Annotated in this window: 45 protein-coding genes and 1 pseudogene; 2 read left to right on the forward strand and 44 right to left on the reverse strand. The window is 36.9% G+C overall.

Annotation, left to right across the window (positions count from 1 at the left end):
* From HGC4_RS14370 to HGC4_RS14465, 20 genes are all read right to left on the reverse strand, one after another.
* A partial coding sequence (locus tag HGC4_RS14370) for a glycoside hydrolase family 36 N-terminal domain-containing protein (protein ID WP_304437595.1) occupies positions 1-400 on the reverse strand: 400 nt, incomplete at its 3' end.
* A 16-nt stretch (positions 401-416) separates the two neighbouring features.
* Positions 417-1,859, reverse strand: a complete 1,443-nt coding sequence (locus HGC4_RS14375) for a DUF362 domain-containing protein (RefSeq protein ID WP_050710832.1) — start codon at positions 1,857-1,859, stop codon at positions 417-419.
* Positions 1,856-4,453 carry a glycoside hydrolase family 95 protein gene (locus HGC4_RS14380; RefSeq protein ID WP_050710833.1) on the reverse strand — a complete coding sequence of 866 codons (2,598 nt, stop codon included), beginning with the start codon at positions 4,451-4,453 and terminating at the stop codon, positions 1,856-1,858. The genes HGC4_RS14375 and HGC4_RS14380 overlap by 4 nt, the downstream gene beginning before the upstream one ends.
* Positions 4,450-7,410 (reverse strand): glycoside hydrolase family 88 protein, encoded by a 2,961-nt coding sequence (locus HGC4_RS14385; RefSeq protein ID WP_050710834.1) that lies wholly within the window; start codon positions 7,408-7,410, stop codon positions 4,450-4,452. Before HGC4_RS14385 ends, HGC4_RS14380 begins: the two co-directional genes overlap by 4 nt.
* A gap of 25 nt (positions 7,411-7,435) precedes the next feature.
* On the reverse strand, positions 7,436-9,574 hold the full coding sequence (locus tag HGC4_RS14390; protein WP_050710835.1) for a glycoside hydrolase family 31 protein: 2,139 nt from the start codon (positions 9,572-9,574) through the stop codon (positions 7,436-7,438).
* 24 nt (positions 9,575-9,598) lie between these two features.
* Positions 9,599-10,738, reverse strand: coding sequence for a glycoside hydrolase family 88/105 protein (locus tag HGC4_RS14395; RefSeq protein ID WP_050710836.1), 1,140 nt, complete (start codon positions 10,736-10,738; stop codon positions 9,599-9,601).
* A gap of 123 nt (positions 10,739-10,861) precedes the next feature.
* Positions 10,862-12,622 carry a pectate lyase gene (locus HGC4_RS14400; RefSeq protein WP_050710837.1) on the reverse strand — a complete coding sequence of 587 codons (1,761 nt, stop codon included), beginning with the start codon at positions 12,620-12,622 and terminating at the stop codon, positions 10,862-10,864.
* An 85-nt stretch (positions 12,623-12,707) separates the two neighbouring features.
* Positions 12,708-14,567, reverse strand: coding sequence for a TonB-dependent receptor plug domain-containing protein (locus HGC4_RS14405; protein WP_050710838.1), 1,860 nt, complete (start codon positions 14,565-14,567; stop codon positions 12,708-12,710).
* Positions 14,568-14,730: 163 nt separating this feature from the next.
* Complete coding sequence (locus tag HGC4_RS14410; protein ID WP_050710839.1) at positions 14,731-18,822, reverse strand: two-component regulator propeller domain-containing protein; 4,092 nt, start codon at positions 18,820-18,822, stop codon at positions 14,731-14,733.
* 277 nt (positions 18,823-19,099) lie between these two features.
* Complete coding sequence (locus HGC4_RS14415; RefSeq protein ID WP_082204193.1) at positions 19,100-20,989, reverse strand: alpha-L-fucosidase; 1,890 nt, start codon at positions 20,987-20,989, stop codon at positions 19,100-19,102.
* An 11-nt stretch (positions 20,990-21,000) separates the two neighbouring features.
* On the reverse strand, positions 21,001-22,524 hold the full coding sequence (locus tag HGC4_RS14420; RefSeq protein ID WP_050710840.1) for a hypothetical protein: 1,524 nt from the start codon (positions 22,522-22,524) through the stop codon (positions 21,001-21,003).
* Between the two features lie 56 nt (positions 22,525-22,580).
* Positions 22,581-23,252 carry a TonB-dependent receptor plug domain-containing protein gene (locus tag HGC4_RS14425; protein ID WP_082204194.1) on the reverse strand — a complete coding sequence of 224 codons (672 nt, stop codon included), beginning with the start codon at positions 23,250-23,252 and terminating at the stop codon, positions 22,581-22,583.
* A gap of 125 nt (positions 23,253-23,377) precedes the next feature.
* The gene (locus HGC4_RS14430; RefSeq protein WP_050710842.1) at positions 23,378-24,448 is read right to left on the reverse strand and encodes a hypothetical protein; all 1,071 of its coding nucleotides are present in this window, start codon (positions 24,446-24,448) and stop codon (positions 23,378-23,380) included.
* 25 nt (positions 24,449-24,473) lie between these two features.
* Positions 24,474-25,148 carry a fasciclin domain-containing protein gene (locus HGC4_RS14435; protein WP_050710843.1) on the reverse strand — a complete coding sequence of 225 codons (675 nt, stop codon included), beginning with the start codon at positions 25,146-25,148 and terminating at the stop codon, positions 24,474-24,476.
* Between the two features lie 33 nt (positions 25,149-25,181).
* The gene (locus tag HGC4_RS14440; RefSeq protein ID WP_050710844.1) at positions 25,182-26,714 is read right to left on the reverse strand and encodes a RagB/SusD family nutrient uptake outer membrane protein; all 1,533 of its coding nucleotides are present in this window, start codon (positions 26,712-26,714) and stop codon (positions 25,182-25,184) included.
* A 104-nt stretch (positions 26,715-26,818) separates the two neighbouring features.
* Positions 26,819-30,004, reverse strand: coding sequence for a SusC/RagA family TonB-linked outer membrane protein (locus HGC4_RS14445; RefSeq protein ID WP_050710845.1), 3,186 nt, complete (start codon positions 30,002-30,004; stop codon positions 26,819-26,821).
* 176 nt (positions 30,005-30,180) lie between these two features.
* A complete protein-coding gene (locus HGC4_RS14450; protein WP_050710846.1) occupies positions 30,181-31,617 on the reverse strand; it encodes an alpha-L-fucosidase in 1,437 nt (478 codons plus the stop codon).
* 399 nt (positions 31,618-32,016) lie between these two features.
* Positions 32,017-35,607, reverse strand: a complete 3,591-nt coding sequence (locus tag HGC4_RS14455; RefSeq protein WP_050710847.1) for a glycoside hydrolase family 2 TIM barrel-domain containing protein — start codon at positions 35,605-35,607, stop codon at positions 32,017-32,019.
* Positions 35,608-35,864: 257 nt separating this feature from the next.
* On the reverse strand, positions 35,865-36,851 hold the full coding sequence (locus tag HGC4_RS14460) for an acyl-ACP desaturase (protein WP_050710848.1): 987 nt from the start codon (positions 36,849-36,851) through the stop codon (positions 35,865-35,867).
* A gap of 652 nt (positions 36,852-37,503) precedes the next feature.
* Entirely contained in the window at positions 37,504-38,238 is a 735-nt protein-coding gene (locus HGC4_RS14465; RefSeq protein WP_050710849.1) for a lysophospholipid acyltransferase family protein, read from the reverse strand.
* Between the two features lie 306 nt (positions 38,239-38,544).
* On the opposite strand from HGC4_RS14465, the gene HGC4_RS14470 reads away from it, so the two are divergent.
* Together HGC4_RS14470 and HGC4_RS14475 are read left to right on the forward strand one after the other, a co-directional pair.
* The gene (locus HGC4_RS14470; protein WP_050710850.1) at positions 38,545-40,956 is read left to right on the forward strand and encodes a TonB-dependent receptor; all 2,412 of its coding nucleotides are present in this window, start codon (positions 38,545-38,547) and stop codon (positions 40,954-40,956) included.
* Between the two features lie 103 nt (positions 40,957-41,059).
* Positions 41,060-42,283 carry a DUF4374 domain-containing protein gene (locus tag HGC4_RS14475; protein WP_050710851.1) on the forward strand — a complete coding sequence of 408 codons (1,224 nt, stop codon included), beginning with the start codon at positions 41,060-41,062 and terminating at the stop codon, positions 42,281-42,283.
* 139 nt (positions 42,284-42,422) lie between these two features.
* Here HGC4_RS14475 and HGC4_RS14480 read toward each other — a convergent pair whose 3' ends face one another.
* From HGC4_RS14480 to HGC4_RS14600, 24 genes and pseudogenes are all read right to left on the reverse strand, one after another.
* Positions 42,423-42,929, reverse strand: coding sequence for a flavodoxin (locus HGC4_RS14480; RefSeq protein WP_050710852.1), 507 nt, complete (start codon positions 42,927-42,929; stop codon positions 42,423-42,425).
* A 45-nt stretch (positions 42,930-42,974) separates the two neighbouring features.
* The gene (locus HGC4_RS14485; RefSeq protein ID WP_050710853.1) at positions 42,975-45,008 is read right to left on the reverse strand and encodes an alpha-ketoacid dehydrogenase subunit alpha/beta; all 2,034 of its coding nucleotides are present in this window, start codon (positions 45,006-45,008) and stop codon (positions 42,975-42,977) included.
* 30 nt (positions 45,009-45,038) lie between these two features.
* A complete protein-coding gene (locus tag HGC4_RS14490; protein WP_050710854.1) occupies positions 45,039-46,361 on the reverse strand; it encodes a dihydrolipoamide acetyltransferase family protein in 1,323 nt (440 codons plus the stop codon).
* Positions 46,362-46,548: 187 nt separating this feature from the next.
* A complete protein-coding gene (locus tag HGC4_RS14495) occupies positions 46,549-47,295 on the reverse strand; it encodes a lipoate--protein ligase family protein (RefSeq protein WP_050710855.1) in 747 nt (248 codons plus the stop codon).
* A gap of 18 nt (positions 47,296-47,313) precedes the next feature.
* Positions 47,314-48,669: a dihydrolipoyl dehydrogenase gene (lpdA, locus tag HGC4_RS14500; protein ID WP_050710856.1), complete on the reverse strand. Its 1,356-nt coding sequence runs from the start codon at positions 48,667-48,669 to the stop codon at positions 47,314-47,316.
* A 365-nt stretch (positions 48,670-49,034) separates the two neighbouring features.
* Positions 49,035-50,489 carry an aminomethyl-transferring glycine dehydrogenase subunit GcvPB gene (gcvPB, locus tag HGC4_RS14505; RefSeq protein ID WP_050710857.1) on the reverse strand — a complete coding sequence of 485 codons (1,455 nt, stop codon included), beginning with the start codon at positions 50,487-50,489 and terminating at the stop codon, positions 49,035-49,037.
* Positions 50,490-50,492: 3 nt separating this feature from the next.
* Positions 50,493-51,830, reverse strand: a complete 1,338-nt coding sequence (gene gcvPA, locus HGC4_RS14510) for an aminomethyl-transferring glycine dehydrogenase subunit GcvPA (RefSeq protein ID WP_050710858.1) — start codon at positions 51,828-51,830, stop codon at positions 50,493-50,495.
* Positions 51,831-51,850: 20 nt separating this feature from the next.
* Positions 51,851-52,228 (reverse strand): glycine cleavage system protein GcvH, encoded by a 378-nt coding sequence (gene gcvH, locus HGC4_RS14515; RefSeq protein WP_050710859.1) that lies wholly within the window; start codon positions 52,226-52,228, stop codon positions 51,851-51,853.
* A 37-nt stretch (positions 52,229-52,265) separates the two neighbouring features.
* A complete protein-coding gene (gene gcvT / locus HGC4_RS14520) occupies positions 52,266-53,357 on the reverse strand; it encodes a glycine cleavage system aminomethyltransferase GcvT (RefSeq protein WP_050710860.1) in 1,092 nt (363 codons plus the stop codon).
* A 51-nt stretch (positions 53,358-53,408) separates the two neighbouring features.
* Positions 53,409-54,389, reverse strand: a complete 981-nt coding sequence (locus HGC4_RS14525; RefSeq protein ID WP_050710861.1) for a lipoate--protein ligase — start codon at positions 54,387-54,389, stop codon at positions 53,409-53,411.
* A gap of 235 nt (positions 54,390-54,624) precedes the next feature.
* Positions 54,625-55,527 carry an AraC family transcriptional regulator gene (locus tag HGC4_RS14530; RefSeq protein ID WP_050710862.1) on the reverse strand — a complete coding sequence of 301 codons (903 nt, stop codon included), beginning with the start codon at positions 55,525-55,527 and terminating at the stop codon, positions 54,625-54,627.
* Between the two features lie 53 nt (positions 55,528-55,580).
* Positions 55,581-56,882 carry a glycoside hydrolase family 88/105 protein gene (locus tag HGC4_RS14535; RefSeq protein ID WP_050710863.1) on the reverse strand — a complete coding sequence of 434 codons (1,302 nt, stop codon included), beginning with the start codon at positions 56,880-56,882 and terminating at the stop codon, positions 55,581-55,583.
* A 130-nt stretch (positions 56,883-57,012) separates the two neighbouring features.
* Positions 57,013-57,822, reverse strand: coding sequence for a rhamnulose-1-phosphate aldolase (gene rhaD / locus HGC4_RS14540; RefSeq protein WP_050710864.1), 810 nt, complete (start codon positions 57,820-57,822; stop codon positions 57,013-57,015).
* A 60-nt stretch (positions 57,823-57,882) separates the two neighbouring features.
* The gene (gene rhaT, locus HGC4_RS14545) at positions 57,883-58,911 is read right to left on the reverse strand and encodes an L-rhamnose/proton symporter RhaT (RefSeq protein WP_050710865.1); all 1,029 of its coding nucleotides are present in this window, start codon (positions 58,909-58,911) and stop codon (positions 57,883-57,885) included.
* Positions 58,908-60,164 carry an L-rhamnose isomerase gene (locus HGC4_RS14550; RefSeq protein WP_050710866.1) on the reverse strand — a complete coding sequence of 419 codons (1,257 nt, stop codon included), beginning with the start codon at positions 60,162-60,164 and terminating at the stop codon, positions 58,908-58,910. Before HGC4_RS14550 ends, rhaT begins: the two co-directional genes overlap by 4 nt.
* A gap of 42 nt (positions 60,165-60,206) precedes the next feature.
* Entirely contained in the window at positions 60,207-61,670 is a 1,464-nt protein-coding gene (gene rhaB, locus HGC4_RS14555; protein ID WP_050710867.1) for a rhamnulokinase, read from the reverse strand.
* Positions 61,671-61,787: 117 nt separating this feature from the next.
* The gene (locus HGC4_RS14560) at positions 61,788-63,464 is read right to left on the reverse strand and encodes a glycoside hydrolase family 28 protein (protein WP_050710874.1); all 1,677 of its coding nucleotides are present in this window, start codon (positions 63,462-63,464) and stop codon (positions 61,788-61,790) included.
* 2 nt (positions 63,465-63,466) lie between these two features.
* On the reverse strand, positions 63,467-66,244 hold the full coding sequence (locus HGC4_RS14565; RefSeq protein ID WP_050710868.1) for an alpha-L-rhamnosidase: 2,778 nt from the start codon (positions 66,242-66,244) through the stop codon (positions 63,467-63,469).
* Positions 66,245-66,364: 120 nt separating this feature from the next.
* Positions 66,365-67,447 (reverse strand): annotated as a pseudogene (locus HGC4_RS14570) (glycoside hydrolase family 105 protein); the annotation flags it as partial.
* Positions 67,448-67,619: 172 nt separating this feature from the next.
* A complete protein-coding gene (locus HGC4_RS14575) occupies positions 67,620-71,231 on the reverse strand; it encodes a DUF4450 domain-containing protein (RefSeq protein ID WP_050710870.1) in 3,612 nt (1,203 codons plus the stop codon).
* A gap of 98 nt (positions 71,232-71,329) precedes the next feature.
* Complete coding sequence (locus HGC4_RS14580) at positions 71,330-73,456, reverse strand: hypothetical protein (protein WP_050710875.1); 2,127 nt, start codon at positions 73,454-73,456, stop codon at positions 71,330-71,332.
* Positions 73,457-73,466: 10 nt separating this feature from the next.
* Positions 73,467-75,821, reverse strand: coding sequence for a hypothetical protein (locus HGC4_RS19155; RefSeq protein ID WP_306332071.1), 2,355 nt, complete (start codon positions 75,819-75,821; stop codon positions 73,467-73,469).
* 3 nt (positions 75,822-75,824) lie between these two features.
* Entirely contained in the window at positions 75,825-77,639 is a 1,815-nt protein-coding gene (locus HGC4_RS14595) for a RagB/SusD family nutrient uptake outer membrane protein (RefSeq protein ID WP_050710871.1), read from the reverse strand.
* Positions 77,640-77,652: 13 nt separating this feature from the next.
* Positions 77,653-80,898: a SusC/RagA family TonB-linked outer membrane protein gene (locus tag HGC4_RS14600; protein WP_050710872.1), complete on the reverse strand. Its 3,246-nt coding sequence runs from the start codon at positions 80,896-80,898 to the stop codon at positions 77,653-77,655.
* Positions 80,899-81,186: the final 288 nt, after the last annotated feature.

Below are 81,186 nucleotides of genomic sequence, written 5' to 3' on the forward strand. Positions count from 1 at the left end.
TGTATATATCTACAAAAAACGGATATTGAGGATCTTTTAAATGAATAACTGTCAAATCAATATTAGAATCAATTTGTTTTACTTCATGATTTTGATAATACAAATCGGTAGATGTATTTCCGTCAGCATGATTTACCTCAATCGCTGGCTCAGCAATAAACCCATTGCCAGATGGCGGATAAAACTCTTTCTCTCTAGCTATTCCTTTAGGCGGAATAGTAGATTCGGGTGCTTGCAAACTGCCATACCCTAACTGATAGAGTAAGCTATCGTTACCTGCAAACAAAGTCAAACTCGAATTATTAGTTTTAATTTTAAATATCTTACCATCAGTAGCACCTTGCCCCCATAGGCTTAGACACCCAACAACAGCAAATAGAAATAAGGATAATTTTCTCATTATGTGTGTTTCTTTTTCATAATTTTATATAGACTAACTCAATTCCCCGTCCATTCTTAGGATCGAGATTGCGCGAATACTGACGATCGTGATCATTATTCCAATGTTCGTGAACTCCCAGACTTTCGACCTTCTTACCACCTTGCATATAGACTGTTCCCGATGGAGGATTATCGCCAGCCAAAGCCATTTCATGCAGATAATCATCTGCATTTTCACGAATCATAATAGATGGTCTGTTATCATTCTCAGGGTCTTTATTGTTCTGACTTTGAGAATATAAAATATCTAAGCCCACAGAATCTAATGCTACCATATCCAAAGAACCCAATATTGAAGAAGGCCACTCTGGGTTAGCATACGGATAAACCTGATTATTAAATGGAGCATTGGGAAAGTGTACAGGATTCGAATTATGCTTACGGGCACAATACAAACCTTCGAGAATGTATAATATCGACTTTGCTCCTAATTCGGGTGAAGCAGCCATATCTATCATCGGAGAAAAGGCATTCGCTACACCTTCTTTGTTGGTATTAATAATTGCATGTAGTTCATCGGGTTGTTGTATAGTTCCATAATGGCTTTTACCAATCATGGTGACCGCTGTTTGCCCTTCATCTCCTTTTTCCTGATTAGAATACGGATAAGAGTGTGCCTTCAATAAAGCCAGATTGATTAAATAAGTTGCATCTTTTATCTGCTTGGGAATATTACGTGCTCTATCGTATTTTCCATTAGAATACTCTATCGCCTGTACCCATTGGGGAGTTTCAATATTGCGAAACTCTCCGTAATAGGGATGCTTTTGCTCTTCGCCCGGTTCTTTAGATTGTAGAAAGCGTACATCTTTATAATCAGACCATACTTTCATTAATATTTCAGGATATATGTCTCTTTTGGCATCATAAACTACAATATCTTTAGCATCCACACCTCCATATTTAACCAACTGCTCTATCATAGCATACACCATTTGTGGAGAGGTATCCGTAGCATTGGTGTGTCGGGTTATACGGAATGTACCATTCATATTTAGCTTGATAGCAATTATTTCTCCTTTTTTATAGCCTGCATTATTTCGGCTTAAAGTTTTGTTGTGATACTTAAAAATTGCCTGCCATGCGTCTTCATATTTATTCTGCCCCGAGAGCGAGCGAATAATAGCACCTAACATTGCATTAACTCCATCTTGATCGGTACTTTGATCAGACCACCATGAGTTTTCCATCGACTTCCAATCACCAGCCCAATGTGCAACACCCGGCATATGAGCCCACGAAACTCTGCCTCTATATATTCCTTTTGCATTGCCTATCGGTTTGTTAGAAGCATCTGGCTTCCAATCGTATTTAGTGGCAGCTTTTGTAGCCGACTGATTAGGATCCACGTGTTGAGCGGCCATCGTTCCTGCTTGAAGAACTGTGACAAGAAAGATTCCTAATAATTTAGCTTTCATTTGTCTGATATATTTAGGAGTTCGTAATTCTTTCCTTTTTCTGTTGAAAAATCTACTAATGATGTTTCTTTCAACTCTAATTTTTGTAATAATAAGGCATTGTCACCCTTGACCAATTCTGGGGCTTTTCCACTAAAATAAAATTCATTTGGATTCTTACCTTCTGCCAATTTCAGATCGAAACCTTTAGAAGATACTTTAGTCAAAGTTCTAACTCTACAATTTCCTCCCAAAGACGAATGAATAACAGCCTTTGTTATTTTACCGTTTTTCCATTCCATATCCACCGTAAAACCACCCCTCGCTCTAAGTCCTTTTACTGAACCTTCTTTCCAATTATCGGGCAATGCCGGTAAAAGGAAAATCTCTCCTGCATGGCTTTGCAAAAGCATTTCGGTAACACCTGCCGTTCCTCCAAAATTTCCATCAATTTGGAAAGGTGGATGAGCATCAAACAAATTAGAATAAGTACCTCCTCCTTTTGTTGACACATCGGTTGCATCTACATGTCTTAAACCGTTTTTCAACATCAAGTAGGCATGATTTCCATCTTCGAGACGTGCCCAAAAATTTATCTTCCAAGCCATAGCCCAACCTGTGCCACCATCGCCCCTTAACAATAAAGTTTGTTTGGCTGCCGCAGCCGTTTCGGGTGTTATGCGAGGTAATATTTCTTTACCCGGATGTAACCCGAATAAATGCGATACATGACGATGTTCTGGGTCTACTTCCTCAAAATCTTTATACCATTCTTGCAATTGTCCTTTCGAACCTAAATGTGGAGGATATAGTTTCTCCTTTGTTTCTTCTAAAGTCTTACGGAAATCACTATCTATATTCAATACCCTTGAAGCCTCAATACAATTATTCAACAGATCCCAAATCATAGCCATATCCATAGTGGTGGCTTTGCTTATTTCCCCTGTCTGCTCTTTACCGCTTTTGTCTTTATACTTAAATAAGTTTTCGGGAGTAGAAGACGGATTTGTTACCAGATAACCCGATTCATCATTCTGTAACCATTGCAAAACAAACTCGGCAGCCCCTTTCATTAATGAATATGCATTCTCCTTTAAATATTGTTTATCGCCACCAAAAGCATAATGCTCCCATAGATGCTGAGAAAGCCAAACACCCGTCATTGGCCAACACGACCAACGTGGCGATCCCCTCGGGTCTATATTATAATTTCCAGTTGGAGCAGTCTGTGCCCACACATCCGTATTGTGATGAGCCAACCAACCCGTATCCATACCATAATTTACTTGTGCTGTTTTTTGTCCATTGATAGATAGAGACTTTATAAAATTAAGAAGCGGCTCATGACAAGCCTGCAAGCCTGTTAACTCAGTAGGCCAGTAATTCATCTCTGTATTTATATTCGTCGTATAATTAGAACCCCAAGGTGGTTGCACATGGCGATTCCATAATCCTTGAAGATTAGAAGGTATTGAACCTGAACGAGAAGAAGAAATAGTCAGATAGCGACCATATTGATAATAGAGGGTAACCATGCCGTTGTCACTATCGTCAGTAGAAAACTGTTCCAGCCTTTTATCAGTAGGTAAAGCTTCTTTCTCTGGTTTTGCTTCTCCAAGCTTTAAAACTACATTATCGAATAACGATTTGTAATCTTTTGTATGATTATTCAATAATTCAGTATACGATTTCTTTGAGGCCGCTTCCATATTAGCTCTAGCCTGTAAAGATGGATCTTTACCTTCGAGACCTGGAGATTTATCGAATCCGTTAAAACTAGTAGACGCTGAAAGAATCAGAGTTACAGCATCCGAATTATTAATGCTCAGAATACTATCTTTAGCGGTAGATTTTCCCCCCTCAGCTAATACTTTTACATGAACTTCGAAATTCATGCCCTCACCTTTTTCTTCATCATATACTATTTGTTCGGGTTCATCCGATCTGTGCGCTACATGTTTAGGTGCTTTTCCTTTTAATACTAAGTAAGTATCTTCTTTAGCTTTGGATGTATATCTTAGTTTACTGTCTAAAGTAACATCAAATGATAAAGATTCCTTCTTATCTGCTTCGAGACGGATTACCATCACCTGATCGGGATAAGATATAAAAGCCGTCCGTTTGTATTTGACTCCGTTTGATTCGAAACTAACCGTAGATGTTCCATCAGATATATTCAAATCACGATACAGATTTGCAATATCATTGTCCAACAATGTCGTTAGATGTAGATCTGCCATTGGCAAATAACGAGCAGTATAAGGTCCTTGTGCATTATCCTTCCAGATAGAAGATGCTTTTACATAATCTCCATTATTGATAGCTTCTCTTATGGCAGGCAAAGCAGCTACCGCTTTAGGGTTATTAGCATCTTTGGGATATCCTGACCACAGCGAATTTTCGTTCAATTGGAAAAGCTCTTTCTGAGGCTCTCCAAATACCATTGCGCCAACCCGTCCATTACCCAAAGGCAAAGCTTCTTCCCAAACTTGTGCCGGACGATCATACCAAAGCTTAAGGTCATTGCTTTTAGTTTCTTCGGTCTTGCAGCTCCCCATTGCAAAGAAGACAGAAAGTGCAACCAAACCTGATTTTACGAGGTGTGTTTTTTTCATTTTAGATTCTTTTTTATTGCATCTCTTTCTACTATTTCGGTAGCCCAAACAAAACCAACATAGGCTTCTTTAGCATTCAGAGACTTTTTATGGTTAATATATTTTTCATAGTTTTCTTGCACCCCCACACCGTCGCATGCTTCATAGATATCAACTAATCCTCTCTCGTTTATTTTGGCATGGTTAACAATGGAACTGTATCCATCTTTAACAACCAACTCATAGTCCTTTTTGTTCAGAATTCCCAGATTTACACCTTGCTGCAATGCATAGGTAAACATAGCACTTCCCGAAGTCTCTATCCAGTTATGGGGCATGTTCCCTTTATCTACAACCTGAAACCAACCTCCCGTTCTTATATCTTGGGTACGTTTTAAAGCTGCTGCTAAACGCACGAATATATCTTTAACATCATTATATCCTTTGTGATTTTTAGGGAGAGTTTCTAATGCTTCAAGTAATATCAAAGCATACCAGCCCAACCCTTCGCTCCATACTTCAGGCGCTTTACCCGTAGAAGTATCTGCCCATTTACAAAGACGATCGTCATGCCCCAGCTCATAAATAGCGTGTACATAAAGTCCCGAATTACCCTGCTCCCCCCTCTTAGCATAAGCCATTATTTGTTTGACTGCTTCGTCATAAGCATATTCCGCATCACCAATGGAACGACCATATCGAAGCAAAAACATCTGACTCATAAAAACACCATCTATCCACATTTGTCCATGAAGACCTTTACCATGCCAAAATCCACCATCATTATTTCGGGGATAATCTTTTAGACATGTAAATATATAATCGGCTGCTTTTTTATAACGAGGTTCTTTGTAATATTCGTATAACATGACTAGTGTATTTCCGGGCATCATATTATCCAGATTATCGCAAACATTAGGGATTCTCGATAAGCCTTTATAGTTGGAAACAGCAACAAAATTACCGTCTTTATCAATAAAATTATCTATATATTTTTTTATATACTTAAGATATGTATCGTCTCCCGTAGCTTTATATAAACGCTCAAAAGCACAAGCCATGTAACTATTAACATATGTCCATGCATTCCAATATGCTTTTGTAAAATCAGGATAACGTGCCATAGTACTTTGTGCAGCAGTCACCGACCTAAATTGGGGTACTGGTGCACAAGGCAAATAGGCATTCATTACACCTGTTTCTGTAATATCAAACAAATCAATTGGTTTTGCACTCACATTGTCTACATAAATATCTCTCGTTATATGTCTATTAATAATTTCTTTAGCACCTATTATTTGTATGTTTTTAAACCACATACTTTCGATAGGCTGGGTTGTTTTTGATAAAGAGGTAAAAGATATTCCTTTATCGGTAACATTCAAGTTCGAGAAATTCTCAAAATAGCTATACCATAATATAGGAATATTCATACTTTTAGATGAATCACTTACTAACTGCTCTAATTGAAAAGCTGTTTCACAAGGATAACCTTCCGAGTAATTATCTCTCATCCAAATATCTTCGATAAGCCCACCCCTATCTGTGCCATACATATGTACAATGTATTTAGGAATGACTCCAAAAGTATTTTGCTCGGCAAATATATTGCGAATTACTCCTGATGTACTGCCACCAAGAGTAATTGCACTTTCTCCACTTTTTCTGAAATAATTGTTCTTTAGAATAATATTCTCGCTTTTGATATTAGCCTGAATCGTAATATTATCTCCCGAAGATTCAAAATCACAATTACTTACAAGTATATTTCGACTATCGGATAAACATATTGCTCCTTTTCCATTACCTCTAATTTTTCCGGGTCCCGTTAATCTGATATTTTCTTGATTATCGGAACTAATCAAAAAAACAGACTTCATTTGAGGATCAAAAGACAATATAGCTCCTTCGGATAGCAAAAGATGAATGTTTGACAATAAATAGAGAGGTGCATTCAATTTGTACATTCCTTTCGGAACCAGAACAACACCACCTCCCATTTTATAGCATTTTTCTATGGCATTTTTAAAAGCTTCTGAGCAGTCGTTTGTATTATTACCTAATGCGCCAAAGTCTATTACATTAAATGTTTGTTGTGGTAAAACAGCAAGTAACTCTCTTTCAACGTCAGTGGCCAACTCCCATCCTATATTTGTTCTTTGAGTATAGTTCTTATCTGATATTTCTATAAATTCTATATCTGCAAACAATACAGATTCATCTCTTAAATAAGATGGTTCTTTGAGGCTACGATAAATCCCATACTTTGGACGGTTGAATCGTGCTCCTTCACGCCACATATCTACCTTATTACTTTTACCATAGAGAAGCCTTTTACCATCCGAAACTCTTTTTATTTCCAACTCTATTGTACCAGGGTTATCATGTAATATTGTTTCTGTTACTTCTACCCAAGTTCCTTTAAATAACGACAAGTCTTCTTCTGCCAAGATTGTGGAAGAGTTTTGTGGAGAAACAACATTAAATTCCAACACCTCTTTACCTCCTTTGAAACGAGGCGTAAGCGTTACAATCGGTGCTCCTGCATTAGGACCGGCATCAGCTTTTATCTGATGAATATGGCAAAAATTAGGCGATGGCTGAAAATCTTTGTCCAGCTTAAACTTCCATTTATATTTCTGGGTTTTTCCTCTATGCCCTTTCATCGATTCGGGCGATGTTCCGAAGGTCTTTATTTCTGTGCGTTGCCTATCTTGTGCTCCGCAACGATCGTCATCTAATTGAGCATGAAGTGTAAAAACAAATACTTGTTTTTGAAGTTCATCATCATATTGTTGCATAATATGCTTGATAGGATGTTTACAATCGGGCACCTCAACCCCATAACCAAAAGATTCTATCAATTTATATGTATCTGTTTTGCCATCGGCATTTGCCGTTCTCCCAGCCTGAGCATTTACTTGCAGACAAATAACTAGTAATAAAAACAGACTCGATATTTTTTGAAGGTTATTCATAAGATTCGCTTTAAAGGATAACTTATTACTTACTCATAAAGCGAAAACTGACTTTTGAGATATTATCAGGTTTCCCTTTTACGGCATTAGACACAGTGCCCACTAGCAGTCCTTTCTTGTCCTTTTTAATTTCGATCTTTCTCCAAGAGTACGCTCCTTTCTCATAATCGAAACTCACCCCATCATCATCATACAGATTGTAAGAACTTTCTTTCGTTCCATAATGCCGAATTTCCATATTCACTTTTTCACCTGCAGCTGGAGCATGCAAACGGGTTTCCATCATAGGGATAATACCACCATCTTTTACGTATACAGGAATACGATCTAATCCGGGAGTTACTGTTATTTCCTGCCCGTTACCTGCCAATTCTCCGGTATAGAAGTCATACCAATTACCCTGTGGAAGTAAAACCTTACGTGTACTTTGTCCTGTAAACAAAGGTGCAACCAATAGATATTCACCCGACATATACTGATCTTTCACTTCTTTATTAATGGCTTCTAAATAAGGATTATCTTCTAAGCTCTGACTGCCTGCAATGGTTTTCGATTCGTTTCTGAAACCTTCTTCCAAAACCATTGCTCTAAAAGGAGGAGTACCTTCAAAATGATACTTTGCAAATTCAGAATAGAAGTAAGGCATCAACTGCATACGCAATTCTGCATAGAATTTCACCTGATCGGCAACTTCGGGAAACGACCAAGGCTTAGTTCCACTCGACCATGCATTAATCATAGCCATGGGTGAGAAAGTAACAGACTGAAATCTGCATAACCATTCTTCTCCTGTTTTAGAACCTCTTACCTCAGGAGTCCACAATACACCGCAAAATCCACTATTCACTAGGGCTGTTATAAAATCCTGATGACTGTAATAATCATTATAGATTACATAAGGTAAATTATTAGCTCCTGCATTAGATGCTCTTACTAAGCCGAATGTTCTGGTGTTTTCTTTCCGATATAACTCATCCGTTAATTTCTGAGCTAATACGCCATAAGTTTGACGCATTTGTATACCACTAATTCCTGATGGAAAAGTTGCCATATCGGGCCATAAGTAGAAGTCGTAACCATCTACCTCATCAATCTTATAACCACTGACTCCTATTTTCACCTGATCTTTATCCAACTGATTTGCAAATATTCTTTTTGCTTCGGGATGATTCAAATCAGGCACAGTACCACACCAAACAGTATGAGAACCAGTATATGGTTCTATCTCTTTACTTATTGAAGCTTCGGGTGAAACATATGGATTAGTCCACAAATTGAGCCGAATACCTTTATTTAGCATTTTCTTTGTAAATTCGGCAGGATCAGGAAAACGAGTCTTATCCCATTCAAAAGAACATGGATAAGCCTTGGTTTGCCAACCCGGCTCTAAGCCTATAAAATCGAGAGGATATCCTTTTTCTTCAAATTCGGCAGCCTCTTTCATCACATCATCTGCAGTATATAATTTTTGTACGCGTTGAGTAAATCCCAAACCCCAACGAGGAGGAAGCGTACCACCGCCACAATACAGATTGTATTTCTTGATGGCATCTAAAGACGATTCTCCCGCAAATATATAAAACTCGATTCCTTCAGCAGGAATATAAACTTCTACTGCATCGGAATAAGGGCGCGAATTCCATGTTTTATCTGTATTACGATCTTTTGCCACAGGAGGATTTTTTGAGTCCTTTCTCACTCCTGTTCCCACATAAAAGGTGAGGTATTGAGCCGAATTGATTAATATACCATATCCTTCGGAAGAGACATAGAATGGTACGGGAGCATGCGTCCTTCCATTGTCTTTTCCTCCATAATGGTCTACATGCAAATTGAGAATCTTACCTCTTTGATGTACTGTCTGGAAATTAAGTCCTAAACCATAAATCTGCTCGTCCTTAACAAGAGGAAACCTCAAATATGTTTTTCCATCTATTATTTCAGCATGAATATCCATTTTGTTCAATGGAAATACTGTTGCTTGTAATTTATTCAGTATATCTGCTTTTGGTTTACTACCGGCAGCACTCAGCAAAGTATACGAATCGGGGCTACCAAATAAACCTTTCCATACTCCGGGAAACTCCTCAGTCCACTGAATTGACTGGGCTTGTACTAGAAATACAACCAGACTCAAGATGGTTGAAATCGTGATTTTCTTCATAAACTATTATTTTCAAAGGTTGTTTTATTTTAGTAATGCCCATGCACACCATAGCATAGGAGCTTGCCCGTGCATATCGCCCGTTTTTTGCTTACGATCTAGATAATACTGATAATCATTTCTTCGGTTAGTGCCTTCACACACATTTGATATATCTCCGTCTTCATTGATATAATCGACCAATGCAAGCCATGCTTTACGAGCCAAAGGAGCATATTCATTCTTATCGAGCCACCCATTTTTTACTCCCATTATCATAGCATATGCAAACATTGCCGAGCCTGATGTTTCTACCCACGATTCAGGTTTTTCTATAAGCTGTCCCCACAAACCATCTGGTCTCTGATACTTTTTAAGACTTTCCATCATTTTCAAATAAGATGTCATAATAGTATAATGATCTTTATTGTTCTTATCCAAAGAAGTAAGCAACTCACTCATTCCTGCCGCCATCCATCCATTGCCTCTTCCCCAAAAGAAAGGAGCATCGGGTGCGTGGTAAAATAGCCCATTCGGTCGTTGAATCGTATCCAAATAAATAACCATCTCATGTGCAGCCCGTTCTATATACTTTTTGTCTCCTGTAATATGATATGCCTTAGATTGCACCATTGTTATCATATACATATCATCAATCCAATAGCGGGTCTGCCATGTAAGATTCTGCTCTAAAAATTTTTGATATTCTTTTTTCTTTATTTCGGGAGAGTCTATTGGTAACGTCCATTGCGCATTGGCAAAACCCATACCCATATCGTAAAATCGCTGATCTTTGTTGTGTTTATAAAGCTCTAAAGGAATAGTACCAAAAACCGAATAGTCTACATGATACGGTCGTGGCACTAAATGCTTTTCATCATCGAAAAAAGGTAAGAAACGTTGCTCTAATTGTTGAAGTAATACTTTATTATTAGTTACTTCTGCAAATTTAATAGCTCCATACCATACACATACTTCAGGATAAGTAATTGATTTAGGAGGTACAGGTGGTCTGAAACTATTATGAGGACTCTCTACAAAGCGGTTTGCGATCAGTAACCCAACAGTTTGAGGATCTTTGCCTTTTGGCCAATTCTTTAAATCGGTATTCTTCTGGGCATACAATCCTGAAATCGAGAGGATGCTCATTGTCAAAAATAAGACTGATAGTATTGTCTTTTTCATGGTATTAGAAATAAAGGTTCGGTAATATATTCAGGCACTCAAATATAGTAACTCACAATTCATTGAATTTGTAATGCTTATTCAATTGTTTGTAAAATCGAATCATTTGTAAAATCTATTGATTTATTTCTTTTCGATTAAGTTCTGCTCCTGACTCTTACTAATTACATTCTGCAAAGCGGTCAGCCCCAAACGATCTTTTAATTGTTGATAGTAAAGACTCTTTGGATTAACTGTCTGATCAACTAATTCTATCCACCCATCACCAACAGAGATAAGCCCCTTATCTTGAAAATTGCTTCTCGAAACTCCATTTATAGCCGTTATTGTACTCCTTCTGCCATTTTCAACCCACTTATCCTGTATAGTTCCATTACTTCCTATTGCGAAATTTTGAGCTGTAGGAGGCTGCATTACCATAATAACTGGAGCACTGCAATTCCAGAAAACAATCTGTGCACCAGACCAACCATGCCCCGAACCATACCATCCTCTATTCACGGATAGTAATGAGCCATCGGGTCCTTTGATTGTGATATTATCATAGAGACAACCTGCTGCCCACCGTTGATGGGGCTCGCTTGAAGCAAAAGTCATATCTCCCCCACCATCTACAAAAACATTGGGTCCTGCAACACTTGCCCCCAATACAAATTCGTGTCGATGATGACTCGAATAACAACGCTGAAACAAACACATCTGTCCCCAAACTGAATAGGCATAACGACGACCTCCTGTAATAACTGACACGGGATTGGTTGCCGATAAATCTTGTCCGGTAATAAATTTGGCAGAAGATGAAGTCCAAACACAACAATCGAACTGCTCTACACTTACGTTTCTTATCCATGCGTTTTCGATAGCATTGCAAAAGACAAAATTGTTTGCATGATTTTCATCAGCATTATACTCCCCTATGTATTTATCTTTCTCTTTCACACTTGGATCATATACCGACATTCCATAGATATTCTCGATTCCACACTGAGCAATTCTCTCTGGAAAATTATATTTATAAATTTTAGCCCCTCCAAATTCTTGCTGCAAAGCATTTACCAGAGGAATATCTAACGTGACCTTATCGCCATCAATAGAAACTATGGTTCGCTCAAAGATCAAATCTTTAGATCCTGCTTCCCATTGTTTTGTTCCATTTGTATTTGTATTGTTTCCATATTTACGAAACCGAAGAAACGACTCCTTCGTAGTCTCACCCTTTAATGGACGCGGTGCTATTGAATCCATACCAATTGCATGAATCCATTCGGCAGTACTCGGACGATGTACTACCATATTATCCCCTACTTTAAATGTTTTTCCAGCATCTTTTACATGTATTATTTTACTTCCCGACGAAACATATTTATCTGTAATATATTGCTCACTAGAGATTATAGGTGTAAGTTTAGCATTAATTCCTAATTCGATTACATTGTATTTATTTGTAGAGGTTGCCAATAATACAGTTCCACTCTCTTTGTTATTTCCTTCTCCTCTCAAAACTATACCACCAGTTGTTATTTTTAAAGGAGAGGATATATTATATACTCCTCTTTTTATTAATATAGCTCCTCTAAACCCATCTTTATCAGGGCTTAGTTTTGACACTGCATTTATTGCTGACTGAATCATAGAAGTATCATCTCCTTTACTTGGAGATTCGACCACTGCTACAATCGGCAGATCGGGTATAGCTACACCACCGCCCATATATCCACAATTGGAAAAATCGGGAATTATATCGCCTTTATCTGAATAAGGTTTATATTCGAGTTTTCCATTTTGTCCGAAATAGACCAACTCACTTTGAGATTGGCCAAATAATAAACTGCTAGTAACGATTAGAATAAAGGATAATGTTATCCTCCTTATTTTATCTTTCATAATAAATAGTTTTAAGGAATATTCAAATCTCAGCATTAATAATCTTTCCTATTTGTAGGAATCAGTCAGATTTTTGTAGAAACTGTCAAAATGTGATATCAATTCCTCCCATTACAGTAGTACCGGGCATAGGAAACCCTTCGTTGATAGTATATTTACGCCCTGTAAGATTATCTCCATTCATAAACAGAGAGAATGTTTTCGATAATTTATAGAGAGCCCGTGCATTTAGCAAAGTATAATTTTCGGTTTTAGAATCGTCTCCCACCCGAGTATATAACTTATCGATATATTGAGTATTTGCACTCAATGTCAATTTATTTATCTTCCAGGTGGCTTCAATAAATGCCATGTGTTTGGGTGCAGCAATAATAGGTTTATTGGTCTGGAGGAAACTATAATTTCCTGTCACTTTTAAAGAGGGTAGAATATAGTAATTAACAGCAAACTCAAATCCTTTATTTATAAAAGAACCTATATTCTCATTTAGCATTTTTCCATCTACAGGAACAGTTTGTATCATATCCTTCCCATCGATGTAGAAGGCTGTTAATTCAAAATTCAACTTACCTTGCAAACATTTTTGGAGAATTGAAAAATCATAATTCATCATCGATTCGGGTCGTAAATCGGGATTTGCTGCAACATACATATACAAATCTCTAAGATTGGGACTTCTAAAGCCTTTTGACAATGAAGCCTTCAGAGTTGTATTTTTATTCAGTTGATAAGCTGATCCAACTTGCGGAACCCATTCACGACCATATACCTGATTTATTTCGAGGCGAATACCTACATTTAATGTCAGCTTATGAAATAAAGTCTGTTGCATCAATAAGTAAAGCCCTGTTTCATTTACTGTTTTATCTATTATGTCTACTTCTTTGTCTGGAAATTGATTCCAGGCATGACCTCCCCAGTTTTTATAATCGAGTCCGGCAGTTAAAAGATTACCCTTGAAAAGATGAGCCGATTGATAAAGCATAAACCCTGCATTATGGTCTCTCGATTCAAATAAATAATCTCGGGGCTTTCCATTTTTCCATCCGTCATTTACTTCATGATCTCCATAATTATAAAAAGCTTTAAATGCTCCACTTGAGTTGGAATAGTTATTCTCCACTGAAAAAGAATAAGATGAGCGAAGAGCATCCACCCAATTATCTGTCATTAATTGTTCGACACTTCCCGGATTATTCGATTTAAATTTAGCTACCATGGCATCCCCCGATACATTCCAGTTATGAGAGATTTCATAGCCGGCCTTAACAAATCCATTAGTTATATAGAATTTCGAATTTTCACGATGCCCATCTGTACAATCGTGATTAACGGATGCAAAGACATTCAGCTTATTTTCTTTTAATCTGGCATTCGCCATGTATTTTTGTGTGTTGTACGATCCGTATTGTAAACGCGCCTGTCCATTAACTCCATCTTGCTTTGCCTTACGTGTTATTATATTAATCACTCCGCCCATAGCATTAGATCCATAGAGCAACGAACCCGGTCCTCGTATTACTTCTACCTTTTCGGCATCAGAAGATACGTATGTATCAGGAAGATGATGTCCGAAAATACCTGCCCACTGGGGTTGCCCGTCGAGAAGCATCAGCACTTTATTTCCGCCTCCTACTCCTCTGATATTGACAGTTCCTGCCGAACCTGACGATACCCCAAACCCCGTTATGCTGCGCTCGGTAACAAACAATCCCGGTACACGTCCGGATAAAACTGAAAGTAAAGCCGACTCTCCATCAGCTTCTATTTCATCACGAGTTATAACGGATACTGTGGCTGGTATCTGATTGCGGTTGACTTGTGTTTTTGTACTACTTATCACTGTTACTTCACCCAATGAAATAGTATCTTTTCCTATGGTTTGAGCTGATAAATACCCAAAAGGTAGAGTGATAAAAGCCCAGATGAAAATTGATATTTTCATATTTGATTAATAAAAGTAAGAACAGATAAGGTTATAATTACATAATTCATAGTATCTCAATCTAAAGTATTCAGATCATAAAATTACTCACATAGTTATCTGCTCATTTGTAAAAAACAATCAAATAATTACAAAATCAATCCAATCAGCACTCTATATTCACCTATTGATTAGTATATTCGGTAGGAGACATACCAAAATAAGTTTTGAAACAATTAGAGAAATAAGCATGACTATTAAATCCTACAGCAACATATACTTCCGAAACTGGCAACTTTGCTTCTTTCAACATTTTCGCCCCCATATTCAAACGAAAATTACGAATAAACTCATTAGGTGAAAGATTAGTGATAGCTTTTATTTTTCGGTATAAATTGGCTCTACTCATTCCAACATCGCGACTAAAATCATCCAAGTTTAGTTCGGGATTCGAGACATCTTTTTCCAAGATTTCATATAATTTCTGCATAAATCGTTCATCAACAGAAGAAGCCTCAACGCCCAAAGTTTCCAAAGAAAACCGCTTCCCATATATTTCTTTCAAACTTTCTCTGGCTTGAAGAATATTTATTACTCTGGCAATTAATAGAGACGAGTTAAACGGTTTTACTATATATTCATCTGCTCCTGCCTCATAACCCTCTTTAATATCGTCGGTCATTGCACGTGCTGTAATCATTATCACAGGAATATGACTGGTTCGCAAATCGGTTTTTATTCTTTTACACATTTCCATACCATCCATTTTGGGCATCATCAGATCCGATATTAGCAGATCTGGTGAGTGATTTATAGCTTTATCTATGGCCTCCAATCCATTGGCTGCTTCAATTATATTATGTGCATCTTTTAATAGAGAAATAATATATCTCCGAACATCAATATTGTCTTCAACAACTAAAATAGTGGTTCGTTTTACCGTTTTCTTTTCTTCCGATTCTTTATCTTCCGAACAATCTATAGTGTATGGTAATTCAGTCTCTTCCACGATTTCTTCGGTATAAGCATCGTCTCTGAAACAGTCTTTACATACAGGAAGAATACATTTAAAAACAGCTCCCGATGCGTCGGAGCTTTCAGCCCATATCACTCCATGATGCATTTCTATTATAGATTTACTAAGGCTTAAGCCTAAGCCGGTACCCGATGCAGAGTGTTCGTTCTGTGCCACCTGATAGAATGGTATAAATATTTTCTCTAGCTCGTCATTTGCTATCCCCGTCCCTGAATCCTTGATTTCTAATATTATGTATGATATATCTTCATTTATAAAACTCTTACCTTTTTCTGCGAAATTTTTCTTTATTTCAGATAGTGTCATACAACTTAAATTAACATCAATAACCCCTCCATTTGGTACGTTTTTAAACGCATTGGACAGCAAATTGAAGTATACCTTTTCCATTAAGCTTTTATCAAACCAATTATTAACAATATCAATTGTATGATTAAACTCGAAATTAATTTTTCTTGAAACTGCCAACTCCCTAAAGATTAAAACCATTTCTTCGGAAAACTTCACAAAGTCATTTTCTGAGATTTTTAAACTCATCGTTCCACTCTCTTTCTTTTGGAAATCCATTAAGTTATTAACCAAACGCAGTAATCGTCGGGCATTACTCCTCATCAAAATCATATTTTCTCTGACCTTAGATGTAAGGTCCTCCTTTTCCACCATATCTTCTAGAGGATTAATGATGAGTGTAAGTGGTGTTCTCAGTTCATGCGAAAAATTAGTGAATAACTTATTTCGAGCCTGATGGAATTCGTCTTGAGTTTTCGCTTCCATCTGTTTTAGTTTTATATCATTTTCCAATCTCTTCCTCTCCGTAAAATAGCGTATAATAAACAAGATAATACCCGAAATAAATAAAACATAAAAAGTATAAGCCCACCATGTTTTCCAGAACGGAGGCAAAACTACGATTTTTAGACTCGCTCCTTCATCATTCCAAACACCATCATTATTAGATCCTTTAACTACAAATTGATATTCTCCGGGAGGGATATTTGTATAATATGCCATCCTTCTTGATCCCACATTATTCCATTCTTTATCGAAACCTTCCAGTTTATAAGCATACTGATTTTTATCGGCAAAAATGAAATTAAGAGCGCTATACTCTATTGAAATATTGGATTGGTCGTACTTGAGCACAATTTTTTTCTGTGAATTCAATTGCTCTTTAAGTATTTTATCCTCACCACCGGACACAATCTTAGCATTATTGATATATAAATTATTAAAGACAATAGGCGGAACATAAGGGTTGACCGTCATTCGCTGTGGATTGAATGTTACAAAGCCATTACTACCACTGAAGATTATATTATTATTAGAAAGTTTCAGACCTGCATGAAGTGTAAACTCATCAATTTTCAATCCATTAGAATGTGTATAATTCTGAAACGTTTTTGCGTCTGTGTTAAAATCGGAAATACCCGTACTTGTGCTAATCCATAAATGCCTGTTACCTCCATCAACAATCATACACACATTGTTATTCAATAGGCTGTCTTTTGTACCATAAGTAATAAACTTATCGGATTTAGGATCAAACAAACTTATACCACCACCAAAAGTTCCAATCCATATCTCTCCCGCACTATCTTTAACAATAGAAGTAACAAAGTTTTCCGGTATTTTATCGGGATTATTTTCTAATGGATTGTTCTTATAATTCTTTAATATATGGGTATTGTAATCATAGTAGAACAAGCCATTATTTCTTGTGCCGATAAGAAATACATTTGTCTCGATCTCAAGTATACTTCGTACATCCGAAAATCGAATATTCTGCTTTCCTATAACCGGAAATTCTTTTCTTACATCTTTATTTCCTAAAATCAGAGAAAAACCATATTCACTAACACCACTTATCACTAAGTCTCCTTTTCGTGTTTTACCTATTTGATAAATAGATCTTTCTTCTTTTAGATCATATTCTAACGAAAATTTGTGACTACTCATATCAAAACTATAAATAGTACCTAGATTGGTTCCACAAAGAATTCGAGAGCCATCTTGATAGAGCGATTTTATTATGTTCTTTTGATAAACTTTATTCGCATTATCAAATATCAAGTAATGCTTAAACGATTCTGTTTTTTTATCCACTTCGAGCAATCCTCCTCCTTCGGTTGCAATATAAAGGCTGCTTGGAGTCTCAACAATTGGCCCCATTATTCCCAATATTGCCTTCAAACTTGCACTAGGGTTATAAAACTGAAATTTTTGGCCATATCTGTTGTAATAACAAATACCACCCGCATAAGTACCTACCCACAATGTTTGAGATCGGTCGAAGTAAACGCTAATAATTGAATAATGACTCAATGCACCTTGTCCCGAAGAGTATTCTTTATATTGTGTAATCTCTCTTGTTTTATTATCTATCACGTTGAGTCCATTGAAAGTCCCCACTACAATACTTCCATCGGGTGCTTCAGTAATATTTCTTATATTATTATTTGTTAGTCCATTATTCTCATTATAATAGGTGAATTCCTTTGCTCCTTTTTTTAAATAACTTATACCTTTGTTTTGTGTACCTACCCATAAATTGTCATTCCTATCAATAAAAAGGACTTTCACATAATCATCTGAAATGCTATATGCGTCATTTGGTGTATTTTTATAAACTGTATATTGTTTATTCTCGAGATTATACACAATTAACCCCTCTGTCAAAGTACCGAGATAAAGTTTATTCTCTTTCTTTACTATTGCATTCACACGGTTATGTTCCAACAAATTATCTATTGTTATACGACGAAATGAATCCGTAGCCTGATCATATAAATTCAAGCCTTGATTTGTTCCTACCCAAAGATTATTCTGATCGTCGAAAAAGATAGATAGTATTGTATTGTGATATAATGAGTTCTTATTATTAGGTTCGAGATAATACCTCTTAAATTTATTAGTAGAAGGGTTTAAGCAATTAAGTCCATTGTTTGTTCCTATCCAAAGATTCTGATTATTATCCTCGGTCATGCATAAAATATGATTATCACTTATACTCGAATTATCTTCTGCATCCGTTATAAATACATCAAAATTGTAACCATCAAACCTATTCAATCCATTCCGTGTTCCAAACCACATGAATCCTTTACTATCTTGGAGGATAGAGGTTCCTGTTATCTGAGATAATCCGTTTCCTAACGACAAATTAGAAAAGTAGTATAGATCTTTTCCCTCTACACATATTATTGACATAGAGAAGAGCAGAAGAAATAGTAAGTTCTTCATAGAAAATAAGGCTAATAAGGTCTCAGACCTATGTGTTACTTTGGTATGGGAGCTAATTCGATATATTATACACGGTGGGTCTAGAATATATGTATGTCTGCTCCTACTTAATTGTTACTTAATTCACTCTTGGATATATTCCAACTCTCGATAAAAATAGTGAAATATTTGGTATTATAGCTAAACTTGATAGGTATCATTTATCAATGTCACATAATCCCAAAAAGTCTTACAACATCAGAAATATTGTAAGACTTTATTATTTTCTTACCAATATTCAATTAACTGGAATAAGACGCACAGCTATGGGTCTCAGATAAGAGACTCCCTCATATTTATCTCCTTCCAGTAAGCAAATATATTCTCCTTTAGGAATACTAATCTGTCCTGCCTTAATACTATTTACTCCATCTTTTTCAAGTCTTGGTACATAATTTATCTCATATCGCTTCCCATTGATATTTAAGATAACACTTCCTTTATCTTTTTCCGATTCAGTATTATACTCTATATATATATCATAGTTCACTGCTTCATTTATTCGGAATTTCCATTGAAAGGATTGACTGTTATTATTCCATCCTTTTACATAATTCCTATTTGGTTTGCCATCTCCATACCCTAAACCTACGCCTTTAAGCTCCGCATCGAATGCATATAATATGTTCTCTGATGAAGTAGAAAGCAATCTTACAGGATAAGCAGCTTTCTTTTCTTTCAAAGTCAAAGCCACTACTGTATTTATAGTATCAGGTGCTATCTGTGGTAAGAAGATCTCCACATCTTTACTACTTAATCTGCCTGTCTTCAGTTCATTCTTGTTTGAATTACCCACAATCCAAGCTTTATCAATATCAGAAGTCAGACCACCCACTATAAGTTTACCATCTTTAGGCCAATTGTATATATGCAAATAAGTAATATTATCCCTCTTTGTTGTAACACCCCATGTCTGAACAGGAAGGTCTGTTCGTTCATTCCCATAAATGGCTTCTCCATATACAGAAAGCCATTTACCTACCCCTTTAAATATTTCAACATCTTTCTCATCCCATTTTCCATTTCCCATTGGTCCTACATTCATCAATATATTTCCTCCTTTTGATGTTGCTGAAGATACCAAACGTATAAAATGGCTCACCGCCTTATGAGACGAGTCGTATTTGCTATATCCATACGATTCGTTAGTGGTAGGAATAGACTCCCAATATCCTTTCACAGGAAAAAAGTACGCAGCCCTATCTCCGGTATTGATATAATCGCCCAGATTACCACCCGCAAAACGTGCTAATCTACCATTAACTACAATATCGGGGCTAGCCTCTCGAATACTTTTCAGTATCCTGATATTTTCATATAAGGGTAGCTTATGCGGTGTATCGAACCACAAGATATCCGGATTATACTTTTTAATGAGTTCCACTATCTGAGGTATCGATTTTTCGCTTACATATTTCTCTGCGTGAGGAATAAAATCAGTACGAGTTAGCCACCAATTGGCACCACCTATTAGTTTGTCTCCACCGGGATTATTATAATCCCAATCATTTCCGGGAGCATCTGGATGTTCCCAATCAAAAGCATGCGAATAATAGAATCCAAATTTGATTCCATATTTAGTGGCAGCAGCTCTCAATTCCATCATGGGATCTTTATTGTATTTGGTCATTCGCATATCATATGGATAAGCATCTGAGAAATACATAGCAAATCCATCGTGATGCTTGGCTGTAATTATAAAATAACGCATACCTGCTTCTTTAGCATGTAGCATCCATTCGTCTGCATCGAAGTCTATGGGATTAAAGGGTATGACTAGTTTATCTTTGTATTCTTGTAGCGATATTTTTTCTTTTCTCATCAAATGCTCCGAGTATCCTGTAACAGGTTTTCCTTTCCATTCCCCTCCTGCTTCAGAATATACACCCCAATGAATGAAACAACCAAACTTGGCGTCGTTATACCATGACATTCTCTCACTAAGAGTTTTTTGTGAATCTTTCCACCAATCCGATAGTGCTTCTTGCACTGCAATACTATCCTGATGCAAATCAAGTTTTCCAACATCCATTCCCTGTTCATCCCCTTTGTCAAATTTAATTTGAGCTTGAGATACAGAGCTTAATAATAAGCTGGTTAAGACAAATGATATAATCTGTTTTTTCATAGCGTATCCTTTTATTTATTCACTTGACGAGCTTTTAACTGAGCCAAATAGAAGGAAACAGGTATTAAACCCGATTTATTATGTCCCTCCCATATACCATCAGGACGGTCTTTGAAATGTCCCGGAGTTTTCTCACCTTGCAAACCAATACAATAATTATTTCCGGATGTCCATGGATTTTGTACTGCTACAATCCTAGCCTTACAGTTCCACAACACTTGTGTTACTCCTGCCCAGCCATGTCCGCTACCCATTTGTCCTCTGTCCTGAACATTAATCTGATTATCGGTAGTTATATTATCATATAATGTACCCACAGACCAACGATGATGGGGTCCAATATCACTCAAAGACTCTCTTGCCACACAATTATAAAACACATTAGGACCACATACTCTGGCTCCTGTTACATAATCGTGTCGTGCTTGTGTACTTAAGCAATTCATAAATAAATTTTGCTGCCCCCAATTATTAAACGAATATCGCCTTCCTCCCGTAGGAATCGATTTTGCTTCGTAGCTTTTACATTCTCGTACTGTTATGTTTTTAGCTCCTGCTTCGAGGCTCACGCAAGCATAAGCAAAATAACGAGCAGTTACACCTTTAACCCAACAATTTTCTGCATGATTAAATTCTACACCTATCCAGCTATGTTCTTCGTCCTGCTCTCCCATATATCTACTTTCTAAATACATATCTTCAATACCTATTTCGTTGATACGTCCATCATAAGTGTATTTATAGATTTCGCCACCTCCAAATTTTTCATCCAATTGCATTACTATTGGATTATCAATAGTTATAAGGTTACCTTTTATGGCAGTTATTACACGTTCGAAATGCAGATTATATTCTTCGGCTTTCCATTGCTTTGTACCTTGTCTTTCCACAATTTTATTCATTCTTATGGCTTCGATCCAAGCATCGGTTCCCGGACGAAAAACAATAATACGATCGCCCACTTTCAGATTCTTAGCTGAAGCCACTGCAAATGAATGAGTACCCACAGGTACAAACTTGTCTGTTATCTTTATACGACTACCTTCAACTTCTGTTATTTTGCCCTCGCCTTGAATATTTATAAGTGCTTTTTGATTCTTGCTTAATGAAACAAGCCGAGTTTCTTCAATACCATCTCCTTCCCCTCGGAGAATTATTCCGCCAGCTTTTATATATAGATTGCCTTCTATTTTATATTCTCCACTCTTTAATAATATCGTACCTCTATGTCCCGTTGCATCGGGTTGCATAAGTGATACTTTATCAATAGCATCTTGAATAAGGGCAGTACAATCTCCCGCAATAAGAGGTTGAAGAGTTATTGTAGTAGAATAATCGGGTATATTTTTGTCTCCATGATGGTAGCCCACTCTACTAAAATCGGGTATTATATTTCCTTCTTTATCGGGTATATAACTTAGACTACCATCTGTATTTAGTTTTACTAAATCAGACTTCCATGTTTCTTGAGCATTTACGCCAATTGCAAGCAGACTGAAAAAGACTAAGAGAAATATATGTTGTAAAATTTTCATAATATATTAGATGTCTCGTTTCTATTAAATGGATGCTTTTTATTCAAAAAAGCACATCAATTTATCTTTGTTTTAATAACAATCACCCCATTTGCACCTTTAAGGCCATACATTGAAGCATCTTTCAACACCTCTACAGACTCAATATCTTTTATATTGACCGAACTATTGACATTTACAAGACTGTTATACTCTACATTATCAACAATGTAAAGAGGCTCTACACTTAATGACATAGAACTCCCTCCACGTATTTTAGCAATAGGTACATTGTCTATTTCGGTCACCTGAACTCCTGGAATATTTCCGCGTAATAGATCTATCAACGAGTTGGCGCTCGATTCTTCGATTTCCTCTCTCGTCAATACATTAGAATTATTACGAACCGGAAGTGTTTTTAAGTAATCAAAAAATTCTTCGCCGCTTAATCTATTTAAGCTCAGACTCTCCTTGCCTAGAATAATATCAAACGCATAATTATCTTTCACCGGAATATATACTTTCTTATTTTTTGAAGGACTTATTTGCAGGGTATCACTTTCTGAAACACTCTTCAATAAGAATATTCCATCTTTCAAACTTTTGGTCGTATTAGATGTATTTTTGACTTTTACCAATATGTTTTTAATAGGCTTCCCTTTTCTGTCTACAATCCGTCCTGTAATATCTCCGGCTCTAATCGGAAATAATACAAATACCAGAAGCATTACACAAAGTATCTGTTTCATAGATTAATATTTAAGGTTATATAAACGTAAAGACAGACTAATGCAGTAAATAGAATAAATGAAGGGCGAACAAATCAATTCGCCCCTACATTCTAACTATCTAAACTACACACCTATTTAATACTTTATTTAAGTATTGCTCCATCATTTGCCCCGTATGCATCATCTAAATATAAAACCGGTAGATTTTTCCCCGTTCCATTAGGAAATCCGATACGCCACCAGTCAATATAAATATTATCCTGACTATTGTTTTTCGTTCTAAATTCTCTCAGCCACGAAGATTTAAGTACTTCCTCTCCATCTAAATTGACATAGATATAATAATCTTTATCTACACTCATCGAGATTTTTTTGTATATCCCGTTGTCAAAAGACGACACTTTGCCAACATACGTCATAAATGAAACAACTTTAAGAACTCCTTTTTCTAAATAAGAAATTGAAATGGCTAGGTTGAATTTCTCTCCAAGAGATGTAACAGGCATTTTTCCTTGCACGTTAGGATACCACTCTACTTTTAATTGAGTTGGATATACTACATCTGTCTGCTTTGGATCACGCTTTAAACCCCATGCATAATATAACGAAGGAGGTCCTTTTTTTGTCCCTACAGTCATTGAGTCAGCAGGAATAGCACTAATGAACCCTATTTTAGAAATTGTACTAAAAGGAATTTTTAATTGAGCATCATTAAAGACTTTTTCTAAATAGCGTTGTACCTCGGTACTTGATTTGCCATTAAATTGAGCATAAGTATTGGTTGTCCCACCAATGGATTCGGTTTTAGCTATTATTTCCGACCCCGATTGAGGTGTAATTCCATAAGGAGTTTTTTCAAATTTTTCGAAGAAATAACTAGATACATACATTTTGTGAATGCGTGTTTGAGATTTCCCTCCTGAGCTAACAGTACACGATACGGTATAAGTACCCGGAGTATTAGGAGCTTGCCAAGTCATCTCATCCAAGCCCTGAGGCTGAGTTAAGCGTCCACCTTCACAAGACCATTGATAATCCACTTCGCTCAAATCGTCAGAGCGAACAGCCATCCATATCTTAACTTTCTGATTACAATAAAACTCATCTCCGTCTGTATTCAACGAATCAATTTCCACATAATGATCATCCGAACAGCTTGTAGCCAAGAGTCCACAAAGCAAGATAAAGTATAGTGATTTTATATAATGTCTCATATATATACAATTTTTATTTGTCAATTTATTTAAATATGTCTTTAGTAGGTCTGTCTATCCACGATTCTACTACATGAATGTATGCACCCGACGTAGAAAGGAGGTTACTTGTACGTGGCTTGATTTCAGACTTGTAGTGCCCATTAAAGTTATTAAAGACAATATTCGGATTACGATCTTTTATCAGATACATATTTACTTTAGCTGTATCGGCAGAAGCATAAGAGTCGAACCACTTGGGTTCGGCTGGAAGATTACTCCATGTATGTGCTCCCTTTACAATATGGTAAAGTAAAAATTCCTTGACTTGCTCTTTTGGATATTGAGTCATCGATATAGGTGCATACAAACTTGTCTCATCACCCGGTCTTTCATATAATTTATGTGTCTGAAAATAGCTCAGATCAGTAGATGTTGTTGAATTGAAAGCTTTATCTGTAAGAAGAATATAAGTTGCCGCCGACTCATTATACATATTCTGCATCTCAGCATACTCAATAGCCTCTTTCAGTATCGGAAAAAGATCCTGACGGATTTGTACAAATTCCCAGACCGTCATATTTATATGATTATCATAAGTACCTGCTTCATAGTCATAGTCGTAAGGTTCTTGTAAATCCAAACCAAATACTTCACAACCCGCAAATACCAGAGGGAAAGCGATAATAGCAAAAGCTATTCTTATATATTTTTTTATCATAATTCTAATGATTTAATCAAACTTGTATTTAAATTATCCTTCAGAATAAGGTTTATTTTGGTCCCCTTTTAATGCAGGATTAGCCTCAAATTCGCGATAGTATATTGGTGCAAGTATTCGCCCTTCATCTCCAAACCCTGTTGGAGCTATTCCAATAGCAGACTGACGCTCTTTTATAACCTTATCCATTACCGGAATCACTCTATTTGTTCTTACTAGATCAAACCAGCGTTTCCCTTCTGCCATAAACTCTAACTGACGCTCTAGCAAAATAACTGTTTCTACTTCTTCCTTATTTGATGTAGCGGAAACTTCCTTTTTAGCATCAGCTAAATATCCTACTCGTTTGCGGATTTTGTTTACTATTTCGAGAGCTTCACTTCCTCTGCCTTGCTGATTTAAAGCCTCGGCTCTTAACAATAACACGTCTGCCAAACGATATATCTGAGGTTGAACGGCTGCACTGGTAGTTGATAATACCAACCAATGAGATTTATAGACCGAGTTTTTCGAGTCATATTCTCTATTAGGGTCTACATCGCTATATTTTGTATTTTTTTCTATCCCTACTGCATAATAGCTATTATACGATATGGGCATTCTACTGTTATTAGAGTATAATTTAACGGTATCCAAAACATTCCACAAACGACCATCGGTACCCTGATTTGAATAACGTCTGTCTACAAATTCCTGAAACAGTGTTTGAGAAATCTTATATCCATTATTGGTATTGGATGCACCTACACGTTGAGGCCAAAGAGAACCACCATCAGCATCGAAATTCCATGCCATAACAAATATTGCTTCTCTGGACGAATTGGGTACTAAGAACATTTGCTTCCATTCGGCTTCATTCTTCACTAGTTCGAAATTGCTGTTGTTTTCAAAATATTCGGATGCTTCTAATGCTTCTTTATATTCTTTAAACCACATATGAACATCGGTTTTAAGAGCTTTACAAGTTGCATAGTTGATATAAAACTTATCTGATGTATTTACCAAATATGCTTCAGCCTTTATTATATCATCCATTATTTGCTTCTTTACAACCTCTATTTCCGATCTTGTAACTTGCGCTTTCACAACATCTCCATCCCATTGTGCTGTCACTAACGGAACTCTACCCCATACACGTATTGCATAGAAATACATTAATGCACGCATTCCATGAGCTTGTCCTATATAGTTGGCATAGTCTGACTCAATAATACCGGGTATGGTAGGATATCTCTCTATTGCAGTGTTGCATCTGGTTATACATGCATACAAGTCTTTCCAGCTATATTCTTCTTTCGTAGATTCAAGAGCATTCATATACACCTGACTGTCTTCATAACCTGTTGTTGTATAATTATCGGAACGTAGATCTCCCCAATCGATATGAGCTCTGTTTAACGTCTTTTGCATGGCATCATATATACCGGCATTCCAAGTACGCATATCTCCCTTAGACCCGAAGAAGGTTGACGGAGACATATCGGATAATGGATCTCTATCTAAGAAATCGTTGCATCCTATAAGCCCGAAAGCTCCTATGATAGTGAGTAATATATATTTTTTCATTGTTTTATTGATTTTAAGGTCGCAGACCTTTTTATTACTTAGTCAAGTACGAAAACTATAACCTGTTATAATTAGAAAGTATATCATTAAATACTTTCATTTACTTAAAATCCTACATTGATTCCAAATCCAACCTCACGATAACGTGGATATGCCGAATTGTCTCTTCCCGGAGTCAATACACTACCTCCTATTTCGGGATCATAACCCGAGTACTCAGTCCAAGTAGCCAAATTATTTGTATATACATATACTTGACAAGTACGAAGTGGAGTTTTATTTAAGAATTTATGTTCTACATTATAGGTTAAACGAATATTCTTCAATCGCAGGAATGATGCATCTTCCAAATACTGGCTATTAAGTTCTTGTCTGTTCTGAGTTTTTCGAGTACGAGAATCTAGTGCGTACCAAGGTGTTATTTGTCCTTGATATTTCCATCCTGTTCTTATATACTCGGGATGTTGCATGTGCGTATTACCACCCCATGTAGTATAATATTGTTTCAGTTTATTGTATACTTTTCCTCCCCAGCTCAGGTATAAATTGAATGATAGAGAGAAGTTTTTATACGTAAAGTTATTATCCCATGAAGCGAACCAATCCGGATTTCCACTCCCTAGAACTTTACGGTCATTATCATCTATCTTATTGTCATAATTGCCGTCTTTATCCGGAATATTTTCCCATATAACATCTCCTCCGGCTGCGGCTACTCCATTTTGTAAGATTTGCTTAACATCTCCCGAATACTTCGATCCATCGGGTAATACATAACCTTCGAGAATAGGTTGCCCATTAAGCCCTATTATTACATTATTATTTTCGTCTCTTTTCAATACTGGATTCAAACGCGTTTTGTAATCAGGGGTATATGCATTACTAAAGTCATATTCGTATACTCCCTCATTTTTATAACCATACCATTGACCGGCTGCTTTGCCTTTTGCAACTAACCACAGACTGCTTTCTACATAATCTTCTTTTGCCAGATCGGTTATTTTATTCTTGTTTGTCCACCAGTTAACAGTTGTATTCCATTTAAAGTCCTTAGTCATAACAGGATACCCTGATAAAGAAAATTCAAGTCCGCGGTTTTCTATACTCGCCAGATTTACACGCATCTTATCATACCCTGTTGTATAAGGCAGACTCATAGTAGATAGTAAATCACTTGTCTCTTTAATATAATAATCTGCGATGAAAGTAACTCGCCCGTTGAATAAGTTCAGATCAAGACCAAAGTTCGTTTGTTTGGTTTCTTCCCAATGTAAACTAGGATTACCATAAGTTGCTACAGGAACCACTCCACTCGTACCATTGTAACTATATTCTCCAGAGGTGAAAAGCGTTTGATATTCGTAATACCCAACTCTATCGTTTCCGGTTACCCCCCAACTACCACGCAATTTTGCATCGGAAACTACGCTGGATGCCCAATCCATAAATACCTCATCAGAAAAACGCCACCCTAGAGAGAATGCTGGGAATGCACCCCAACGTTCTTTAGGTCCAAAACGCGATGAACCGTCGTATCTCACACTTCCATTAAATATGTATTTATCTTTATACGTATAACCTACACGACCAAAGAAACTAGCTAGGGCATAATCTTCGGCAGTAGTATATGTTTTAGCCAAATCCAGATTTGCCATATTCATCGTATGTATTGATTCGGTTACCAGATCGGATCCTTCAAAATTCAAATATTCATTTTTTCCGGTTTCTACACTTGCCCCAGCCATCGCCGAAAGAACATGGTGCTTTCCCAGAGTTTTATTAAAGGTTAAATACATCTCGCCCGAATACCTTTGATTAAAGGTTGTTTTATCAGCTGCCGTGTTTTTGCGTAAACTCTCATCAGCATTACTATCTAGTTCTTTAGAAGCAAATTGAGTATTACGAGTTAAACCCAAATCGCCTTGCATATTTGCAGACAACGATAAATAGTTAGTAAACTTCCAGTCCATTCCCTGATAAATAACCCCTTGAAAGCGTTCTCTCTTATTGTCTCGTCCATATAATTCTTGAACCGGGTTTCTATTTCCTCCCATAGCATGATGAGGGGCAAATGTTCCATCAGGATAATAAATAATCATATTAGGCGGACGTCTCATAGCGGTCTGAAACACATTCCCTTCGTTTATGCTATTCGTTTTATTATTACTAAAACTCACTCTGGTTGTGAATCTAAGATTATCCCATCCATTAAAATCCATGTTATACCGACCTGTAATGCGGTCATTATAACTTGTTTTTATAATACCCTCATCGCCCACATAACCAAATGATGCCATGTACTTCAACTTATCAGTACCTCCACTAATTCCTAGATTCACATCATTTCTTATTGCTGTTTGTGTCAATAAATCTTGATAATAATTATTCACACTATTTACCAATCCTACAGAGTCTGTTACTGCACTAAATTTTTCAAGTGTTTTTGCAGGGTTACTTAAATCCGTTGCTTGCATATTTAATACCCTATCAAAAGCATTCACCTGTGGCAACTTATTTGCCATAGAACTATAACTTCGTAAATAGCGAAGATCTACTTTTGGTTTACCCGATTCTCCTGATTTTGTTGTAATTATTATAACACCATTAGCCGAACGTGCCCCATATATAGAGGCTGAAGCTGCATCCTTCAATATCTCAATAGATTTGATATCCAATGGATTGATATTATCGATACTGCTTGTTATAACATTATCAACAATGTAGAGAGGCGAAACTCCATTATCATCAAAAGTAGAAGCCCCACGTACCTGTATCATATTTGTACCTCCCGGGGCACCCGATGCAGATGTAACCTGAAGACCGGGAGCTGCACCTTGAAGTGCATCATAAATATTAATCGGAGATCTTTCCTCTATTAGTTTAGAATCGACTGAAGTTATTGCTCCGGTAATGTCCCGTTTTTTCTGAACACCGTATCCCACAACTACCACTTCATCCAATAGTTTTGTGTTTTCTGTCATAACAATCACGAGCTTCTTATTAGAATCGATTTTTACATCTTGATTATTATAACCCATATAAACAAAGCTTAATACATCTCCTTTTTGGCAGGCCAATGTAAATCCGCCATTCAAATCGGTAATAGTACCTTTTGTTGTTCCTTTAATAGTAATTGTTACACCGATCATGGGTTCTCCCGAATCATCATTCACTATCCCTGTAACATTTAGTGTCTGGGCAGAAAGGGTATGCCCCAGACAAAAAACAAACAAGAATAAAACGAGCCACCGACTCATCAGTTTAGGCTTTTTGTTTTCTTTTTCTTTCATTTAAACTAGATTTTAATAGGTTTGGTTTTTCACGGTTAATTAAGGTCTTAAACCTTTTTTATTCTATCATATTAGTTTTCGGACATGGCAAGACCATTCCCTGACCACAATAATATTTTATTGTATACACAGTTTACAAAACAGTTAGTGTTATAAAAAATCTTAAGGTATTGCTTTTACAAGTCTAGTATTTCGAATGTTTTTACAGAATTAGATACAATCTTCAATGGAAGCAGCTTTTCTTTTAGCTCTAATTTTATTACAGAGGCTATGGCATCAGGAGATTTAGTCGGCACGTCGATAATCATACCATCTGTCGTTTTTTGAATATTCAAGGTCTTTTTATTTTGCAATAAAGTCGCACTTTTTACTTCTGAGTCAATATTAAAATAGAGTTTACCATCCGAAGGCCATTCAAACACGCATAAGTATAATATCGTATTGTTTTTATTGTCTTTGCGGATACATTCTCCCCATGTAGGAAAAATAAGGCTACGCTGCGTTCCGTAGATGGCTTCACCATTTATTTTCATCCATTCGCCCATCTCTTTCAAACGAGTTACACTTGGCTCTGGAATTTCGCCTTCGGGTGTGGGTCCCACATTCAATAAATAGTTACCTCCTCGGGCAGCTATAGTTATCAAGTTTCTCACTAATACCTCCGTGGGTTTCCATGCATTTTCCCAGCTTTTAAATCCCCACGAACTACCTATATTCATACAAGTCTCCCAATCAACACCTTCAATATCTTCGGCTTTAGGTACTCTACCTTCGGGTGTTTTATAATCTCCAGGGAAATTAGGACGCTTCAATCTATCATTCTGAATAATTTGAGGATATTTAGCTAATTCTGCTGAAATTTTCTCTGCAAAAGCGTCTGTCATCTGGGTTGGAGTATCCCACCATAAGACAGCAACATCTCCATAGTTAGTCAGTAACTCTTTTATTTGAGGAACAGATACTTTATCAATATACTCATCCATTGTTGCAGTTTGCTGAGCCGGATCCCAGTATCCTTTATTAGCTTCGGTGTATGCATCTATTCTGGTTGAATCCGGATTTGGCCATCCTTCTCTCATCAACTTACGAGCAACAGAACCTCCTGGATTGTTCCAATCTTGTGCCTGAGAATAATAAAAGCCAAGCTTCATTTTGTGCTTACGGCATGCTTTAGCCAACTCATCCAGTATATCTTTATTGTAAACAGTAAAATCTACAATATTGTATTTGCTGGCATTACTCTTAAACATTGCAAAACCATCGTGATGCTTTGTGGTAATAACAATATACTTCATACCTGCTTCTTTTGCCAGCTTAACCCATACCTCGGCATCGTACTTGGTTGGATTGAATCCTTTTGTAATTTGCTGATACTCTGCTACTGGTATTTTGCATCGGTTCATAATCCACTCAGCACCTCCTCGATTCTGATTATGTCCCTTATATACACCTCCTAATATGGAGTAAGGTCCCCAATGGATAAACATTCCAAACTTGGCTTCGCGCCACCACTCCATTTTTTTATCCTGATCGACGGTGGATGTATTTGCTTTCTGAGCGTGAAGGCTAAAGATAAAGCTTAGCAAAATAATGAATACCATTATTTTTTTCATAGGATGTAGAATTTTAAGGTTTATTTCGTAATAGGTTCTGTACAAAAATAGGTGGCAACTGTAATCTCCATTTGCAGAAATGAGTCTTTTTTTTGTAAAATCAGTTCATTATCCGCCTAATACCAACTAATAATCAACTGTTTAATACTTTCTAATATTATAGGACTGATTTATTTTCTTTGAAATAGAACCTCTCAAGTATAGAATAAGAGATTTCTATTTAGATTCTCAAATGCAATATTTTGTTAATTAGAAATACTAAAAACCATATCTAAAGAGTCAGACTTAGGATGTTTGTTCAGTTGATTAAATAAAAATTGGTTTTCCGAGTATTATATACTCAGAAAACCAATCAATCTAGCGAATGTTATTTTTCACTTTATCTTTATCTATATCTTATCACTTTAAAGATTGTATTCTAAAAGAATAACCTTGCAATGAATTAGCAGGAATCATATATTCGGGAAGAGGAAGTGGACCACAACTGGCATTACCTAAACCTTGTTGTACACAATCTAAGTTCAAATAAACTTCTGGTTTACGAAGTTCATTCAATTTAAAATCATGCACTGCATCCCAGAGTGTTTGATCGGTAAAGTGTAAAGCACTAAAACCAAGCCTATCCTTTGACGATATTCTTAATCCTTGTTCATTTTGGTTTGTTATCTCAACCCATCTTACACCTTCTCTATTTCCCATACTTTGCGAGCGAACATAATGCTCGGCTTCCATTCCTTTCGCAGTAGTATTGTATGCTCCGATAAATGCTGAATGCTTTCTGTCTGAATAGTTTTCATGAGGACCATGACCATAATAACGAATATTATCCATACCAGCAGGTAAAACAATTTGTAATCCCAATCGACGTACAATAGAACCTGCCGAAGGAGAGGTAAAACTCGCATCTAAATCAATTGTTCCATCAGAATAGATTGTATATTTTAGAAGATAAGGTATTCTTACAGCTTTATCGCTTGCAATTGTAGCTGTAGTACTTGTTACTACTGTTACCGATTTTTTATCATTAGCTATCTGATATGTGAAAATAGGCTTATCGTTTGTGGTTAGATAATAATTCTGATCGGTATACTTATCATTATTTATACTACGATACCAATTCAGGTCAAATCCTTTTTTATTAAATATCATCTCTTGCTCGCTGTATTGAAGAGAAGTCATAATACCCGTAGCCGTATCAAAAATGGTTTTGAAGTCTGTTCCATTAATATTTAAAGAATTACCTTGTTCTGTAACCTGTATATCAAACATCGAAGAAGTATCTATATTTGATAGTGGCTGCCGATTATTCAAAGCAAATTGTTCTTTTGCAACTATATGGCCAGCCTCGCCCCAATTTGTAGCATTTTTAAGACTGAAATATACATTCAGAAAATATTCGCTACCTGCTTCCAGATTCTTATTATATGGCACTGCAACTACAGTTTTTTGGTTTGGAGCCAAATTCAAAGATTCTAACGTACCCGATTCTACTTTTACTCCATCTTTCGTTATTTCCCATGTAATATTGAAATCGCTTAGATTAGTAAAGTCATAACGGTTTTCAATTTCTATCTTTCCGCTAACCAATGCCAATGGCTTGAATTTAATGTATTGATATATTTTCTTTACCTCTAACAATTTTGCAGTAACTCTCCGATCGGGTGTTGTTAGTCCATTACAAACAAAATCAAAATCATTGGGCTTGTCTCCAAAATCGCCTCCCAGATAATACTGATCTTTAGGTTTCCCCGGCATATTAATACCTTGATCAACCCAGTCCCAGATACAACCACCAATCATACGTTGCGATTTATTTTCGATATAATCCCAATATTCGGCTAAATTTCCCACTGCATTACCCATGGCATGTGCATATTCACACAAGAAATAAGGCTTGTCTGATGTCTGCTGATCAAATGCTGACATCCGTTCTATTGAAGGATACATTTGCGAATCTATATCTGCTGACTCGTTCCGCCCCTCATAATGCACTATGCGAGAAGAATCGAGAATACGGGTCAATTTACACACTTCATCGAAATTCTTACCATCGCCTCCTTCATTTCCCATTGACCAGAAAATAATCGATGGGTGATTTTTATCTCGCTGTATCATACGATCTACACGATCTTTGAAAGCTGGTAGCCAACTTGGCATATTGCTGATAGAATGATTTCCGTGATTTTCTAAGTCGGCCTCATCTATTACATACAACCCATAATAATCGAACATTGCATATAAACGAGGATCGTTCGGATAATGACTTGTACGGATTGTATTCAGATTATGTTGTTTCATTAGTAATACGTCCTGCATCATAGATTCAATGGGCACAGCCTTTCCATATTGAGGATGAATATCGTGCCTATTTACTCCTTTGAAGAAGACTTGCTCATTATTTACATATACCCGCTTATTCTTTATTTCTATTTTGCGGAAACCAAACTTAGAAGACATAGCTTCCAGCACTTTTCCATCATTATCTTTCAATGTCACAACTGCAGTATACAAATTAGGTTTTTCTGCTGACCATAATAGAGGTTTCTCTACTTTTGTTTGCAGTTCATAAACCTGTTCTTCCTGTCCTTTCAAAGTTGGAACCTTCTGACTTAGATTAGCAACTTCTTTTCCTGAAATATCCAATAACAAAATATTCACAGTTGTTGCCTGAGACGATTCGCTATCATAATTTCGAACAGAAGCTTTCACTTTAAAATTAGCCGAACTATAATCATCTCCCTGAAATTCGGATAATAAGAAATAGTCACGCACATGTACTTTGGGTGTAGCATACAAAAATACACTTCGGTGTATGCCACTTAAACGGAACATATCCTGATCTTCAATATAGCTACCATCTGTCCATCTATATACTTCGGCTGCAATCGTATTATCTCCGATCTTTACATAGTCTGTAATATTAAACTCGGCAACATTACTAGCTCCTTGACTGTAGCCTACTTTTTTTCCGTTTATCCAAACATAGATACCACTATATACACCATCGAAATGTAGGATAATTTCTTTTCCATCCCAATCTGCAGGAATAGAAAAATCGCGTCGATACGAGCCTACGGGATTTACCTCCGTTTCATTTGTATACCCTTTTTGAGGTTGAATAAAAGGTGGATTATTTTTGTGGGGATAAGTAATATTTGTATAAATAGGAGTTCCATATCCATGCATCTCCCAATTAGAGGGTACGGGTATTTCTTTCCAAGACGAAACATCGTAATTCATTTTATAAAAATCCTGAGGGCGTTCCGATGGCTGTTTTACCCAATGAAATTTCCAATTTCCGTTTAGTGACTGATATAGTGATGATGATGGCTCTAACCAAGGTTGGTCGAAATTTTTATCTGCTTTAAGACTTTCTATTGAAGGAAAAGGAATGTAAGTTACATGTCCCGGTTCTTTATTTATAGCAAAAATGGTTTCGTTTTCCCAATCATTTTTACTTCGCTTTACTTTCGGTTCTTTAGGAGCTTTTAGATTAGTAGGAACCAACCTCCATAATTGAGAAGTATTAGGTAGTTGATATATTGTTGCACCATCGGCTTCTTCCCCCGTGAATGCTAATGACATACTACTATTCTTATGAGTTATGGCATATGCTCCTGTACCTGTTACGGCAAATTTCCATTGCTGATTTTCATTTGAATCACTTGCATCCCACTGAACAATGGCATTTCCATTGCCCGAAGCCATATTATCATTATCAAGGCTTTTATTGATAAATGTGTTAGTTATTGTATAATATCCATTGTCAAGCTTAGTTATCTTCCACACTTGACCTTCGCTACCTTTTTTATCTTTCGATAAAAATAATTTAGCACTGTTAGATGGAGTGTCTACATTATCCAAGACCAATCCCGAAGGACTAACTATTTTATACAAAACATTGGGATTGATTTGCTGAGAGGATAGATTTGAACTTAAAAATAATAAACTGAGAAAAAATAAGATAAACTTAAATGATTGTCTTTGCATGTTATTTTAGAATTATATCGGTTATAGTCTTTTAAAGATAGGAGTTATTTATTTTAGACTCATAATCTCTTGTCGATAATTTTAAACTTGAATGTCTTTTTTGAGTCTTGGGATAGATAATCAGAGCTATTTCCAATGATGAGGAAATAGCTTTATAGATCAGGCATCTATTCAGTTAATTGGAAAAGAATTATTGCTAAAATACAAAAAGGAAACTACCCCTAAGATAGTTTCCTTTTATATATATATAAATATTATTATTTCATCGCTGGTTGTACCCATTTGAATATATAAGAGTCAACCGGAACAACCATTCTCTCTGAGATTTTAGCCATACGGGCAGGCAATTTCATAAGAAAATCGCGGGCACGTTCAGCTTCGTCCGTCAATCCTGAAACTTTATCAATTTGCCATTTGTCAATCAGTTTTTGCATAATATCCACATAATCGCTAGCTGTGTATACACCCATACGTTGTGCGGCATTAGAAAATTGCTCAAAGGCTGTACTTATCTTTTCACCCGATTCTCTAAGGAAGTGAGCAGGCATTACAATTTTTTGCTTCATCATATACTGAAAAGCCAACATCATTTCGCTTGGATCGACCTCAAATATGCGTTTTACAAACTCACTGTATGCATAATGATGTCTCATCTCGTCACTCGCAATACGCTTACACATTCTTGATAGTTTGTCATCCCCTACCTTTTTGGCAAGTTCAGCCACCCGATTGTGAGAAATGAAAGTTGCTAATTCCTGAAAACTTGTATATACAAAATTTTTATAAGGATCGCGTCCTGTACCAATATCAAAACCATCGCTGATAAGATGTTGAGTAGTTTGTTCGATCTCTCTCATATTCACCCTACCCGACAGGTATAAGTATTTATTTAATAAATCGCCATGACGATTCTCTTCACTTGTCCAATGTCTGATCCATTTAGACCAACCATTACGTTCTACATTATCCACACCATCAATTTCCATTAACCACGATTCGTATGTTGGTAAGGCTTCCTCTGTAATGGTATCCCCTACTAACACTACCCAAAAATCGTAAGGTAAATCTTTTGCCAATTCGCGTAATTCTTTTACCTCGTCAAAAAAAGTTTCCTTTTCAGAATTAGGCAAATAATCTGTTGGTTGCCATATTTTTTCAACAGGTATTAAATATTGATCGATAAAGGTATCGACATTCTTTTCCAAGAAGCGCATAACTTCCAGTCTGATATTTTTGATAGACATTCTACTATAATTATTTAAAATTACGACTTTCTATGAGTGTATATTCTCTTTATCTATGAATAGGAAAACAATATACTTGCTACACAAAAAGACGGACGAAAAGTAAAGTTAAGATTATTTATCAACCAGAATAAAAAGGGCTCTTATTTAGTTATCTATAACAGTTTTATGTCATAAAAAGATCTGAATACTATTTACTGAAGAACAATTTGTAGAGCAGAATTTAAGATAATCTTAAATTCTACTCATATGTCTGATTTTTAGAACCTGATCTGGATTAAGTGAATACTGGCGAACCGATAGGTGACACAATAAAGAAGAGAACTATACAGTAAAACATGTCAAACAGACAATAAGCTTCAAAGAAATCTAAGACTCATCTATTTTATCTATGAACCTAAAACTTAGTCTAAGAGTTCATTTTTCAACTTCTAACTTTTCTGAAAATATCTTTTTTTGACGAATTATAGAAGAAGGTTGTGCTTGTATTTTTTGTAGGATAGTATAGAATAAGTATGTCAATGTAACTTACAGAAAAAAAAACTATAAAATCAACATATCCAATTACATATCAACAAAAAAGGACTACAAAATTTACGATATATCTATATTATAGTTAATAGCAGGCTTAATATTTATCTTCTATTGCAATTTAAACTTTAATACTTCCTACAACCTCTCGTTCAACCCTCTCAAAGACTTCAGAAAAGGGAATACCTTTTATCGCAAAAGGCTCATGTATAGTAAATACTAGCTTGTTGCCTAACCCCATTGGGAAAGAACCCCATTTAGTCATTTTCCACGAATTATTAATAGTTACCGGAACCATATAGGCCGAGGGTGCATATTTACAAAGTATCTTTAAGCCATTTTCAGCAAAAGGACCGGGTGCGCCTGTTTTACTCCTTGTTCCTTCCGGAAAAATAACAGCCGACCTTTTATTCTCTTCTATATAATCAGCCATTTTCTTAATGGATGATAGAGACTGCTTTGCATCTTTTCGATCGATAAGTACCGAACCTCCATGATTCAGGTTATAAGAAATACTAGGAATACCTTTACCCAATTCTATTTTACTAATAAATTTTGGATGGACCTTTCTCATAAACCATATAATACCCGAAATATCATATAGACTCTGGTGATTTGCAGCTATAATTAGAGGAACTCCCTCAGGAAGTCTTTCTAAATTTTCGACTTTATAAGTTGTGCCTAAAACATAAGTATTGGCTGTTAAAAAGAAATTTAATGCATCCACACTTTTCTTATGAGCATTGTATCCAAACCAATTAAAACAAATCCATTGTATCGGGTGAAATATAAGTAGAGTGATCAAAAAAAGCAGATAATAAATTATCGATAGGGGGTATGATATTAATTTTTGCATAATTCAAAAGTTCAATGATATTCAAAATTAGCAAAAATTCTGTTAATTAAAAATATAAAAATGATAAGATATTATGATTATTACTGATTAAAAACTCAAGAAAAAGTCATCTAACTATACATCAGAGAATACCAAATTTCAAGAAATAGCATATACCATAATATTATTAAACAAGCCACCCTCTCTACACATATCTAGGTATCAAGAGGGATCAATCAAGCAGAAAATACCTATTAATTGCGATTGCATAAACAACTTGGAAATTATACTTTCACGACTTCAAAAAAGGACATAACAAATTCAACAATGAATTCTAAATTATCTAAATTTTATTTACTAAGCTTTCTTCTCCTTTCTCTCGCAAATCTATCACTACACTCGGCAACACAACAACAAGCTAAAGGTTCTATTAGCGGACGAGTTATTGATGCTCAAGGGACTCCAGTTTACCCTGCGACAATTTCGATCGAAGGTCTTACTATTGGTGCATACACCAACGAGAATGGAGAGTACAAACTAGAGAATATACCTAGTGGAAAGCAAACTATAACCATTTCGGGAATAGGTGTAAAACCTAAAAAAACTGCAATTACAGTTATTGCCAATAAAACAACGGAAATATTTGATATTGAGGTTGACAACTCTGTCAGCTTAAGCGAAGTATCCGTAATAGGAAAAAGTGAAGCACGTAAACAGCAAGAACAAGCTTTTGCAATAACAGTTCTTGACTTAAACAGAGCTCAAGTTATCTCTATTCCTCTCAATAGACTCTTAAATAATGTATCGGGGGTGCGTGTACGCCAAGACGGAGGTGTAGGTTCAAACTACAATTTCAGTTTAAATGGATTCTCAGGAAATCAAGTAAAATTCTTTCTGGATGGAATACCTATGGATAATTTTGGTCCCTCATTCAATTTGAATAATATATCTACCAATATGGCTGAACGTGTAGAAGTGTACAAAGGTGTACTTCCTGTTAGCCTAGGTGCTGACGCATTGGGTGGAGCCGTAAACATTGTTAGTCGTAAAGATGCAAATTATCTGGATGCATCTTATGCAATAGGATCTTTTAATACACACAGAGCAGCTATAAACGGAGCTTATACCGATAGCAAAACAGGTTTTACTGTACGTGCAAATGCATTTTATAATTATTCGGATAATAACTATAAAGTTTTTGCTCCGATAAAGGATTTAAATACAAATAAGATAGTAGATAATCGTTGGGTTAAACGCTTTCACGACAACTATGAAGCAGGTGGAATCAGGCTCGAAAGTGGGATCACAAACAAATCGTATGCCGATTATTTATTAGCAGGCGTTATCGTCTCCAAAAATGATAAAGATGTGCAAACAGGCGCAACTATGGATGCTGTATATGGTGGTGTAAAAGTAAAAAGTGAATCTCTGATACCTTCTATCCGATACAAAAAGGATGATTTGTTTACAGAAGGTTTATCTGCTTCTTTTTACGGAGCATACAACAGTGTCAACACTTTTAATATAGACACTATTTCCAGAAGCTATAACTGGTTAGGAGAATCTATCAAAGATTCGACCAGAGGCGAAAGAGCATATACCGATTCGGAAATAAAGAATAGAGAATGGCTCTCAACTGCAAATGTTAGCTATATGCTAGACACTCATCAATCTATCACATTGAACCATGTATTTTCGTCTATGAACAGAAAAATACATGACAAGGTAGACCCCGAAAATGAATCGAATAAAATTCCTCAAAAACTAACTAAGAATGTTACAGGTTTGGGATGGCAAATAAAGTATGATCGTTGGAATGCAAATGTATTCGGCAAACTTTACAATACCAACAGTTCAACCTATAAAAGATTGGATGAATATACAGAAAATGCAAGGCTCGAAAAAGTAAAAGACAGCAAAACCTATTTTGGATATGGTGCTGCTACTACCTTCTTCATCCTACCAAAATTACAAGCTAAACTATCTTACGAACAAGCTTATCGTTTACCCGAAAGTACAGAAATGTTTGGAGATGGATTGATTCAACAACGAAATCCCGATCTTAAGGCAGAAAGCAGTGATAATGTGAATTTAGGTATTGCTTATGAGCAACACTTAAATAATGAACATATCCTATATTTTGAAACAAATTTAATTTACAGAAACACTAAAGATTTTATACTTAAAGGAGTTAGTTTAACTACTGATCCTACGACTGCTTATGAGAATTTAGGCAAGGTATTGACTAAGGGAATAGAAGGTGGAGTAAAATATAGATGGAAAAATCTACTTCATGCAGGTGTAAATGTTACTTATCAAAGTATCATAGATAATCAACAATTTGAGAAAAATTCGGGAAGCCTTGTAGGTGAAGGCATTTTCGAACATATATCATATAAAGAACGTCTTCCCAACATTCCATATTTCTTTGCTAATGGAGATGCAGGTGTTCTATTCCAGAACGTGATTATAAAAAACTCTGAGCTTACATTAGACTATTTATTTGATTATGTTCAGAAATATTACTTGTCTTTCCCCGGATTAGGAGCTAAAGCTTCTAAAAAAGTAATACCTCAACAAATGTCGCACGACATAGCTTTAGGCTATACATTAGAAAATGGTAAATATGGTTTTGTATTAGAATGTACAAACATCACAAATGAGAAATTGTATGATAATTACAGATTACAAAAACCAGGTAGAGCTTTCAACTTTAAAGTACGTTACTTTTTAAGATAAGTGCATCATTAATAATTTAGCAACAGAAATAGCTATTGTTATTATACTTAATCCAAAGCAATAAAAAGGTTTTAAACCTTCTATATAACAAATCAATATTGAAATGAAATTAATAAAATATATAACAAACTTTTTCTTCATCGGACTTATTTCACTTGGCATGACGTCATGCGATGACACTACCGATGATGAAAATACAGAAATTCCGAATGCTCCATATGTTATCAGTTTAGGAATAACTGCCAATGGAACTACTACCTATTACGTAGTTAGCACAGAAAACCTTATGTCTGACAAAATAACCGCAGTAGGAAAGGGAATAGAGCAAAACGGATATCACGATTATGAACAAGGTAATCAAACCATATTTTGTGTAGGGGGACTTGGTGTTACAAGTGCTACAGGAATAGTACGAGACGCTAATGGATTTTTACAAGAAAAAGGTGACTTTGTTTTTGATGAATCACTTAGAGCCTTTTCTCAAATTGATAACAATACTATGTTAGGAGTCGAAATACCGGCAAATGCAGCAAGTGGAAACCAAATTACCTTTTATACTGTAGATATAAACACTGTATCTATAACCAATAAAGTAAGAACCCCTATTGCTCCTATTGCCACATTAGAATGGCCTAGCATCACGGGGATTTGCATGAGTGAAAATAGAGTCTATATGACCTACTTCGGAATGAATCCAACAGATTACAGTACTAAATTTACTGATACTACTTATGTTGCTGTATACTCATATCCTGAGATGAAACTCGAAACGATTATGAAAGATACACGCACAGGACCTGCTGGATCGTGGTATGCACATAATGGAATCTTTAAAGTAGAATCGGGAGATATGTATATCATGTCAAACTCTGCATTAGCTAATGGATTCTCGCAAAGTACCAAGAATGCGGCTTTCCTTCGTATACCTAAGGGACAGACTAAATTTGATGACTACTTCTTCGATTTCGAAACTAAATCGGGTGGATTAAAACCTGCCCATATCAGATATATTGGAGATGGGTTACTATATGCCGAAGTGAGTACGCTTAACCCTCAGACAACTGCAGACAGATGGTCTGATAAAGCGTTGAAGTGTTGTATTATCGACTTAAATAAACAAACAATAACCGATATTGAAGAAATTCCCGTTCATAATGGAAATGGTGGACGACGTTTCAATGTTTTGGTAGACGGTGGATACGTATATTGTCCCATCACAACAGCCGAAGGCACTTACATATATCGTGTTGATCCACAAACGGCAACAGGCGAAAGAGGTGCTAAAATCTCGACAACGTTTGTAGGTGGATTCTTTAAATTAGATTAAAGGAACTCTCCTGTTTTCTTTAACAGTTGTAACTATAACTGCGCTTTCACTAAGAAATCAAATTACAAATAAAAAAGAGAGAGTAACCAATTGGTTACTCTCTCTTTTTTATTTGTAGAAATCTACTGATTCTGAATTCTTAGTTAAACTCTTTCTTTAGTTGAGCTACCCAATCTGATATTCGTTTATCAGTTTTATCAGCTTGAGTATCGATATCGATAGCCAATCCTAAAAACTTACCATCTCTCAATGCTTTTGATTTCTCAAAAGTATAACCTTCAGTTGAAGTTAGACCTACAATTGTAGCTCCTCCTGCTTCGAAAGTTTCGGCTAGAAGTCCAATTCCATCAACAAAATTCTCAGGATAATCAACTTGATTTCCAAGACCAAAGATGGCTACTTTTTTACCTTTCAATTTCAAATCATCTAAATCAGGAAGTATTTCATCCCAGTAAGTAGGTAATTCTCCATCAAACCAAGTAGAGGTTCCCAAGATTATGTTATCATAGCCTTCGAAGTCTTTTCTCCAAGCTTCTTCAATAGCCACAACTCCCATTGTAGTATCTCCAAATGCAGCTTGTATCTTCTTAGCTATCTCTGCTGTTTTTACAGTACTAGTACCATAAAATAAACCTATCTTTTTCATTATACGCACACGTTTATAGTTAGTATTCTTTTTCAGTTTCTTTGATCAAAACTCCAATAATTCTTTAGCTGCTGCATAAATACGATCAGTATTAGGAAGTATCGCTTTCTCCAATATTGGATTAAATCCTACTGGAGTAAATGTTGATCCTACACGCTGAACAGGAGCATCTAAATAACGATATAGTTCGGTTCCGATAGATGCTGCTATTTCTGCACCAAATCCTGAAAAGACCTTATCTTCGTGTACTACTAATACCTTACCTGTTTTCTTAACAGATTCAGCAATTGTTTCTTTATCAAGAGGGATCAACGAACGAAGGTCTATAACCTCCACCGAATAATTACCATCTTTAGCCAAACGTTCGGCAGCATCCAAACAAAGGTGAGTAGTATTACCATAAGTAATGATAGTAATATCGCTACCATCGCGACGGATACGTGCTTTACCAAAAGGTACTTCGAAATCGTCAGGAACTACTGTCGATGATTCTACAGCATTATAAAGTGCTTTAGGTTCAAAGAATAGTGTAAATCCTTCTGATCGCAAGCTTGTACGTAATAATCCCGCTGCATCATCAGCAAAAGATGGATATACGATACGTGCTCCTGGTAGAGTAGTCAATGCACCTTCTAAGTTTTGAGAGTGATAAAGACCACCACCAATGTAACCACCGGCAGCTAAACGTACTGTGATATTCGGAGAAAACTGTCCGTTTGTTCTCCAATATTCGTGAGTACATTCTACATATTGGTCGATAGCAGGCCAAAAATAATCGGCAAATTCTGCACCTTCTACAACTACACGGATATCTTTGCTAAAACGGCTCATACCATTTGCAGTACCCATTATATAATCTTCGGCAATAGGAGCATTAAATACACGTCCTTCACCAAATTCGGGTTGCATACCTTTTGAAACGTTGAATACACCACCCTTTTCTTTGTTTGCAATATCTTGTCCCCAAAGGAAAGTATCTGGGTTAAGTCTGAATTCAGCCTTCAATGTTTCATTAATAGCTGTAACCAGGTTTTTAGATTCGCCTGTTTCATTATGTGTTCCATCCACATATTTTTGAGGATGATATGGTTCAGGTGTTACAAAGTCAAAAATTGTACTTGGATCTGGATCCGGAGCCGCGATAGCTTTTTTATTTGCTTGGCTCAATTCTTTCTTAGCATCAGCCTCTATTTGCTTCAATTCCTCCTCTGTAAAGCGTTTGTAACGCAATAGCATACGACGGAATTTCAATAATGGATCGGCTTCTTTTACATATGCTAACTCATCCTCATCTCTGTATAAAGTTTGTTTATCAGAGTTTGAGTGTGAACCCATACGTACACAGTTTGCCTGAACAATTACAGGATTACTTGTACTTATAGCATACTCACGAGCGGCAGTCATTGCATTCATAGAATCGAATACATCTTTTCCATTACAATGAATGATCTTCAAGTTTTTAAATCCTACAAAGTTATCTGCCACTTTACGGTTAGCAGTTTGTTCGTGTTTAGGAACTGAGATACCGTAACCATTATCCTGAATAACAAATATTACAGGCAACTGCTCGGTACTTGCTCCATTGATAGCTTCATAAACATATCCTTCGGATGTTGAAGCCTCACCATGTGAAGTATAAGCTACACCTTTGTGTTTGTAATAAACCATAGCACGAGCCACCCCAACTGCATGAAGGTCATGAGAACCTGTTGCAGATGAAACGTTCTCGATATTCCATTCGGGTTTAGCAAAGTGATTCGACATATGTCTACCACCACCAGCCACATCCGTAGCTTTAGATATACCATTCAAGATTATCTCTTCGGCAGTCATACCAGCAGCTAAAACCGCAAGCATGTCTCTATAATAAGGGAACATAAAGTCTTCACCTCTCACAAATACCTCACCCATTGCAAGCTGAATACCATCATGTCCTGCATAAGGAGCATGATACGACCAACCTAATGATTGAAGTAGATATGCAGGTGCTTTATTATCAATAGCACGTCCTAGTGTCATCAGATAAAACCATCTTTGGAGGGTGTCTTTATCTGTGGTTTTTATAGTAAATTTTTTCATTATATATTTTTTTTCAGTTGCTTAGTATAATCAAGCTTCCCAATTTTCTAAATAATCAGCAATACGTCTAACAAATGCTCCACCCAATGCACCATTGATTACACGGTGATCGTATGAAAGAGATAGGTACATCTTATGACGAATAGCGATTACATCTCCATCAGGAGTTGAAATAACAGCAGGTTTCTTTTCGATAATACCAGCTCCTAAAATTGCAACTTCAGGCTGATTGATAATAGGTGTTCCGATAATATTCTTGAACGAACCAAAGTTGGTTATAGTAAATGTTCCACCTTGTATATCATCACCCGATAGTTTATTATTACGAGCTTTGAGAGCTAAAGCATCAATACTTGTTGCCAATCCTGTAAGATTCATCTTATCAGCATCTTTAATTACTGGTACAATTAAGTTCCCATCAGGCAACGATACAGCTATACCAATATTGATACGTTTTTTCTCAATAATATTGTAACCATCCAACGAAGAGTTGATTCTTGGGAAATCAATTAAAGCCTTAGCTACAGCTTCTGTGATAGCTGGCAGATAAGTTAAACTTATACCTTCACGTTTTTGGAATGCATCTTTATTTTTAGTACGCCATTTTACAAGCTTAGTTACATCTACTTCTACAATAGTAGTAACATGTGGAGATGTTCTTACAGATTCTACCATTCTGTCGGCAACAATCTTACCTACAAAATCCATTGGTATTACTTTGTCTCCTTCTGCTACCGGAATAGCTGGTTTTGGAGCAGGGGCTGCAGCTGGTGCGCTTTGTGTTGGCGCAGCACTTGCGGCTGGTTTAGCCGCTCCTGGAGTTGGAACAACACCATTTTTAGTCTGATCAATATATTTTGTAATATCTTTTTTGCTTAGACGACCTTCATAACCTGTTCCAGCTATTTTATCAAGTTCATCTTGAGATATTTTGGCTTCTTTTGCCAATTGAGTTACAACAGGCGAATACCATCGACCTTCTTCTTTGTTCTTTTTAGCAGGAGCTGCAACTTCAGTAGCCGGAGCTTCTTTTTTCTCTGGTGCTGGTTGAGCTTCGCTTACTTTTGGAGTTTCTTGTGCAGGACTCGCTGCTGAATCGCCAGCATCTTCGCCTTCTAACTCTACTTTTGCTACAACTGTTCCTACGGGTACAGTATCTCCTTCTTGAAAAAGGATTTCTAAAATTTTACCAGCTACGGGCGAAGGAATCTCCGCGCTTACTTTAGCCGTATTTACCTCAAAAAGGACATCATCTTCTTCGATGGTGTCTCCTACTTTTACAGACCAAGAGATAATAACTCCCTCAGTAATACTTTCGCCCAACTTGGGCATTTTTATTTCAAATGTTGGCATAACTATTAATTTAAAAACACATACGTATAGGTTTCAATTATTGTATGGTGTACATATATTTAACAATATAACGCATTTTCCGCATAGAATGTTGACATCTGGAGATAGCAAAATGCACTAAACAATGTCACACTTCCGTAACATTCTATCTATATGCAACTTACAGAAAACTAATCAGTATTAGAACTTATCTATGAGAAGCCTCATTAAAGTTCCATACTTCGGTAGCATATTTTGCATCTTTCAGTAACGAAATAGCCTTTATATCCTCTTCTGTAAATTTATATTGTTTATTTTCTGAATTATTATCTATAAAATCATTCAATATCAAAGCCTTTAAATCCTCTATTGCTAAGGGATTAGCCAGATGCTGACTAATATTAGTAACGGGACTTTTTACAGACCTTACATATATCTTAGATTGTATATTTGAATTGTTCTCGAGCTGCTCGTTGTGACTTTCCAAAGAAGTAGTAAGATATTCTAAATTAGAAGAATAGAGCAATGTAGCATGATACATTACCCTATTCTTATGTATAGATTGAGCGCTTCCTGAAATCTTTAGCCCATCAATATTCAGCCCACGACGCTTATCAGCTTGTGCATTAACTCCCATTCTTGATAGAATATCCAACGTTAAGTTGGTATACTTATCAAAATCAAGATTATTACTACGTTCAATAAAAGTTACATTAATATTACCTAAGTCATGGTAAACGGCACCACCTCCCGAATAACGACGGACAACCTTTATATGTTTGTCGCGTACGAAATCGATATTGACTTCCGCCCATACATCCTGATGTTTACCAAGAATAATGGATGGTTCGTTTTGCCAGACCATAAAAATATCGTCCGAAAAATTTTTCAGTAGGTATTCTTCTGCTGCAATATTAAAATATGCATCAGTAAATGTGTTGTTAATACAAAGCATAGAATCGTTTTCTCAGGTTCAGGATTTAGCAAATAATGTTTCACGGATAATTTCGCTCACTGTTGGGTGAGGGAATACTATCTTTTGGAATTCTTCAACAGTGTAACCTTTTTCGATAGCTACCGTTGCCAAAATAATAAGTTCCGATGCAGGGTTACCCAGCATATGACATCCTATTATCTGATCGTCTCCGTTTACAATAAGTTTACATAATCCACTACCACCTTCATTTTCGGCTAAGAAACGTCCCGAATAAGCCATTGGAAGTTTAAGAACACTATAAGGTATTCCTGCTGCTTTAAGCTCTTCTTCGGTTTTACCCGCTCCTGCCAATTCAGGATTAGTATATACTACTCCTGGAATAGCTTTGTAACTCATTACATCATCAATACCCAAGATCTGATTAATTGCCACTTCGCCCTCACGGATAGCTGTATGAGCTAACATCGAATAGCCTGTGATGTCACCACAAGCATATACATGTGGATGAGAAGTTTGCATATATTCGTTTACTTTTACTCCGTTTTTAAGAAGTTCTACTTTAAGACTTTCTAAACCTACATTCGCGATATTGGCTTTTCTTCCTACACTTACTAGGATTTTATCAGTCTTTACTTTTTGCGATTTACCATCTTTTTCGATAGTAACTTCTGTTGCCGAAACTTCTACAACTTTGGTATTCAGATAAAAGTCAATTCCTCTCTTTGCATAGTCTTTTCTAAGCAAAGCAGAGGTTTCTTTATCCATAGCTCCTAAAATCTCAGGCATCATTTCGATAACGCTAACTTTTACACCCATACTATTGAAGAAGGATGCAAATTCAATACCGATAACACCTCCACCAATAATAGCCAATGAAGCTGGAAGTTCTTTGATATCAAGAGCTTCTTTAGATGTCCAGTAGCTAATTTCAGAAAGTCCTTTGATTGGAGGAATTACTGTATCAGAACCTGTACAAACTAAAACGTACTTTACCGAATAGCTTTGCCCACCCGATGTAATCTGAATACTACCATTGGCTTCGCCTTTTATAGAAGCTTCACCCTCTACAATAGTTACACCTGCTCCGGTTAGTTTCATCTTAACTCCTAGCGTCAATTGCTTTACAACTTTGTCTTTACGACCAATAATTTTACCCAGATCGAAACCTGCGTTACCCTCAACGGAAACTCCGTATTTGGATGCTCCTTTAATATTATCCAAGATTTTCGCTGAATACAGTAATGTCTTCGTTGGGATACATCCCTCGTTTAGACAAACTCCTCCTAGAGATTTTTTCTCAAACAAGACGGTTTTTAAACCTCCTGCAACAGCTTTTTCAGCAGCATTATATCCTGCTGGTCCTCCTCCAATAATAGCAATATCGTATTCCATAATAAATTTGAGATATAGTTAACAATAATAAGATTACAGGTCTATTATTGTTATTCTAAGTGTTATACAAACTAATGTAAGCTGAATAGTTTAACAATAAATACTATACAGCACTGCAATATAGAACAATAATAGAAATGTTTAGTTCTTACCTCGTGTAAGTATTTTGAGTTGTGTTACTCTTTAGAAGAATTAGGAAATACAGCATAATAATTATTGCTGTACTACCGGATCATAATAGACTTTGGTTATGATACTTACCCAAGCACTAAGAGGCAATGGCAGTAAATGTTTCATAGAATGGTTAATGACTGATAGAAATTATCAATAGAAATCGCAAATCAATCATTAACCATCAATATAGATTAAAGCAGATCTTTATAGATAAGCATAGGCTTTTTGGCTGCCATAGTTTCATCTAATCTCCTGACAGGCGTTGTGTAAGGAGCATTTTTAACAGTCTCGGGATCTTCCTTGGCTTCGATAGCCACCGTTTTCATTACCTCAATAAATGCATTTAATGTATCCAACGATTCGGTCTCTGTTGGTTCAATCATTATAGATTGAGTGAACAATAACGGGAAATAAATAGTTGGTGCATGAAAACCATAATCGAGCAATCGTTTGGCAATATCCAAGGTTGTTACCCCTGTCGATTTATCAAGTAAACCATCGAAAACAAATTCATGTTTACAAATACCTTCAATTGGTAAATAATAATATTGTCTCAAAGATTCTTTGATATAATTTGCATTAAGGGTTGCCAACGGTCCTACATTTTTCAAATTATCCTTGCCTAAGGAAAGAATATAGGTATAGGCTCGTATATATACCGAGAAGTTACCTAAGAAACCGGATATACTACCTAGAGAGTCATCTCCATTATCAAGATAATAACAATCTCCGTCTTTCTTCACACGAGGATTAGGCAGAAAATCGACCAATGCTTTAGATACACCTACCGGACCACTTCCAGGACCTCCTCCTCCGTGAGGTGTAGAGAATGTTTTATGTAGATTGATATGCATAATATCGAATCCCATATCACCAGGGCGGCATTTTCCTAACAACGGATTAAGATTTGCACCATCATAATAAAGCAATCCTCCTGCTTCATGAATCAGATCGGCTATTTCTAAAATTTCAGTTTCAAAAATACCCAATGTATTAGGATTCGTCATCATGATTCCTGCAATGGTATCATCCAACAAAGGTTTTAAATCTTCAACACTGATTGTTCCTTTTTCATTAGAATGCACCTCAACAATTTCCAGTCCGCAAACTGCTGCACTTGCCGGGTTAGTACCATGAGCACTATCGGGTACAATTACTTTTGTACGCTTCAAGTCACCTCTTTTAATATGATACTGACGCATAATCATCAGACCTACCAATTCTCCATGCGAACCTGCAAACGGATTCAATGTATATTCTGCTAATCCCGATATTTCGGATAATGAACGAGCCAAGTTATAATATACCTCTAAGACTCCTTGTACCGTTTCGTCAGATTGAAGCGGATGCAAAGAAGAAAAAGCAGGCATATTGGCTATCTCATCGTTTATCTTAGGATTATATTTCATAGTACATGAACCCAAAGGATAGAAACCTGTTTCGACACCAAAGTTCTTATTAGAAACATTGGTATAATGACGAACCACATCTAATTCGCTCGCTTCGGGCAATTGAGCTTTTTCTTCTCTTAAGAGAGTAGAAGGAATGTCTTCAATTGAATATTTTGCCAATTGATTTTCGGGCAGAGTATAGCCGTGACGTCCCTCCTTCGAGATTTCAAATATTAATTTGTCGTAATATTTCATGGCTTATACCTCCTTTATTAATGAAACCAATTGATCAATTTCCTCTTTACTCCGTTTTTCTGTCACACAGAAAAGCAGGCAATCATCCATCCCATCTTTATATTTGCCTAATTGAATACCTCCCAGAATACCATGATTTAGTAATTTCTTACTCAATACATCTATATTTAAAGAAGTTTTCACAGCAAATTCTTTTAAGAATGGTTTCTCAAATGCGGCTTTAAATTTGCCTGTTGCCAACAACTGGTCATATAAATAGTGTGCACCACTATATGATAGTTTATTTACATCTCGAAGACCTTCTTTACCCATCAACGACATATAAATAGTAACATACAATGCCATCAGTGATTGGTTGGAACAGATATTACTGTTTGCCTTCTCACGACGTATATGTTGTTCACGAGCTTGCAATGTTAATACAAAAGCACGTTTTCCATCCACATCGGTAGTTGCACCAGCTATACGTCCGGGAAGTTTACGTACCAAATCTTTTTTGCTGGCAAGGAAACCAATGTATGATCCTCCGAAATTGAGAGGCATCCCCAAAGATTGTCCATCACCACAAGCAATGTCTGCGCCCCACTCTGCCGGCGATTTCAACACAGCCAAAGCAGATGGATCAGTATTCATTACAAAAAGAGCCTTAGCGGCATGAATGGCATCACTGTATCCGGTATAGTCTTCGATGATTCCATAGTAATTGGGACTACTCACAATTACACCTGCAACATCGCCCGAAGATAACTTACTCTCCATATCTGCTTTGTCGGTACATCCGTCCTTCTCTGCTATTTCCTCTATATTTATACCTCTATATTTGGCATAGGTTTTTACAACCTTAAGTATATTAGGATTTACAGTTTGAGAAACCAGAACCGTATTTTTCTTTTTAGCACTTGCCACCACCATAAACATGGCTTCGGCAGTAGCAGTAGGTCCATCATACATCGAGGCATTAGTACATTCCATACCCGTAAGTTCGCAAATCATACTTTGATACTCAAATATATATTGCAATGTACCCTGAGCTATCTCTGGTTGGTAAGGTGTATATGCTGTCAAAAATTCGGAACGGGAAATTAACGGGCCGATTACAGACGGGGCATAATGATCGTAGGCTCCGGCTCCGGCAAAAACAGTCAGCTTTTTATTCTTGTTTCCAAGGTTTTCGAAATATTTTCTAATCTCAATTTCCGATTTGGAAACCGGCAGATCATATTCCTTTTTAAGAACCACACTGTCTGGAATCTCGGCAAACAAATCATCTACTGATTTTACCGAGATTCGTTTCAGCATTTGTTCTATATCAGCTTCTGTATGTGGGAAGTATTTATACATAGCTTATTAGATTTTAGATTTTACTCACAAATTTCTGCATAGGCTTTGCTATCCATAAGCCCTTTTAGTTCGCTGGCATCAGATAGTTTTACTTTTAGAATCCAACTATCAAATGCATTTTTATTGATTAATTCGGGTTCGTCCGAAAGTTTCTCATTTACTTCTACAATCGTTCCACTAACAGGAGAAAGCAGGTCACTTGCAGCTTTTACACTTTCAACTGCTCCAAATTCTTCCTCTTGTTTTATTTCATCACCTACTTCGGGAATATCCACATAAACGATATTTCCTAATTGATGTTGTGCAAAATCAGTTATACCGATATAAGCAAATTCACCTTCAACTTTCACCCACTCATGTGATTCTGTGTAATACAGACCTTCAACAACTTTACTCATTTCTCTATGTTTTTTATATTAATATATATATGATGATTTATTTCTTATAATTCTTTTCGTAGAATCGTTTTTTCACAACCTGACCTTTAAATTCTTTTTTGCGAATACGAACATCTACATCTGTACCCAAGGTAGCATATTCACTGTCGATCAGAGCCAAGCAAACGCTTTTTCCGGTAGAGATAGAATTGTATCCGGTAGTTACATATCCTATTTTCTGACCATCTATTTCTACATCATAACCACTTCGGGGTATTGCCTTATCAACTAATTCAATACCAACTATTTTCCGTTTTACACCCTCAGCTTTTTGCTTAAGGATAGCGTCTTTTCCTATAAATTCTTCTTTATCGAGTTTCACAAAAGAACCAAGCCCCGCCTCTAGCGGTGTGATGTCCTGATCGAGCTCATGACCATAAAGAGGAAGCCCCACTTCGAAACGAAGTGTATCGCGACATCCCAGACCACAAGGAAGAACTTCTTTTGATTGAACGAGTAAGTCCCATGTTTTGTTTATAAAATTGTGACTTCCGTATAATTCGAAACCATCTTCTCCCGTATATCCGGTTCTCGAAACAATGATAGTCTCGTCATCGTATTCCAATTCTTTGAATGTATAAAATTCAAGATCGTTTACCTCAATACCTATATATTTCTCGATTGCCTCAAATGCTTTGGGACCTTGTACGGCAACTTCACCATAATAATCAGATTGATTGATAATCTCAACATTATAGCCTTTGCTATTTTCTATCATCCACTCGTAATCCTTGGCAATATTAGCAGCATTTACAACAAGGAAGAATTCCTTATCTGCTTTTTTATACACCAATAAATCTTCGACAACACCGCCTGTTGGATACAACATCATACCATAGAATATTTTTCCTTTGGCTGCTCCCGAAATATTGTTTGTAAAAATGTGGTTTATATATTTCTCACTGTCTTCGCCTTTAATTAGTATTTCACCCATGTGAGACACATCAAAGATACCGGCAGCATGGCGAACTGCATTGTGCTCTTCTACAATAGAAGTATATTCGATAGGCATATCAAACCCTCCGAAAGGCATCATCTTTGCGCCTAAAGCGAGATGCTTGTCGTGTAAGCAAGTTTTAAGTGTTTCCATTTATATATCGGTTTATAATTTAAGTTCAAGAAATACATTTAGAATTACATTCTAATTCGCTTTTTCGTTAAACAAAGTATTTATAAAGTGGTCTTTGTGCAAATTGAAAATATAATCCTCCATCTTTATGTCTTGAAGAATCTTAGTGACAGATTCTCTATCATAAGGTGTATTTATCAACAATTTAAATATACCACCAATATCTCCAATAAGAAAATAATCTCCTACAATATTAATATCCTTGATTATATTATTTTTGATTTCTAATCGAATTTCTATCTCACCGGCTTCATTATAATCTTTCTTTATTAGCGTATAACGTGGGTTATTACCAAAAATAAACTCCTCACTCAGATATTCTTTTTCTATTTCTTCAATCTTCACTATTTCTTCTTCGGTAAGCATTCGCTCACTATCACAAAGATGAGTTCTAACAAAAGTTTTAAAAGCTTCGATATCCATATCAAAATGCTCCGAGAGGTTTGTTACCCTCTTCCTTACAGACTCTATGCCCTTAGAAATTAATTTCTGGTTATTGGGAGTTATTGACAAAACAAGCTTTTCCAAATCGGTATTAAATAACATAGTACCATGTACAATGCTTTTTCCCGATGCTCGATAAAAAGCATTTCCCGAAACTTTCTTTTCGTCTACCGTAATATCGTTTCTGCCTGAAGCAATAGCGTTTATACCCAATTGTTGTAATGTGTGTGAAACTCTTTGAAGGTATTTACTGAAGGTAAAGCTTACATTAAAATCTTTGGTAATATACGAAAACATGATATTACTAAAATCGGCATATACACACCCTCCTCCCGATTTACGACGATAAGTTTCAATTCCGTTTGCCTTTACATAATCCAAATTTACTTCGTTCTCCATCAACTGATTTCGACCAAAAATAACTGTTGGATTTACTTGCCACATAAAAAAACATTCCTCTTCATCGAGAAAGCGTGCAACATACTCCTCCATGGATAAGTAAAAGGATAAGCGTCTTATTTTGTCTTCTGGTAAAGCTATATATATCATGTTTAATGTAAATAGTTAATAAAAAGGTCTGGAACCTTGAAATTATAAATTTACATAAAGTTTTTATATATCACATTTATAAGAGGAAATATATCGGAAGAGGATGTTTATGAAGAGATAATTTGTAGAAGCTGAGAAATCATAATAACATACCAAGCTTTCAATTTCTTTGTTAAGATAAAGAAACTGAAAGAAAAACATTATCTATACTAATAAAGAGACTACAGTATTAAAATTAGCCTATACCCCGTTGATAATTTCTATAAGCAATAGGAGTAAATCCTGTTTTTTTCTTGAAGATAGAAAAGAAATGTTCTGTTGAGTTATAGTTCAACTCAAAAGCAATCTCTTTGACCGATTGAGATGTTTCAGCCAGAAGATGTTTTGCCTGATTGATCTTCAATTCCTGAAAGTATTGAGTGGGGGCATATCCTGTATAATTTTTAAAGACCTTGCGAAACCATGAATAGCTGACATTCAGTTTTTCGGCAATTTGCTGTGGTGCAACATCTTTATAGATATTTTCAGACATGATAATCTTAGCCCTCTCTATTTTCTGATATATTTCGGCATTTTCGGTTACTATATTTTTCGAGACTGATAGTACTTTACCTAGAATATGCAGCACAAGTCCCGCAAGATATTGCTGAGTAGCAATTTTGTCCTCTTTAGCCGTTTCAATAGCACGAGAAAAGAGGTTCACCAAATTATCTTGAAACCCAACTTCTAGCACAGGGTTTTCTTTGGTAAAAAAAGATGCTTGAACCAGATTGTCTATCATAGGCCCCTCAAAACCAATATAATATTCGTTCCACCCACTATCAGAGAGCGGGCTATAAGTATGCCACTGATTAGGAAAAAGCATTATGAGGCAACCCTTTTCTACCCGTCTTTTCTTTGTAGAATCGGACTCAAAAAAGCCTTCGCCCTTTGTTATATAAAGTAATTGATATTCACGAAGGACACGACCTTTAGCTGTATTAAAAAAGTAGTCGGACGGATGGTTTGTCAAAGGATATTTTCCTCCTTTTTGAATAGGCTGAAATCCTACTGTATTCACCCATAGCCCAAATTGCTTATCGCGCTCGCTAACCAGTAAGTATTTAAAGTTAACTCCAAAATCATTAAGGCGTATCATAGGTATATAAGATTAAGAGCTCAATACAACAATGAATCAAGCTCTTAAAGGTATTATTTTTTTATCACAATCTTGTCATACTGATCGTCTGCTGATATCTCTGAATACTTAATTGCATCTGACATTTCGACCAAAGCTCGCAACACCGGGCCTTCTCCCATAGGAGCATTCTCTTGAGTTTTTCTATTATAATAAAATGATAATGAGGGCATAATACCCGTACCCACACAAATTGAAGTAACATCGCCATCATCACTCATCTTTGTCATCATGCCCTTCAAACCCTGCTCTGCAACATAAATAAAATCTTTACCTATCCAGCCTTCTCTCACTCCTCGGGCAATACCAAATACAAACATGGCAGTACCTGTTATCTCTTCATACGAATCTGTTTTATCCAATATCTGATACCACAAACCATTCTTTCCCTGATAACGGGCTACTCCGCTCACTTGTTGTTTGAAATTTTCGATCAAAGCCTGTCTCTTAGGATGATTTTTAGGTAGCATGGTCAACAGGTCGGCTTGTGCCATTAAAATCCACCCATTGGCTCTAGACCAATGCGCAACACCATGCTCATCGGTGTCTGTATGATAGCAATGATAATAGATTTGTTTTTCGGGATGCCATAGATATTTTGTATAATTCAAAACCTGATTGGCTGCATCATCAAAATACTTCACATCACCGGTCATTTTACCCATACGGCAAAGAAAGGCTACTCCCATGAACAAGTCATCTGCCCATATTGTATTTTCATGAGGCCACAGACGAGCTATCGTTCCATCATCAAGACGAGGCTCTGCATACATCAAATGATCGTTAGTCTCATTTATGTAATTGAGAAATGCCTTATTCGGCTTACGCATTTGAAGCTCAATCAAACTAGCCCCCATTGGTCCGTTGTCATCCAACCGTTTAGCTCTGAATATCATATGCCATGTCAGTTTACGAATAGCTCTCCAACCTCCTTCGCTAAATGCCTCATCGTATTGTTTCTTAAAGAAGTTCAGATTATCTTCATCAAAAACGAAGTTCATATTCTTGAAAACATAATCTTCGTATTTCTTTGACTTGATTTTATCTGCAAGTTCTAACAAAGCTATATTCAGAACTCCATTTGTATAATGCCAGTCATTATACTCATTCTGCACTTTAATATCCATTGAAAATGGGACATTCTTCAGACTGGTATAGGTTTGCTCTGTCTTTGTATTGACAAAAGTATAAGGTGTCTCCGATATGATTCTGTCAGCAATAGCTATTGCTATTTTATCTGCAGGTTGAGTAGCTTGAGAGTAAGTTGCTATTGTCGTAATAAGAGCAAAGGCAACTAGTATTAGTTTTTTCGACATAGGGTTAACATTGTTTCTTAATGAAATAATAGGGAGAATTAAAAAAGGACAAATCTGAGCATCAGCTCAAATAGAGCGAACACACAGGTTTGTCCCTATATTATTCAAAATACGAGGTTTTACACCTTACTTATTTGGGTAAATTGAAAGCCTCTTTCAAAGCTTGCATATCTGCCATAGAAGTACCTTCGGGTTCGAAGCCCATAGATTTAGCAGTCAGATATATTTGTGCCGATTTCGACAGGGTATCCACCATATCGAATGCTTCCATTATGTTTTCACTAACAGAACATACGCCATGTTTTTCCCACATTACAACATCGTAGTTTTCCAATTCTTTAACCGTAGCCTCAGCCAACTCAATAGAACTAGGCATCAGATAAGGTATAATCCCTAATCCTTTAGGACAGAAAGCTCTAGTTTCGGGAATCATACTCCAGAGAAGATAAGTAAGCTTATCTTTTTCCAAGAATTTCTTATTATGAGTCATAGCAATCAAATCAATAGGATGCGTATGTAACGCCGCCTTATAATTAGATCCACTACCAATCATATAATCGTGCATCGACAAATGCGATGGTAATTCTGATGTAGGGCGAACGGGATTGTCTGCAATAATTTCGTAGCTGTTACAATCGTCTCCGATACGAATTACTGCACCGTTTTCCATAGGCCAGCGTGCCAAATCACGCATACGCATATTGGTTCCCTTACAGAAGAAATAACACCCTTTCAAGTTTGGAAGAACTTTTCCAATCACATATTTTTCACTAATTGGTTTTAGATTTCTGATTTCGTCGTCAACCAGATCAGTGATATTTATTGTTATATTTCCTCCATTACGTTCAGCCCATCCTTTTTGCCAAAGGTAGCCTGCTACTTCCGCAACTTCCCATACTTTTTTGGACAGTTCAGGACGATTATCTAATATTGATTTCATTTAGTTTACAATTTTAAGGTCACAGACCTGTTTAATTAGAATTATTATTTATAAGACATCTCACAACAGGTTAGGCAACACTAATGAAAATATAAGTATAGCCATACCCAATACGAGTACCATAATTGTTTTCTGACCTGTACCTTTCCATTCTTTCAGAACAATTCCCCAGATATTGCTGCATATCACATTGAGCGACATAAGTATACTCCACGAGAAGGCAATCATAATACTACCCGGTTCGAAGAAGCTTTTACCCATTCCCAATGCAAAAAACTGAGAATACCATAATATACCCGCCAAAGCACAGAATAAAGTATTCCGCACCAATAAACCCGAAGGTGTAGTAAATATTTGTCCCGAAGTACCATTCTTTTTATTCTGCCATACGCAATATATAAGGTTGGTAAGAAATCCTCCGATTGTAACCAAAAGAGTTACGGGATTTTGAGCAAAGAAAGAACTTGCTCCAAGTTCCATTACTCTTTGCTGAATAGGTTCACCCGCATTCAACCCCAAGCTGAAACAGGCACTCATCACACCTGCAAGCAGAGCTACAAGCAATCCTTTTTTCAGGGCAAAGTCTTTGACAGCTTTTTTCTTTTCCTCTTCGGTCATATCTTTCGACCTTAAAGAACCCGCATAACCAATCGTTGTGATACCTGCCAAAGTGATGCAAACACTTATCAGGAGAATTACTCCATCGCCCGACAGCAAATCGTTACCGCTAAGCACAGCAGGAATAAGTGTTCCGAAAGCCGAGCAAGTACCCAAGGCGATAGATTGACCTAATGCCACTCCCAGATAACGCATACTCAACCCGAAAGTCAAGCCTCCAATGCCCCATAAAACACCATAGAAAATGGTTTTCAGAGTAGCAGCAGATTCTATCGAATATACGTCAATTAACGACTGGAAGTTTGTAGCCAATAAAGCTCCCAAAAAAGGGAATACTAACCATGCAAACACCCCTTGTATCAACCAGAAATTTTCCCAAGACCAATCTTTGACCTTATTAATGGGAACGTATGAGCTGGATTGACCCAAACTTCCTATCGCAATTATAATTAAACCTATTAATGTATTCATCGTTTAGATGTTACCTCTTTTTCGTATTGCTGAACCATCGGAATAAAATCTTCGCCCACAGCAATGTTATTTTTCAAGCAGAAATAATCCCATACCGCATTCCAAGGAAGACCTTTAGACTCTTCAAGAAGTGCAAGTCTTTCGAAATATTGTCCTTTCGACTCGTATTCACGAAGGATATTTAGTGGTTCAAGCAATGCTTGAAGGAAAGCTTTTTGAGTAGCTCTGATACCGATTACATATGCACCGATACGGTTGATGGATGCATCGAAGAAATCGAGACCGATATGTACTCTTTTCAAAGCATCTGCTCTTACTATTTCTTTAGCAAGATCGATAGTTTCATCATTCAAGATAGCCACGTGATCCGAATCCCAACGTACAGGACGACTTACATGCAGCATAATCTCAGGAGTATAAAGTAATAGAGACGAAATCTTATCGGCAACACTTTCCGACAAATGGAAGTGACCTGTATCTAATGTTACCATTTTTTGGTTTTTCACACCATATCCCATATAGAAATCATGAGAACCAACCGTGTAACTTTCCAATGCTATACCAAACAATTTCGATTCGATGCAATCTTTCATATTATCATACTTGGTAGCAAATATATTATCCAGCGATTGCTCTAATATCTGACGGTATTTGTAACGGTTTACAGTAATATCTTTACTTCCATCGTGTATCCATAAATTCATAATACAAGGGTCGTTTTGAAATTTACCCATTGCCTCCGATATGGCACGTGAACGTTTTGTATGCTCGATCCAAAATTCACGGATCGAATTATCAGGATTAGCAAGCGTTAAATCTCCACTCTTAGGATGTCCGAACGAGCTTGAATTGAAATCCAGTTTCAGATTCTTTTCTTTCGCCCAATCCATCCAGCTTGTAAAATGCTCGGGTAGAATTTGGTCTCTATCAACAGCCTTTCCTCCAAAATCTCCATATATGGCATGTAGATTGAAACGATGGTTACCACCTACATATTTCAACACTTCTTCAATATCGGCACGGACTTCATCTATATTACGGGCTCTTCCGGGATAGTTTCCCGTAGCCTGAATACCGCCACCACCCATATTTCCGAGATTCTCGAAACCAACCACATCATCCGTCTGCCAGCAATGAAGCGATATTGATATTTCCTGAATTTTTGCTAGTATTTTATCAACATCAACACCAACTGCCGCATAACGTTCTTTTGCGATTTCGTATGCCTTTTCTACTAATACTTCTTTTTTCATGGTCATTTATTTTTTAAGGTCTCAGACCTATTTGTTATTCTTTTATTTACTTATCTGCAAATATTTTACATATGCTTTATTCCACACCTCAGTATCTTGAGGTAAAAATATTTCGGGATGTACCGAATTATTTATCACCGCCCTCATATCCGATAAATTATTCACCAAATTCAGAGCTTTTGCTTGCAACATAATATTGCCAATGGCTGTAGCTTCCGATGGTCCTGTTATAATAGGCACATTCAACGCATTGGCAGTAAACTGATTCAACAAGTTATTCTTAGAACCACCTCCAATTACATGCAGTTTTTTGATCTCGAAAGGAGCTAATTCCTGTAGATGATCAAATATCTCTTTATATCGTAATGCCAGACTTTCGAATATACAGCGAACATATTCACCGATAGTTTGAGGCGTTGGCTGACCTGTATTTCTACAATAATTACTTATTGCTTTCGTCATTACTGTCGGATTGGAAAACACATCAGCATCGGGATTCACCAAACATTTGAACGGTTCGCTCTTTGATGCCTGCTCAATCAAATCGGGATAAGTGAGATTGGCATCCCATTCTTTACGACATTGCTCTAAAAGCCACATACCACATATATTCTTAAGGAAACGGATTGTACCGTCTACCCCACCCTCGTTTGTGAAATTGAGATTGTATGTCTTTTCGTTTATAATAGGCTCTTTTAGCTCAATTCCCATTAATGACCACGTTCCCGAACTCAGATAAGCAAAGCATTCATCCTCGGCAGGCACTGATGCAACCGCCGAAGCTGTATCGTGCCCTGCAACCGCCACAACGGGAATACTTTCAAGCCCTGTTTGCCTGCATATAGATTCCGATAAGCTTCCGATTACCGTTCCGGGTAAAACAAAACGTCCGAATTTTTCTTTATTAAGACCAACTTTTTCGAGCAATTCGCAATTCAGTTCTTTTTTATAAGGATTCATAGCCTGAGATGTCGAAGCTATCGTATACTCCATTACCACCTCACCTGTAAGCAAATAGGATAAAGCATCGGGCATGAATATAATCTTATCAGCCTCTTTCAACAAAGTGGCTTCATTTTTATTAAGTGCAAAGAACTGAAACAACGAATTGAAATTCATTATCTGAATCCCTGTTGCTGCATACACATCCTTACGGGGAATAAGCTTAAAAAAATTCTCAGGAGCATCTACTGTATGAGGATCACGATACGCATAAGGCATCCCTATAATTTCCTTATTTTTATCAATGGCTATAAAATCGACGCCCCAAGTATCTATACCTATCGACGATATCTTGATTCCTTCCTGAGCAACTTTCTTCAAACTGAGAAGAATCGACTCATAAAGCGATAATATGTTCCAGTAAAAATGACCGTTTACTTCAATCAGAGGATTAGCAAAACGGGTTAATTCTTCAATTTTGAGGACTCCGTTATCGAGAGTACCAAGTATAGTGCGTCCGCTTGATGCCCCTATATCAACTGCCAGAAAGTTTTGTGTATTCATTTATTTAGATTTAAGGTCTATCCTTTTAAGTGAATAAAAATTTATTGAGTAAAGCAAATGTAGTGCCTCTTCTCATTTATACAGATAGTGTATTTGAGACAAAGACTACAGGTTTTGTCACTTTTTATATATCAATTTCACCCCTCCCGTTTTAGTATCTGAGCCTATTTTCAGTTGGTTATCGTTGTAAGGTGAAGAAATTACTATATTTATTGATCTTGATCCTGAAATATCAAATACCGTAAGCAATTTAGAATCTGTAGTAAAGCCTTCAACTTTTACATTACTGACATTTCTTAAAGTCAGAGCAGCACCTTCTTGTGGATAAATATTTACATTTTTCAATGTTATATTTTTCGATTCCATGATTTCCGCTCCTAATTGTGAATGAATAACCACATTCTCCACATTAATATTATCAATATTATGTTCAGGCAATCCATAGAAATACATGGCTTTGCGTGCATTACTACATGTTACATCTTTTATAAATATATTTCGGAAAGTTGGTGTAGTAATACTTACAGGAGGTATCACTTCGGTTACAGGCTCAGCATCGTTATCTTCTAATGTTTCTACGACCGATTTGCCTCCATAATAAAGGTTGAAGTGGATAGGCTCGGTTGAAATATCGATCATACTTATATTGGTAATGTATATGTTTTCGACAACTCCGCCACGTCCTCTGCTGCTTTTGAATCTCAAACCCACATCTGTTCCTAAAAACTGACAGTTGGAAACGGATATATTCCGCACTCCACCTGACATTTCACTGCCGACTACAAAACCGCCATGCCCTTTAAATACGGTACAATTATCTACAATTACGTTTTCGCAAGGAATATTTCGTCTCAAACCATCTTCATCTTTACCCGATTTTATACAAATACCATCATCACCCACATCGAAAGTACTGTTGACAATGATCGCATTTTTGGACGATTCCAAATCCAAACCATCCCCATTTTGAGCATAAGACGGGTTTCTCACCTGAATCCCATCGAGAATAACATTTTCGCACATAAAAGGATGAATATTCCATGCAGGCGAATTTTGGAAAATTACTCCTTGCAGATATACATTTTTACATTGCTGAAAACTAATCATCACAGGGCGAAGAAAGTCCCGTACCGAAGCCCATTCGGCTTCGGTCTTTAAATTTCGGGGTACATTCATATTACTGATAGTATCGCCATGCAAGTATTGAGCCGAAGGCATCCAATAGTCATCACGCTTAAATACTCCTCCTTTAGAAGTGGTACTTTTCCAGAAACTATCCGATACTTTTTGCTTTTTCAGAGGTCTCCAATAATGACCATTACCGTCAATCGCTCCGCTTCCTGTTATGGCAACGTTTACCAAATTTCTGCCCGAAACCGGCGATTGACACCTGCGTGTATCGAACCCTTCAAAAACCGTTTCAACCAAAGGGTATAGATTTTTATCGGGCGAAAAAAGAATAATCGACTTATCTTCCAAATGCAGATTAATATTGCTTTTGAAAACAATAGGTCCTGTCAGCCATACACCCGAAGGCACAGTTAATTGCCCACCGCCCTTAGCCGCCAAAGCACTTATCGCCTTTGCAAAAGCTTCTGTATTTAAAGCTATTCCATCGCCTATTCCGCCAAAATCTGTAATGGATACTTTGTTGGCAGGAAAAGTCGGACGAGCCAATTTAGGCATCTCAAAAGGTAGATTTTCATATAGATATTCATATCCTCCCTCTTCTTTCGCAAAGAGATTAGAAACAGATACAACGAATAAGGTTATTATAATTACATGTTTTTTCATAGTCATTTCAAGCTTTCAATAGTCAAAGGAGTTAAGGTTACAGGACCTAGTAAACCCGAAGGGATTGTTTCCCATTCTGAATAATCTCCTTTTTGATAATCGATTTTTACAAAATTTATTTCCTTGAATATTCGCCAATCAACTTTTTGTCGGTCATATTCAGAAATACGATTTGCCGGTAGATTAGTTACTTCAATTTCAATTCGGTTATTACCTTCTTTCAGGTATTTACCAACCTTGGTTTTAAAAGGAACAGCCCAAAGGGTTGCCACATCTTGACCATTTATTCTTACCCGAGCACTCTCGCGGACATCGCCAAGATCTAACTCCCATTCATCACTCTGTATCAATGGTAAGTTAAATTCAGTAGAATATAAGGCTGTTCCCATATTTGTTTTAAGATCAGGATGATCTAGTTCGGTCCATGATCCGAGTTTGTTTAATTTAAATTGATTGGTGATCGCAGGACTACTTTCTAAAAACGTCATTGTCCAATCTCTATTCTGCATTATAGATAGATTTTGAGGAGTGTAATAATTCCAATCGGCAACATTCGTTATCTTCTTATCGAATGTTTTCAGTATAATCGATTGCCCTGATTCGAGTTGCAGATATACTTGGGTTTTATTTCCTTCTCTACGAATCTTAGCCAATCCCGATTTTCCATCCATCGGATTAAAAAACATCGCACTTTCGGCATCCACACCCAAAGTTATCCAACCACCTGTATCTTCGGCTTTAAGTGCCGAAATGAAATAATGATAACCATCGCCATTGCTTCGCCTGATATATTGTAGACCGTCTAAGGTTTTCATTTCTTCTTTCTGAATATGGCAAGCATCCAACGTTTTAGCATAATCCGATCCTGTTATTATTTGTCCTTTACCCAATGTTTGGGTATTCACTTCTGCAAATAATCCTGCCTTAGAAATCTGATTTATAAGCTTTACTAATTCTGCTCTTCGTTTGTCTAAATTCTTAAATCCGGGAACATCATTCGGATACTTTTCTATAAAAACAATTTTTGCTCCGCCCCTCGCTAATTTCAATAAATGTGATAATGTTTCAATCGGCATTTTCTCGGCAGAGGGTACAATTATAGCTTTGTATGTTGTATTGCCCGATGTGACAAGCTTACCATCAACAACCTGTGTCGATAGTAAATAGTTATCTGAAATATAATCGACATCATATCCTGAGTTCACAATATTATTTACAGCCGAAATAAACTGAGGTGCACGTTGCTGCATCTTATGAATATCGAACATCAACAACCGTCCGTCTTGCTCGTGCCACATATCATACACAGGGAAATAAAGCAGAAAATCGTTATCTGGTTTACCCTCTTGCAGAAAAGACTGACATCGGGTGATATACTCAAAAAAGGCATCTGCATCTCTCCAAATACTATTGGTGGATGACATATCTACCGAAGCATAAAATTTCCAACCCGGCCATTTAGCTTCTTTGGGCGAATAGGTTGTTCCATGGAAAAAGATGTGATTCACTCCCGAAAGAAACAGTAGATCTAAATCGGGTTTACATTGAGAAAGTGAAGTTCTAAAATGCTCGGTCAACCAAGTAAATGTTTCGGAACTCGTATATATTTTTCCTGTAAGATGTGCACCCGAAGAGGCATATTTAAGCATCGATAGATCAGAATCATTTATCTTTTTTATCGAATCTTTCCGAAGTCCTTTTATCTGAAAATCGGATATACCAAACGATTCACATTCGGGAATATCTACAGTTGCATACAAATCGATCAGATTTCCGGGTGATCCGTGTGCCTGATTTCGGGTAGTACTGCCATGCTGATGTGCCCAATTTGTCCACTGATGGGTAAAATTTTCAAGAAGTAGATCAGCCAGAGTTTCTCTATAATCGGCAATTATACGTGCTGTTGCATCTGTTCTTTTTGGGGAGATAAATTCGGGCAAATAATTTTCTAATTTATACCCTCTTCTCTTCTCAAATTGTTCAAATAGATCGGGAGTCCAATCACCTCCGTATACTTCATACGAATCGTTAAAGAAAGAATTAGGATAATTAGCATTATTATCCTGAAAGGCTTTTGAAAGCCGAGTCAAATAATTTGAAACAGCCGTTTTCGAAAAATGATTCATCACCAATCCTTCACCTCCCGGAGCAGCCCGTTTTACCTGCTGCAATGTTTTTCCATTGAAAACAGCTATCAATCGCCAGTTACCTTTGGGTGCAGTCCATGAAAGTGTATTGTTTTTTACATTAGAAGTAAGATCTAATTTATCTCCTTTATCCGAAAAAGCCATCAAACGATAAAAGGTTGCAATTGCCTTTTGATTTTCATCTTTTACTTCTATTTTTTCATTTAATTGTTGTCCGCCTTGCAAGCTATATTCCTCGAATATAACTTTTGTTGCAGCATCTTCTATATTTACATGAGGTCCACCGAAAGGCCAGCCCGTGCCACCATTCATATCTATTTTCAAGCCAAATTGATTGCCTTGTGCTTCCGTATATTTAAGCATCTCCATCCAACGAGGCGACAGGTATTGAATCTCATTTGCCTCATTGTTCTGCACACCATATATAGGGGTGATTTCGAGCCCCCCTATGCCTTTACGGGCATATTCGCTCATATTATAAGCAAGATTATCTTTATCGACGGCACTCCCCATCCACCACCAACGTGCTGCGGGTTTCATCTCAGATTTTATTTGCGGCCAGCTTGTTTGTTGTGCGAATAAACACAACGAAACTATGCTGAATAAGCAGAGTATAGTGTTTTTCTTTTTCATTCGCCCTAATAAGGTTTCAAACCGATTAAGTAACAATTAGTATTTAAGATAATATCATATAGCCATAACTATCAGTTATACTTATATTTGCCGAAATAGCAAATATATCTGTCCCCCCTTTTACTTGCCCAATTGTAAACATCCCATAATAAATGGTCCTGTTGCTTTGGCATCATTATCCCGAATACGTTCGTTAACATAGTATTCGAAACTTCCGTCACGATAGGGATTACCTCCAAGACCTGATACTGCACAACATTTCGTTAAAGTCAATGTTCCGTCTGCATTTTTCACAATCAGATTTTTCATCAATCCATTGTAAGCCCTTTCGGCAACAGCTTTATACTTTTTGTCGATATACCCTTCGTTAACAGCCTTAGCGTAAGAATACATAAACATAGACGATACGGATGCTTCAAGATAATTGCCTTGCTTATTGCCTTTGTCCAAAACTTGATACCAAAGTCCTGTTTTATCCTGATATTTGGGTAAAGTTTCAGCCAATCCGTTTATTATTCTGATAAGTTCGCCTCTCTGAGGGTTTTCTTGGGGGATAAAATCCAAAACATCCACCAAAGCCATAAACCACCATCCGATACTACGTCCCCAAAAGTTAGGTGATTGACCTGTTACCTTATTTGCCCAAAGCTGTTTTTTGCTCTCGTCCCAGGCATGATAATAAAGCCCCGTTGCAGGGTCATAAGTATGTTTAGCACATATCAAAAATTGATTAATAACATCTTCAGTCCATTCGGGTTTATTAAATGTGATAGCATACTGAGCCAAAAACGGAGAACCCATATACAAACCATCCAACCAAATTTGATGCTGATAGATAAGTTTGTGCCAAAATCCTCCTTCGAGAGTACGGGGATGAACACTCATTTGTTTTACCAACCTGTCCATAGCCAACTTGTATTTTTCATCTCCTGTTTGCTTGTAAACATCAAACAGAATTTTTCCCGAATTAATATAGTCGATATTATAAGTTTCTACTTTATAAAGATATATTTCTCCTAAATCGTTGATAATGGTATCAGCCCATTGCACCACATAATCTAGATATTTTTTATCGGCTGTTTGCTTCCAGACATCAAGCATCGCCTGACATCCTAACCCTTGGGAATACCCGAAATAAAGTCCTTTACCATGATCTAATTGCCATGCTTGAGGAAAACGTTTCATTTCGGAATCGGCAAAAAGGATTCCTGTTTTTTGCGAATAAGCTGATTGTATTGTAAATAAAGCGATCAGTATTAGGAATAAGTTTCTCATAAATATTTTATATAGGTTACAGTTTATAAAACTACAAAATGCTTATCCTTTCAAAATAAGCATTTTGATCTTTATTGTATGACTTTTGACTGTCGTCAACTCATCTTACCACCGTTACAGCCATTAATCCGATTACAACTTCGTTGGCTACCGCCTTTACTTCGATGTTCTTTAATTCCTTTTGAGGATTTAAAGGCAGATCGAGAATTATTCCTGCACCACCGTCAATAGTGCGACCATAGACCTCAGTAGGACTTATTTTGAAATTGGTTTCCAGATCACGGCTTACCACTGCTGTTTTAAAAACAACACGATAAGGGCGAGGCTGTTTCGATCTGAATGCTTGCCCATCTATAAAGAAATCCTGTTCGATAGGTGCCCATGTTTCAGGGTTTATCAATTCTAAAACCTCTTTTGCTCCATCCTGATAATTAATTGTAACAGTTCCGTTTACGACATGACATTGCATGTGGTTGGTACTTCCCGCCATCATCAGATAAGCATGAGATGCTTTACCCGTCAAAGGTGCTGATAACTGATTGGGGTAATTATCCCATAAAGTGGTAAAAGCAATATTATTAGCTTTTGGTTCACCTTGAGTCCGAAATGGAACACCGAATGGTGTCATAAATAGATTTCCGTTGGTTACTTTCCGCAGACCTGAATCATCTATATTAGCAGTCATTGTTGGGTGACACCACTCTCCTATTCCTTGTTTCGGCACTTGCAATGTTGTATAGGGTGAACGGGGTGTCAGATATTCATTCTTAAAAATCTGAGTAACCGAAGCATTCAGTACATTATCGATGTTTATAGTCTCGTAATTAGGCGATTGATTCCTTAAATTCCAATTAATTAGATTCGTTCTATAAATAATTTTTCCATTTTCAAGTAATTGCAATACGTTTGTTCCCAATCTTGCATTCTTTTCTGGAATCGTAATTAAGTTGGATATTTCTCCCTGTTTTATAATTAACGGCTGAACTGAATTATTTATAAGCAATTGTACATTCAAATCGTGATTCAGATTATTTTTCACTGTAAATTGTAAATTGGTAGCTTCGGCATCATAATCAATAGAAACAGGTTCTTTTATTTCTATATCGATAGGTTGCCACCATGTCATTTGTCCTTGTTTTAATTGAGCAAATAATGTACGATGTCCTAACTCCCCATTCAATCGGCCAGTAACACTATTAGCTTTTGATTTTATACTCAATAATACATTTTGAGGATCATATATTTTCTGGATTTTTGCTTTAGTTGATAGATTCCAATTCTCACCATTTACACCGTTTGAGATATACGAGGGCTGATCTAATTTACTTCCACCCCACTCTATTTCTACTGTATAACTAGTTGATGGTTCGCTTTCAATCTTAATGAGAGGCTGTCCAACACTTTCTTCTAAAGACCACTTTTGAGGTTTACCATTTACTTTTACAGACAGTATATTCTCTCTTTGAGCCTTTAGTCGTAGATCGAGATTCAATGATTTTTCGAACTTACTATTGATAATATATGTATCAAAATTGCCTTTTCTTTTAAAATCAAAATTGATATCAGGAGTCGAAACAGAGGCATAATCCCAAGCAGAAGGAAAACCCGGACGGATTTCCAAACGATCGTTCATTGCATCGGGTAAAATCCCGAAAAGCCCTTGAATAAGTGCCCTCGAATATACTCCTATGGGATCGCCAAAATCACGGTAACACTCGCCTCGTGCAGCATCATAAAAGCTTACCTGCCCGATATTTCCGGGACTACCGCCCAGATACATACCATCCAAAACTGAACTTTTGAATAGTTTAAAAGCCTCATCATTCCTACCAGATTGCCAGTATGCCAAACTAGTATGAGCCACCTCCGCAAAAGCCACATTATTAATAGACCACGAATAAGGTAACCAATTAGTTGTCGAAATTGTCTGATACCCCTCATCATCCAATCCCCTAGCTAAAACGGGAATGTGTGGAATCTGAGTATCAATGTATCGTGTTGCCTGATAAGCTTGGAAAGGTGTATGAATATCCGAATCTATGGCATGATAAACCGTCCAAACGGCAGCATTGGGATGGATCATTTTATTGCCCATAAAGTCTTTGTATTCTGCCCACCATCCTTTATTATCAATCCATAATTGCGAATTAATAGCTTTCAGAATTTTGTTTGCCTCATCGGCATTAGGCTTAGGGTCTTCTCCTATTTTTGAAGCAATTTGAGCTGCCATTTTATTAGCCCTATAATTATAGGCTGATGAATGCGTCACACTACCACTATTATATTGCAGTGCATCACTCGCCCAAATACTGGCATAAGCATCATAAAGACCATCGTCATTGGGATCGAAGTTTCGTTTCTCCCAAGCCAAATGACTTTTCAATACAGGCCACATTTTACGTACATAATCCATATCGCCTGTCCAGTTGAAATGCCAGAGCAATTCATCAATATAACAGAGATTCATGTCATAATGATGCATCTGATTCGTGCTGTACTGATTACGGGTAATGTAACCGTTACTATACATTTGTGTACCCCAGATCTTTTCGGCTCGTGCCAAATTGAGTTTTTGATCTTGCGAAGGATGCGGAATAGTCGGTTCAACGTTTGTAATCTGCGAAGCTGCATATCCATCAAAATGCTTTCTGGCTCTATCGTGCCAACCAATAACGTCGCCCACATAAGCCGCACGCCATCCGTTGAGAGGTATACGCCATCCTACAGCACCGTGTTGCCAACAATCGGGATCCCAAATACCATCGGCAGCAATACTTAAAATGCCTCCCAATGTATTGAAATAGGGATCAGGTGTATTTATTTTTACTGTTTCTGATATTGATTTTCGTTTAGTTTCGGCATCTTCAAAACATTTCTTTAATTCTGCATAAAGAAGCTTCTTATCTTTATCATTCTGAATAGCAATATAATAAGTATTAGATGAATGTAGAGCTGTTTTAGAAATCACAATCGGCTTATTTTCAACAACAAGCGATTTCCAGACATTCAAAGGTGTTGTCATAACATACGGAGAAACTAGTTTCAATTCCGAATTTTCGGGATATACACCTGCTATTTTTTGTGATCCCCCCTTTGTTTCCTGACCATATTCCAAAATAAACGAATTGCCATTTATCGCAAATTCGTTATTTATGCAAGCATCGGGATGCAAGCCAAAAGCATTGGGATCATCCACTCCTAAATCTCCGTTTCTGAAAAAGCGTTTATTGCTTGCCCCTCCAAAAGTAGTTATCAGTTCTACGCCAGCAGGAATATTTTCAGATTCTATTTTCATTATCAGCCCCTCGGCATCTGCCATTGCCAATACTGAAATGGTTAGTTTTCCCGATTGAATAAAGAGATCTTTTATCTCATAAATCCGACTACCTGCACGATAAATAGACTTAATATATTCCGCATTATTCAACCAAAGACTTTTACCGTCCTTGATTAATCCCAATTGCATATTTCCTCCCATGTTTGGCATGAAAAAACCAAATTCGGGTAAATCGCCTGTTTCTATGCGGAAAGCAGTATTTGTTCCGTATAATGCCCGATTGAATTTCTTATCTCCATTTACAATGATAAGGTCTTGCCCTTCGGGAGTATATCGTAGTTTTCTTTCTTTTCCATGCCAATATCCCTGAGGTTGTCCCAAGATATTTACATAAGAAAAAAGAAGTAAAGAAAGTATCAGGACAAAGTGTCTCATATTATATGGTTTAAGGTTTAAGCAGGGGCGAACCTATGTGTTCGCTCTATATAGGGCAGACACATAGGTCTGCCCTTACAACGAAAACACCCTACGTTTTACGGCATAGGTTTTAAACCCTCCCAAACCACATTCCAAGTTCCATCTTTTGGAAATCCGGGAGTTTCTTCTTTATTTCCATCCCATCCGGCACACATCATGGCTACGGCCGTTAACAATCCGCCATTTCCGGGAAGATACACTCTTAGGCGTGAATCCTGATAATTATGACCATTTATCAAGTATGTATTTGTTCTTTTATCCATTAATAAAGCTTCGACAGCTTTCTCAGGCTCACCTAAACGGGCGGCACACATAGCTGTCATCGGATAATCCCACCCCCAGGTTTTACCCCAGTTCCAGTTTTCCAGAATCCAATCTAATGTATTTTTCATGTAATCGGGACGTATGAGTTTGTTTTGAGGCAAGACGCCCATAGCTCCCAACACAGCTGGATGATCGGATGTAAAACGAATATCTTTGTATGTATCTACCGCATCCTCAGCAGCAAGATATAAACCATCTAAAGCCGCAAGCGGCGATAATTTATCGATCAACTCATCCCATTGCGGTTTTCTCTTCTCGCCCGATCTTTCTCTCCATTGTTGAGCAACAGACATGGCATAGTGCCAATAAGATAATTCGAAAGGAGGATTAATGGTTTCCGATGCCCTTAAAGATTCTTGGGCAGGGATCAAACCTTTTAATACATAACGTCCTTCTAATTCTTCGTAAGTGGCAAACGACGCCATAAATTCGGCAGTCTCCTGTACTAAGGAGTTGTATTTTTTCAAAACTTCGGGCGAAGGATTGTTTCTGTAAATCAGTTCAGCCATATAAATAAAGTGAGGCTGTTGCCATGCCAAGAAAGAACCAACTTTCGAGGGTGCTTCTATTCCCGAGGGGTCTGTCATTTTCATCCAACGTATACCTTTGAATCCTTGTCTTTCAGCTATAGATTTAGCTACAGGATAAGCCGTTGCGTACCAGTCCATACTGCGTTCCAATAAATCGGTTCTGTTCCACAACGCAAACTGAACAGCATGCCACCAATGCATTTCCAAGTGAAATTTGCCAAACCAACTATTATAAGTAAGTCCTGTTTCCTGTGGCGGGTACATTCCTGCTGATTGAATAGCCATTAGATACTGAGACAGAACAACTCGTCTCTCCAATTCTTTGGCTCTGATATCCGTACATTTTGAGAAATCGACAGCACCGCCTTTTTCCCAAAACGATTGCCAATATTTAGCTGAAGCATCGAAAGCTTCCTTTGCGGTATTTTTTGTTTCTGCCGGATTCTTGTCTGTAAATTCACAGGTGAAAGAAAAGTCTTTGCTTTCGGGGCTCAACACAAAATAATGTGCTTCTTTCCGGCTTACAGATGCTTTTCCCTCCCATTTAACGTTTACATAATAAGTGGTACTGTCCAGCGTACGCTTAAAGACTAAAGATTGATCATCCTGAGCCAATATGTCTGTTTTATGCTTTTCGGGAACCGACCAATCCGAAGCATCATCCGTATGTTTTCCTGTCGGATAGGCAAACTTGAAATTGACTTTCATATTGCCTTTTTTCATCAATTCCGAACTTAAAGCTACAGCAATCTGGTCTTTATCGGGATTACACACCGTTTGAACCGATGCAGTGTCTGAATCCAATTCGAACCGGCTTATAACTGCTCCCCTCCAAAGGTCGAGCGTTTGATTTATACCTTTTATTTCATTCGCTTTTACAATCGTTCCATCCGCATGGGTAAGCTCTAATCCTACATTTCCTAAATGCAGGCGATGAGAGTTTACACGATACCAATCGGCAGCCTCTTTCGGTCTGCCCGGTTCATTGAACTGAACGGCATAAGGTTCTTCCCATCCTCTGAAATTATAGTTTTTCAGTGTTTCTTCGTGCATGAATTTTTCAGGATTAGCAAAACTGTGCCATCCCCATTGAGATTGTGTACCCAACGGAACTCCGGCTGAATAAAGTTCAGGATAAGTTTGTAATCCTGTTGCATCTACCGTAAAAGCAAAATTGCCATTACCAACTGATAAAGAAGATAATTCTTCAAACTCGGTTACTTTCGGGGTGTTTCTCTCTACAAGTGCATATCTGTCTATCTTTTCCTGCTTTCCGGCACTACAAGCAACCAAGAAAGCAGTTAAGGCAATAAAACTCCATTTTTTCATAGTAAAACGATTATTCATTTGTACTGATTTTAAAGACAAAACCGGAGGAGGTTCCATATTGACCTCCTTGCATAGCATTGAAAAGATATGCAGGCTTTCCATCTTTCATTAATAACTGAGGACGCTCAAAACGTCCGTATCTTTTTAAATGCGAAGGAGCAGGAGGTTCTTCCAAATAGACATCGGCTCCAAACCAAGCAATTTGAGGTTCCGACCAATTTATTCCATCCATAGATTCAAAAATCAAACCTACTTCATGATCGAAATATCCCATATCACGCATCAACATTTTAAATTTACCATCTTCAATATATACATAAGCATCTTCGACCTGCTTATTATCTCCATATTTTGAGAAATCTACAACGGGATTACTCTCATATCTTTTATACTCTCCTTCGATATTATCGGCAATCGCCAAACCATATTTACGATTGGCTCTTATGGCTCCTTTCTCATTCTGATAAGCTTCCTTGTTCCACGATTTATAGTATAACCAAGCTTGTCCGTTAGGATTAGAAACAAATGCAGGATTAGTTGTATTGCAATCATCCCAAGTCCCTGTTTCGCCGGCCTCTAAAATCGGCTTATCCGCTCTGATCCAAGGTCCGTTTATCGATTTCGATTTCGCTAAACCGATTCGTTTCGTATAAACCGTACCATCACTATTGCCCATATAGAATAAATAATATATACCGTTCAAATACTGAATATGCGGATTGTGGCAAGTAGTTGCATCGAAATAACCTTCACGAGGAGCCAATACTGTCTCCACATAAGTATAAGGTCCTTCGGGTTTATCTGCTATAGCATGAGCTATTTCAGATTTATGTATCCAACCTCCCATTTTGTATTTTTCGGGCCAACGGGAATAGAATACATGTACCTTACCATCTTCTCCATAGATAGGAGCACAACACCAAACATAATATCCTTCCGATTCGAGAATCCGTCCCATAGGTTGAAGATTCCTACTGAAATCCGAAATCTTATCCTGCGGATATTTCTGTATGACATTCTTATCATATTCTTTTTTCAGTACAGAAAAATAATGTGTATCTAAATCTACTAAAGAATTCAGATAGACTTCAATATTTGTATAATCTTTACTGAGATTGTACATATTTCCATCTTTACTATCATTCGGGTTTAATTTGTGTTGTACTTCCCACTCATCGGGTATTCCATCACCGTCGCTGTCTTTAGGATATCTCCCCTTCTTTAACTGAGGCCATCCTCCAACTGCATTTTGAGAATCTATGATACCTTTATTACCTCTGCCATAACTTTCGCCACCATTGGCTGTACCTGTACGAACTTCTTCGATTACACCAGCATCGTAACTATCTCTACGAAAACTACAACCTGCCTCAGCCAATACCCTTTGATAAGCGACTTCGGCTGAATTTTGATTAATAGCGACAAAAGGAAACGGTTCCTTTGCACGGACTCTATTAGTTGTACCTACCCCTTTCCAATTATCGGAAGTTACAAGATCACTTCCTTCCATCACATTATCAGTGATATAGTAAGAGCCTGTCCCATCTTCGGCAGGATCGAGAAACCAGGCACGTTTATCATCGGATGTTGCAGAGCCGGGTTTATAATAATTCGCCACAAAATTTATTCTCCCATTGCGTCCTCCTCCATAAGCGGACTTGAATCCCCAATTATAAACCACATTGTTTCGAAAGTCTACAGGTGAACATCCATCTGATGCAAAGCGAGGATTACGGCTACTGTGATGAGCCATCAAATTGTGATGAAAAGTAGCTCCGCAACCGCCCCAAATACCGCCGAAACCATGTGCGCCTTTTGAGTGTGCCGACTTAGACAAGCTATGGGTAATCATGCACCATTGCACCGTTACATTTTCTGAATTATAAATAGAAAGGCATTCATCAACCGACCATGAAGCGGAACAATGATCGACTATTAAGTCTTTTACTTTTATAGCTCCTATAGCATCGTCTTCTACTCCATGCAGGTCTCCCATCCGTGAACGGATATAACGTACTATCACATTATTAGCCTTTATATAGAAAGGATATCCTTTCAAGCAGATCCCATCACCGGGCGCACTTTGCCCGGCAATGGTTATACTGTCATTAGTTATGATAAGTTTCGACTTTAAATCTATCGTTCCATCTACTGCAAATACAATTATACGTGCTCCGCTTTGCTCAATAGCATTGCGGAGGCTGCCTTCTCCCGCATCATTCAGATTTGTAACGACGAGTACTTGTCCTCCACGTCCTCCGGTTGTATACTTACCATACCCTTCGGCGGTAGGAAAAGCCAAAGATTGAGCAGATAAACTAAAGGAGCAGAATATGCTTAAAAATATCGTTATATACCTCAACATCTTTTAATACAAGGGGTGTTGTTGACCTTTCAGACCAATATTGGTATCAATAGTCTCAGAGTTCAGAGGTAGAAGTTCAACTTTATTCTTTTCTAAGCCTCTGAAAATTCCTTGTACCCATGTTGCATTGGCTTCCAGCTTTTGTGTGTAATGTAACGATACATTGCTGTACATATCAAGAAGAGTATATCCGTCCGCTTTCAGCTTAGCTTTTTCGCTATCTGTTGGTTCCGATTTATAACCAATATAAGGCACTACTACAATAGGATCTTCGAATGATGTAGCTTTTTCTTTTTTATATGCTCTGTAACGATCAATATTAGAATATTTACCTGCATGATTCGCCATATCTATCACATTCTTTTTTGCTTGAGTAAGTGCTTCGAAGTGGATTCCCCAACGAACAAGGTCTGTTCTGCGCATTCCTTCGAAACCTAGTTCTAGTTTACGCTCATTAATAATAGCATCTCTAAATGCCTGATAGCTGGTTGGTGTAGTACCAATTTTAGAGACATTATTTTTAAACCCACGTAATCTTACTTTTTCATATGCCCATTTCGCTGCAGCAGAAACTCCGTTATTTAATTCATTCTCAGCTTCAGCATACATCAATAATACGTCTGAATAACGTAAAAAAGGCCAGTTGATATCACGCTTATTTATAGCTGTACCCTCTTCTTTTTTCCATGTAACGCGAAATTTACCAATACTCATACTTGGATAGGCACTCATCTGACGAGTATTGTCGGCTGCTATACCATAGTTACAAAGTGTTACATCGCGACGCACGTCTCCTTCTTCGAAATCGAACCAATATGTAGGAAGAGCAGTCATGGCTGGCCCTGCTTTTTGAAACATTGAACTTGTATGGCAAAACATTCCATTTGTATAACCAATAGCCGAACCATTTACATCGGTTCCATACTGACCAAATTCTAACATTGACTCCTTATTATATCGTCCATTCACTAAATCACGAAAAACAGTTTCATAATCAATCAAATCATTTTCGCCTCTGTCAACAACAGCCTTACAAGCGTCTCTAGCTATTGCATATAATTCTTTGATACGAGCACCATCTTCACGCTGAGCCATTTTTACTGATCCCGGATCGTAGGTATTCAAATCCCAACGTAAAGAATAACCGGCTCCATATAAGGCTACACGTGCTAAAATTCCATAAGCCGAATTCTTTGTAAAACGCTCAATAGAAGAAACCATTCCTTCTCCCTGCCAAGGCAAAAGCTCTACTGCTTTTTGAAGGTCTTCAACAGAACCATCCATTATAATATCGCGACTCACACGCGACGAAAAGAATGTTCCTGCATCCTCAACAGGTATTGTAGAATAAGGAACATCTCCAAAAAAGCGAACAATATTCAAATAATTCATACCACGGATAGCATACGATTCGCCCAATAGCATATTTATTTTTTTCTGTTCAGCTTCCGTAGCACCAGTCATTCCCTCTAGTTTCTTTATACAAATATTGGCATATTCTATTCCTGCATACATAGCAGTATAGGTAGACGTAGGTATATTTGATGTATTAAATACATAGTTTGCAACCTGGTTTTTGGAGTTAGTATCTCCTTCTGTCGAAATACACTCATCGGTACCCATACCTAATTGATAATACAATTCTCTATTAAAAATGCTTGTATAACAACCAATAACAGCCATTTCGGCTCTGTCTACATTCTCAAAAACAGTCTCGTTATCGAACTTACTTTCCGACTCCATATCCAGCCAATCCTGACATGAGCTAAAGCTCATAGCTGTGGCTAGGATCAATACTATATTAATTATCTTTTTCATTCTGGTTTATTCTTTAAAAGGTTAAATTTAAGCCTATAACATAACTTTTAGATCTGGGGTAAGCGGAGTTGTCAACACCTTTTGTTAATAAGCTTCCTGTAGATGACACTTCCGGATCATAACCTGTATAATTAGTAAAAGTATGGATGTTATTTAGTGTACAATATATACGGGCATTAGTTATCCAAGCTTTTTTAAGCAACGTTTTGGGCAGAGAATAACCCAATGTTATGGTATTTAAACGAAGGAAAGAAGCATCTTCCAAATAATAATCTAAAGCATCGGTTATAGCAATCTTATTATCAGAATGTATGCTCCATAAAGCATCGCTTGCATGCTGATCAGGGTTCAACTCTGCTAAACGAGCCAGATTTGTTGTTTCTTTACCGGTAACAGGATCAATTAATGTAAAACGGTCATTCATAGCAGCTAGTGAATTCTGATTGGGTAGATATGGACCAAGGAAACGCTGAGTATTCATATTAAATACTTGGTTACCCGATGAGAAAGTGAAAAATACACTAAGGTCAAAACCTTTATACATGAAGGTATTCACCATACCTCCCGTAAAATCGGGCTCGGCGCTACCTATTACCGTACGATCGTCGGTAGACCAAACCTGATTACCATTTGCATCCGTTTGTCCGGCAGTAGTTTTGTATTTCACATCACCCGGTTTTAGAGTGGAAGTATTCTTTCCTTTCAGGTAAGGCACTCCATCTTTTAAAGTATAAGTTCCGTCCGAATTCTGATTAAAATCGTCAGTTGTATATACGCCATCATACTTATAACCATAGAATTGTCCTAAAGATTTGCCCTCTTCAATCCAGAAATCAACACGTGATTCGTAATTCTTTCTCCAATAAGAAATATCATCAGAGAATAATCTTAAGACTTTCGATTTATTGAACGATATATTAAAGTCGGTAGTCCAAGTGAAGTCTTTAGAGGCAATATTCACCGTATTCAAAACAAACTCAAAACCTCTATTACGGATAGATGCTGAATTTTGAAACTGTGTTTTATAACCTGAAGAGGTTGGAATTTGATTTTCAATCAGCAGATTATCCGAAACATTATTGTAATAATCGGCAGTAAGACTTATCCGTCCTTTAAGCACTGAAACATCAAGACCTATATTTGTAGAAGTTGTTTGTTCCCATTTCAACAATTTATTACCTAACTTATCTCCGGGTTTCAGACCATTTACTATTCCATTATTCATAGAATAAAGAGTCGACCCATAATCTGTTCTAAACATATTGTCATCAATATTACAATTGCCTGTAGTACCATAGCCAATACGAAGTTTCAATTGATCAAATATATCCAGATCTTTCAGAAAAGGTTCTTCGGAAATTCGCCATGCACCCGAAGCCGATGGCAAAGCTCCCCACTGTTTTCCTTTGATAAATTTAGAAGTTCCGTCAGCACGGAGAGTAGCTGTCAGTAAATACTTATCAGCATAGTTATACATTATACGTCCAAAAACTGACACCAAACCTTCTCGTCCTTTATCTGAGTTGTAAGTCGATCTTTTTGCCATATTCACATCATTCAGACCAAAATTACTTTCCGGAAATTCATAATAAGAATTATCCAGTTTCATAGTTTCAATGTACATGGTTTCTTGTCCCAACATCGCATTGATATTGTGCAATCCGAAGTTTTTCTTCCACGAGAGAGTGTTTGTTACCTGCCAATTTAGTTTCTCGGCATTATTGCGTCGTCCCCATGGGCCTTTATTAACTTCGGCAGTTCTAGTACGACCATCATCCCAATAATCAGTACGCACTTGCCTCCAATAGTAGCTTCCTGCTGTACGGAAAGTCAGATCTTTTACAATATCTATTTCTAACCCCAAATTCACAGTAGCCTCTCTTGTATATTTATTCTGAGTTATAGCATCATTGGTAATAAGAGGATTCGAGATATCATATTGAGAATCTATTGCTAACATTTCATCACCAAGATCTGTATTTAACATCTGTTCATTCGTAAAACGAATACCACCCGTTACAGGTTGCAGAATAGACATTTTAAGCATACCACCTAAAGAGCCTCCACCTTCAATATTTGTATTTTGAAGATTTGCTCCAAAATCCATACGAATGCGTTTACTTACTTCATGGTTTATTTTAGTACGAATACTATTTCTATTATACCCTGATTTATCCAATAACCCATCCTGTCCGGTATAGTTATAACTAAGCATGAACTTAGTTTTCTCACTACCTCCTGTAATACTCAAGTTATGATTCTGAAGAATAGCTGTACCACCAAAAACAGCATCCTGCCAATCAATTCCGGCACGATTTCCGTATTCACTAGCAATACGTCCAAAAGCTCCTGTAAAGAAATCGGGATCGGAAACATTTCCACCAAACATGTTTGCCCATTTTTCTTCATTCCCTGCTAAAGCTTGAAATTCATATTGATATTTTACATACTGAGGAGTATTCAATAAATCTAATTTCTGACCAAGTTTCTCAAAGCTTACAAACGTATTATAGTTCACTTCCGTTTTTCCACTCTTACCCGATTTTGTTGTGATAAGTATAACCCCATTCGAACCACGTGCTCCATATATAGCAGTAGCAGAAGCATCTTTCATAACATCAATAGACTCAATATCATTAATGTCTACCATCTTTAAACCATCTTCCATTTGGAAACCGTCTACAATGTATAAAGGTGACGTAGACTGTGTAACAGAAGTTCCTCCACGAACGGTTATATTAATATCTGCACCCGGAGCCCCACTTTGTGTAACAACATTTACACCGGCAATTTTACCCGTTATAGCTTGTGCAGCAGTAGTTACGGGGATCTTTGCAATCTGAGAACCTTTGACCGATCCTGTGGCTCCCGTCAAATCTCTCTTTCTCACAGTTCCATAACCAATAACAACTACTTCGTCTAACAATTTATCGTCAGACTTCATCACAATATCCAATTTACGAGCACCTCCAATCGGTACATTCTGAGATTCATACCCTATGAAAGAGAACACTAAGGTTACTTTGTCATTAGGTACAGTGATGGTATAATTACCATCGATATCTGTAAACACGCCAGATGTTGAACCTTTTATGGTAACACTTACACCCGGTAACTCTCCCATATTATCTTTCACTGTTCCAGAAATGGTGATACCGCTCTGGGCATAAACCACATTTCCAACAAGCGAGAAGAATATAAAGAGGAGTAAGAATTTAAAACAGAAAAGCTTCTTAAACTTTTTCACACATCTTTTCATGATATTACAATTTATAGTTAAGGATTAAAACTATTTGAGTACAGTAAAAAATTTCAGGTTAACGTTTCAATTCCGAAAGCAGAATTTCATGGTTTTTCAGTTCTTATTTCGGTTATTCTTTTTCGATTTTAGGCACACAGAAAAGCCTGTCTGAGAATTAATTCTCAGACAGGCTTTTCTGTCTTTATATCATTCAGAGTAATACCTATACCTATATTATAAAGGTGTAAGGATATTACATTTCTTTTTCTTATTTTATAGCTCTCTCTCTCTCTCTCTCTCTCTCTC

This window comes from Dysgonomonas sp. HGC4 (assembly GCF_001261715.1).
Lineage (GTDB): Bacteria > Bacteroidota > Bacteroidia > Bacteroidales > Dysgonomonadaceae > Dysgonomonas_A.

What these genes read in the sequence shown, in the direction of transcription:
- HGC4_RS14375 (WP_050710832.1), bottom strand. Translation starts at nt 1,859, where the DNA reads ATGAAAGCTAAATTATTAGGAATCTTTCTTGTCACAGTTCTTCAAGCA.
- HGC4_RS14380 (WP_050710833.1), bottom strand. Translation starts at nt 4,453, where the DNA reads ATGAAAAAAACACACCTCGTAAAATCAGGTTTGGTTGCACTTTCTGTC.
- HGC4_RS14385 (WP_050710834.1), bottom strand. Translation starts at nt 7,410, where the DNA reads ATGAATAACCTTCAAAAAATATCGAGTCTGTTTTTATTACTAGTTATT.
- HGC4_RS14390 (WP_050710835.1), bottom strand. Translation starts at nt 9,574, where the DNA reads ATGAAGAAAATCACGATTTCAACCATCTTGAGTCTGGTTGTATTTCTA.
- HGC4_RS14395 (WP_050710836.1), bottom strand. Translation starts at nt 10,738, where the DNA reads ATGAAAAAGACAATACTATCAGTCTTATTTTTGACAATGAGCATCCTC.
- HGC4_RS14400 (WP_050710837.1), bottom strand. Translation starts at nt 12,622, where the DNA reads ATGAAAGATAAAATAAGGAGGATAACATTATCCTTTATTCTAATCGTT.
- HGC4_RS14405 (WP_050710838.1), bottom strand. Translation starts at nt 14,567, where the DNA reads ATGAAAATATCAATTTTCATCTGGGCTTTTATCACTCTACCTTTTGGG.
- HGC4_RS14410 (WP_050710839.1), bottom strand. Translation starts at nt 18,822, where the DNA reads ATGAAGAACTTACTATTTCTTCTGCTCTTCTCTATGTCAATAATATGT.
- HGC4_RS14415 (WP_082204193.1), bottom strand. Translation starts at nt 20,989, where the DNA reads ATGAAAAAACAGATTATATCATTTGTCTTAACCAGCTTATTATTAAGC.
- HGC4_RS14420 (WP_050710840.1), bottom strand. Translation starts at nt 22,524, where the DNA reads ATGAAAATTTTACAACATATATTTCTCTTAGTCTTTTTCAGTCTGCTT.
- HGC4_RS14425 (WP_082204194.1), bottom strand. Translation starts at nt 23,252, where the DNA reads ATGAAACAGATACTTTGTGTAATGCTTCTGGTATTTGTATTATTTCCG.
- HGC4_RS14430 (WP_050710842.1), bottom strand. Translation starts at nt 24,448, where the DNA reads ATGAGACATTATATAAAATCACTATACTTTATCTTGCTTTGTGGACTC.
- HGC4_RS14435 (WP_050710843.1), bottom strand. Translation starts at nt 25,148, where the DNA reads ATGATAAAAAAATATATAAGAATAGCTTTTGCTATTATCGCTTTCCCT.
- HGC4_RS14440 (WP_050710844.1), bottom strand. Translation starts at nt 26,714, where the DNA reads ATGAAAAAATATATATTACTCACTATCATAGGAGCTTTCGGGCTTATA.
- HGC4_RS14445 (WP_050710845.1), bottom strand. Translation starts at nt 30,004, where the DNA reads ATGAAAGAAAAAGAAAACAAAAAGCCTAAACTGATGAGTCGGTGGCTC.
- HGC4_RS14450 (WP_050710846.1), bottom strand. Translation starts at nt 31,617, where the DNA reads ATGAAAAAAATAATGGTATTCATTATTTTGCTAAGCTTTATCTTTAGC.
- HGC4_RS14455 (WP_050710847.1), bottom strand. Translation starts at nt 35,607, where the DNA reads ATGCAAAGACAATCATTTAAGTTTATCTTATTTTTTCTCAGTTTATTA.
- HGC4_RS14460 (WP_050710848.1), bottom strand. Translation starts at nt 36,851, where the DNA reads ATGTCTATCAAAAATATCAGACTGGAAGTTATGCGCTTCTTGGAAAAG.
- HGC4_RS14465 (WP_050710849.1), bottom strand. Translation starts at nt 38,238, where the DNA reads ATGCAAAAATTAATATCATACCCCCTATCGATAATTTATTATCTGCTT.
- HGC4_RS14470 (WP_050710850.1), top strand. Translation starts at nt 38,545, where the DNA reads ATGAATTCTAAATTATCTAAATTTTATTTACTAAGCTTTCTTCTCCTT.
- HGC4_RS14475 (WP_050710851.1), top strand. Translation starts at nt 41,060, where the DNA reads ATGAAATTAATAAAATATATAACAAACTTTTTCTTCATCGGACTTATT.
- HGC4_RS14480 (WP_050710852.1), bottom strand. Translation starts at nt 42,929, where the DNA reads ATGAAAAAGATAGGTTTATTTTATGGTACTAGTACTGTAAAAACAGCA.
- HGC4_RS14485 (WP_050710853.1), bottom strand. Translation starts at nt 45,008, where the DNA reads ATGAAAAAATTTACTATAAAAACCACAGATAAAGACACCCTCCAAAGA.
- HGC4_RS14490 (WP_050710854.1), bottom strand. Translation starts at nt 46,361, where the DNA reads ATGCCAACATTTGAAATAAAAATGCCCAAGTTGGGCGAAAGTATTACT.
- HGC4_RS14495 (WP_050710855.1), bottom strand. Translation starts at nt 47,295, where the DNA reads ATGCTTTGTATTAACAACACATTTACTGATGCATATTTTAATATTGCA.
- lpdA (WP_050710856.1), bottom strand. Translation starts at nt 48,669, where the DNA reads ATGGAATACGATATTGCTATTATTGGAGGAGGACCAGCAGGATATAAT.
- gcvPB (WP_050710857.1), bottom strand. Translation starts at nt 50,489, where the DNA reads ATGAAATATTACGACAAATTAATATTTGAAATCTCGAAGGAGGGACGT.
- gcvPA (WP_050710858.1), bottom strand. Translation starts at nt 51,830, where the DNA reads ATGTATAAATACTTCCCACATACAGAAGCTGATATAGAACAAATGCTG.
- gcvH (WP_050710859.1), bottom strand. Translation starts at nt 52,228, where the DNA reads ATGAGTAAAGTTGTTGAAGGTCTGTATTACACAGAATCACATGAGTGG.
- gcvT (WP_050710860.1), bottom strand. Translation starts at nt 53,357, where the DNA reads ATGGAAACACTTAAAACTTGCTTACACGACAAGCATCTCGCTTTAGGC.
- HGC4_RS14525 (WP_050710861.1), bottom strand. Translation starts at nt 54,389, where the DNA reads ATGATATATATAGCTTTACCAGAAGACAAAATAAGACGCTTATCCTTT.
- HGC4_RS14530 (WP_050710862.1), bottom strand. Translation starts at nt 55,527, where the DNA reads ATGATACGCCTTAATGATTTTGGAGTTAACTTTAAATACTTACTGGTT.
- HGC4_RS14535 (WP_050710863.1), bottom strand. Translation starts at nt 56,882, where the DNA reads ATGTCGAAAAAACTAATACTAGTTGCCTTTGCTCTTATTACGACAATA.
- rhaD (WP_050710864.1), bottom strand. Translation starts at nt 57,822, where the DNA reads ATGAAATCAATATTAGATAATCGTCCTGAACTGTCCAAAAAAGTATGG.
- rhaT (WP_050710865.1), bottom strand. Translation starts at nt 58,911, where the DNA reads ATGAATACATTAATAGGTTTAATTATAATTGCGATAGGAAGTTTGGGT.
- HGC4_RS14550 (WP_050710866.1), bottom strand. Translation starts at nt 60,164, where the DNA reads ATGAAAAAAGAAGTATTAGTAGAAAAGGCATACGAAATCGCAAAAGAA.
- rhaB (WP_050710867.1), bottom strand. Translation starts at nt 61,670, where the DNA reads ATGAATACACAAAACTTTCTGGCAGTTGATATAGGGGCATCAAGCGGA.
- HGC4_RS14560 (WP_050710874.1), bottom strand. Translation starts at nt 63,464, where the DNA reads ATGAAAAAACATGTAATTATAATAACCTTATTCGTTGTATCTGTTTCT.
- HGC4_RS14565 (WP_050710868.1), bottom strand. Translation starts at nt 66,244, where the DNA reads ATGAAAAAGAAAAACACTATACTCTGCTTATTCAGCATAGTTTCGTTG.
- HGC4_RS14575 (WP_050710870.1), bottom strand. Translation starts at nt 71,231, where the DNA reads ATGAGACACTTTGTCCTGATACTTTCTTTACTTCTTTTTTCTTATGTA.
- HGC4_RS14580 (WP_050710875.1), bottom strand. Translation starts at nt 73,456, where the DNA reads ATGAAAAAATGGAGTTTTATTGCCTTAACTGCTTTCTTGGTTGCTTGT.
- HGC4_RS19155 (WP_306332071.1), bottom strand. Translation starts at nt 75,821, where the DNA reads ATGTTGAGGTATATAACGATATTTTTAAGCATATTCTGCTCCTTTAGT.
- HGC4_RS14595 (WP_050710871.1), bottom strand. Translation starts at nt 77,639, where the DNA reads ATGAAAAAGATAATTAATATAGTATTGATCCTAGCCACAGCTATGAGC.
- HGC4_RS14600 (WP_050710872.1), bottom strand. Translation starts at nt 80,898, where the DNA reads ATGAAAAGATGTGTGAAAAAGTTTAAGAAGCTTTTCTGTTTTAAATTC.